Origin of the sequence: Stutzerimonas chloritidismutans, assembly GCF_020783375.1 — a bacterium.
In the GTDB taxonomy this organism is placed as follows: domain Bacteria; phylum Pseudomonadota; class Gammaproteobacteria; order Pseudomonadales; family Pseudomonadaceae; genus Stutzerimonas; species Stutzerimonas kunmingensis.
The window spans coordinates 4064115-4179457 of the sequence record NZ_CP086067.1 but is presented as its reverse complement, the minus strand read 5'-3'; the positions used below and the strand labels follow the sequence as shown (position 1 = coordinate 4179457).

Genomic DNA, 115343 nt, shown 5'->3' with positions numbered 1-115343 from the left:
TTGAGCACCGCTTCCAGCGCGGCAAGGGTCAGCTTGTCGACGCGCAGGGCGCGCTTGAGCGGGTTCTTCTTGATCTTCTGGATCAGCGCCTTGCTGCCGACGATCAGCCCGGCCTGCGGGCCGCCGAGCAGCTTGTCGCCGCTGAAGGTGACGATATCGGCGCCCTCGCGCAGCGCTTCCTGCACCGTCGGCTCCTTGGGCAGGCCCCAGCGCGAGAGGTCGAGCAGGCTGCCGCTGCCGAGATCTTCCAACAACGGCAGATCGTGGGCATGGGCGATGCACGCCAGTTCGGCGGTGGCGACGCTGGCGGTGAAGCCCTGCACGCTGTAGTTGCTGGTGTGCACGCGCATCAGCAGACCCGAGCGCGGGTTGATCGCCGCTTCGTAATCCTTGGCGTGGGTGCGGTTGGTGGTGCCGACTTCATGCAGCTTCACGCCGGCGCGGGCCATGATGTCGGGGATGCGGAAGGCGCCGCCGATCTCGATCAGCTCGCCGCGGGAAATGATGCCTTCCTTGCGTGCGCCGAGACTGTTCAACGCCAGCAGCACGGCGGCGGCGTTGTTATTGACCACGGTGACGGCCTCGGCGCCGGTCAGTTCGCGGATCAGTCCTTCGATGAGGTCGTCGCGGTCGCCGCGCTTGCCAGTGGCGAGATCGAATTCCAGATTGAGCGGGTAACGTGCGGCGAGGGTGATCGCCTCGATGGCTTCATCCGGCAGCAAGGCGCGGCCGAGATTGGTGTGCAGCACCGTGCCGGTGAGGTTGAACACCCGGCGCACGCGGCTGCGGTGGCGGCTGGCCAGGCGTTCGCCGGCGCGCCCGGCGAGTACCGCTTCGGACAATTCCAGTGCAGCCAGCTGGCCGTGGCGGGCCGGTTCTCGCAGTTCATCGAGCAGGTTGCGCAGGGTGCTCAGCAATGCCTGACGGCCGTAGCGCTGCTGCAGCGGCTGACAGGCTGGGTCGCGCAGCAGCTTGTCGACCGAGGGCAGGTGGCTGCTGCTCATGCATCGCCTCCCGGCGCCAGCAGCAGGTTGGGGGCCTGGCGCTGAAAGCCCTGCTCGGACAGCAGCATGTCCAGATCCAGGGTGGCGAGGTCGGCGGAGAGGCTTTCGCCATCCGGCGCCAGGTCAAGGTAGAGCTGTTTGAGATAGCCGTTGCACTCGGGGCAGACCTCGGCCTTGACGCCCTGAGGCGAGCCTTCGAAGTGCAGGTAGTCGAGCTTCTTGGTGCTGCGGCAGAGGCTGCATTTGACGCGCACGTAATGCCACTCGCAGGCGCACAGCGAGCAGACCAGATAACGCAAGCCGTTGAGCTGGCCGCGATGGCGGATGATGCCTGCCATCGGTGGCGCACCGCAGCAGGGGCAGTGGGTCTGGTCTTCGCGCTCGCGCAGGTCGGAGAGGTCGAGCTGCAGCAGCCAGTGGCTCCAGGCCAGCTGCAGGGCGGCGCCGAGGAAGGGCACCAGTGCTGGCGGCAGGCTGTCGTACTGGCCACTGACCAGTGCTACGGCCCATGCCTTGCGCTGGCCGCTTTCGGCCTCACGCAGTTGCTCGATGGCAGTCACTACCGCGGGGCTTTCCGGCGCCACGAAGGCATCCAGCCAGGCATCCAGCATCGTCAGCCAGGCATCGTCGCGCACCAGAGTATCGGCAGCCAGCGGCGGCAGGTTGTGTTTGAGGCTTTCACGGGTGCGGTGTTCGTCCAGCGGCGCGATTGTCGGCGGGTTGTCCGCCACCTGCTGTTGCGCCTGGCACACCGCTGCCAGCAGGCGCAGGTAGTCGGCGAACGGATGGCCTTCGGAGAGCCTGGTCAGGCTCTCGCTGCGCAGGGCGAACAGGTTGCGCGGTGGCAGGTTGAGGAAGGGTGGTTTGCTGGCAGCGGCTTCGATCTGCCCGGGTTCGAGAATGGTGCCTGCCACGCAGGACTCCTTATTCTTGGGGTTGTGCCGAACAGCATAGTCCGTCACCGGCTGTCGCTCGGCTTTCGATGATGCGCGAGGTCGAAGATTCCCGCGCGTGTGCGGGGAGTCTTCGGCTTACAGCGGTGTGCTTATTTGCGCTCGGTGATCTCCCTATACCAGGCCGGATGGTGCTTGCGCGCCCAGGCGCGGCTGACGGTGCCGTAGAGCATGGCGCCCATCGAGCCCTTGAGCCAGATGGCGGCGTAGATGTGCACGATGATGCTGACGATCAGCACAAAGGCGGCGATGGCATGCAGCAGGCTGGCCCAGCGCAGCGAGACGATGCCGAAGAAGCTGCTGAAGTACTCGCGCCAGATGACGATGCCACTGAACAGCAGCACCAGCATGCTGAGGATCAGCACCCAGAACAGCACCTTCTGCCCGGCGTTGTAGCGGCCGACTTCCGGCAGTTTGTCTTCGCGGTTGTGCACCACGTCGTTGATCTGCCTGAGCCACTGGCGGTCGCGTGCTTCGATGCGGTTATGCCCGGCGAAGCGGATCGCCAGCCAGAGGAAGAAGACGAACATCGCGACCCCGATGAAGGGGTGCAGGATGCGCGTCCAGGTGCCGCCGCCGAACAGTCCGGAGAGGCCGAACAGCGCCGGATGGAACAGCGCCAGGCCGGACAGCGCGGCGAGTACGAAGAGGATGGCAACGATCCAGTGATTGGTCCGCTGCGAGGGGTTGTAGCGTTCGATGTCGTTGTTGTTCATCGTTGGCTCCTTGAGCGATCGACTCCGAGGATGGCCCCGCGAACGGGGCCGCCGGATTCAGGGTCGCGGCTCCTTGGGGTCGACCACATGCACCGAAGGATCGACCTGGTGCACCACGGGCTCGCTGAGTTCGGCCTTCTCGTCCTCTTCCTCGACGCGAACAGGACCCACCCGCGTGTAGTGGAAGAACCCGGCCAGCACCGCCGCGCCCATGCCCAGCAGGGCCAGCGGCTTGGTCACGCCCTTCCACAGGCTGACCAGTGGACTGATGGTCGGCTCGTTCGGCAGGTCGTTGTACAGCGAGGGCTGATCGGCATGGTGCAGCACGTACATCACGTGCGTACCGCCGACGCCATCGGGGTCGTACAGGCCGGCCTGGTCGAAACCGCGCTCCTTCAGATCGGCGATACGCCCGGCCGCGTGATCCTTCATGTCCTCTTTGCTGCCGAAGACGATGGCCCCGGTGGGGCAGGTCTTCACGCAGGCCGGCTCGAGCCCGACCGACACGCGGTCGGAACAGAGCGTGCACTTGTAGGCCTTCTTGTCCTTCTCGGAGATGCGCGGGATGTCGAACGGGCAGCCGGTGATGCAGTAACCGCAGCCGATGCAGTGGTCCTGGTTGAAGTCGACGATGCCGTTGGCGTACTTCACGATGGCCCCCGGCGCCGGGCAGGCCTTGAGGCAGCCAGGGTCCGCGCAGTGCATGCAGCCGTCCTTGCGGATCAGCCACTCGAGGCTGCCGCTGCCGGGGTTCTCGTACTCGGCGAACTTCATCACCGTCCAGGATTCGGCGGTGAGGTCGATCGGGTTGTCGTAGGTCCCGTTGCTGGTGCCGACTTCATCACGCAGGTCGTTCCATTCCGAACACGCCACCTGGCAGGCCTTGCAGCCGATGCACTTGGAGACGTCGATCAGTTTCGCCACCTCGCCGATCTCGCGGATCGACGGCCGCTCGGTGGTCGTGGCGGAGCGGGCAATCACGTCTTGAGTAGCCATCATGCCTTCTCCACGTTGACCAGGAACGACTTGAACTCCGGCGTCTGGGTGTTGGCGTCACCGACGAACGGCGTCAGCGTGTTGGTCAGATAGCCGTTGCGTGCCACCCCGGCGAAGCCCCAGTGCAGCGGAATGCCGATGTGATGCACGGTCTGGCCGTCCACCGTCAGCGGCTTGATGCGCTTGGTCACCACCGCCACCGCCTTGATATAGCCGCGATTGGACGACACCTTGACCCGCTCGCCAGCGGCGATGCCGAGTTCCTTGGCCAGCACTTCGCCGATCTCGACGAACTGCTCGGGCTGGGTGATCGCGTTGAGCCGGCAATGCTTGGTCCAGAAGTGGAAGTGCTCCGTCAGCCGGTAGGTGGTGGCCGCATAGGGGAAGTCCTCCGCGGTGCCGAACAGCTCCATGTCGTTCTTGAACACCCGTGCGGCCGGATTGCTGATGGCCTGGACGTTATCCGGGTGCATGGGATTGCGGCCGATGGGCGTCTCGAACGGCTCGTAATGCTCGGGGAATGGCCCCTCGTTCATCTTGTCCACGGCGAACAGCCGCGCCACCCCTTCGGGGTTCATGATGAACGGGTTCATGCCTTCCTCTGGGCGCGAGTCGACCTTGAAGTCCGGCACGTCGGTGCCGCCCCACTTGGTGCCATCCCACCAGACCAGGCGTTTCTTCTGCGGGTCCCACGGGTCGCCGGCCGGGTCGGCCGAAGCGCGGTTGTAGAGGATGCGGCGGTTGGCTGGCCAGGCCCATGCCCAGCCCAGCGTCTGGCCCATGCCGTAGGGGTCGGCATTGTCGCGTCGGGCCATCTGGTTGCCGGCCTGGGTCCAGGAGCCACACCAGATCCAGCAGCCGCTGGAGGTGGTGCCGTCGGCACGCAGCAGACCGAAGCCTGGCAGCAGCTCGCCGGCCTTGGCCACCTGGGCGCCGGTCTGCAGGTCGAACACATCGCTCAGGGCCTTTCCGTTGTACTCCTGGGCGATTTCCTCGGCGGTCGGTTCTTCCGGCTGGCGATAGCCCCAGTCGATGTTGAGCAACGGCTCGGCGTAGGCGCCGCCTTCCTTGCGATACAGCTCGCGCAGGCGATGGAACAGCCCGCCCATGATCACCACGTCGGTCTGCGCCTGGCCCGGCGGCTCGGCGGCCTTCCAGTGCCATTGCAGCCAGCGGCCGCTGTTGACCAGCGAGCCGTCCTCCTCGGCGAAGCAGGTGGTCGGCAGGCGGAACACCGTGGTCTGGATGCTGGCGGTGTCGACGTCGTTGTACTCGCCGGCGTTGCGCCAGAACTCCGAGGTCTCGGTGGCCAGCGGGTCCATGATCACCAGGTACTTGAGCTTGGCCAGCGCGGCGCTGACCTTGGCCTTGTTGGGGAACGAGGCGATGGGGTTGAAGCCCTGGCAGAAATAGCCGTTGACCTGCCCCTGGTACATCATGTCGAAGACCTTGAGCACGTCGTAGCCGGGGATATCCAGCTTCGGCAGCCAGTCGTAGCCCCAGTTGTTCTCCGCGGTGGCGTTCTTGCCGTACCAGGCCTTCATCAGGCTGACGTGGAATTTCTCGTAGTGCTGCCAGTAGGACAGCTGCCCCGGGCGCAGCGGCTTGGCGGTGCGCTTGGCGATGTAGGCCGCGTAGTCCTGCTCGGCTTCCAGCGGCAGGGTCATGTAGCCTGGCAGCAGGTTGGAGAGCAGGCCGAGATCGGTCAGGCCCTGGATGTTGGAGTGCCCGCGCAGCGCGTTCATCCCGCCGCCGGGCATGCCGATGTTGCCGAGCAGCAGCTGCACCATGGCGCCGGTGCGGATCATCTGCGAACCGGTCGAATGCTGCGTCCAGCCCAGGGCGTACATGATGGTCATGACCTTGCCCGGGGCCGAGGTTTCGGCGATGGTCTCCCACACCTGCAGCATCTTGTCCTGCGGTGTGCCGCAGATGTTGCTGACCACTTCCGGCGTGTAACGGCTGTAGTGCTGCTTGAGCAGATTGAACACGCAGCGTGGGTGGGTCAGGCTCTTGTCGACGCGGGCGAAGCCGTCTTCGTCCAGCTCGTAGCTCCAACTAGCCTTGTCCGTATAGGTACGCCGATCGCCGTCGTAGCCGTTGAACAGACCATTCTCGAAGCCGAAGCCTTCCTTCACGATGAACGAGACGTCAGTGTAGTTGACCACGTACTCGTGCTGGATCCTGTCGTTTTCCAGCAGGTAGTTGATCAGCCCGCCGAGGAAGGCGATGTCGGTGCCGGTGCGGATCGGCGCATACATGTCGGCCACCGAGGCCGAACGGGTGAAGCGCGGATCGACGACCACCAGCCGCGCCTTGTTGCGCGCCTTGGCCTCGGTGACCCATTTGAAGCCGCACGGGTGCGCTTCGGCGGCGTTACCGCCCATGATCAGGATCAGGTCAGCGTTCTGGATATCGGACCAGTGATTGGTCATGGCTCCACGGCCAAACGTCGGGGCAAGACTTGCCACCGTCGGGCCATGTCAGACACGTGCCTGGTTATCGAATCCCAGAATGCCGAGTGAACGAACCACCTTGTGGGTGATGTAGCCAGCCTCGTTGGATGACGCCGAGGCGGCGAGGAAACCGGTGCTCAGCCAGCGGTTGACCGTCTGACCCTCTTCGTTGCGTTCGACGAAGTTGGCGTCGCGGTCGTCCTTCATCAGCCGCGCGATGCGGTCGAGGGCGTCGCTCCACTCGATGCGCTTCCACTCGTTGCTGCCGGCTTCGCGGACTTCCGGGTGGGTCAGGCGGTTGGGGCTATGGACGAAGTCGAGCAGGCCGGCGCCTTTCGGGCACAGGGTGCCGCGGTTGACCGGGTGATCGGAGTCGCCTTCGATGTGGATGATGTTCTGCGCAACGTTTTTGCCGCCGCTGCCCTGGCTGTAGATGATCAATCCGCAACCGACGGAGCAGTAGGGGCAGGTGTTGCGGGTTTCGCGCGTGTTGGTCAGTTTGAAATGCCGGATCGACTCGGCATACGCCGTCGGTGGGGCCATACCCAATGCCGCCATGCTCGACGCCCCAAGGCCCACACCGCAGACCTTGAAGAACTGTCGACGGTTCATATCCATCGGAGGTTCTCCTTCTTATCAGGCTGGTACGCCGATGCTTTGCCGGCGTCTGCTAAGCAGCTTAGTCAAGAATGGGCAAAGTAAAGGGCTAATTCCGCGCTCCGCTGCCTCGCGCTGCACCTATGAAAGAGCCTGGGTTGTGCCGCGAATTCACCCGTCAGCGGCCGTGACCAGCCGCTTTTTCCACTCCCGCGGCGAATGCCCGGCGTGCGCCTTGAACGCCCGGGAGAACGCGGCTTCGCTGCCATATCCCACTTCGAACGCGATCATCTTGATCGGCCGTCCGCGACGCAGGGCCTTCTGCGCCAGGCGGACGCGCCAGCCCTGCAGATACTGCCCCGGCGTGGTGCCGACGGTCTCGCGGAAGGCCGTGGCGAACACGCTGCGCGACATCCCGGCAACGCTGGCCAGCTCCTCGAGCGTCCAGTCCTGCGCCGGCGCTTCGTGCATCGCCACCAGAGCATTGCGCAGGCGCGGGTGCGCAAGCCCGGAGAGCAGCCCGCCATTCACCTCGTCGCTTTCCATCAGCTGGCGTAGAACCTGGATCATCACCACTTCGAGCAACCGCTCGACCAGTGCCACGCGACCGCAGCGTTGCTCGAAGGCCTCCTCGAACAGCAGCGAGAGGATCGGCTCGGCGCCCCAGACCTGATCCAGCGGCAGGCAGACGACATCGGCCAGCGCCGAGGCGATCGGGTTGCTGGTGCCGCCTTCGAACAACAGGTTTGCGCAGACCATGTCGGCGTTCTGCCCGGGGGCGATGATGAAACGGTGCGTCAGCGGTCGCGGAAACAGTAACAGGCTGGGGCGCGCGACCTGCAGCGATTCCCTGCCATAGCGCACCTCCAGCGTGCCGCTGCGCACCAGGTGCAGCTGTCCGTGCACGCCATCGCTTTGCAGCGTGTTGATGCCGCACAGGGGGCCGGTATTGAACACCTGTGCGCTCATCGGGAAGTGGGTCATCAGCGCAGCGAGCCGGTCGGCCATCTTCGTACTCCTGATCATGTTTTCCGGATTCTACGTCACCAATAGTTTTTTCTGGTGAGCAGAATAGCTCTCACCGGGCAACAACGCCCTGGCCTACCAGCAGAACAGGAACCGTAGCCATGACCCTCGAAAAGATTCTCTACACCGCCACTGCAACCGCCACCGGCGGACGTGAAGGTCGCGCCAGCTCCTCCGATCACGCGCTCGACGTGCAACTGTCCACTCCGCGTGAACTGGGCGGCGCCGCCGGCCCCGGCACCAACCCCGAGCAGCTGTTCGCTGCCGGCTACTCGGCCTGCTTTCTCGGCGCGCTGAAATTCGTCGCCGGCAAGCAGAAGGTCGTCCTGCCGGCCGACACCCGCATCACCGGCAAGGTCGGCATCGGCCAGATCCCCACCGGTTTCGGCATCGAAGCCGAGCTGACCATCAGCGCGCCCGGCATTGCCCGCGACGTGTTGCAGGAGCTGGTCAACCAGGCCCACGTGGTCTGCCCGTACTCCAATGCCACCCGCGGCAACATCGACGTAACCCTGATCCTCGCCGACTGATCCAGCCCACCGCACCTACTAACAGGAGACACACGCCATGAATGCCATCATCCGCACCTTCACCCTCCCGCTGCTGGCCATCGCGATGCAGCCAGTTTTCGCCGCGCAGCCGGAGCAGACCATGCAACCGACATCCAGTATCGCCAGCGCTCGCACCGCCAGCACCATCACCACGGTCGATGGCGTGCAGCTGTACTACAAGGACTGGGGCCCGAAGGACGGTCCGGTTGTCACCTTCAGCCATGGCTGGCCGCTCAACTCGGATAGCTGGGAATCACAGATGCTGTTCCTCGCATCCGAGGGCTACCGAGTGGTCGCTCACGACCGCCGCGGCCATGGCCGCTCCAGCCAGCCATGGGAAGGCAACGACATGGATCACTACGCCGACGACCTGGCCGCGGTGATCGAGGCGCTGGACCTGAAGGATGTCACCCTGGTGGGCTTCTCCACCGGTGGCGGCGAGGTGGCGCGCTACATCGGCCGCCACGGCACCGAACGGGTGAAGAAGGCCGTGCTGGTCAGCGCCGTGCCGCCGATGATGCTGAAAACCGCGGATAACCCGGGTGGGCTGCCGCTGGAAGTGTTCGACGGCATCCGCAAGGCATCGCTGGAGGATCGCGCGCAGCTGTACCTCGACCTCGCCTCCGGCCCGTTCTATGGCTTCAATCGTCCGGGGGCGAAGGTCTCCCAGGGGCTGATCGACAACTGGCGCGCCCAGGGGCTGCAGGCCGGGCACAAGAACACCTACGACTCCATTGCCGCCTTCTCAGCCACCGATTTTCGCGGCGACCTGAAGAAGTTCGATGTGCCGACGCTGGTGATCCACGGCGACGATGACCAGATCGTGCCGCTGGACAGCTCGGGGCAGGCGTCCGCCGCTCTGGTCAAGGGCGCGAAGCTGATCGTCTATCCCGGCGCGCCGCACGGCCTGACCGACACCCACAAGGAGCGCTTCAACAACGATCTGCTGGCCTTTCTCAAGGAGTGATGTGGAGCGGCTCGCAGCACCGCGCCACTTGCCGCTCAGAAACGACAAACCCCGCCAGATGGCGGGGTTTGTCTGTGGATTGCGCTCAGGCAGACCAGATTTTCTACACGACGCCGATCAGGCGTTCTGGCGGATACCAGCGACCAGCCAAGGCTGGTTCTCGCCCTGGGCACGTTCCATGCGCCAGCTTTCGCTGAACGGCTCGCCCTGGTCGAAGCGCGAAGTCTTCGCGGTGCCGGTGAAGGTCAGGGTCGCGGTGGTCTTCTCGGCATCGTCGTCGACGCCGTCGAGCTGGATTTGCAGATCGTCGATGTAGGTCGACTGATAGGCATCACCGATCTCGGCGCGCTCCTGCTTGAGGAAGCCCAGCAGCTGCGGGGTGACGAACTCGGAGATCTTGTCCATCTCGTTGGCGTCCCAGTGCTGCTGCAGCGAGAGGAAATGCTCGCGGGCTGCGGCGACGAAGCTCTGCTCGTTGAACCAGGCCGGGGCATTGATCACCGGAGCGGCGGCGACCGGAGCGGCGCTGCCACCGAAGATGGAGGTCGACGGCTGCTGCGGCATGTCACGCTGCATCGGCGCATGGCCGGCCATGGCAGGCTGCTGCTGGCGACGGCGGGCGGCGAGGAAGCGGAACAGCAGGAACGCGATCAGGCCGAAGATCAGGATATCCATGAACTGGATGCCCTCGAAGCCGTCGCCCATGAACATCGAGGCGAGCAGGCCACCGGCGGCCAGACCGGCCAGCGGGCCGAGCCAGCGCGAGGCACCGCTGGCGGCAGCGGGCGTCTGACGGCCAGCCTGATTCGGTGCGGCCTGGGTCTGCTGGGGCGCCTGGCGGGTCTGGTGGCTGGGCGCCGAGCCGAAGCTCTTGCCGCCGCCGAAACGCTTGGCGTGGGCGTCGAGCGCGAAGGTCAGGCTGATACACAGCGCCATGAAGATGCTAAGCACACGTTGCATTGAGTGTTCCCGCTAAAAAGAGTGGAGTACGCGCGCCATCCTGCCGAGGCAGGCAGGGGTTGGCCAGGGGCAGTATGTTACCGGCTTTTGCTTGCGACCGTTGGTCGCGCCAGGGCTGGCTCAGATAGGGTGGTGCGGTTGCGAAAACGGAGCCTCGCGGCTCCGTTCGTTCGAGCGCTGGATCAACGCCAGTTGTACAGCTCCTTCTCGGAGATCTCGTGCATCGGCTTGACTTGTTCCTGGAAGGCTTTCATCGACGCCCAGATGCGGCCGTTCAGCTCGCTCTGTTCGGCCAGCTCGCCGAGCACCAGCTCCGACTGCTCCTGCATGGCGCCGAGCACTTCGTCGGGGAAGCGCTTGAGCTCCACGCCTTGCTGCTTGAGCTGGTCCAGCGCCAGGGCGTTGTTGTAGACGTAGTCATCCATCATGTCGCGGCTGGCCGCACGGGTCGCCTCGGTGAGGATCGCCTGCAGGTCCTCGGGCAGGGTGTCCATCGCCTTCTGGTTCACCAGCAGCTCCAGCACCGCCTGCGGCTCCTGCCAGCCTGGGTAGTAGTAATACTTGGCGGCCTTGTGCAGACCGAAGGCCAGGTCGTTGTACGGGCTGACCCAGTCGGTGGCGTCGATCGCGCCGGTCTGCAGTGCGGTGAACACTTCGCCGCCGGGCAGATTCACGGTGGTCGCGCCGAGACGCGCCAGCACTTCGCCGCCGAGGCCCGGCATGCGGATCTTCAGCCCGCGCAGGTCGTCCAGCGCATTGATTTCCTTGTTGTACCAGCCGCCCATCTGCATGCCGGTGTTGCCGACCACCATCGGCTTCACGCCGAAAGGCGCATAGGCCTCTTCCCAGAACTTCTGGCCTTCGCCCTTGCTCAGCCAGGCGTTCATTTCGATGGCGGACAGGCCGAACGGTACCGAGGTGAAGAACTGCGCGGTGGGCACCTTGCCCTTCCAGTAGTAGGCGGCGCCGTGGCCCAGTTCGGCGGTGCCGCGGGAAACGGCATCGAACACTTCCAGCGCTGGGACCAGCTCACCGGCGGCGTAGACCTTGATGGTCAGGCGACCGTCGCTCATCACCTTGACGCGATCGGCCAGGCGCTCGGCGGCGGTGCCCAGGCCGGGATAGTTCTTCGGCCAGGCCGTGACCATCTTCCAGGTGTAGGTCCTGGCGGGTTCGCTGGCGGCTTGTTGGCCTGCGGTTTCGACGTTCTTGTCGTCATTGCAGCCGGCAAGGCCGAGGGTAGCAAGCAAGGCAGCGGCAGCACCGAACAGATGGCGGCGTTTCATGGGTCGGTATCCTTGGAAGATTCTTCTTATAGGAATGGCTTGTTGGTATGACGGGTTGACGTTAGCGTCAACCCTACAGGGCTTCAAGTTTTGCGTAACTGAGCATCAGCCATTTGCTGCCCTCATCCTCGAAATTCACCTGCACTCGGGCCTGGGCGCCGGAGCCTTCGAAGTTGAGGATGGTGCCTTCGCCGAACAGCGAATGGCGTACACGCTGGCCGAGGCTGAACGGCGTTTCCGGCACGCCGGCGCCGTCGAACAGCGACGAGCCACTCATGCTCTTGCCGCTGAACGAGCGCGTCACGGTATTGCTCAGACGTACTTCCTGGATCAGTGCCGGCGGCACTTCGCGGACGAAACGCGAGATCTTGTTATAGGTTTCGCTGCCGTACAGCCGGCGCGTTTCGGCGTAGGTGATCACCAGCTGCTGCATGGCGCGGGTGATGCCGACGTAGGCCAGGCGGCGTTCTTCTTCCAGACGGCCGGATTCCTCCAGGCTCATCTTGTGCGGGAACAGGCCTTCTTCCATGCCGACCAGGAACACCAACGGGAACTCCAGGCCCTTGGCGCTGTGCAGGGTCATCAGCTGCACGCTGTCCTCGTGGTCGCCGGCCTGCTGTTCGCCGGCCTCCAGCGAGGCGTGGTCGAGAAAGGCCGCCAGCGGTGACTGGACGTCGTCGTCCTCTTCGCTGTAGCTGTCGAAGGCGCGCGCGGCGGAGACCAGTTCCTCGAGGTTTTCCACCCGCGCCTGGGCTTTCTCGCCCTTCTCGTCGCGGTGATAGGCAAGCAGCCCGGACTGCTCGATGACCAGCTGCGCCATGTTGTGCAGCTGCATGCCTTCGACCTTCAACGCCAGGGTATCGACCAGCTCGACAAAGGCGTTCAGCGCGCTGGCAGCGCGGCCGGAAACCGCCTTGGTACCGACCGCCTGATGCAGCGCCGCCCACATCGACAGGCCCTGATCACGCGCCAGCTGGCGCAGGGACTCGACGGTCTTCTCGCCAATGCCGCGTGCCGGCACGTTGATCACCCGTTCCAGCGCCGCGTCGTTGTCGCGGGTCTGGATCAGGCGCAGGTAGGCCATGGCGTTCTTGATCTCGGCGCGCTCGAAGAAGCGCTGGCCGCCGTAGATGCGGTAGGGAATCTTCTCGCGCAGCAGCGCCTCTTCCAGCACCCGCGACTGGGCGTTGGAGCGGTAGAGGATGGCGATCTCGCTGCGGCTCATGCCGTCGCGGATGGCCTTCTCAATGCTCTCGACCACGTAACGCGCTTCGTCGTGCTCGTTGAACGCGGCGTACAGGCTGATCGGCTCGCCCTCGCAACCGGAAGTCCAGAGCTCCTTGCCGAGACGGCCCTGATTGTTGGCGATCAGCGCGTTGGCGGCCTTGAGGATGCAGGCGGTGGAGCGGTAGTTCTGCTCCAGGCGGATGGTTTCGGCATTGGGGAAATCCTGGCTGAACTGGTGCAGGTTCTCGATCCGCGCGCCACGCCAGCCGTAGATCGACTGGTCGTCGTCGCCGACCACCATCAGGCTCTCGCCGCCCTTGGCCAGCAGCCGCAACCAGGCGTACTGCACGGCGTTGGTGTCCTGGAACTCGTCGACCAGCACGTGGCGGAAGCGCCGCTGATAGTGATCGAGCAGGCCCGGGTGGTCGCGCCACAGGTCCAGGGCGCGCAGCAGCAGCTCGGAGAAATCGATCACCCCGGCGCGGGCGCAGGCCTCTTCATAGGCTTCGTAGATCTTCAGCTGGGTGGCGAGGAACAGGTCACCGCCGGCCTGGATGTTGCGCGGACGCAGGCCTTCGTCCTTCTGCGCGTTGATCCACCACTGCGCCTGGCGCGCCGGCCAGCGTTGCTCGTCGAGGCCGAGTTCGCGGATCACCCGTTTGACCAGGCGCTGCTGGTCGTCGGAATCGAGGATCTGGAAGTTCTGCGCCAGCTTGGCTTCCTGCCAGTGCGCGCGCAGCAGGCGGTGGGCCAGGCCGTGAAAGGTGCCCACCCACATGCCCTGCGGGTTCACGTGCAGCAGCTGCTCGATGCGCTGGCGCATCTCGGCGGCAGCCTTGTTGGTGAAGGTCACCGACAGGATCGAGTGCAGCGAGGCGCGCTCGACCTGGTGCAGCCAGGCGATACGGTGCACCAGAACGCGGGTCTTGCCCGAGCCGGCACCAGCCAATACCAACTGGCGGCCAAGCGGCGCGGCCACGGCCTGGCGCTGAGCATCGTTGAGGGAATTCAGGAGGAGAGAGAGATCGTCATGCATCGCGGCATTCTATTGGAAATGCCTGCGCTGCGCTCGCCCTGCGGTCCATTCGAAAGCGCAGTCTGCGGCAAACCGGCGCGGGCGCGGTCCTGGTCGATCGCGCCTGGCGGAACCTTCCGCTGGTCGGCTGGAGTACCGATCGCCGTTTTTCCGACGCACCATGGTATGACGCGGCGCCATCAACGTGCCATTATCGACGGTGGTATGGTTCCGAGGGAGCCTGTTTTAGGTGCAGTTATTACTAGAACAATATTCATGACCGATTCCATCCGAGCCGCCTGCCCGGCATCAACACAGCCATTATCCAGCGGGGCGTCGGCGGCCGATTATGCTGCCGAGCGTACCCGGCTGCTGTATCGAGGTTCCCGCGTGCCCGCCTGGCTATTGCTGCTGGCTACGCTGGTCCTCGGTGTGGTGCTCTGGGGCGAGCAGGGTGGTGTCGAACTTGTGCTGTGGCTGGGCTGGATGGCCGCGCTCGCACTGTTGCGCTTGCAACAGATCTTCGCCTTCAACCGGGTCAGCCCCGAGGCGCAAGCCGCACCCTGCTGGCGCTGGCGCTTTGTAGTCGGCAGTGGCGCTTCTGCGCTGAGCCTGTGCTATGCCATGGTCGTGCTGGTGCCGGCTGATGTCTTTGTTACCCAGGCGCTGCTTTATGGGCTGATCGGTTCGGTCGTCGTGGCCGCCAGCGTCGCCTATGGTGTTTGTCTTCCCGCTTTCTTCAGTTTCGCCGTGCCAAGTCTGTTGCCCACCGGCCTATTGCTGATGACCAGCGGCCACCCGCTGCAGCAGGGCTGGGGTTTGCTGGCGATGATCGTGCTGGCGACCCTCAGCCTGATCGGCTGGCAGATCAGCCGGCTGGTCAGCGATGGGCTCGAGCAGCGACTGCATAAGCAGCAATTGATCGAACGGCTGGAAAACGCCGGCCGCGAAGCCGACCAGCTCAATCGCCGCCTGGCCTCGGAAGTGGAGCAGCGACGCCATGCCGAAAAGCAGCTGCGCAGTGCCTACGATGGCCTCGAGCAGCGCGTCGCCGAGCGCACCGCGGAACTCGCGCAGCTCGCCGAAGAGCTAGGGGAAAGCGAGGCGCGGTTGAATCTGGCGCTGGATGCCAGCGGCCTCGGGCTGTGGGACTGGGATCTGCAGAACAACCATGTTCACCATTCCCGCCTGGAAGTGGTCTTCGGTATCGGCCGGCAGCACCGCCACGATGAGGATGGCTCGCCACTGCCGGACATCCATCCCAAGGATCTGGAAGGCGTGCGCGCCATCCTGATCGCGCACCTGAAGGGCGAAACCGAGCAGTTTGCCGTCGAATACCGTGCGTTGCGCGCCGACGGCAGCGAAATCTGGCTCGAGGATCGCGGCCGGGTGATCCAGCGTGACGCCGCTGGCCGTGCCCTGCGCATGATCGGCACCCGTCGCGACATCAGCGAGCTGCGCCGCCAGGCCGAACAGCAGCGCCTGGCAGCGACGGTGTTCGAGGCGGCCAGCGAAGGCATGGTGATCATGAACGATCACTACCGCGTGCTGGCGGTCAACGACGCCTGCTGCGCGCTGTCCGGCTACAGCCGCGAGGAATTGCTCGGGCACAGCGTGGCGCGCATCGCCGGTTCGCCGGAGAGTCAGCGCCAGTACCAGACCATGCGTGAAGCGCTGGAACTGCACGGTCACTGGCAGGGCGAGCTGATCGAGACCCGCAAGAGCGGCGAGGTCTACCCGCAGTGGGTGCAGCTGCGCGAAGTGCGCGATGCCAACGACAGCGTCACCCATGTGGTCGCGTTCATCTCCGACCTCAGTGTGCGGCGCAAGATCGAAGAGCGTCTGCGCTACCTGACCCATTACGACGACCTCACCGGGCTGGCCAACCGCGGCCTGCTCAAGGAGCGTCTGCACGAGGCCTGCCAGCGGGTGCGCCGCAACGGCCGCAACATGGCGGTGCTCTACATCGATCTGGACCGCTTCAAGCTGCTCAACGAGAGCCTCGGGCACGAGGCCGCTGACGCATTGCTGCGCGAGATGTCGCGGCGCATCACCCAGACCCTGGCCGATGCTGACACCATCGCGCGGCTGTCCGGCGATGAGTTCGTCGTGCTGTTCGACGCCTACGGCAGTCTCAGCAGCCTGGCGCATCTGGGCAGCCGGCTGCTGCAGCGAATCCGCAAGCCGCTGATCATCGATGAGCAGGAGCTGGTCATCAGCGCCTCCATCGGCGTCAGCCTGATGCCGGACAACAGCCGTGACGCGGAAGTCCTGCTGCGCCAGGCGAACATGGCCATGCAGCAGGCCAAGCATCTGGGCGGCAACACGCTGCAGTTCTTCACCGACCGGCCGCAGGCGTCGAGCATGCAGTACCTGCAGCTGGAGAATCAGCTGCGCAAGGCGCTGGAAGTCGGCCAGCTGGAAGTCTTCTATCAGCCACGTCTGAGCTTGGCCGACGATGCTCTGGAGGCCGCCGAAGCGCTGGTGCGCTGGCGTCATCCGCAGCGCGGGCTGGTCGCGCCGGCGCACTTCATTCCGCTGGCCGAAGAAACCGGTTTGATCATTCCGCTCGGTGAGTTCGTCCTGCGCGAGGCCTGCCGCCAGGCACGCCAGTGGCAGCAGGACGGGCTGGCTGAGATTCGCGTGTCGGTGAACCTCTCGGTCAAGCAGCTGCGCCAGGGCAACTTCGTCAGCCTGGTGCGCCAGGTGCTCGAGGAAACCGGCCTGCCGGCGACCATGCTGGAGCTGGAGCTGACCGAGAGCCAGTTGCTGGACGATATCGACAATGCCATCAGCATCAGCGAGCAACTTCGCGCGCTAGGGGTCAGGCTGGCGATCGACGATTTCGGCACCGGCTTCTCGTCGCTGAGTTACCTCAAGCGCTTCCCGGTGGACTACGTGAAGATCGACCGCTCGTTCATCAGTGAGCTGGAGCATTCCAGCCAGGATGCGGCGATTACCCGGGCGATCATCGCCATGGTCCACAGCCTGGAGCGCAAGGTGGTGGCCGAAGGGGTGGAAACCCAGGCGCAGATGGACTTCCTCAAGGGCAACCAGTGCGACGAGATTCAGGGCTACCTGCTCAGCCCGCCGGTGCCGGCCGAACAGTTCGCCGAATTACTGCGCTAGCAACGACGCGGTAACGCGCCGCCCGTAGCGGCGTCAGCCGCGGGTGGTGCTGCCTTCGAGTTCGCGCATCAGCAGCGCGTAGCGCAGATCGACGTCTTCCGGCACCGGCAGGTAGACCGTGTGACCGTCGCCAGGAGCCACCTCGATGGCTTCGCCGCGCTTGTTCTCCAGCTGCTCCAGGCGCAGGTTGAGGTTGCCCTGCGGCGTCATCAGTTCCAGCCGGTCGCCAACCGCGAAGCGGTTCTTCACCGTCACCTCGGCCAGGCCGTTGCGGCGTTCGCCGGTCAGCTCGCCAACGAACTGCTGACGCTCGGAGAGCGAGAAGCCGCGCTCGTAGTTCTGGTATTCGTCATGCACATGGCGGCGCAGGAAGCCTTCGGTGTAGCCGCGGTGGGCCAGCGACTCGAGGGTGTCCATCAGGGACTTGTCGAACGGCCGACCGGCGAGGGCGTCGTCAATGGCCTTGCGGTAGACCTGCGCAGTGCGCGCCACGTAGTAGTGGCTCTTGGTGCGGCCTTCGATCTTCAGCGAGTGCACGCCCATCTGCACCAGGCGCTCGACGTGCTGCACGGCGCGCAGGTCCTTGGAGTTCATGATGTAGGTGCCGTGCTCGTCCTCGAAGGCGGACATGAATTCGCCTGGACGGCTGCTGTCTTCGAGCAGGAATACCTCATCGGTCGGCGCGCCGATACCGAGGGTTGGGTCGGGGCTGGGAGTTTGTGCCGGCTGCACGACAATCGGCTCGTACTTGTGCACGATGTCGCCGACTTCGTTCTCCTTCGCCTCATGGGTCTTGTACTCCCAGCGGCAGGCGTTGGTGCAGCTGCCCTGGTTGGGGTCGCGCTTGTTGATGTAGCCGGACAGCAGGCAGCGGCCGGAATAGGCCATGCACAGCGCGCCGTGGACGAACACTTCCAGCTCCATGCCCGGCACCTGTTCGCGGATCTCGCCAATCTCCTCCAGCGACAGCTCGCGGGAGAGGATCACGCGGCTGACGCCCTGGCTCTCCCAGAACTTCACCGTCGCCCAGTTCACCGCATTGGCCTGCACCGAGAGGTGGATGGTCTGCTGCGGGAAGTGCTGGCGCACCAGCATGATCAGCCCGGGGTCGGACATGATCAGCGCATCCGGTCCCATCGCCACCACCGGCTCCAGATCCTTGATGAAGGTCTTCAGCTTGGCGTTGTGCGGGGCGATGTTGACCACCACGTAGAACTGCTTGCCCAGTGCATGTGCTTCGTCGATGCCAAGCTTGAGGTTGGCATGGTCGAACTCGTTGTTGCGCACGCGCAGGCTGTAGCGCGGCTGCCCGGCGTACACCGCATCGGCGCCGTAGGCGAAGGCATAGCGCATGGATTTCAGCGTGCCGGCAGGCGACAGCAGCTCGGTGCGGTAGGGGGTGCTCATGGCGCGGGACTCGCAGGAGGGCATCGAAGAAGCGCGGCATTTTACTGCGCTCGGCGGTCGATTGCGCGTCGTCTGCGATATTCGGGGTGAGGCGCAATGGCGCCCCGCCTGAGCGGGGCGCCGAGGATCAGGCGGCGGGCGCTTCCTTGAGCATGGCGTAGAGCCGGTCCTTGAGCTGCAGCTTCTCCTTCTTCAGGGTCTCGACCTCGCTGTCGGTGCCCGGGACGATGTGCGCTTCGATGTTCTTGACTCGCTGATCCAGCTCGTTGTGCTCGTCGAACAGGCGGGCAAAGGTCTTGTTTTCCGCCTTCAGGCGGGTGATCAGGTCGCGGTACTCGGGGAACATGGCAACTCCTGCGGCATGGATGAGCGGGTTGGGCAGATCGGCTCGGGCCGAGCTGCCTCGTGCTTCCATGGTCGTACCGGTGCTTGCCTGTGGTATTGACCCGCGTCATACGCAGTCGGGAAGCCGGACAGCAAAACGCCGGGACGAGCCCGGCGTTTCGGTCTTGCGTCTGGATCAGGCCGCAGCGATCACATCGCCGTGGTTTTCCGGCTCGATCAACGCGCGGTGCAGCGCGGCGATGGCGGCGTCGTAGTCCTCTTCATTGACCACGCACTGCATCTCTACCTGGCGGATCGACTGGTGGATCGCCTGGATGCTGATGCCGGCTTCGGCCAGTGCCGCCACGGTCTTGGCCAGGATACCCTTGACCTTGAGGTCGGAACCGATCGCCGAGACGATGGCCAGGTTGTGCACCGTGACCTCGGCCGCCGGGTACTTCTCCTCGATCAGCCGCGCCGCGCGGTTGATCAGCTTGCGCGAGCCGGAGGCGTAGTAGGTGATGCTGTTGGCATCGGAGTCCTTGTTCACCACGTAGAGCTTGAGCTGCTTGAGCAGCTTGCTGATCTCCATGTCGTGGCTGATGTCGCCGAGCATGTCCTGATCGAACACCTCGATGCCAAAGACATCCTTGCGTCCGGCGATGATCTCCACGCAGGGCTTCTCGCTCTTGTAGTCCTGGCTGATCAGCGTGCCGCCGTGCTCGGGCTCGAAGGCATTCTTGATGCGCAGCTCGACACCGGCACGGCGCAGGGTCTTGGCCGCGCGCGGGTGGATCGCTTCCATGCCGAGGTTCGACAGCTGGTCGGCGACGTCGTAGTTGGTGCGGCCGATCGTCACCACCTTGTCGGCACCGACCAGGTTCGGGTCGGCAGAAGAGAGGTGGAATTCCTTGTGGATGATCGCTTCATGCGCGCCGGTGGCGGCGGCGATCTGGGCGAAGGTGATCTCGCTGTAGCCACGGTCATAGGTGTTCATCAGGCCTTCGGCGCAATGCGTGTAGCCGGTGGCGACCACCAGTTCGCGGCTCAGGTCGAAGCCGGCAAAATGGCTGGCGATCATCTCTTCGAACGGCAGCGGCGCTTCCTGCTGCCAGCCGGTGAGGTCGGCCAGACGGGCGTTGACGCCGCGCTGCTTGAGCGCCAGCACCGAGTTGAACGCGCTATGCGCTTCACCGAGGGAGGCGAGCATCTCGCGCACCTTCATCAGGTGCTCGGAGAGCTGGAAGTGGCCGTAGGCGCAGAGCTTCTGCAGGCTGTGCATGCACTCGCTGGCGTCGTCGATGCGCGAATTGATGAACTGGTTGGCGGCGTGCAGCTCGTACTCGGAGCTGAACAACTCGGCGTTCTTCGCCAGCATGCGCTGGCGCACGCCTTCCAGCGCCTCGCGCCAGGCGCCTTCGCTCTGGGCATCGGCAAAACGCTGGTAGACGCCTGGCTCGCCGGTCTTCTTGTGTTCCAGCAGCAGATTGGTCATGCCGCTATAGGCCGAGACGACGAAGACGCGCTGGTACAGCGCTGCGCCTTCCCGGCGGCCGATGAAGATGTTGTCGAGGACTTCCTCGAAGCGGCTCATCGACGTGCCGCCGATCTTTTCTACGGTATGCATCTTTTTATTGCGTCCGAATCTGGCAGGCCGTTGACGGGCCCGGCGCGGCTGGCGCACCTGTCGATCAACGAGCTGGAAGTGAGTTCATCCCTGGGCCAATAAGCGATCGGCCAAGCCGGGGGATCGGGCCCGTCATCAGACGCGCCCGATCGCCTCAGAGATACTGTTGCGGCTGAATGTCCAGCGGCTTGAAGTTCTCACGCTCGGCGACGAAGGCCGGGCGGGGTTTCTGCTCGCAGAACGGCGGCTGCACGGCATTATCCACGTGGTTGTAGACGTAGAACAGATTGCTCCGCGCGCTGGGTGTGATGTTGCCGTTGGAGCCGTGCATGGTGTTGCAATCGAAGAACACCACGCTGCCGGCGGGGCCGGTGGCGCAGTCGATGCCGAAGCGGCTGGCCAACTCGCTCAGGCTGTTCTGGTCGGGTACACCGAACTCCTGCTTGCGCAGGGACTTCTCGTAGTGGTTCTCCGGCGTGGCGCCGACGCAGCGCACGTAGTGCTTGTGCGAGCCGGGCATGAGCATCAGCGGGCCGTTGTGCGGCTCGTTGTCGGTCAGCAGGATCGAGCAGGACAGGCAACGCATGCGCGGCATGCCGTCCTCGACGTGCCAGGTCTCGAAGTCCGAGTGCCAGTAGAACTCCTTGCCGGTGAAGCCGGGCTTGAAGTTCATCCGCGACTGATGCACGTACAGATCACCGCCGAGAATGTAACGGGCGATGCCGGCGGTGCGCTCATCGGCGGCCACGCGGGCGAACAGTTCGTTGTCGCTGTGAATGTCGAACACCGAGCGGACTGCGCCGCTGTCGGGTTCCTTGATGGTCTTGCCGGAGCCGGCGACGGCCGGGTCCTGGCGCATGCGCTCGAGTTCGGCGCGGAATACCGCCACTTCGTCGGCGCTGAACAGGTTGGGGATGACCAGGTAGCCGTCGCGCTCGAAACGCTCGATCAGCTCCGCCGCTATCGGCGCATTCTCCAGGTCGCTGCGGTAGACGACCGGATCCAGGCGTTCCTGCCAGCTGGGCTGGTCTTCCTGGCGCGAGGGATACAGGTCGGCTTGCATAGGGTTCACGCTTACCTCCTTTTCTTGTGATGGTGGGGCGGCTCCATGGCCGCCCCGGTAAACCGGTATCAGACGGTTTCGGCCTCCAGCGGATAGACGCCGCTCTCGTCATGTACTTCCTTGCCGTTGAGCGGCGGGTTGAAGACGCAGGCCATCTTCATGTCCTCGCTACCGCCGCGCAGCAGGTGCTCGTCGTGCTTGTCGAGGATGTACAGCGTGCCGGGTTCGATCTTGTAGATCTTCCCGTCGGCGATGGTCTCGATCTCGCCGTTGCCGCTCATGCAGTACACCGACTCCAGGTGGTTCTGGTAGTGGATGTGCGTCTCGGTGCCGGCGTAGATGGTGGTTATGTGGAACGAGAAACCCATGTTGTCGTCTTTGAGCAACAGACGGGTGCTGTCCCAGGTGCCGGTCTTGCTGTGGACCTTGCGGTCGGTCTGCTCGCACTCGGCGAGGGTTCTGACGATCATTGCAAATACCTCAGGAAGCTTGGTTTTCGGTCTGCTCGCTCATCACGGCGGCGAAGGCCTTGTCGAGGATGGCGAGTGCGCGGTCGATCTGCTCTTCGCTGATGATCAGCGGGCAGAGACACTTGACCACTTCGCTGTGGGCGCCGCTGGTTTCGATCACCAGGCCGTTCTCGAAGGCGTCACGGCAGACGGCGGAGGCGATATCGCCATCCGGGCAGCTGATGCCGATCATCATCCCGCGGCCCTTGAGGAACAGCGAATCCGGGCCGTGGCGGCGGACGATGCGCTGCATGCCGTCGGCGATGCGCTTGCCCTTGGCCTTCACGCTGTTGGCGAACTCGTCGTTCTGCCAGAAGTGCTCGACGGCTGCGGCAGCAGTGACGAACGCATGGTTGTTGCCGCGGAAGGTGCCGTTGTGCTCGCCCGGCTTCCACTGGTCCAGCTCAGGGCGCAGCAGCACCATTGCGAATGGCAGGCCATAGCCGGACAGCGACTTGGACAGGGTCACGATGTCCGGATGGATGCCCATTTCCTCGAAGCTGAAGAAGGTCCCGGTGCGGCCGCAACCGGCCTGGATGTCATCGACGATCAGCAGCATCTCGTGCTTGCGGCAGAGCTTCTCGAGCTTGCGCATCCACTCGGTCGACGCGGTGTTCAGTCCGCCTTCGCCCTGCACCACCTCGACGATCACCGCGGCGGGCTTGTCGATGCCGCTGGAGGGGTCGGAGAGCAGCTTGTCCATCATGCCGATGGTGTTGGTCTTGTCGCCGAAGTAGTTGGCGTACGGCATCCTGCTGACATCGGTGAGGCTGATGCCGGAGCCGCCGCGGTGATGCTGGTTGCCGGTCGCGGCCAGCGCGCCGATGCTGCAGCCGTGGAAGCCGTTGGTGAAGCTGATGATGTTGTTGCGCCCGGTGACCTTGCGCGCCAGCTTCATCGCCGCTTCGACCGCGTTGGTGCCGGTTGGGCCGGTGAACTGCATGCGGTAGTCGCCCATGCCGCGCGGTTCGAGGATCAGGCGGTTGAAGGTTTCGAGGAAACGCTCCTTGGCTGCGGTGTACATGTCCAGGCCATGGGTGATGCCGTCGTTCTGGATGTACTCGAGCAGCGCCTGCTTGAGTACCGGGTGGTTGTGCCCGTAGTTGAGCGTGCCGGCACCGGCGAGGAAGTCGATGTAACGCTTGCCGTCCCTGGTGACCAGTTCGGCACCCTGGGCCTGGTTGAAGACCACGGGGAAGGAACGGCAGTAGCTACGAACCTTGGATTCGTTCAGTTCAAAAGTTTTCATGCGTGCTCCTTGAGCTCTTCTTCTAGATGGGAAACGGTGAACGGGCCGGCGCGGTAGAGCACCTCGTCCTCGTGCTGACCGCCAAAGTGCGCGGCGCGGGAAAACAGCGTGCGCGTGGTGCAGTCGGCACCCAGCCGGTCGAATGCCCGCTTGAACAGTGCCTGCGACGCCGCGTTGTCCGGGGAAATGGTGGTTTCCATGAAGCGCACGTCGTGCTCACGGGCCACACGGGCCGTCAGCGCCAGCAGCATGCGCAGGGCCAGGCCCTGACCGCGCATCGAACTATCGACGGCGACCTGCCAGACGAACAGAGTGTCCGGGCGGGCAGGGGGGCGGTAACCCGAGATGAAACCAACCAGTTCGCCCTGGGCGTTCTCTGCGGCGATGGCGGTGTCGGCGAAATCGGAGCACTGCAGCAGGTTGCAGTAGACCGAATTGGTATCGAGGGGCTGGCAGCGCGCCACCAGCTGATGCAGGTTGTAACCGTCGCCGTCGGTTGGGCGACGGAGCACTACGGTAGGGAAACTCAAAACAATGCCTTTGGGGTTGTTGATTGAATTCCTTTTTAGGGTAGGCATATCCGGAGAAGTTTCTCAACCCGAACTTCTGAATATGCGAAGTTAAGAGCGCTGCATATATCGCTCAATCCCGCGTAATTACGGCGATTGCGCCGTGGATGTTTCAGTCTGTTTCATTTCGCCAGGCTGGCGGTGAAGGCTGATAGTTGCGGGGAAGTTTCGGGATTGCCGCGGGAAGTTCGATGGCAGTGATGCACAGAAGTTCGCCTTGAGTGGCCATGACGTAGCTGAAAGCTGCATGAATGCTGGCTTTTCTGTGGTTGAGCGCTCCCCGAATCGTTCGCCATGCACGCGCTGTTGGGCATGGTGTGCTGCGGGTAAGTGTGCGGGGAAGAATCAGGCTGAGAATCGACGCGGAAATAGCACTAAATGGCGGCGTGAACTACCGATGATATTCCGCTGATGTGACGTCTGTATGTCGGCGCGATATGGCCACGGCCGAGCAAGTTGCTCGGCGTAGTTGTGGTGGCCGCGATCGATGATTTCAGAAAGTCTGCCGATCCGCTCTATCTCGCGTTATGCGGGGCCTGTGGCGAAGTTGTCGAAAGTTGTGCCAGACAACTTCATTGCCACCAGCGATGACCCTGGCGTTCGATGAATTGATGGGCCTGTTCCGGGCCGTCCTCGCCGGCCGGATAGGGGCGCGGCTTGCGGTAGTAGCTGTGCCAGCCGCGCAGGATCGGATCGACCCAGTTCCAGGCCGCCTCTACCTCGTCACGGCGCATGAACAGCGTGGAGTCGCCTTCGATCACATCCAGCAGCAGCCGCTCGTAGGCTTCCCAGCGACGGGTGCTGCTGAAGGCGTGCGCCAAGTTCAGATCCAGCTCCACCGGTTCCAGCTGCATGCCCTTGCCGGGTGCCTTGGCCATCAGCTGCAGGCTGATGCTTTCTTCCGGCTGCAGGCTGATCACCAGGCGGTTCACTTCTCCCTTGCTGAACAGCAGGTGCGGCACCTGTTTGAAGGTGATGATGATCTCCGAGCGCTTGCGCGCCATGCGCTTGCCGGTGCGCAGGTAGAAGGGCACGCCAGCCCAGCGCCAGTTGTCGATCTCGGCCTTCACCGCGACGAAGGTTTCGGTGTCGCTGTCGTTGTCGATGTTCGGCTCGAAGTAGTAGGCCTGCACGTCGTGGCCACCGATGCGGCCGGCGCCGTATTGGCCGCGCACGGTCTTGTCCAGCACGTCGTTGCCGGTGATCGGCTTCAGCGCCTCGAGCACCTTCACCTTCTCGCCGCGGATGTGCTTGGCATCGAAACGCACCGGCGCCTCCATTGCCACCAGGCAGAGCAGCTGCAGGAGGTGGTTCTGCAGCATGTCGCGCATCGCGCCGGCGTTGTCGTAGTAGCCGCCGCGGTTCTCCACGCCGAGGGTTTCGGCGACGGTGATCTGCACGTGGTCGATATGCCCGGAGCGCCAGATCGGCTCGAACAGCGCGTTGGCGAAGCGCAGCGCCATGAGGTTCTGCACCGTTTCCTTGCCCAGGTAGTGATCGATCCGGTAGATCCGCGACTCAGGGAACACGGCGCCGATCGATTCGTTGATTTCCAGCGCCGAGTCCAGCGAATGGCCGATCGGCTTTTCCAGCACGATGCGCGCATCGTCACCGGCCAGCCCGGCGCTTTCGAGATTGGCGGCGATGGGTTCAAACAGATCCGGCGCGGTCGCCAGGTAGTACACCCGCACACGGCCGTCGGCCTGACCGAGGTGATGGGCAAGGCGCACGTAGTCGCCGCGCTGGTTGGCGTCCATGGCGAAATAGTCCAGGCGCTGGGCAAAGGCCTGCCAGGTGTCAGGGCTGAAGTCGCTGCGGGCGACCTGCGCGCGGCAATGCCGCTCGGCCAGGGCCAGGTAGCCGTCGCGGTCGAGCTTTTTGCGCGCCAGGGCGAGTATCCGTACGTCGGCGTGCAGGCGCCCGTCACGGTGCAGGTGGTAGAGCGCCGGAAGCAGTTTGTGCAGCGTCAGGTCACCGGTCCCGCCGAACACGAGCATGTCACAGGATATCGACATCGATTCTCTCCCAGGGCCAAAAAATGGGCGTCGTGGCGAGGCTTGTAGTATAACTACCGCCCCACTACAACCCGCTGACGGCTGAGCGGCGCCGATCGCGCCCGAGCAAAGCCATCAGACGAGAGCATAGCGAGTCCGGAACGTGAATCTGCTGCAGCACATCGCCCAATCCAGAAGCCTGCTACGGAAGTCGGAGCTGAAAGTGGCCGACCATGTCCTGCTCGATCCGGCGTCGGTGATGCACAGCTCCATGGCCGACCTGGCCCACGTGGTCGGTGTCAGCGAACCCACCATCGTGCGCTTCTGCCGCGCCATCGGTTGCCTGGGTTTTCAGGATCTCAAGCTCAAACTGGCGCAGAGCCTGGCGGCTGGCGCCAGCTTCGGTCAGTTCGCCATCAGCGAGAACGATTCGGTGGCCGACTTCGCCTTGAAGATCTTCGACACCACGCTGCACACGCTGATGGAAGTGCGCGAGCGGCTCGACCCCGAAGCGCTGCAGCGCGCCATCGCTGCCATGGCCAAGGCCGAGCGCGTGGAGTTCTACGGTTTCGGCGCATCCGGCGCGGTGGCCACCGACGCCCAGCACAAGTTCTTCCGTCTGCTGCTGTCAGCTGCCGCCTATTCCGATCCGCACATGCAGGCCATGTCGGCGGTGACGCTCAAGCCCACCGACGTGGCGATCTGCATCTCGCAGTCCGGTCGCTCGAAGGATCTGCTGATCACCGCCAACGTGGTGCGTGAATCCGGCGCGACGCTCATCACCCTGTGCCCGAGCCAGACGCCGCTGGCCGAGCTGGCCACCATCAACCTGGCAATCGACGTGCAGGAAGACACCGAGATCTACACCCCGCTGACCTCGCGTATCGCTCACCTGGTAGTGATCGACGTGCTGGCGATGGGTGTTGCCATGGCGCGCGGACCGAGTCTGGTCAATCACCTCAAGAGCGTGAAGCGCAGCCTGCGCAGCCTTCGCCTGTCGCCGCAGAAGGTCAAGACGCACGACGACTGAGGCGCCGCTGCACCTTCACGGTCGCGTAATCGCCCTGACTTCAGGTTGTCATCCATGACGTCGATGCTGATCTCTCCTTACCTGTTCTGGGAGATCGCCTCATGCTCCGGCACACCGACGACAGTAGCCAGCTCGACAGCAAGTCCCGTCGCAAACAGCAGGATGAGCGGCGCATGCGTTTTCGCCGCGCCATCGAAAGCTATACCGAGCAGCGTCAGCTGCATGCCGAGCTGAACGACTACGCCGATGCGCTGGTGATCAGCTCGCTGCGCTCGTCGTCGGCGAGCCGGCGAAGCGCTCCGCCAGCGCACTGATCTGCGCGCGCTCTTCACGGAGGAAAGCGAAGAACGCCTGGGCCACCGGACTCAGGCGCTTGCCGCGCGAATGCACCACGCACCAGCTGCGATACAGCGGCAACTCCTCGACCGGCAGCTCGCGTAGCAGCCCGTTGGCCAGCTCCAGATGTACCGCATGGCGCGGCAGCAGCGCCAGGCCGAGCCCGGCCACCACGCATTCGCGCAGCGCATCCAGCGACGCGACCTGGATGGTCTGGGCGAAATGCGCGCGCTTCTGGCGCAGGTAGTCCTCGCCGGCCCGTCGCGTGCCCGAGCCGGGCTCCCGCACCAGCAGGGGATAGTCCGTGAGGTCCTGCAGGGACAGCGTGGCGGCGTTGCACAGCGGATGGTCGGGCGGTGCCACGGCGATGATCGGGTTGTTCAGGAAGGGCATGAACTCCAGGTCCATGTCGGTAGGCACCTGAGACATGATCAGCAGGTCGTCACGGCTCACCGACAGGCGCTTGACCGCCTGGGCATGGTTGACCACCACCAGTTGCAGGCTGACCTCAGGGTGCAGGCGCTTGAAGGCGGCGAACAGGTGCGGCGTGACGTACTTGGCGCTGGACTCCACCGCCAGGTTGAGCTGGCCCTGCAGCGAGCCCTGCAGATCCGAGAGCTGCATGTCGAGGCTGTCCAGGCGACCGAAGATGTCGGTACTGGCGCGCTGTAGCGCTTCAGCCGCATCGGTCAGGTAGAGCTTCTTGCCGAGGTACTCGAAAAGCGGTTGACCGACCAGTTCCTCGAGCTGTCGAATCTGCAAACTGACGGCGGGCTGGGTCAGTGCCATTTCCTCGGCGGCGCGGCTATACGAGTGCGTTTCGCACACTGCGCGAAATACCTGAAGCTGGCGCAATGTCATGCGCATCAACGATTTTCGCATCACGTTCTCCGCAATATTATTGAAGCGCAACCCCGTTGCACCGTTGCCGGCGGCGCTGACCGTTCGGCCAGATTAATGGTGCTCAGGGTGTATCTATAAGTAATTACTTATTCTCAAGCAAACAATTATTCATTTTCAGTAATCCCCCCAGCGGGCGTAGGGTGAAACGGCTCGTTGCAAATGCGAGTGATCATGACCCGCACGCGGGTCCCCTGCTCAACGATCCGAGGGAAGACAGCGTGATCAAGAAGCTGCTGATCGCCAACCGCGGGGAAATCGCGGTGCGCATTGTCCGCGCCTGTGCCGAAATGGGTGTCCGCTCGGTGGCGGTATTCTCCGAAGCCGACCGCCACGCGCTGCACGTCAAGCGTGCCGACGAGGCGCATTTCATCGGCGAAGACCCGCTGGCCGGCTACCTGAACCCGCGCAAGCTGGTGAACCTGGCTGTGGAAACCGGCTGCGATGCGCTGCATCCAGGCTATGGATTTCTTTCCGAGAATGCCGAACTGGCGGAGATCTGCGCCGAACGTGGCATCCGCTTCGTAGGCCCCAGCGCCGAAGTCATCCGCCGCATGGGCGACAAGACCGAAGCGCGGCGCAGCATGATCAAGGCCGGCGTGCCGGTCACGCCGGGCACCGAGGGCAACGTCGCCGATCTTGCCGAGGCGCTGCGCGAAGCCGAGCGTATCGGCTATCCGGTGATGCTCAAGGCCACCTCCGGTGGTGGCGGCCGCGGCATTCGTCGCTGCAACTCGCAGGCAGAGCTGGAATCGGCCTTTCCGCGAGTGATTTCCGAAGCGACCAAGGCCTTCGGCAGCGCTGAAGTATTCCTGGAAAAGTGCATCGTCGAACCCAAGCATATCGAGGCGCAGATCCTCGCCGATTCGTTTGGCAATACCGTGCACCTGTTCGAGCGCGACTGCTCGATCCAGCGCCGCAACCAGAAACTCATCGAGATCGCCCCGAGCCCGCAGCTCACCCCCGAGCAGCGCGCCTATATCGGCGACCTGGCCGTGCGTGCGGCCAAGGCGGTGGGTTACGAGAACGCCGGCACCGTGGAGTTCCTGCTCGCCGATGGCGAGGTGTACTTCATGGAAATGAACACCCGGGTGCAGGTGGAACACACCATCACCGAGGAAATCACCGGCATCGACATCGTCCGCGAGCAGATCCGCATCGCCTCCGGCCAGCCGCTGTCGGTCAAGCAGGAGGACATCCAGTATCGCGGCTTCGCCCTGCAGTTCCGCATCAACGCCGAGGAGCCGCGCAACGACTTCCTGCCCTGCTTCGGCAAGATCACCCGCTATTACGCGCCGGGCGGCCCCGGTGTGCGCACCGACACGGCGATCTATACCGGCTACACCATTCCGCCGTATTACGACTCCATGTGCCTGAAGCTGATCGTCTGGGCGCTGACCTGGGAAGAGGCACTGGCCCGTGGTTCGCGAGCGCTGGACGACATGCGCGTACAGGGCGTGAAGACCACCGCCACCTATTACCAGCAGATTCTCGCCAGTCCGGATTTCCGCAGCGGCCAGTTCAACACCAGCTTCGTCGAGAACCACCCGGAACTGCTGAACTACTCGATCAAACGCAAGCCGGGCGAGCTGGCCCTGGCCATCGCTGCCGCCATCGCCGCCCACGCAGGACTGTGAGGAACGAACCATGACTGCTCAGAAGAAAATCACCGTTACCGACACCATCCTGCGTGACGCCCATCAGTCGCTGCTGGCCACCCGCATGCGCACTGAAGACATGCTGCCGATCTGCGAAAAGCTCGACCGTGTCGGCTACTGGTCGCTGGAAGTCTGGGGCGGCGCCACGTTCGACGCCTGCGTACGCTTCCTCAAGGAAGACCCCTGGGAGCGCCTGCGCCAGCTCAAGGCGGCGCTGCCCAACACCCGACTACAGATGCTGCTGCGCGGGCAGAACCTGCTCGGCTACCGCCATTACAGCGATGATGTGGTCGAAGCGTTCTGCGCCAAGGCGGCGCAGAACGGCATCGACGTGTTCCGCATCTTCGACGCTATGAACGACGTGCGAAACCTGGAAACCGCGATCAAGGCCGTGAAGAAGACCGGCAAGCACGCCCAGGGCACCATCGCCTACACCACCAGCCCGGTGCATACCGTCGAGTTGTTCGTCGAGCAGGGTCGGGCGATGCGCGACATGGGCGTCGATTCCATCGCCATCAAGGACATGGCCGGCCTGCTCACGCCGTTCGCCACCGGCGAGCTGGTGCGCGCGCTGAAGGCCGAGATCGACCTGCCGGTGTTCATTCACTCCCACGACACGGCTGGCGTCGCCAGCATGTGCCAGTTGAAAGCCATCGAGAACGGCGCCGACCACATCGACACCGCCATTTCCTCCATGGCCTGGGGCACCAGTCATCCCGGCACCGAATCCATGGTTGCCGCGTTGCGTGGCACGCCTTACGACACCGGTCTCGATCTGGAGCTGCTGCAGGAGATCGGCCTGTACTTCTACGCGGTGCGCAAGAAGTACCACCAGTTCGAAAGCGAATTCACCGGCGTCGATACCCGTGTGCAGGTCAACCAGGTGCCGGGCGGGATGATTTCCAACCTGGCCAACCAGCTGAAGGAGCAGGGTGCGCTCAACCGCATGGATGAAGTGCTCGCCGAGATTCCGCGCGTGCGCAAGGACCTCGGCTACCCGCCGCTGGTAACCCCGACCTCGCAGATCGTCGGCACCCAGGCGTTCTTCAACGTGCTCGCCGGCGAACGCTACAAGACCATTACCAACGAGGTGAAGCTCTACCTGCAGGGCCGCTACGGCAAGGCGCCGGGCACCATCGACGCCAAGCTGCAGCGCCAGGCCATTGGCGGTGAAGAGATCATCGACGTGCGCCCGGCCGACCTGATCAAGCCGGAGCTGGACAAGCTGCGCCAGGAAGTCGGTGCGCTGGCCAAATCCGAAGAAGACGTGCTGACCTACGCCATGTTCCCCGACATCGGCCGCAAGTTCCTCGAGGAGCGTGAGGCCGGTACGCTGGTACCGGAAACACTGCTGCCGATCCCTGACGGCAGCACCGCGACCGCTGCAGGCGGGCAGGGCGTGCCGACCGAGTTCGTCATCGACGTGCATGGCGAAACCTACCGCGTGGATATCACCGGTGTCGGCGTCAAGGGCGAAGGCAAGCGGCACTTCTTCCTTTCCATCGACGGCATGCCGGAAGAGGTGGTGTTCGAGCCATTGAACAACTTCGTCGGCGGCAGCGGCGGCAGCCAGCGCAAGCAGGCCAGCGGTCCGGGCGACGTCAGCACCAGCATGCCGGGCAACGTGGTCGACGTGCTGGTCAAGGAAGGCGACGTGGTCAAGGCTGGCCAGGCCGTACTGATCAGCGAAGCGATGAAGATGGAAACCGAGATTCAGGCGCCCATGAGCGGTACGGTCAAGGCCGTGCATGTCGCCAAAGGTGACCGGGTGAACCCGGGCGATGTCTTGATAGAGATCGAGGGCTGAGTGAAGGGTGGCGTGGCGGTCTGATCACGCCACGCCAGCGTCGTTTCGACTGTTTTGGCCGCGCTGCGCAAGCATGCGCGGCAGCCAGCGGAACGGACAGCGCGGGCAGTGTGTCCCCTTTGGGAGCCCTTGCGGCTCCTTTTTTTCGAGCCAATGCCTGCCAGGGATCGGTCCATTATCCAAGCTGTGGAGACTGTAGATGGGTATCGACCCAGTAGTGCTGTTCTTCGTGTTCGGCCTGTTTGCGGGCCTGGTGAAGAGCGAGTTGAAGCTGCCGCCGGCGCTCTACGAGACGCTGTCGATCATCCTGCTGCTGGCGATCGGTCTGCACGGTGGTGTGGAGCTGGCCGAACAGGCCAGTGCGGCGCTTCTGGGCCAGTCGCTGCTGGTGCTGGGGCTGGGCGTGTTGCTGCCGATCCTGGCCTTCATCCTGCTGCGCGGGTTGCGCTTCGACCGGGTCAACGCGGCGGCGGTGGCGGCGCACTACGGTTCGGTGAGCGCCGGTACCTTCGCTGTGGTGGTGGCCTATCTGGCGGCGCGGGAAATCTTCTTCGAAAGCTACATGCCGCTGTTCGTGGCGATCCTCGAAATCCCGGCGATCCTGGTCGGCATTCTGCTGGCCAAGGGCGTGTCGCGCGATACCGACTGGAAGGAACTGGGCCGCGAGATCTTTCTTGGCAAGAGCATCATGCTGCTGCTTGGTGGCCTGCTGATCGGTGCGATCGCCGGCAAGGAGGCCATCAAACCGCTCGAACCGCTGTACACCAGCATGTTCAAACCGGTGCTGGCGTTCTTCCTGCTGGAGATGGGCCTGATCGCCTCCGGCCAGCTCGGCTCGCTCAAGCGCTACGGCTTCAAGCTCGCTGCCTTTGCGCTGCTGATGCCGCTGATCGGTGCGCTGATCGGCGCCCTGCTGGCGCGCTTCATGGGCCTGTCGCTGGGCGGTACGGCGATGCTCGCCACGCTGGCGGCGAGTGCCTCGTACATTGCGGTGCCAGCGGCGATGCGCCTGGCGGTACCGGAAGCCAATCCGTCGCTGTCGCTGACCGCGTCGCTGGGCATCACCTTTCCGTTCAACATCCTGATCGGCATTCCGCTCTACCTGGCCCTGGCCGAGCGGCTGATCGCCTGGGGGTTCTGAGATGAACGCGCACAATCGTACGCTGCTGACCGTGATCTGCGAGGCAGCGCTGGAACACAAGCTGGAAGCCGACCTGAAAAACCTGGGCGCTCCGGGCTGGACCCTGTCGGACGCCCGTGGCAGCGGCAGCCGCGGGGTGCGCAGCGCCGGCTGGGATACCGACGGCAATATCCGCCTGGAGGTGATCTGCAGCCGCGAGATCGCCGAGCGTATCGCCGAGCACCTGCAGGCGCGCTACTACGAAAACTTCGCCATGGTCTGCTATCTGGCCGAGGTGGAAGTGCTGCGGCCCGAGAAGTTCTGACCGCGCGCTGTGATGCCCCTCGGCCGGCGGGCGTCCACCCTGGACTCAGGACCGATGGAGCCTTCGATGCACGCCCTGCTGCAGGAAATTCTCGACGATGTACGCCCGCTGCTCGGGCAAGGTCGCGTGGCCAGTTACATCCCGGCGCTGGCCGACGTGCCGCCCAACCAGTTGGGTATTGCCGTGTGCAGTGCCGAGGGCGAGATTTTCGAAGCCGGCGACGCGCAGACGCCGTTCTCGATCCAGAGCATTTCGAAAGTGTTCAGCCTGGTGCAGGCCATCGCCCATCGCGGCGAGTCGTTATGGGAGCGGCTAGGCCACGAGCCTTCGGGGCAGCCGTTCAATTCACTGGTGCAGCTCGAGTTCGAACGCGGCCGCCCGCGCAACCCGTTCATCAACGCCGGGGCGCTGGTAATCTGCGACGTCAACCAGTCGCGCTTCGCCACCCCGGAGCTGTCGATGCGTGATTTCGTCCGGCACCTGTCCGGCAACCGGCAGATCGTCTCCGACACCCGCGTCGCCGAATCCGAATATCAGCACCGCGCGCGCAATGCGGCCATGGCTTACCTGATGCAGGCCTTCGGCAACTTCCACAACGATGTCGAAGCGGTATTACGCAGCTATTTTCATCACTGTGCGCTGCGCATGAACTGCGTCGACCTGGCCCGCGCGTTCGCCTTTCTCGCCCGCGATGGTGCCTGTCCGCAAAGCGGCGAGACGGTGCTGGCGCCGCGCCAGGCCAAGCAGGTCAACGCGATCATGGCCACCAGCGGCCTGTACGACGAGGCGGGCAACTTCGCCTATCGCGTCGGCCTGCCCGGCAAGAGCGGGGTGGGCGGCGGCATCGTCGCGGTGGTGCCGGGCCGCTTCACCGTCTGCGTCTGGTCGCCGGAGCTCAACGTCGCGGGCAATTCGCTGATCGGCATGGCCGCCCTCGAAGCGCTGTCGCAGCGTATCGGCTGGTCCATCTTCTGACGCGCCGTCGCGGCGGCGCCTACCCTTCGAATTCCTCTGGAGAGAACCAAGCATGAATGACGGCAAGAAGAGCGAAACCGCCCAGGAGGCCCTCGAACACATCGTCTCGGGCGTCAAGCGCTTCCGCGAAGAGGTCTATCCCGAGCAGCGCGAGCTGTTCGAGAAGCTCGCCTACGAGCAGACGCCACGGGCGATGTTCATCACCTGCGCCGACTCGCGGATCATCCCCGAGCTGATCACCCAGAGTTCGCCCGGCGACCTGTTCGTCACCCGCAACGTCGGCAACGTGGTGCCGCCCTACGGGCAGATGAACGGTGGCGTGTCGACCGCCATTGAGTTCGCCGTGATGGCGCTCGGCGTGCAGCACATCATCGTCTGCGGCCACTCCGACTGCGGCGCGATGAAGGCGGTGCTCAACCCGGCTCAGCTGGAACGCATGCCGACGGTAAAGGGCTGGCTGCGGCATGCCGAGGTGGCGAAGATCGTCGTCGAGCAGAACTGTGGCTGCGCCGACCACAACACCCTTGGCATCCTTACCGAGGAGAACGTGGTGGCGCAGCTCGACCACCTGCGCACGCATCCCTCGGTGGCAGCGCGGCTGGCCAGCGGTCAACTGTTCATCCACGGCTGGGTGTACAACATAGGGACCAGCGAAATCCGCGCCTACGATGCCGAGAAGGGCGAGTTCCGCCTGGTCGGCGACGGCCCGCTGCCGATGGCCACGCCGCGGGCGCGCTACCAGGTGAGCTGAAGCGCTTCCGGGCGGTTTCGGTCTGCTGACGAGGCGCGGGGTCAGCGACCACCGGCCAGCGTCGTGCCGCGCTCCTGAATCAGGTAGCACAGGTCAGGGGTCTTGCTGCAGCCGGCGTAGCCTTCGGCGATCACTTCCTCGAGCGCCTTCTGCAGACGATTGACCACTTCGTCCGGCGTATCAGGGCTCAGTGCCAGATACAGCGGTTCGCTGCGATAGCTCAGCGCGATGCGCAGCTGGCTCTCGTCGACGCCCTGCAGCCGCGCGTAATGACGCCACACCGGGTCGGCCACCGCCCACAGGTCGATGCGCCCGGTCAGCAGTTTGCGCAGGTTTTCGGCGTCGTTGAGGCTGTTGCTGGTGGCGATGCCCTGGCTTTCCAGGAACAGGCTGACGCTGCCGTTGGCGTGGCCGCCGATCTGGTAGCCCTGCGCCTGCTCCAGGCTGTCGAACTTCAGGCCACTGTCGGCCGGCGCCAGCAGCACGCTGGCGTGATGGGCCAGCGGCCCGACCCACTTGAACTGACCGGCGTTCTGCGGCGTGCGCGCCACCGAGAACAGGCCGTGGGCGGGCTGCTGCCGGGTCTGCTCGTAGAGCCGGCTCCAGGGGCCGCGCAGGGTCATGTTGTAGGCGATGCCGGCGCGGCGAAAGATGTCTCGCACGGTGTCGGCATCGATGCCCTGCACATCGTCGCCGCGGGCGAAGCCCTTGCTGTTGGGGCCCATGTTGAATGGCGGGAAGCTGTCGGTTTGCAGAGTGATCTGATAGTTGGCAGGCAGTTCGGCCTGGGCGGCACATGCAGCGCTGATGAGCAGGGCGAACAGCGCCCCGGCAGTTCGGGATCTGGCCATGGCATCGGCTCCTTGACGCTTTTCTTGTTGTTGGCGTGAGCAAGGGTAGCGGTGCTGCAGGCACATCGCCAGCCGGCTGCGCTGCCCTGCGGGGCAGCGCGCATTTTTGCCGGTGTCGTTTTCAGTCGGCCATTTCGCCGCAGAGGTCGCGGCAGAACCAGTGTTCCACCTCGGCATGGTCGAGCCCGGCGGCGAGCAGGGCGAACAACTTGCCCAGCGCCGCTTCACGGGTCATGCCGCCGCCGGAGACCAGACCGGCATCGCGCAGGCCGCTGCCGGTGGCATAGACGTCGAAATCGACATGGCCGCCCGGGCACTGGCTGATCGCCGCCAGCACCACGCCCTGTCGATGCGCCTGGCGCAGCGCTTCGATGAACGGGACGTCGTCCGCCGGCCCGGTGCCGCTGCCATAGCACTCGAGCAGTAGCGCCTGAGCGCCGCTGGCGACCAGTGCCCGGACCTGCGCGGCGCCGACGCCGGGGTACAACGGCAATATCGCGACCTCTGCCGGGCGCTGTGGCAGCAGTGCCGGTGGGCGATCTTTGCTTGCTTCGGCCTGGCGTTTGCGAGGCGCCTCGGCAAAGGCGTCGAAGGCATCGCTGCGCAGCTTGCTGACCCGCGCGCCGTGCAGCAGCACGCCGTTGAAGAACAGTTGCACGCCTTGCACCTGACCGGCCTGCAGCGCGCGCATGGCGCCGAACAGGTTGGGCCAGGCATCGCTGCCCTCGCTTCCCGCGGGCAGCATGGCGCCGGTGAGCAGCACCGGTATCTCAAGATCGAGCAGCAGGAATGACAGCGCCGCCGCGCTGTAGGCCAGGGTATCGGTGCCATGTAGCAGCAGCACCGCATCGCAATCCCCCTGCGCCACGGCCTCGCGGATGGCAGTCGCCATCTGCAGCCAATGGGCCGGCTGCATGTTGGCGCTGTCCAGCAGCGGTTGCAGTTCGCGGAAGGTCCAGCTCGGCAGCGGCCCGGCTTCCAGCGCCTGCTGCGCGTGCAGGCGAGCTTCGAAGCCGGAGGCTGGCATCAACCCGGCGGCGCTCTGTTGCATGCCGATGGTGCCACCGGTGTAGAGCACCAGCAGGCGTTCGATTGATTGATTCACACGCGCTCCTCGCTCGTTCGGCGCAGGCCATCAGGAATACAGGCGGATGGGGCCAGCCCCGTGCGCGGTTGCGCAGAGGGCTGGCCGGTCGCGTCGGAGCGCTTAGCGGCGCTCGGTGGTGTAGGGTGTGGCGGGCATGTTCGCCTTCCACACGGCCGGGTCGAGATCCAGGTCGGCGAAGTCCTTCGGATCGAGCACGGGTTGCTCGATGCCGGCGCGGATCTGGCGGTCGTAGTCGCGCATCAGGCGCAGGCCGACCTTGAACAGCAGGGCCACGGCGATCAGGTTGGCGATGGCCAGCAGACCCATGGTCACGTCGGCGAAGGCAAACACGGTGCCCAGATCCTGCACCGAACCCCAGAGCACAAGGATGACCACGAGGATGCGATAGATCACCACCGGCATGCGCTTCTCGGTGAAGAAGCCCAGCGCGTTCTCACCCAGGTAGTAGTTGTAGATCAGCGTGGTGAAGACGAACAGCAGCAGCGCGACGCTGACGAACACCCGACCCCACTCGCCGACGACGGCGGCCATGGCGTTCTGCGTCAGCACCACACCGGCCTGGTCCATACCCGGCTCGTAGACGCCCGAGAGCAGGATGATCAGCGCCGTGCAGCTGCACAGGATGATGGTGTCGATGAACACCGAGAGCGACTGCACGATGCCCTGCGCCACCGGGTGCTTGACCTCGGCGACCGCGGCGACGTTTGGCGCACTGCCCAGGCCTGCCTCGTTGGAGAACAGGCCACGCTTGACGCCCATCAGGATCGCCGCGCCGATGCCGCCGGCGAAGGCTTGCTCCAGACCGAAGGCGCTGCGGAAGATCAGGCCGAAGGTTTCCGGTACGGCACCGAAGTTGCTGCCGATGACGAACAGCGCCATGCCCAGGTAGGAGAAGGCCATGACCGGCACCAGTACGTCGGCCCACTTGGCGATACGGCGGATGCCGCCGAAGATGATGCCGGCAATGACCAGCGTCAGCGCGATGCCGCTGGCCACGGTCGGCACGCCAAAGGTGTCATGCAGCGAGCTGGCGACGGTGAACGACTGCACGGCGTTGAAACCGAAGCCGAAGGTCATCAGCAGCAGGATCGAGACGACGATGCCCAGCCAGCGCTGGCCGAGTCCGTGCTGAATGTAGAAGGCCGGGCCGCCGCGGTAGGTGCCGTCCGGCTCGCGACGCTTGTACAGCTGCGCCAGCGAGCACTCGAAGTAGCTGGTCGCCATGCCCACCAGCGCCACCACCCACATCCAGAAGATCGCGCCCGGGCCGCCGAGCATGATTGCCACCGAGACGCCGGCGATGTTGCCGGCGCCGACGCGGCCGGCGACCGAGAGCATCAGGGCCTGGAAGGAAGAGAGCTGTCCCGGCTGACGCTCGAAGGCGTGGCCGAAGATGCTGAACATGTTGCCGAAATAACGGAACTGGACGAAGCCGGAGCGAATCGTGAAGAGCAGACCGAGGCCGATCAGCATGACGATCAGCAGCTTGCTCCAAATGAGGTCATTCAGAAGGTCGAGCATGGCAATGTTCACCTTGTTGTCGTTGTTAGGGTGCCGGCGCGCGCCGCTGCGCCGTGCAAGCGGGGGATGTTTCAACAGTAGCGACGACAGGACAATTTCGCAGGTGGCCGCGATGTGACGCGACCTGATGCTAGAATGGCGACACTCGCGCCAACCGTCAGGGCATCCCATGACCTCCCACCTCGCCGAAAACCTGAAGTTGCTCTGCAGTCACTACCGCTCGATTGCCGAGGTGTGCCGCAAGCTGGCCATCAATCGGGCGCAGTTCAACAAGTACCTGGGCGGGCAGAGCCGTCCCACGCCGTTCAACCTCAAACGCATCGGCGACTTCTTCGGCGTCGAGGGCTACGAGCTGGAAATGCCGCCCGAGCAGTTCGCCCGGCTGGTCGGGGCGCGCCATCCGGAAGCCCAGGCGCTGCCGCGGACCGATCCGCTGCTGGCCCTGCTGCAGCCGTTGCGCGAGCACGCCACCAGCCTGTCGCGCTACTGCGGCTACTATTTCGAGTACGCCAACTGCATGTCGGTGCCGGGCAGCATCCTCATCTCGCTGGTGCATCTGCGCGAGGAAAACGGCCTCTACCTCTTCGAGCGTCAGGAGCGCCAGGAACGCGCCAGCCCTACCCTCGGCCACGCCGAGGACTGGGTACGCTGCCGCTACCTCGGCGCGGCGTTCGGCCTGCAGGACCGGCTGTTCCTGATCGACTACGAATCGCTGACGCTCAACGAGATGAGCCAGACCATCCTCATTCCCAGCTTCAAGAGCCGCATCACCCGTCTTAACGGAATGAAGACCGGCGTCTCTTCGGGCGACCGCCGCACGCCAGCGTGCACCTCGGTGGTGTGGGAATACCTGGGCCGCGAGATCAACCGTGTCAGCGCCTATCGCCAGGTGATGCTCTACAGCCCGGACGACCCGCGCATCGACCTGGACATCCGCGAGCGCCTGGCGACGCCGCATGTGGAGAACGGGCTGTTCGGCATCGAGTGAAGGCTCAGAGGATCTTGCGGTACTGGATGAAGCCCGCGCGTTCGGCGATGCGGTCGTAGAGCATGCGCCCCGTATAGTTGGTCTCCTGGGTCAGCCAGTGGACGCGCGAGGCGCCGGCGGCTGCGGCCTGGGCGTAGACGTGCTCGATCAGCGCCCGACCGATGCCTTTGCCGCGGGTGCCCTCGGCCACGTAGAGATCCTGCAGGTAGCAGTAGTCACCGCGGGTCCAGCAGCTGCGATGGAAGATCCAGTGCACCAGGCCGATGGCGTGGCCGTCATGCCAGGCCAGTGCGGCGTGCATCGGCTCGGCTGGATCGAGGAAGCGCTGCCAGGTGAGATCGCTGGTCTGCTCCGCAATCGCAGCGGCGTAGAAGCGTTGGTAGTTCTGCCAGAGTTCTCTCCAGACAGCGTGGTCGGCAGCGGTGATAGGGCGGATCTCAGGCACAGTGCATTCCTCTTCAATCGGTGATGAGCATGCGCGCGGCCAGGGCCTGGTCGCGTGGATCGAGCGAGGCGGCCAGGCCCTGGCGAACCCCGGCCTGGTCCGCCGGCGAGCGGTTCTGTCCGAGCTTCCACTTGCCCTCCAGCCGGCGAATCGGCAGGGCGAAGCCGACGATGGCGCGCAGCATGGCGTCCAGGTAGTCGTCTGGTGCATCGCTTACGGCCCAGGGCTGTGGGCGGCTGGCTTCATGCTGATCGCTGAGGCGGCTGACGATCTGCAGCAGGCTCTTGCGATCCTTGATCAGCCGCACCGGGCCGCGGGCATGCACGGCAATGTAGTTCCAGGTCGGTACGACCTTGCCGTGCTCCGCTTTGGTCGGATACCAGCTGGGGCTGATGTAGGCATCAGGGCCGCTGAACACGGCTAGCGCTTCGCAGCCGTCCTGCAGCTCGCGCCAGTGCGGATTGGCCTTGGCGAAGTGCCCGTAGAGCGTGCCGAACTCGCCTTCGTCCGGTTCCAGCAGCAGCGGCAGGTGGCTGGCGAGGACACCGTCCGCTCCCGCGCTGGTGAGCAGGGCGAACGGCGTGGCGCGCATCTGACGATGCAGTTCATCACGATCATCCTGGCGAAAGGCGGCGGGCAGGTACATGGCGACAGTCTCTGGCGTGGTGGAGTCATGCTAGGCAGGATATTGGCCCGCTGTAAGATCCATTACTTGTGACTTTGATAGAGCCAATGCGGCCTATGCCGACCACACCCCCATTGCCCGTCGATCTTTCCGGCATTTGTCTGGAGCGCAGCCAGGGGCTGACACGCCAGCTTTATCAGGCCCTGCGCGAGCGCATCCTCGACGGGCGTCTGGCTGGAGGAAGTCGGCTGCCGGCCGGTCGCGATCTGGCGGCATTGCTGGCGGTGTCACGCAACACCGTTACCCGGGCGTTCGATCAGCTCTACGCCGAGGGCTACATCGAAGGCCGGGTAGGCGATGGCACTTACGTGGTGGAACTCGGCAGCGCGCGGCCGCTAATGCAGCCGCCTGCTTCCGGGATAGTGCCAACCGAGGCGCTGTTGCGCCTGCAGCGCAATCACCTTGCGCTCCCCGTGAGCGGTGCGCCGAGGGCCTTTCGCATCGGCGTGCCGGCCTTCGATCTTTTTCCCTTCGAAATCTGGGCGCGGCTCACGGCGCGCTTCTGGCGCAAGCCATCGCCGGCGCGCCTGGGCTATGGCGACCCGGCGGGTGAGCCTGCCTTGCGCGAACTGGTAGCGGCCTACCTGCGCAGCAGTCGTGGGCTGAACTGCGATCCGTCCCAGGTGGTGATCACCTGCGGCGCACAGCAGGGCATCAGCCTCTGTGCCCAGCTGCTGGTGCAGCCCGGCGATCGTGTCGCGCTGGAGAATCCCGGCTATCGCGCCGCCGGCCATGCCTTCGCCGTGGCTGGCGCCGAGCTGTGTGGGGTCGCGGTGGATGGCGAGGGACTGGATACCGCCGCCCTCGCGCAGATCGAAGGCTGTCGGCTGGCCTATGTCACGCCCTCGCATCAGTACCCGACCGGCGTGACCCTGTCGCTGGCGCGGCGCCTGGAACTGCTCGCGTGGGCCGAACGCAACGAGGGTTGGATCGTCGAGGACGACTACGACGGCGAGTACCGTTACAGCGGCACGCCGTTGACGCCTTTGGCGGCGCTGGACCGGCAGGGGCGGGTGCTCTACGTCGGCACTTTCTGCAAGATCACCTTCCCCGCGTTGCGCCTCGGCTACCTGGTGTTGCCTCCCGGCCTGGCCGAGGCCTTCGCCCGTCGCCGCGCATTGGATATGCGTCACTCGGACATTGGCAGCCAGATGGTGATGGCCGAGTTCATCGCTGCCGGCCATTTTCAGCGTCACGTGCGCCGTATGCGCCAGGCCGCCCGGGTGCGCCGCGACACCCTGTTGCAGCACTGGCCAGAGGCGATCCCTGGCTGCGCGGAGTTGCCGGCGGTGGATGCCGGGCTGCATCTGTGCGTGCCGGTGCACAGCCACCGCGAAGCCGAGCTGGTTGCCGCGGCGCGAGCGGCCGAGGTGGAAATGAACGGGCTGGCCGACTACTGGCTGGACGGTCAGGCGCCGAGAGGCGCACCGGGCGGTCTGGTGCTGGGTTTTGCGGCGGTTCCGGAAGTGGAAATCATCGCCGCGCTGCAACGCCTGCGTCACGCCTGGGACCTGCCGAGCTAGCGGCAGGTCTCCAGACGGCGCTCACTCCTTGTTGCTGGCGTCGTACACCGCTCGGTCGAGTTCCTGCTCGCTGCGACCGACCAGCGTGGTGGTCATCAGGTCGCCGGCGACGTTCACCGTGGTGCGTGCCATGTCGAGGATGCGGTCGATCCCGGCGATCAGCGCCACGCCTTCGAGCGGCAGGCCGGCAGCGGTGAGTACCAGCCCGAGCATGATCAGCCCGGCGCCGGGGATGCCGGCGGTGCCGATGGAGGCCAGCGTCGCGGTGAGGATGATCATCGCGTACTGCCCGGCGCTAAGGTCGATGCCGAAGGCCTGGGCGATGAACAGTGCGAGCACGCCCTGATAGATCGCCGTGCCGTCCATGTTGATGGTCGCGCCTACTGGCAGCACGAAGCCCGCCACACCTTCGGATACGCCGAGGTTCTTGCGCGCGCATTCGATGGACACCGGCAGGGTGCCGGAGCTGCTCGAGGTGCTGAAGGCCACCGCCAGCGCCGGGGCGATGCCCTGGAAGAAACGCAGCGGATTGAGCCGCGCCAGCAGGCCGAGCAGGCCGCCGTAGACCAGCAGCACGTGGGCGATGCTGGCCAGGTAGATCACCCCGATCACGCCCGCCAGTGGCAGCAGTACTTCGGCACCATGGCTGCCGACCACGCCTGCGGTGAGGGCGAAGACGCCGATCGGCGCGACGCGCATCACCAGATCGGTGAGCTTGTAGAAACTCTCGGCCAGCGCATCGAACAGGCGCACCGCCGGCGCGCCGCGCTCGCCGATCAGGTTGATGCTGACGCCCAGGGCGATGGCGAAGACGATGATCTGCAGGATGTTGCCCTCGGCGAAGGCAGTGACCGGATTGGAAGGCACCAAGCCGACCAGAATCGACACCAGCGAGGGCGCCTGCTTGGCCTGTTCGCTGCCACTGGCGACCATGTTCATGCCTTCGCCCGGGGTGAACAGCGCGCCGAACAGCAGGCCGATGCTGACCGCGAAGGCGGTGGTCACCAGGTAGATGGCGATGGTCTTCAGACTGATGCGGCCGAGCTTGGCGCTGTCCTGCATCGAGGTTATGCCGGCCACCAGCGAAACGAACACCAGCGGCACGATGAGCATCTTGATCGCATTGAGAAACAGCGTGCCGATCGGTGCCAGCAGCTGCGCGTCTGCGCCAAAGGCCATGCCGGCGGCGACGCCGAGGGCCAGGCCGATGAGGATCTGCTGCCAGAGCGGCAGGCGGACGAGCAGGCGCAGGGGAGCGGAGAGGGTCGTACTCTGAGTCATGGGTTTTCCTGTTGTTTTTATTGTGCGAACGAGCCGGGCTGGTGGCTCGTAAAGCGAACGCCCGGCATGGGTGCCGGGCGCTTGGGACGATCACACCACCAGCGGTGCCAGGCGTGGCGCGATCATGTTTTCCGGGCGCAGGATCTCGGCGAGCATGGCGTCGTCGAGCAAGCGCTCCTCGCGCACCAGCTCCAGCACACTGCGGCCGCCGAGCAGCGCCTCGCGGGCCAGGCGGGTGCTGTTGTCGTAGCCGATGTAGGGGTTCAGCGCGGTGATCAGACCAATGGAGCTTTCCATCAGCTCGCGGCAACGGTCTTCGTTGGCGGTGATGCCTTCGATGCAATGCTCGCGCAGCATGTCCATGGCGCGCTGCAGCAGGCGGATCGAATCGAACAGCTTGTAGGCGATCAACGGTTCCATGACGTTGAGCTGCAGCTGCCCGCCCTCGGCGGCCATGGTCAGCGCGAGGTCGTTGCCGATCACTTCGAAGGCGACCTGGTTGACCGCTTCCGGGATCACCGGATTGACCTTGCCCGGCATGATCGAACTGCCCGGCTGGCGCGGCGGCAGGTTGATCTCGTTGAAGCCGGTGCGCGGGCCGCTGGAGAGCAGGCGCAGGTCGTTGCAGATCTTCGACAGCTTCACCGCCAGGCGCTTGAGCATGCCGGAGAACAGCACGAACGAGCCCATGTCCGAGGTGGCTTCGATCAGGTCCGCGGCCTGGCGCAGCGGCTGGCCGCTGATCTGCGCCAGGCGCTGCACGGCAATGGCCTGGTAGCGCGGATCGGCATTGATGCCCGTGCCGATCGCGGTGCCGCCGAGGTTCACTTCCAGCAGCAGCTCCGGGGCGAAGCCGCGCAGATGGTGCAGATCCTCGCCGAGGGTGGTGGCGAAGGCGTGGAACTCCTGGCCGAGGGTCATCGGCACGGCGTCCTGTAGCTGGGTACGGCCCATCTTCAGCACGTGGGCGAAGGCATGGCCCTTGCCGGTCAGCGACTGGCAGAGGCTCTCCAGGCTGGCGAGCAGGGTGTTGTGACCGAGCAGCAGGCCCAGGCGAATCGCCGTCGGATAGGCGTCGTTGGTGGACTGCGCCATGTTCACGTCGTTGTTCGGGTGCAGGTACTGATACTCGCCCTTGGCGTGGCCCATGGCCTCAAGGCCGAGGTTGGCGATTACTTCGTTGGCGTTCATGTTGGTCGAGGTGCCGGCGCCGCCCTGGATCATGTCCACCACGAACTGCTCATGGAATTCGCCGCGAATCAGTCGTGCACAACCCTGGCTGATCGCCACGTGCTTGGCTTCGGGCAGGTAGCCCAGCTCGCGGTTGGCGTCTGCGGCGGCCTGCTTGACCATCGCCAGGGCGACGATAAGCTTCGGGTAATGCGCCAGCGGCACGCCGGAGAGGCGGAAGTTGTGCAGTGCGCGCAGGGTCTGGATGCCGTAGTAGGCGTCGGAAGGAACGGGGAGGGTGCCAAGCAGGTCTTTTTCGACTCGCGATGATGCAACTTCGGACATGATGGTAATGTGGCTTCGGTAGGCGCAGGCAGTGCTGCAGTGCGCCTAAAATAAGGCTTTCAGGCGTTTCGCGGCCAATGCCGTTGCTGGCTGCCCTATGCCGAAACGGCATAATGTCCGTGTGACTTTGTACCGGTCGCAATCGTATCGAGGGATGTTCAGGTGAATCTGGAAACCAAGTGGCTGGAGGATTTCGTGGCGCTGGCGGCGACCCGCAGCTTCTCCCAGGCCGCGCAACGCCGCTTCGTCACGCAGCCGGCCTTCAGCCGGCGGATACGCTCGCTGGAAGAGGCGCTCGGCCTGCAACTGATCAACCGCTCGCGCACGCCGATCGAGCTGACCGAGGCCGGCCAGCTGTTCCTGGTCAGTGCGCGCAACATGGTCGAACAGCTCGGCGAAGTGGTGCGCCATCTGCACCACGTCGAGGGCCAGCAGGGCGAGGTGTTGCAGATATCCGCCGCGCACTCGCTGGCGCTGGGCTTCTTCCCGGCGTGGATCGCCGGCCTGCGCCACGACGGGCTGAACATCGCCACCCGGCTGATCGCCACCAACGTCGGCGAAGCCGTGCATGTGCTGCGCGAAGGCGGCTGCGACCTGATCCTCGCCTACTACGACCCGGATGCCGCGCTGCAGCTCGACCCGGAGCTGTTCCCCTCGCTGCACCTGGGGCGCACCGAAATGCTGCCGGTCTGCGCGGCGGGCGATGACGGCACGCCGCTGTACGACGTCGACAGCGGCCAGACGGTGCCGCTGCTGGCCTACAGCGCTGGCGCCTTTCTCGGTCGCTCGGTGAACCTGCTGTTGCGTCAGCGCGCGCTGCGTTCGACCACCGTTTACGAGACGGCCATGGCCGACAGCCTGAAGAGCATGGCACTGCAGGGGCTGGGGATCGCGTGGGTGCCGCGCCTGAGCGTCGAGCCCGAGCTGCAGCGTGGCGAGCTGGCGATCTGTGGTAGCGAGCAATGGCGCGTACCACTGGAAATCCGCCTGTATCGTTGCTCGCTGATGCGCAAGGGTGCAGTGCGCTTGCTCTGGCGAAGGCTGGAAAACCGTGCCGCGCAAGCGCAGCGACAGGCGGGCGAAGCGGCAGGTTAAAGCGCCCCACGCGGCCAAATGTGCGTAACAAGCGGTTAACTGCACACATTTTGTTGCTTCGCGCGAGGCAACTTTTTCGGGCGACGCTGTCTTAGCTGAGCAATCCGTGCCATGGCCAGGCCGGACTCTAGCCAAGGACAGACAGCCGTGAATTACGACTCCGACGCCGCCGTGCCCCCTGCGGGCTCGGTCTTTGCTGTGCTCGACCCGGCGACCGCCGGCATCGAGCCCGTCACTTTGCATGCCGCGCTGAGCCGCGTGGCGCATGGTGCGCCTGATCGATCGGCGGTGCTTTCGACCCGCTTCGCGCCGCTGGACCATCGCGGCCTGCAGCAGATGATCGAGCGGACCCATCGCCAGTTGCGCCAGGCCGGTTTCGGCCGTGACGCGCGCATCGGCGTATTGCTGCCGGAAGCCCCGCAGGCGGCGGTCGCGATCATTGCCATCGCCTGTTCGGCGGTTGCCGTACCGCTCGATCCGCGTCTTGGCCCGGCCGAACTGGACCAGTTTCTCCAGCAGCTGCCGCTCGATGCCCTGCTGATCAGCAGTGACGGCGATCAGCAGGGCCGGGCGGCCGCCGAGCGCCACGGGCTGACGCTGATCAGTGCCGAAGCGGCCGCGGACGGCAGCCCGGCGTTGCAGTTCGACATGCCGCTGGCTGCACAGCCGGCCGCCGATGATCTGCCCGAGGCAGACGCCCCGGCGTTCATCCTGCGCAGCTCCGGCACCACGGCGTTGCCCAAGCTGATTCCCTTCACCCATCGCAACATGCTGACCGCCGCCCGCAAGTGGCAGCGCTGGTTCGGCCTGGATGCCGGTGACCGCTGCCTGTGCGTCTCGGCCCCCTATTACTCCCACGGGCTGAAGGTCACCATCCTCACGCCGCTGCTCACCGGCGGCAGCGTCGCCTTTCCGCTCAGCCCGGCCGTGGTGGACCTGCACGAGTGGTTCGAAAGCCTGCGGCCGAGCTGGTATTCCGCCGGCCCAGCGTTGCACCGCGCAATTCTCGAAGCGGCCAGCGCGCACCCCGAAGGGTTGGGCACGCAGCGGCCGCGCTTCGCCTCATCCGGCGGCGCGCCGCTGGGACAGGACATCATCGATGCCTTCGAGCAGACCATGGGCTTCCCGCTGCTGGAGCACTACGGCTCCAGCGAGGCCGCGCAGATCGCCGTCAACACCCCGACCGAACGCAAGGCGGACACGGTCGGTCGGCCCTGGCCGGAAACCCTGAGCATCGTCGACGAGAACGGCAACCCGCTGGCGGCCGGCGAGCGCGGCGAGATCCGCGTGCGTGGCGCGACGGTGATGCCTGGCTATCTCGGCGATGACACGCTTAACCGCGAGGTGCTGCGCGATGGCTGGTTCCACACTGGCGACATCGGCAGCCTCGACGAGGACGGCTTCCTGCGCCTGCATGGACGCCTGCGGGAAGTGATCAACCGCGGCGGCGAGAAGGTCAGCCTGTCGGAAGTCGATGCGGTGCTGTTGCGCCATCCGGCGGTGGCCGATGCAGCGGCGTTCGCCGTGCCGCATCAGCGCCTCGGCCAGGATGTCGCCGCCGCCGTGGTCTTGCACCCCGGCATGCGGGTGGCGGCCGAGGAGCTTCAGCGCTACCTGCGGGGCGAGCTGGTGTACTTCAAGGTGCCGCGGCGCGTGCAGATCATCGACGCCTTGCCGCGCGGCTTGACCGGCAAGGTGTTGCGGCATCGGCTGGCGGATGCCTACCTCGAACAGCGCAGCGCGCGGGCCCGGGCCGCGGCGGTGGCCGAGGCGGCGTCCGAACTGGAGCAGCAGGTGCTGGCGCTCTGGCGGCGACTGCTGAAAACCGAGGCGGTCGGCCCGAACGACAACTTTCTCGATTGCGGTGGTGACTCGCTGCTGGCCACCGAAATGCTTGCCGAGCTGGAGCAGATGCTCGGGCGAGTGATCCCCGAATCGTTGCTGGTCGAGGCCGAGACCGCCCGCGAGCTGGCAGCACGTCTGGAGAATCTTGCCAACCACGTCATTCCGGTCATCGATTTCAACGCCCAGCCAGGGCGCACGCCGTTGTTCTGGTTCCACGGCGATTTCGCCCATGGCGGCTATTACATCCGTCGCCTGGCCCGGCTGCTCGGCCCGCAGCAGCCGCTGACGGCCATCGCTCCGCATGGCATGGACAACGAGCCGATACCAGAGTCGGTGCAGCAGATGGCGCGTGAACGTCTGCCGCTGATCCTCGCGCGCCAGGCGCAGGGACCGTACCGCATCGGCGGCTACTGCAACGGCGCGCTGGTGGCCTTCGAGGCCGCTCGTTTGCTCATCGAGGCGGGCCATGAGGTGGAGATCGTCGCTCTGATCGATCCGCCCACCGCCAATGTTCGCCCGTGGTCGCGGGCCATCCTGCGTACCCTCGACCAGGTGCTGCCGGACATGCAGCTTGCCCGCGCCTACGAGGCCCTCAGCCGTTTCGGTGAAACCAGCAAGTGGCCCTATCCCAAACGCTTCGCCAACCTGGCCTGGAAGCTGTCGCGGCGCAGCGTGCGCATGGTGCAGCAGCGGCTGGCCGGTCACGTGCCGACACCACCCACCGCGCGTGATCGGGAGGTGCGCGTGCGCTTCCTGCAGTACTCGCTGGTAATGGCGCGCTACCTGCCCCGGCGCATCGACGCGCCGGTGGTGTATTTCTCCGCCGACTACACCAGTCGCGCCTGGCGCGGCATGGGGGCGAGCTTCGAGAGTTACGACGTGCTCGGCGGCCATCATCGCTGTGTCAAGGACTACACCGCCTCCATCGCCACGCCGCTGCGCGCGCTGCTTGAGGATCCGACTGCGGCAATGCCTGGTCAGAGCGGCTTGATGTTGCCGCTGGCCGAGCCGGGCGAGCGCGATGGTCTGGTGCCCTGATCATGCTCGCGTCGACCCCAGCGCTGCCGCGCAACTTCCCGAGTCACCCGGTAACAGGAGTAACCGCATGAAACGCTCGATCGCCACCGTGTCGCTGAGCGGCACCCTGCCGGAGAAGCTGGAGGCCGCCGCGGCGGCTGGATTCGATGGCGTCGAGCTGTTCGAGAACGACCTGCTCTATCACTCCGGCAGCCCGCAGGACATTCGCCGCCTTTGCGAGGACCTGGGCATTGCCGTCACGCTGTTCCAGCCGTTCCGCGATTTCGAGGGCTGCCCGCGGGCGCGCGTGCAGCGCAATCTCGATCGCGCCGAGCGCAAGTTCGACCTGATGCACGAGCTGGGCGTCGACCTGATGCTGCTCTGCAGCAACGTTCAGGCCGATGCGCTGGGTGATAACGAGACACTGGTGGGTGACCTCGGCCAGATCGCCGAGCGTGCCGGTGCACGCGGGCTGCGCGTGGGCTACGAGGCGCTGGCCTGGGGCCGCCACGTGAAGACCTGGCGGCAGGTCTGGTCACTGGTACAACAGGTCGACAATCCTGCACTGGGGGTGATTCTCGACAGTTTCCATACGCTGGCGCTGGGCGATGACCCGAGCGGCATCGTCGACATTCCCGGCGAGCGGATCTTCTTCGTACAGCTCGCCGATGCGCCGCTGCTGGCAATGGATGTACTGCAGTGGAGTCGGCATTTCCGTTGTTTTCCCGGTCAGGGCGAATTCGACCTGGCGGGCTTTCTCGCACCTGTGCTGCAGGCCGGCTACAGCGGCCCGTTGTCGCTGGAAGTGTTCAACGATGGCTTCCGCGCTGCGCCGCCGCGAGGCATCGCCGCCGACGGCCTGCGTGCGCTTCAGCACCTGGAAGAGAAAACCGGGCAACGTCTGAGTGCTTCGACCAGCCCGGCGCTGGCGCAAACGCTGTTCGCGCCAGCGCCGGCACCGCGCTACGAAGGCATCGATTTCCTCGAGTTCGCGGTGGACGAGCCGCACGCCGTGCGCCTCGGCAGCTGGCTGCAGCGTCTTGGCTTCGCCCATGTCGGTCAGCACCGCTCGAAGGATGTGCAGCTGTTTCGCCAGGGCGAGATCAATATCGTGCTCAACGCCGAGCCCTATTCGTTTGCCCACAACTACTTCGAGGCGCATGGCCCTTCGGTGTGTGCCATGGCGCTGAAGATCGACGAAGAGGGGCCGGCGCTGGCGCGTGCCTGCGCCTTTGGCGGCCAGCCTTACCGTGGCCTGATCGGGCCGAACGAGCGGCAGATTCCGGCCGTGCGCGCGCCTGACGGCAGCCTGATCTATCTGCTTGAGTCCGGCGCGCCAGGGCAGAGCAACTACGACATCGACTTTCGCCTGCATGCGGTCGGCCCGAAGGATGCGGGCTTGCAGCGTATCGATCACATGGCTACCGCGCTGCCGGCCGAAAGCCTGGCCAGCTGGGTGCTGTTCTATCGCAGCCTGTTCGATTTCGAGGCCGACAACGAGCTGCTGCTGCCCGATCCCTACGGACTGATGAAGTGCCGCGCCATGCGTAGCCCCTGCGGTCGCGTCCGGCTGCCGCTGAACACCTCGCAGGATCGCGACACCGTGATCGCCCAGGCGCTGTCCAGTTATCGTGGCGCCGGGGTGCACCACGTGGCGTTCGCCTGCGACGACATCTTCGCCGAGGTCGCCCGGGCGCAGGCGGCCGGGGTGCCGTTGCTGGAAATCCCGCGCAACTACTACGACGATTTGGCGGCGCGGTTCGATTTCGACGACGCGCTGCTCGCCGAGCTGGCGCGCTACAACGTGCTCTACGACCGTGATGCCGAGGGTGGCGAGCTGTTTCACGTCTACACCGAGCCGTTCGAAGGCCGCTTCTTCTTCGAGATCCTGCAGCGCTGCAATGGCTACACCGGCTACGGCACCGCGAATGTCGCGGTGCGCCTGGCGGCGATGGCCAAGCAATGCCGCCGTTCGGCTCCCAGCGCCACCAGCGTCGCCAGCGCCTGCTGAGATGGCGGCGCCCGCGCCGCAAGGCTCCAGCGCCTTGTTTCGGAGCCATCTATATCCGAACTTGCCTCACCGCGCAGGCCACTAGCTCGACGCCGCGAGCGCGATGGTATGATCACGGCCTCGCCGCGCCTACTGCTGATTATTCGCCTTGCGCGGCCGCTGGAGCCCATCGTGCCCACCTCAAAGCCAATCGGCCTGCGTCAATGGATCTGGCGGGCCTTCGTGCGCAGCGCGCTCATCCCACTGGTGCTGGTGGAGACCGCGTTGATCGCGATCTATCTGCTGACCAACAACGCCATTCGCGACGCTCAGGTCGAGCATCTGCGCGAAACCGCGCTCAACGACCTGCAGGCGGCGGTAAGTCTCGAGTCGCGTCTGATCAGCGAGCAACTCAGCCAGGTCAGCTCCCTGACCCAGTTGTATCGCAATCTCACCGCGCAGGCGCTGCAGGGCGTCGCGCCGGGACAGGTGCCCGAACTGGCCCTGAGCGACGAGGGCGTGCGCTACAGCCCCAGCGATGACGGCGGTGCCGCCGTGTTCTATTCCAACGCCACTGCCCCCGAGCGGCATGACCTGCAGAAGATCGCCAGGCTGCGGCAGCTGGAGCCGCTGATGAAGGAGATCGAAGCGCGCAACCCGCTGGTCGCCAGCCTCTACTTCAACAGTTGGGATAGCTTCAACCATATCTATCCGTGGTTCTTCACGCTCGATCAGTACCCGGCGGACATGGATATCCCCAAGTACAACTTCTATTACCTGGCAGACGCCAAGCACAACCCGTCGCGCGGCGTAGTGTGGACCGATGTCTACCTCGACCCGGCCGGGCACGGCTGGATGATGTCGGCGACTGCGCCGGTGTACCACGGCGATTTTCTCGAAGGCGTGGTCGGCATCGACATCACCGTCAGCGGCATCCTCGAGCAGATCGGCCAGGTGCAGGTGCCCTGGGGTGGCTACGCCATGCTGGTCAGCGATGATCTGTCGATCATGGCGCTGCCCGAACCTGGCGAAGCGGATTTCGGCCTGGCCGAGCTGACCGAGCATTCCTATCTGGATGCCATCCGCCGCGAGGTGTTCAAACCGGAGGATTTCCAGCTCGATCGCCGCCCGGAAACCGCTGAGCTCGCCGCGGCGATCTCCGGGGCCAGCAGCGGCGTACAGCAGGTGATGCTTGGCGGCCGGCCGCAGCTGGTGGCCTGGACCACTGTGGCGCAGACCGGCTGGCACCTGCTGGCGGTGGTCGATGAGGCCGCGGTATTTCGCCAGACCAATGCCCTGGCGAGCCGTTATCAGCAGATCGGCTATCTGCTGATCGCCGGGTTGGTGCTGTTCTATATCGGTTTCTTCGCCCTCATGTGGCTGCGCGCACGCCAGCTCAGCGGCGCGCTGCTGACGCCCATCGCCGGCATCTCGCGGATGCTCGGCGAGATTGGCGTCGGCCGCTGGCAGCCGCAGCCGGCCGAGTCGCAGATCCGCGAGCTGGACGAAATGTGCCGTCACACCCAGGACATCGGTAGCCGCCTGGCCTATAGCGAATCCGAGCGCTGGGAGGCGCAACGGCGACTGGAACTGGTGCTGGAAAGCGCAACCGAGAGCCTCTGGGAATATGACATGCCCAACCACCGGCTGCGTATACGCGGCGGTATGGGGACGCGCTTCGGCCTGCCGTCGGGGCCGCTCAGCGATAGCGAGTTCCGTCGCCGTATCCACCCCGACGACTTGCCGCAGGCGCTGGCGCAGATCGAACGCGTCAGCCGCGGGCTGCAGCAGCGCTACGAGGCCGAATACCGCTTCGCCGATACCCAGGGCCACTACCACTGGCTGCTCAGCCGCGGGCGTGTGCTTGAACATGATCCGGATACCGGCATGGCGAAGATACTCGCCGGTACTCATGTGGATATCGACGCGCTGAAGCGGGTCGAGGAAGAACTACGCGCGGCGACCCTGCAGGCCCAGGCTGCCAGCGAAGCGAAGGGCCGGCTGCTCTCGGGTATCAGCCATGAACTGCGCACGCCGCTCAATGCGATTCTCGGTTTCGCCCAGCTGATGCGCATGGACTGCGACGACGAGAGCCAATCCGAGGCGGCGGAATACCTCGACGAGATCCTGCTTGCCAGCCGCCATCTCAACCAGCTGCTGGGCGAGATTCTCGAGTGGTCCAGCCTGCAGAACGAACCGGCGCAGCTCGAACTGCAGGCGGTGGACGTCTGCAAACTGATGCGCGAGTGCGCCGAACTGGTCTCGCTCGAGGTTCAGCAACGCGGCCTGCATCTGCAATTGCAGTTGCCGGATGAGCCACTGCAGGTGCTTGCCGAGCCGCGTCGGTTGCGCCAGGTGCTGCTCAACCTGCTGTCCAACGCGATGAAGTACAACGTTCCCGATGGCCACATCAGCTTACGTACCGAAACCAGCCCGGGGCATGTGCGGCTGTTGGTCGAGGATACGGGATTGGGCATCGAGCCCGCGCAGCAGGCGCAGGTGTTCGAACCCTTCCAGCGGCTCGGGCGCGAGAACAGCATGATCCAGGGCACCGGCATAGGGCTGTCGCTGTGCCTGGAGTTCGCCCGCCTGATGAACGGGCAGCTGGGACTGCACAGCGAACCTGGCGTCGGCAGCCGTTTTTGGATCGAACTGCCACGCCTGGCGCCTGCTGCGCTGCAGTAGCGCTGGTCGTGCGGGGTACTGGCTGGTCACGCCTTGCGCTATACTGCGCGGCTTTCGCGCGGGCGGCCAAGGTCGGTCCGCGACTGTCCAGGCCACGCTCTTTTGCGTGGTTTGTTGTTCTTGACGCGCCCGCGGGCGCCCAATGAGAGGCACGACGATGAGCGCACTGGTAGGCGTGATCATGGGCTCCAAGTCCGACTGGTCCACCCTGAGCCACACCGCCGACATGCTGGAAAAGCTGGGCATCCCCCATGAAGTGACGGTGGTGTCCGCCCATCGCACCCCGGACCTGCTCTTCCAGTACGCCGAACAGGCCGAAGCCCGCGGGTTGCGCGTGATCATCGCCGGCGCCGGCGGTGCCGCCCATCTGCCGGGCATGTGCGCCGCCAAGACGCACCTGCCGGTGCTCGGCGTGCCGGTGCAATCCTCGATGCTCTCCGGCGTCGATTCGCTGCTGTCCATCGTGCAGATGCCGGCGGGCGTGCCGGTCGCCACCCTGGCCATCGGCAAGGCCGGCGCGATCAACGCCGCGCTGCTGTCGGCGAGCATCCTCGGTCACGAGTTTCCCGAGTATCACCAGGCACTGAAGAAATTCCGCGACGAGCAGACCCAGACCGTTCTGGACAGCCCGGACCCACGCGTCTGAGCCGAGCCTGCCGGCGCGGCGCCGTCCGCTGGCGGGTATAAACTTGCTTTCCTGCGCCGCGCGACGCGCGCGCTCGATCTGCCGCCTACTGAAGGGCCGTTGATATGAAAATTGGTGTGATCGGTGGCGGCCAGCTGGGCCGCATGCTGGCCCTGGCGGGCACTCCGCTGGGCATGAGCTTCGCCTTCCTCGACCCGGCGCCGGACGCCTGCGCCCAGGCTCTCGGCGAGCACATCCGCGCCGACTACGACGACAAGGATCATCTGCGCCGGCTGGCTGACGAAGTGGATCTGGTGACCTTCGAGTTCGAGAGCGTGCCGGCCGAGACGGTGGCCTTCCTCTCGCAGTTCGTGCCGGTCTACCCGAGTGCCGAATCGCTGCGTATCGCCCGAGATCGCTGGTTCGAAAAATCCATGTTCAAGGAACTCGGCATTCCCACCCCGGACTTCGCCGACATCCAGTCCCAGGCCGATCTAGACGCAGCGGTGGCCAGCATCGGCCTGCCGGCGGTACTCAAGACCCGCACCCTGGGTTACGACGGCAAAGGTCAGAAGCTGCTGCGCAAGCCGGCGGATGTGAGCAATGCCTTCGCCGAGCTGGGCAGCGTGCCGTGCATCCTCGAGGGCTTCGTGCCGTTCACCGGCGAAGTCTCGCTGATCGCCGTGCGCGGGCGTGATGGCGAGACCTGTTTCTATCCGCTGGTACACAACAGCCACGAGAGCGGCATCCTGCGGCTGTCGGTGGCCAGCAGCAACCATCCGCTGCAGGCGCTGGCCGAGGACTACGTCGGTCGCGTGCTCAAGCAGCTCGACTATGTCGGCGTGCTGGCCTTCGAGTTCTTCGAGGTCGATGGCGGCCTGAAGGCCAACGAGATCGCCCCGCGCGTGCACAACTCCGGGCACTGGACCATCGAAGGCGCCGAGTGCAGCCAGTTCGAGAACCACCTGCGGGCCGTCGCCGGTCTGCCGCTGGGCTCGACCGCCAAGCTGGGCGAGAGCGCCATGCTCAACTTCATTGGTGAAGTGCCGCCGGTGGAAAAGGTCATCGCCATCGAGGATTGCCATCTGCATCACTACGGCAAGGCCTTCAAGGTCGGACGCAAAGTTGGCCACGCCACCCTGCGCTGCCCCGATCGCGCCACCCTCGACCGGCAGATCACCGCCGTAGAGACGCTGATCCCGCATTCCTGACGCCCGGCCGTCAGGCTTCGGCGAACGGTGACAGAGCCCTCGGGTCCGATTGGTTACCCACCTTTCGGACCTCAGGAGCTTATCCATGGGCATCATCGGCACCATCATCATCGGCCTCATCGTTGGCCTCATCGCGCGTTTCCTCAAGCCCGGCGACGACAGCATGGGCTGGATCATGACCATCCTGCTCGGTATCGGCGGCTCGCTGCTGGCGACCTATGGCGGCCAGGCGCTCGGCCTATACCAGGCGGGCGAAGGCGCAGGCTTTATCGGCGCGGTGGTCGGTGCGATCATCCTGCTGGTGATCTACGGCATGGTCACCAGCCGCAAGCATTGATCCTCCGCGGGGCCGCGCCCTGCGGCCCCGTTCCCTTCTCACGTAGTGGCCTCATGCGTTCATTTCTCGCCTCGCTGTTCTGCTTTTTCGCCCTCGTTGCCACCGTTCATGCCGCGCCATCGGAACTCGACTGGCTGGAACTGATGCCGCCCGAGGATCGTCAGGCGCTGGAGGAGATGCCGGAGATCGACCATGCAACGCCCGAGGACCTGGGCTTCAGCGATCAGGGCGGGCTCAAGCAGGAGGCCGGACTGCCGGCGGTGATGTATTCGGCCAAGACGGTCGCCGAGCTGAACGGCCGCGAGATCCGCCTCGGTGGCTACCCGGTGCCGCTGGAAAGCGACGCCCGCGGACGCAGCACCGAGTTTTTCCTCGTCCCTTATCCCGGTGCCTGCATCCACGTGCCGCCGCCGCCGCCGAACCAGATCGTGCTGGTGCGCTACCCGAAGGGCATCGCCCTGGAGGACATCTACGCGCCGCTGTGGGTGGACGGTCGCCTGCAAATCGAGCCGGTCAGCAACGATCTGGCCGATGCCGCCTATGCGCTGGAAGCCGCCGCAGTCGAGCTGGTCGACGAAAGCGACTTCTGAGCCACAGGCAATGACGCTACCCACCGAGATATGTCAGGCGCTGCGCGAGCTTGCCGCGCACACCGATGGCATTGATCGACCGGTCTACCAGGTATTCGAGCGTGATCCGCTGGAGCCAATCATCGGTCTTGGCGACGCCGATGCGCCGCTCTGCTTTTTCGGTCGTGACCCAGGCCGCGAGGAGGTCCGCCATGGCGAGCCCTTCATCGGCTCCGGCGGGCAGATCGTCCGCCGCGTGCTCTATCGCCACCTGCATGGCGAGCAGATGCCGGATTTCGAGGCGGGGCGGGCGCTGGGTCGGCACTACTTCTGGATCAATACCGTGCCGTACAAGCCGGTCGGCAACAAGGCCTGGTCGATGGCAGTCAAGCGCCGCTTCCATCCGCTGATGCGTCAGTTGCTGGTGGACAACTGGCGCGGGCGGCACATCATCACCCTCGGGCGCGAGGCGTTTCTCTGGTTCGGCATCGACCAGCCGCGTGAGGCGCGCCAGCGTCTGGAAGACTTCTGGCAACGTGAGGATCGTTTCACCGCCAGCCTCGATGTCGAGCTGCAGGACGAACAGGGGCAGGCCCGAACCTTCACCCTGCACCCGCTGCCGCATCCCTCGCCGTTGAACCAGACCTGGTTTAAGCGCTTTCCGGAGCTGCTCGAGGCGCGGCTGCGCCAGCTCGACGAAAAACCAGTCCGTTAGTGGCCTTTGCCAAGTTCAGTTGGTCAATTTCGGCGCCTATGGCCCAATACTGTGTTGCTGCTCCTTACCATAGCCTGGCTATGACTCGTCGCAGCGCCTTGCCTCTCATCCGAACTTACCTCAACCAACCCACAGCACAGGCCGCTAGCCGCTGACCTGATTGCTGATCTGCCCGGCCTGCCAGGCCGCGACATTGCCCAGCGTGGTGCCTGCGATCGCAGCCAGCGCCTCGTCGGTGAGAAATGCCTGGTGCGCGGTGACGATGACGTTGGGAAACGACAGCAGCCGCGCCAGCACATCGTCCTGCAGCGGCAGGCCGGAGTGGTCCTCGAAGAACAGCCCGGCCTCTTCCTCATAGACGTCCAGGCCCAGGTAGCCGAGCTGACCGCTCTTCAGCGCGCCGATCAGTGCCGGCGTGTCGATCAGCGCGCCACGGCCGGTGTTGATCAGCATGGCGCGCGGCTTCATGGTCGCCAGGCTCTGCTGGTTGATCAGGTGACGGGTCTGCTCGGTCAGCGGGCAGTGCAGGCTGACGATATCACTGCTGGCGAGCAGCTCGTCGAGCGCCACATAACGCATGCCGAGGCGCTCCAGGTCCGGGTTGAGGAAGGGGTCGTAGAGCTGCACCTCGCAGCCGAAACCGAGCATGATCCGCGCGAACACAGCGCCGATCTGCCCGCTGCCGACCACGCCGACCCGCTTGCCGACCAGATCGAAGCCGGTCAGCCCCTGCAGCGAGAAATTGCCCTCGCGGGTACGGTTGTAGGCCCGTGGCAGGCGCCGGTTGAGTGCCAGAATCAGCGCCACGGTGTGTTCGGCCACCGCGTGCGGCGAATAGGCCGGCACCCGCACTACCGGCAGGCCGAGACGCTGGGCACAGGGCAGATCGACATGGTTGTAACCGGCCGAACGCAGCGCGATTAGCCGTGTGCCGCCAGCGGCGAGCTTTTCCAGCACCGGCGCCGACAGCACGTCATTGACGAACGGGCAGACCACCTCGGCGCCGGCGGCTAGCGCCACGGTATCGGGATCGAGGCGCGACTCGAGGAATTGCAGCTCGAAGCCATGTGCCTGATTGGCGGCCTGGAAGCTGTCGCGATCGTAGGGTTTGCTGCTGAACAGGGTGATGCGCATGTGAGCCTCGCGATAAGGGGCGACTGCCGACAGGGTGCGACAGTTGCCCGCCGCGGCCAAGTCGCTTCTGTCGCCCGATATGACCGCGAGTCGACGCGGCGGCGCGCATCAGCCCGCGCGCAGCGCCTCCCCCTTGGGCTGGAAGTACAGCGTGCTGCCGCGTCGCACGCCTACCAGGCTGGCGTGGTCATTGCCGACCTCCGCTTCGATCGGCTCGGCTTGCCCAGCGACCTTCAGCGTGACCCGGGTAAGCGCACCAAGCGGACGGATGTCGCGCACCTCGCCGGCTAGGTGCTCGGCCACCGCTTCGCGGCTCAGGGAAACCTCATGCGGGCGGAACAGCACGCTGCGCTGTTCATCCAGCTGCAGGCGATTGGCGTCGCCGAGGAAGTGGTAGACGAACTCGCTGGCGGGGTTGGCATACACCTCCGCCGGTGCGCCGATCTGCTCGATCACACCCTTGTTCATCACCACGATGCGATCGGCGACCTCCATCGCCTCCTCCTGGTCGTGGGTAACGAACACGGAGGTCAGGTGCACGTCCTCGTGCAGCCGCGCCAGCCAGCGGCGCAGTTCCTTGCGCACCTTGGCGTCCAGCGCGCCGAACGGCTCATCGAGCAGCAACACCTTGGGCTCCACCGCCAGCGCGCGGGCCAGGGCGATGCGCTGGCGCTGGCCGCCGGAGAGCTGCTCGGGGTAGCGATCGGCGAGCCAGTCCAGCTGCACCAGGCCGAGCAGTTCATGGACCTTCTCGGCAATCACCGCATCGCTCGGGCGCTGCTTTTTCGGTTTCATGCGCAGACCAAAGACGACGTTTTCGAACACCGTCATGTGGCGGAACAGCGCGTAGTGCTGGAAGACGAAGCCGACGTTGCGGTCGCGCACGTCGCGGCTGGAAACGTCCTCGCCATGGAATACGATGTTGCCGGTGTCCGGCGTTTCCAGCCCGGCGATGATGCGCAGCAGGCTGGTCTTGCCGCAGCCGGACGGGCCGAGCAGGGCGACCAATTCGCCGCTCTGAATGTGCAGGTTGATTGCCTTCAACGCCTGGAACTGGCCGAAGCGCTTGTTGATGTTGCTGATTTCGATCGACATGGTCAGTCCTCGGCGTTGGCGTGCAGGCGGGCGATGCGGGACTCGCTCCACTGCTTGAGCAGCAGGATCACCAGCGCCAGGGCCAGCAGCAGGCTGGCCACGCTGAACGCGGCGACGTGGTTGTATTCGTTGTAGAGAATCTCGACGTGCAGCGGCAGGGTGTTGGTCAGCCCGCGGATATGCCCGGACACCACCGACACCGCGCCGAACTCGCCCATCGCCCGCGCGGTGCAGAGCACCACGCCGTAGATCAGGCCCCATTTGATGTTCGGCAGGGTGATGTGCCAGAACATCTGCCAGCCGCTGGCGCCGAGTAGCCGCGCGGCTTCTTCCTCGGTGCTGCCCTGTTCCTGCATCAGCGGGATCAGCTCGCGGGCGACGAAGGGCACGGTGACGAACAGCGTCGCCAGGACGATGCCCGGCACGGCGAAGACGATCTGGATATCGCGATCACTCAGCCACTCGCCGAAATAGCCCTGGGCGCCGAACAAGAGCACGTAGATCAGGCCGGCGATGACCGGGGAGACCGAGAACGGCAGGTCTATCAGGGTCACCAGCAGGCTCTTGCCGCGGAACGCGTACTTGCTCACGCACCAGGCGGCGGCGACGCCGAACACCAGATTGAGCGGCACCGAGATGCCCACGGCAAGCAGGGTGAGCTTGAGCGCGGCCAGGGCATCGGGCTCGAAGATGGCGGTGAAAAATGTGCCGAAGCCCTGCTTCAGTGCTTCGCTGACGACGATCAGCAGGGGCAGCAGCAGAAACAGCGCGAAGACCAGCCAGGCTGCGACGATCAGCAGCCGGCGGCCGAGGGCGTTGCCGCGGCGCGTGGCATTGGCGGTGGTGTTTGCGGTCACCGATAGGGAAGCGGAAGTCATGTCGGTGGCCTCTTCAGGAATGCGCGATGCGGCGCTGCAGCAGGTTGATGAACAGCAGCAGAACAAACGACGCCACCAGCATCAGCACGCCGATGGCCGTGGCGCCGGCGTAGTCGTACTGGTCCAGCTTGACCATGATCAGCAGCGGCAGGATCTCGGTCTTCATCGGCATGTTGCCGGCAATGAAGATCACCGAGCCGTACTCACCGACGCCGCGGGCAAAGGCCAGGGCGAAGCCGGTCAGCCAGGCGGGCAGCAGCGCTGGCAGGAGCACATGGCGAACAACCTGCAGTGGACGCGCGCCAAGGCAGGCCGCGGCTTCTTCGACTTCCCGAGGGATATCGGCGAGCACCGGCTGGAGGGTGCGCACCACGAAGGGCAGGGTCACGAAGGTCAGTGCCAGGGTGATGCCCAGCGGGCTGAAGGCGATCTTGAAGCCCATCTGCGTGGCGAACTGGCCGATCGGTCCGTTCGGCGCGTACAGCGCAGTGAGGGCAATGCCTGCCACCGCGGTCGGAAGGGCGAAAGGCAGGTCGATCATCGCCTCGATGATCTTGCGGCCGGGGAAGCGATAGCGCACCAGCACCCAGGCCAGCAGCGTGCCGATCACGCCATTGAGCACGGCGGCAGCGAAGGCGGTGCCAAAGCTCAGCTTCAGCGCCGCCAGCACGCGCGGCGCGCTGACGATGGCGATGAACTGCGCCCACGAGAGTTCGGTGGTCTTGAGAAACAGCGCACCCAGGGGAATCAGCACCAACAGGCTGAGGTACACCAGGGTGTAGCCCAGCGTCAGCCCGAAGCCGGGTATGACGGAGGTAGATCGGGACATGGACGTTGCCTTTTATTCGAGCGACTGGCGTGACGAGCGCAGCCTGTAGGGTGCAAGTCGCCTTTAACTTCCACCATCGCCTCCGGGTGGGAGCGATGGTGGATCGGTGAAGCGCGATCCACCCTACGAACTGCCGAGTACTCTCAGGGGCTGAAGCGCAGTCGCTTCATTCGGTCAGATAGATCTGGTCGAAGATGCCGCCATCATTGAAGAACTTCGGCTGCGCGGTCTTCCAGCCGCCGAAATCGCCGTCGATGGTGACCAGCTTCAGCGCCGGGAACTGGTCCTTGAACTCGGCCGCCACGGCCTCGTTGCGCGGCCGGTAGAAGTTCTTCGCCGCAATGCGCTGGCCTTCCTCGCTGTACAGGTAGTTCAGATAGGCCTCGGCTAGCGCCCGCGTGCCCTTGCGCTCGACGTTCTTGTCCACCACGGCCACCGGTGGCTCGGCAAGGATCGAAAGCGAAGGCGCGATGATCTCGAAATCTTCACCGCCCTGTTCCTTCAGGGCCAGGAAGGCTTCGTTCTCCCAGGCCAGCAGCACGTCGCCGATGCCGTTGTTGATGAAGGTGACGGTCGAGCCGCGGGCGCCGGTGTCCAGTACCGGCACGTTCTTGTACAGCGTCCCGACGAATTCCTGTGCTTGTTCCTCAGTGCCGTATTTCTGCTGCGCATAGGCCCAGGCCGCGAGGAAGTTCCAGCGCGCACCACCGGAGGTTTTCGGGTTTGGCGTAATCACCTCGACGCCCGGCTTGACCAGGTCGTCCCAGTCCTTGATGCCCTTCGGATTGCCCTTGCGCACCAGGAACACGATGGTCGAGGTATAGGGCGTGCTGGCGTCCGGCAGGCGGGTCTGCCAATCCTTGGGGATCAGCTTGCCGAGGCGATGCAGCTCATCGATATCGCCAGCCAGGGCCAGCGTCACCACATCGGCACGCAGACCATCGATGACGGCACGGGCCTGCTTGCCGGAGCCGCCATGGGACTGCTGGACCTTGATCGGCTCATGGCCCTGGGCCTGCCAGTGCTTGTTGAAGGCGTCGTTGAATTCCACATAGAGCTCGCGCGTCGGATCGTAGGACACGTTGAGCAGGGTGTCGGCGGCCAGTGCGGGGCCGGCGATCAGCGCGCTCGCCAGGGCGGCGAGGGCGAAGCGACGAATGGACATGGTGCAGCTCCTGAAAAAACTAATTTGGTATGTGTTGGCGCTTCAGGGACGGTCGCTGAAATCACGCTGGAAGACAGGCAGGGCGAGGCAGAAGCAGCCTGGCGGGTTGCAACCTGGTCTAGCTGTGTCAGGCGGTTTTCAGTGACTCGATTAGCTCCGCATTCGCGGACGACAGCTGCAGTACCGGTGCGTGTTCATGGTCTCGGCTCGTTTCATGGTCACGCCCTCCGGTGGTCCAGTCGGGCTGATGGATGGGGTAGTCGGGGGGTCAGGCGTTCTTGCCGGTCGGCTGCAGGCGGAACTTCTCCTTGCGCTCGATCTGCACGACCTGGCCGTCGTGCACGGTGATTTCAACCGAGCCGAGCTTGAGGCCGCTCAGGGCGTTGTGGATCTCGCGCAGGATGCTGGCTTCGTCCTGCCCCTCGAGGTTGCGAATGGTCGCGGTCATTGCTGTTCTCCGTGAAAGCCTTTCGTGACGACCGGAACGGCCGTAGCCAGCAAGGCGTGGAGCGGATCATAGGTGCGGACGAAATATTCTTAAAAATATTGTTTAAGAACATTTGTAGATTTTTATGGAATAAGAAAGCGACCCGTTATTAGGCGGTTTTATAGATTAAAAGAGTATAAATAAAGAATTCTTTATTCTTTTTAAGCGAGTCGATCTGCTGTCTAGACTGGCCGCCATGAATCACAGGAGGCGCCGACATGCGCAGCATCCGATATCTGATTGTGCCGGGCTGGCACGGCTCGCCCGATGAGCATTGGCAGAGCCATTGGCAACGCACCCTGCCGGGAAGCGCCCGAGTAGAGCAGCAGGACTGGCTTCTTCCGCGTCGCGAAGACTGGGTCGCCGAGCTGCAGCGCAGCATTGCTGCCCATGTCGAGCCGGTCATCCTGGTGGCGCACAGCCTGGGCTGCATCACGGTTGCGCACTGGGCGGCTCAGGCGCCTGCGCAGCTGCTGCAACGGGTGCGCGGCGCCCTGCTGGTGGCACCCGCGGATGTCGAACGCAGCGGCTGCCCGGAACCCTTGCGCAACTTCGCCCCGATCCCCCGCCAGCCTTTGCCATTCGCCAGCCTGCTGATCGGCTCGGACAACGACACTGCCGCCAGTGCCGCGCGTGCCGTCGAGATGGGCCACGCCTGGGCCAGCGAGACCACGGTCTTGGCTGGTGCCGGACATATCAACGTGGCCTCCGGACATCGGCGCTGGGAGCAGGGCTTCGCCAGCCTGTACCGCTTGCAGAGCCGGATCGAGCGACAGGCGCAACGGCGCGCCTGAATCGCTATCAACCAACGCAGCACCCACGCAAGAAAGGAGAACGAACATGAGTATCCGCCTCGGCGATATCGCCCCCGATTTCGAACAGGATTCCAGCGAAGGCCGCATCCGCTTCCACGAGTGGCTGGGTGATAGCTGGGGTGTGCTGTTCTCGCACCCGGCCGACTTCACCCCGGTGTGCACCACCGAGCTGGGCTTCACCGCCAAGCTGAAGGACGAGTTCGCCAAGCGCAACGTCAAGGCCATCGCCCTGTCCGTAGACCCGGTGGATTCGCACATCAAGTGGATCGACGATATCAACGAGACGCAGAACACCCGCGTCAACTTCCCGATCCTGGCTGATGCCGACCGCAAGGTCTCCGAGCTGTACGACCTGATTCATCCCAATGCCAACGACACCCTGACGGTGCGCTCGTTGTTCGTCATCGACCCGAACAAGAAGGTGCGGCTGACCATCACCTACCCGGCGAGCACCGGGCGCAACTTCCACGAGATCCTGCGGGTGATCGATTCGTTGCAGCTCACCGACAACCACAAGGTCGCGACCCCGGCCAACTGGCAGGACGGCGACGAGGTGGTGATCGTGCCCTCGCTCAAGGACGAAGAGGAGATCAAGCAGCGCTTTCCCAAGGGCTATCGCGCGGTCAAGCCGTACCTGCGCCTGACGCCGCAACCTAACCGCTGATCCAGAAGGGCCCTGCATGGGCACCGCGAAAGCCCCCTTGGTGTAGCTGCAGCGAGCTGACGTTTGGTACGGCAGGAACGTCTTTAATCCTGCTTCGCGGTAACCAATCGGCTGGGTGGGCTAAAGGCCACCCTACGAATGAGGGGCCTGCCCATTTCGAGGCTTCGGGAACACAGCTGTTGGGTGGGGCTTTAGCCCACCTTCGTGGCAACAGACAATGGGTGGGCTGAAGCTCGATCTACGCAGTGAGGGCTCTGCCTGCTCAGCGCCCCGGCACAACAATCGCTCCCCGTTCTTGAAAGCGGCTGAAGTACCGAACGCGATGTCAGCGACATCTTGAAAGTACGGAGCAAACCACGACGTTCAATTCTATTGAGCAAAGCTTGGCAATCTGGGCCGTGCTGGTCACGCTCCGGGCCGCTCGGCAAGGCGTGCTGGCCTCCGGGTGCTGTCCAAACATTTGCCGGCACCCTGCGCCTTGATCCGTACGCGACTGCACCACGTTACACGGCTAACCATATGCGAAGACCCAATTACACAACGCCATCGGCCCTCAGCATCGAGCGAATCCCGCGCAGCGCCTGGCGGATGCGGCTCTGGTTCTCGATCAGCGCGAAGCGGACGTGATCATCGCCATACTCGCCAAAACCGATCCCGGGAGAAACCGCGACTTTGGCTTCTGTCATCAATTTCTTGGCGAACTCCAGCGAGCCCAGATGCTGGTATTGCTCGGGAATTTTTGCCCAGACGTACATGGTTGCCTTGGGTTGCTCGACCATCCAGCCGATGGCTCGCAATCCTGAAACCAGTACATCTCGGCGGACTTGGTAGGTTTCAGCGATCTCTTTCACGCAGCCCTGGTCACCCTCCAGTGCGGCTATTGCGGCAACCTGAAGCGGGGTGAACATGCCGTAGTCGTGGTAGCTCTTGATTCGCGCAAGCGCGTTGACGAGTTCGGCATTGCCCACCATGAAACCAACGCGCCATCCGGCCATGTTGTAGCTTTTCGACAGCGTGAAGAATTCGACCGCAACATCCTTGGCGCCAGGCACCTGCATGATCGAAGGGGCTTTCCAGCCATCGAACACGATGTCTGCGTAAGCAAGGTCATGCACGACCAAGATGCCGTACTGCTTGGCGAGCGCGATCACCCGTTCGAAGAAATCGAGCTCGACGCATTGCGCGGTTGGGTTCGATGGAAAGCCAAAGATCATCATCTTGGGTGTCGGAATGGACTCACGAATGGCCCGCTCCAGTTCGATGAAAAAGTCCACCCCAGCCACCAGTGGAACAGAGCGAACTTGAGCGCCCGCAATCACCGCGCCGTAGATATGAATGGGATAGCTCGGGTTGGGCACGAGCACCGTGTCCCCGGCATCCAGCGTTGCGAGCATCAAGTGCGCCAGCCCTTCCTTCGAGCCAATCGTCACGATCGCCTCGGTTTCCGGGTCGATCTCGACGTCATACCTTCTCTGGTACCACTGGGTGATCGTTCGGCGCAGCCGGGGAATGCCTTTGGAGCTTGAATACCCGTGGGTGTCGTCCCGCTGTGCGACCTCGCAGAGCTTTGCCACGATATGTGGCGGCGTCGCCCCGTCTGGGTTGCCCATGCTGAGATCGACGATGTCCTCCCCTCTGCGCCTCGCTTCGAGCTTCAGCTCTGCGGTTACGTTGAAAACATATGCAGGTAGACGATCAATTCGGCTGAACGCCATTTTGGATGGTGGGGTGGCGGACTGGTTGTTATTGGACATTTGGATCTCGAGAAAAAAGCGAATATCTGAGCGGGAACTCGTGTGGCCAAATCGATGGCTAGCGGCTGCACTCCGGCCCGCCCAGTCGCTTGGCCCAGGATTCAACAGTGCGGGTCTTGATGCGATTCGCCACAATCTTCTGCCAGGAGGGTGGCAATCGAAGCGACTGCAAGCGCACCAGTGCGTCCAGGTCCATCGTGTTGATGTAGAGGAGTTGCAGCACGCTGCGCAGTGGCCACTCGGGGTGTGGGCGATCGAGCAGGTTCAGCGTCGCGCCGGCTTCGATGACGCCCGGCTCAAGCACTCGGTAGTACCAGCCAACTTTGCCGCTACGCTGCATTTCGAGTGCTGCGCCCTTGGTGCCAAGCCGATCATCGAGCTTCCAGCAGGGCTGGCGAGTCTGCGAAACCTCCAGCACTGTGGTTCCGCACGAGAGGATGTCGCCCATGCAGATGTTTTCTTCGGTTAGCCCTACGGTCGATAGGTTTTCGCCAAAGGCGCCGGGAGCGCTTAGTAGCGGCCGATCGCCGAACGTTTGCCTCCAGTGGTGATAATGCTCGTACGGGTAGTGGTGGATGGCCTTGTCCGGCCCGCCATGCACACGCCTATCACCTTGCTCGTCACCTTCGAGCCCCTCAAACCCGACCCTGACCGACCCTGTGCGCGGTCTTTTATCGATTCCACTGAAGGTCTCGGGCCGAGTGAATGGCACAGCTGTTCCGGTCATGATGGTTTGAATCTTCCCGAGTAGCATCTATGCGGCTCCGTCAGTTCCTATCCAGCCAGGACGCAAACACCGTCTGCGCGGCCGCGAGCAGTTCGTCTGCGCATGCCTGGGCTTGATCTCTGATGACGCGCGGATCGAGCTTGATGCTGTCGAGCTCACCTGCGTGGCCGACCAGCCAGTGCTCGATACGCTGCGGATTGGCCTCAAGGTGGAATTGCAGGGCGAGAACCGAGTTGCCTACGGAAAACGCCTGGTTCGGGCAGGTGTCGGTTGCTGCCAGGCGCGTCGCTCCCGCTGGAATTTCGAACTGATCGCCATGCCAGTGCAGTACCGGCACGCCGCTACTCAAGGGCTCAAGGCAGGACTGCAGACCTTCGTCCGTGAGCGATATCGGCGCAAAGCCAATCTCTTTTCTTCCCATGGGGCAGACGTTGCTGCCCAGTGCTCGTGCTATCAGCTGAGCGCCAAGGCAAACTCCCAGTATTTTCTTGCCGCGCTGGAGGCGTTGTTCGACGAATGAGAGGACGGGCTTCAGGAATGGGTACTTCGCTTCGTCGAAAGCCCCGATCGGGCCGCCGAGAACGATGACCAGATCGTGGGCTGACGGATCGAGGCCGGCAAACGAGTCGAGGTTCGCGTCTAGTGTTTCGATCTGGTATCGGCGTCCATCAAGAATCCGCTGCAGCGAGCCGAGATCTTCGAAAGCAAGAAAGCGAATGACAAGGGCGGTTTGCATTTATGTACCAATACAATACAATGAATGTATGAATACAATAGCTAGCGGATCGACCGCTGTCGAGATCGCTGAGTCGATCGAACAGCAAATTCGTGCGGGTTTTTACCGGGATGGCGCCCTGCTGCCTGCCGTCAGAGCTCTCGCACAGCAGCTTCAAGTCAGCCCAAACACTGTGGCGGCGGCCTACAAGCTGCTGCGTGATGCCGCCCTGATAGTTACCGACGGACGGCGCGGAACGCGTGTGGCAGGCGAGATGCCCACGGCCGAAACGCAAACCACCATTCCTGAGGGTTTGCGAGACATGGCCTCGGGAAATATCGATGGGGCTACGCTGCCCGCCATCGAGGCGGGCTGGCTCACCGAGAGCCAGTCCGGCTATGACGTGCAAAGCAATGATCCACAGCTGCTTGATGTTGCAGGCCAGTGGTTGGCTGAGCAGGGCGTTCCGTGTCAGCAGCTGGGCATTTACTCGGGAGCGCTCGATGCCGTAGAGCGCGCGCTGCGCCTTCGGTGCCGACCAGGCAACAAAGTGATTGTGGAAGATCCTTGCTGGCCGCCAGCGCTGGCATTACTGGCGAGCCTGCGGCTCAAGGCGGTTCCCGTCCCCGTAGACGAAGAGGGCGCGATGGTCCCCTCTACTGAAATCCTTCGCTCGGCGGCGGCGGTCATCTTGACGCCGCGTGCGCATAACCCCACCGGGTTTTGCATAAGCGAGCGTCGATGGAAAGAGTGGCTCGACAACCTTGCAGATGCGCCCGATACGCTGCTCATTCTTGACGATCATTGGGGGCCGCTCAGCGCTGCCGAACCCTTGAACTTCAGTCGTGAGCCTCTTAGTTGGGTCTACGTTGTATCGGTCAGCAAATTCCTGGGGCCTGACCTGCGCGTTTCGGTGGTCACAGGCACGCCCAGCGTGCTCAAGAGCATGCACCACCAGCAGACCCTCGGCCCCCGGTGGGTCAGCCTGTTGCTACAAAGGCTTGCAGGGCGCCTCTGGCAAAAGATGCTCGATAGCAGTCGCCTATCGGCAGTGGGGACTGAGTATTTGCAACGGCGGTCGGCCCTGGTCCGGGGGCTGAACGACTTAGGCATAGCCGTGCCCACTCAGGGGGAGGGCTTGCATGTGTGGCTGCCCGTCTCGGATGAGACCTCTGTGGTCCAGACGCTGGCATCGTTGGGCTGGGCCATCCAGGCGGGCTCGCCGTTCAGGTTGGAAAGCCCGGCGGCTGTACGCATCAGTATCGGCAACCTGAACCCTATCAGCGTGCCTGCTTTGGCGCGCGATGTTGCTCATGCATTGAAGCAGCGTCGCCGAACGGTTAACTGAACGAGTGCAGCAAATCGCCTGGGGCGCTGGGTCATTGCATGCAGAGGCTCAAGTCTTCGGCGAAACGGGCCGCCTGGTCCGCGTCCATCGTCGAGGTGGTGATACGAATGCCGCGCACCTGCTCTTGCACGGTGAAGCCCGTGCCGCTGCGAACGACCCAGCCCCGCTGGGCCAGATGGAGAATGATCGGTTCGGCATCTTCATCAAGCGGCACCCAGACGTTGAGCCCATCACACGGATGTCCGGTCCGTACGCCATGGGCACTCAGTGCGGCGATCAGAATATCTCGGCGATGCTTGTAGTCCGCTCGAGCGCGTTCGATTTGCGCTCCGACCAGTGGCGAGGTCAGGCAGGTATGAGCGATATCTTGCAGGAGGTGACTCACCCAGGTTGTGCCTGAAGCCAGCCGCAATCGAAGCCGCTGTGATGTTTCTCGATCGCTGCCGATAGCAGCGAGTCGCAGATCCGGGCCAAGCGCTTTGGATACGGACCTGATCAGCGCCCAGCGTCTGCTGGATGCGGGGATGACCTGCTGGAATTGCGCTTCGGATAACAGTGCGAAGTGATCATCTACGAGCACTAGAACCTGAGGGTGTCGTTCAAGCACGGCGCGTATTTGTGCAGCCCGCTCAGCGCTCAAACTCGAGCCGGTAGGGTTGTGAGCGCGAGGGGTGATCAGCACCGCCTGCACGCCCTTCGCCAAGGCAGCATCAAGCCCGCCGGCTTGCATCCCTTGCTCGTCGACAGGCACGCCGACCGCCTGCAGGCCAGCAATGCGCAGCGTGTTGATACTGCTGATGAAACAAGGGCTCTCGACCGCAACCTTGTCGCCGGATACAAGATAGGCGGCCAGCAGGCGCTCAACTGCGTCGACAGCGCCATGGGCCAGGTCGATTTCAGGAGGCGAGGGGCAATCGTCAGCCAGCCATCGATAGGCCACGTCCTGAAAGGTCGGATCAACCGGCGCGTCGCCATAAAGCCGCAGGCGTGACTGCCGTTGTGCCAGTGCGAGAGCCGGGTCAGGTAGCCATAGCGGATTCGGGTTGCCGCTCGACAAGTCGGTCAATCGAGAGTGCCCGATGCCTCCTTCCTGCTCACCGGGCCCGGCCGTTTCACAAACCACCGTGCCCAGCCGCCCCCGGGTTTCAGCAACGCCTGCCGCGACCAGGCGCTTATATGCAGCGGCGACGGTATTGCGATTGACGCCGAGTTCCGCTGCCAGTTGGCGAACGGGCGGCAATGTCTGGCCGGGACTCAGCTGTTGCGCCTGCACCTGGCTTCGTATCGTTTCGAAGATGTCGATTGCGGTCTTGTTTTTAGTTTTCATACTGTCCTATGACAATGTTTACTTGGGCACAGGACAATCTTACACTTTGCGAAAGCGGTTGCTACCTCAGGCAGCAATCGATCCACGCAGCTTGAGCAGACCGCTTCAGCCGTGGCTCACCAGCAGGCTGCAATGGAGTATGTGTTTGATGGCTGTCAGCATCGATTTCGCCGGCGTGTCGGGTCCAGAGCCGCTTCCACTGGACGTGATTTCGATCCAATCGCAGGTTGTCTATGGATGTGTTGGCAACAGCATCGCCGTGCCCGTACTGAATGCCGGCGGTCTCTCCGTGGGGGCCATACCCACCGTCTTGCTCAGCAATACTCCTCACTACTCCACCTGCCATGGCGGTGCGCTTCCGACTAGCTGGTTCGCTGGCTACCTCAAAGATCTGGAAGCCCGCGACGCGCTGCGCTCGGTAAGAACCGTGCTGGTGGGCTATCTGGGCAGCACAACACAGGCGGCGGTGCTTGCCCGTTGGCTGGGCACGGTACTGGAGAGGTACCCCGACATACGGGTTCAGTTGGACCCCGTTCTTGGTGATGATGACTGCGGCATGTATGTAGAGCCGGCCATGGTCAGTGCCTTTCAGACTCATTTGCTTCGGTTCGCCCATGGCCTGACACCCAATGCATTCGAGCTGGCTCGGCTATCCGGCCGCCGTGTCGAGACCGTTGAACAGGTTATCGATGCCGCACGCAGCCTGCTGATCGGGCGTACCCAGTGGGTCGTCGTCACCAGTGCCGCTCAACATGAGTGGCCAAGCGAACGTATGTACGTGGTGGTGGTGACGAAAGAGTCTGCAGAGGTGATCGAGCACGAGCGAGTCAGCGTATCGCCCAAGGGCACCGGCGATTTCTTCAGTGCAGCTCTGGCCGCCGCATTGCTGCGGGGGTTGGAGCTTACCCACGCCGTCAAGTTTGCCTGCCGCCAAGTCATTGATTCCCTTGCCCTTACACGCCAAAGCAATTCGGCTGAGCTGCGCTTGCCAGCATTTGGCACCTCTCTCTTCGCCAAGGAATGACTCCATGCCCGTCTATCGTCTGAACATTCGCCGTGATCAAAAGCATCTAGGTCATTTTGAGTCCGATGCGCCATGGGCCTTGGAGGCCGTACAAGACATCGCTCAACGTCTGCCTGCGGCCGAGGGCTATTGCATCGAGATGCAGGTATCCGATGGCGAACGACGCTACCTGGAGGTCGGGCCCAGCGGAATCCGAGTACTGGGTACGGAGCGCAGCTTCAGGCCAGTAACACAGCGTTCTGCGCTTCTAGCACCGGTGGAGTAAGGGTTCATGGACGATCAGAATTCACACCTGATGCATGCCTATGCCAGGCAGACGGTTTACTTCACTCACGGGAAGGGCGCCCGCCTTTGGGACACACACGGGCGCGAATACCTCGATGCGATTGCGGGAGTTGCCGTAACCAATCTCGGTCACTCTCATCCTGAAATAACCGCCGCCATTGCCGATCAGGCGGGTCGTTTGATGCATACCTCGAATCTGTTCGGCATCGAGTGGCAGGACTCGCTCGGTTCAAGGCTTTGTGCGATCTCTGGAATGCGTCGGGCGTTTTTCTGCAATTCAGGCGCGGAAGCCAACGAGACCGCATTGAAGCTGGCTCGCTTGCACGCAACCCGCCGAGGCGAAGCCCAGCCGGTCGTGCTGGTCATGGAGAGCAGTTTTCACGGTCGTACACTTGCGACGTTGGCTGCAACCGGTAACCCAAGCGTACATCGGGGCTTCGAGCCGCTTATGCCAGGGTTCATGCGGGTGCCCTACGCAGACATCGACGCAGTCCGGGCACTCGCATCGCAGTTGCCCAATATCGTCGCGGTCCTGGTTGAGGCCGTTCAAGGCGAGAGTGGCGTACGCATCGCGCCAACGCACTATATGCGGGCTCTGCGAGACCTTTGCACGACGAACGATTGGCTGTTTATGGTCGATGAGGTGCAGACGGGGTTCGGGCGGACGGGGGCATGGTTTGGCTACCAGCATGCGGGAGTGCTGCCGGACGTGATCACCTTGGCCAAGGGCCTTGGCAACGGCTATCCGATTGGTGCGTGTTTAGCCAGAGGTGTCGCGGCGGAACTCTTTTCGCCTGGTCACCACGGTTCGACCTTTGGCGGAAACCCAATGGCTTGTCGAATCGGCTGCACCGTGGTCGATGTGATGGAGCGAGATCGCATACCGCAACGTGCGAGAGTCATGGGGCAGCGCCTGGAAGGCGCTCTTCGCCAGGGGCTCGCGGGGTGTGAAGGCGTTGTAGCGATTCGCGCACTCGGCTTGATGGTAGGCATCGAACTGGATCGCCCATGTACCGAGCTTTTGACCTGCGCATTGAAAGATGAAGCCCTGCTGATCAGCGTCTCGCGGGAGCGGACGATCCGCCTGCTACCGCCGTTGATCTGCTCCGAAGCGGAGATCGATGAAATAGCCGCTCGCCTGTCTCGCCTGGTTTGGCAGTGGTCGCGGCGCTGCGTCAGCCAGTGCGTAAGGGATGCGGTGTGAGCAAGCTTACCCCGCATCGCCGGATTCTCGCCGGCGTCTTGTGCCAGGGTGCTATGAGGCAACGCAGCCTGGCCCGCCGCCGAAGCTCGATACAAGGAGCTGCGCTTGCCTACGGCGCTGAAAGCGCATGTTAGATGTCGCCGGTCCGGGGTCTCCGGCCGAGCTGCCGATGAGTGCGGTCGGCTGGCTGAGCCTGCTTACCGTTGGCCAACAGCGTTTTCCGGCGGACAAATGCCGCGTATCTGTTTCCGCTACACCCCTCAGCCCCTCGTCTGATGCGGATCGGCGCTGCGCGGGTAGGTACGCTGGATGGTGCCGTCCTTCTTGTGAATCTTCACCGAGGCCGTTTTGCCTTCGAGGAAGGTTGCGGTCACCTGCAACATCTCATCCTTGGTCGCAGCGGTCTTCGAGGCGCGGGTCGCCCCCTGCTTGCGTAGTTCCCAACCGTTATCGGTGGCGTTGATGTGGTAGTTGTCCATGCGTGCCTCCTCTGACGTGACGCAGGTTTAGAGGGGCGTCGGCCGGGGCGGTTCGCCGAGTCGCGCACTGGCGGCGTGCAGGCTGATAGCCTGTGCGGCCAGCCCTCGTGGAGCACCTCATGCACACGCACGCCCGATTGCGCGCCATCATCACGGCCGACCCGCTGCGCATGCGGGTGCTCGATCTTGTGAAGGCGCTCGCCCTGCCGGATTGCTGGGTGGCTGCAGGTTTCGTGCGCAGTGCGGTGTGGGATCACCTGCATGGACGTGACAGCAGCCCGCTGCCTGCGGATATCGATGTCATCTGGTTCGACCCCGACCGGCCCGACAAGGCGCTGGATACCGGGCTCGAGGCGGCACTGCGGCGCTCGGACGGCTCGCTCAACTGGTCGGTGAAGAACCAGGCCCGCATGCACCTGCACAACGCGGATCAGCCCTACCGGTCGGCAGTGGACGCGATGACCCACTGGCCGGAAACGGCCACTGCAGTCGGGGTGAGGCTGGGAGCGCTGGAAGAGATCGAGGTGGCGGCCCCGCTGGGGCTGGACGATCTGTTCGATCTGATCGTCCGACCCACGGCGGCCTTTCGTGCCGGCAAGCGACAGGTCTATCTGGAGCGCCTGGCCGCGAAGGGCTGGTCTGAAACCTGGCCAGGCCTGCGCATTCGGCAGGACTGACCGGCAGCGCCGTTCTGCGGGCTAGATGAACGCCTGCCGCGCTACGCCACGGGGCAGGCGATTGCGCCCCGGCAACTGCTCCAGGCGCTTCTGCCATTCGGCGCGTGCGGACAGGATGGAAGCCGGCTTCGCTGTCGTTGCTGGCGCAGTCGGGGCGGTCTTTACCGGCGCTGCGGGCGCACTCGCTGCAGTTTTCGCTGCCGCTGCGGGGGCCGTCGTTGCCGTCTTCGCCACGGCTGCGGTTGCACCCGCCGTGGTCTTCGCCGCTTTCGCGGCAGCCCTCAGTTCGGCGAGGCTCGGTGTCTTTCGTACAGGCTCGCTCACAGCCTTTTCCACGCTGCGCAGGCACAGCTTGCAGGAAACCTGAGCGGCATCGCCGGAACTGTTGAGGCTTGAGCCGGTGCGCCCGCATGCGACATTCCCATTGGGCGCGGAATAGTGAATCACCACCGTACTGTCTCCTGAATTTCGGGGCGCGGGATTCTACACGCTCGATCCAACCAGGCAATGCCGGTGGTAGAAACTCAGGGGGCAGCCGTCCGTGCGCCAACGCCAGCCGGTTGCAGCGCGTCGAAGCTCGGTGAGGTCATGCCGACGAGGTTGGGCATGTCCGTACGGATGATTTCGGCGAACAGGCGCAGCTTGGCGGGATAGCTGCGCGCGTGCGGGTAGATGAGGTAGACGGGCAGGGGAGCTGCTCGCCACTGCGGCACGAGCTGAATCAGCCGGCCTTCTTCGATGTCCTGCGCAACCACCCAGGCGGAGCTAACGCACGCGCCAAGCCCTGCCAGTGCCGCACTGCGCAGGGCGTAGAGGCTGTCCGTGCTCATGCGTGGCTGGATCGCGAAGCGATGCGAGCGCCCGTCCGCCTGGCAGGTCAGTACGACCTCGTCGGTGTAGTAGGTCCGCAGGGCCAACCAGGGCAGACGCTCGAGTTGCTCGGTGGTACTCGGCAGAGGGCCGTCGCCAGCCAGCGACGGATGGGTCACTACAATGCGCGGGACTTCGCCGAGGCGGATGGCAACGACGGACGGGTCCTCGATGACGCCCACCTGGATGGCGCAATCGATTCCCTCGGCCGTGAAGTTGGGCGAGCGATCATGCAATACCCATTCGACGCTGACGTTCGGGTAGCGCGACAGGTACTTGCCGAGCGGAGCGATCAACTGGTCCTGGCCGAAGGCGTGCGGGACCTGCACCCGAAGCGTGCCGCGCGGGTCGTCACGCGCGCCGAGTAGCTCGGCTTCCATCTCGCTCCAGCTTTCGAGGACCTGTCGGGCGAAACCGTAGCAACGCTCACCATCACCGGTGAGCTGCATGCGGTGGGTCGAGCGATTGAGCAGCTGCAGGCCTAGCGACCGCTCCAGCGCCTGCAGCCGGCGGCTGACCGTGGGTTGGGTGGTGCCCAGTTGCGCCGCCGCCGCCGAGAGACTGCCGGCATCGACGATTCTGATGAACGTTCGCAAGAGATCGATGCGATCGATGCCAGCCGTCGAGTAGTCGTTCATACGTTTCTCGCATAACGGATCTGCAGATGAGCCTACGACAGCAGTCGATCATGCACATGGAGAATGACCAGACACTGTTCGGACCAGGACCCTTCTCATGACTTCCTCATATTCATCCCCGGCGCTCGCCAACAGCTCGGTTCTGCTCTCGCCTGGGCTTGTTCTGCTCCTGGCGTCAGGCGCCGGGTTCAGCGTCGCGACGCTCTATTACAGCCAGCCGATCCTCGGTGTGCTCGGTGCGGAGATCCAGGCCAGCGAAGGCGCTGTCGGCATGGTTCCGATGCTGACGCAGCTTGGCTATGCGTTCGGCATTCTGCTTCTGGCGCCGCTGGGTGACCGCTATGACCGGCGCGGGATCATTCTGGCGAAGGCGGTGCTGCTCATGCTGGCTCTGCTGCTCGGCAGCATCGCGCCGGGCGTCGGTACATTGCTCGCTGCGAGCCTGGTGATCGGCCTTGCCGCGACCCTGGCACAGGACATCGTTCCAGCGGCCGCTACCCTGGCGCCCGAATCGCAACGCGGCAGGGTCGTGGGCACGGTCATGACCGGCCTGCTGCTGGGCATTCTGCTCTCGCGGGTCATGAGCGGCCTGTCGCCGAGCAACTCGGCTGGCGTGCCGTTTATGCGCTCGCGGCTGGCTCGATTGGCTTGATCGGGCTCGCCGCCTGGCGCGGGTTGCCACGGTTCTCCCCGACCACGTCGCTGGGCTACGGCGCCTTGCTCGGCTCCATGCTCAAACTCTGGTCGCTACATCCGTCCCTGCGACGCGCGGCCGTTTCCCAGGGCCTGTTGTCCGTTGCCTTCAGTGCATTCTGGTCGACGCTTGCCGTTATGCTGCATGCCGATTTCGGACTCGGTAGCGCCGCGGCCGGCGCGTTTGGCCTGGCAGGTGCCGCTGGCGCACTCGCCGCACCCTTGGCCGGTCGCCTGGCCGATCGCCGCGGACCGGAGCGCGTGACACGCCTGGGCGCGGCCCTGACTGCCGCATCCTTCGCTGCCCTCGGCTTGGTCGGAGTGGTGCCGCCGGAGATCCAGCTGGGCGTGATCGTGGTGGCCGCCATCGGCTTTGATTTCGGCATCCAGGCGACCTTGGTCGCTCATCAGACCATCGTCTACGGCATCGACCCGCCGGCGCGCAGTCGCTTGAATGCCGTGCTGTTCACAGGTGTTTTCGTAGGGATGGCGACCGGCGCGGGACTGGGCAGCCTGGCGCTTGGGCAATGGGGCTGGAATGGCGTGGTCGTGCTGGCGACCCTGGCATCCATAGGCGCACTGGCGGCGCGTCTTGTACGACGGGTTGCACCTTGACCGCCACCGAGCTCGGCCGATGCCACGAGATGCGCGCCGCTACGTGCATCTGCGGCATCGCAAGCTGCTCGGCTGAATTGGTCGTCGGAGTATTGCGATCTCAGTCTAAAACGAAAAAGGCCCGCATTTCTGCGAGCCTTCAAATCGTGGTGCCGGCACCAGGAGTCGAACCCGGGACCTACTGATTACAAGTCAGTTGCTCTACCAGCTGAGCTATACCGGCATTTGAGGGTCGCCATTATATCCATTGCGCGCGGCGAGTAAACCGTTTGGTTACGGTGACTTGCAGTGGCTTATTCAGGCCGCTTCACATTCTGCGCGGGCGCGTCGAGTTCGGCGAGCAAGAGCAGGTTGCGCGGCGTCAGTTGGCTGGGGCAGAAGGTGCCCAGGCGAACGCGGTAGCCCTGTTCTTCCAGCAGTAATGCTCGGTCGAGCAACAGCCAGAGTTCGAGCGGGCGGCGGAACAGGCCGCGCACCAGTTCCAGGTTGCGAACTTCGGCTAGGCGCTGCCAGCCTGTGCGCTCCAGTGCCGGCCAGTCCTCGTCACCGGGCGCGGGTAGTTGCTTGAGCGTGGCGAGGTCGCGGCAGTAGTCGGCGAAGTCTTTCTTCAGCCAGGCGCCGGGCAGCGACGGGGTCGGCAGATATTCGTCCTGCTGGCGCAGGCGGCGCTGCAGGGTATCGAAGCCCAGGCGCCAGGCCATGGACTGGTCGCGGTTGCGCCGTTCGCGTGCGCCCGCGGTGACGGTTTCGCTCAAGGGCAAACCGAGGTCATCGCGCGTGAGCTGCAAGGACGAAGCCCCGGCTGCCTGTGACAGTGGGATGTACTGCTCATCGGTGATGCGGTTGTAGCAGCAGGGTGCCACCGCAAGCTGACGGCATTGCTTGGCGACGGCCAGTTGCAGCAGGCGAACATGGAGGTCGCCGCAGGCATGCAGGGCGACTGGCGTATGCGTGGCGTGCAGCTGGTCCCCAGCATCGGAAGCCAGCACATCCTGGCAGCGGTGCGTCGCCTCGACGCCGAGTCGTTCGCTCAGCTGGTCGCCGGCGTCGACCAGCGCTTCGTCCCACTCAAGGCAGGTCAGTGCGGCGCCGTTTCTGGCCAGATGCCGGCCGAGATGACCTTTACCGGAGCACCAGTCGAGCCAGTGCCGCGGCGTTTCGCGAAAGTGCAGGCGCGCGCCGAATGCCTGGATCTGCAGCGATTTGCGTCCCGGTATGTCGAGGTTCTGGCGATGAGCCACAGCCGGCGGCTCGCTTGCGGGCAGTTCGTCGATCTGGCTCAGCTCGCAGGCGATCACAGCCAGCTGCGGGAAAGGTGCCGGTGCGGCGAGTTCGCCTGGCTGGTTGTGCGCGGCTTCGGCGTCGGCCAGTGAGCGTGCTCGCAGCCAGGCGGCTAGTTCCGGGTAGTCCTTTTCCCACGGCAGGCTTCGGCAAACGAATGGGCGTGGGCGCCAGAGAGCCTGGTGCTCGCTCAGGAAACGGTCGAGTGCCTGGAAGCGTTCGAGCAGAGAAGGGGAGGCTGTCATCGGCGGGCAGGCGTTCGGGCGGGAGCCGATTGTAGCGGGATGCTGCGGTAGGAAGCACAACGCCCGTCGAGGGACGGGCGTTGCAGCTGCAGTTACTGGCCGTAGACCTGTTCCGGTAGCCAGGTAACGAGCCCGGGCCACATGTAGGCCACCACCAGCATGCCGATCTGGATCAGGATGAACGGCAGCACGCCCTTGTACATCACACTGGTCGGTACGCTGCGGGGTGTGACGCCGCGCAGGTAGAACAGCGAGAAGCCGAAGGGAGGGGTGAGGAACGAGGTCTGCAGGTTGATGGCGAACATCACGCCGAGCCAGACCGGGTCCAGGCCCATGGCCAGCAGGATCGGGCCGACGATGGGCACCACCACGAAGATGATCTCGATGAAATCGAGAATGAAGCCCAGCAGGAAGATGACCAGCATCACCACCAGGAAGGCGCCGAGCACACCGCCAGGCAGCGAATGCAGGGCATCTTCGATCAGCACTTCACCGCCAAAACCGCGGAACACCAGGGAGAACAGCGACGCTCCGATGAGGATGAGGAACACCATCGAGGTGATTTCGGTGGTGCCGAAGGCTACCTGCTTGAGCTGGGCGAAATTCAGCTGGCCCTTGGCGATCGACAGCAAGGTCGCGCCCAGGGCACCGATCGCAGCAGCCTCGGTCGGTGTGGCGTAACCGGCGAGAATCGAGCCGAGCACTGCGGTGATCAGCGCCAGCGGTGGCAGCAGCGCACCGATCAGCTTGCCCCATTCGATCGGCCCCAGTTCTTCCTGCGGCAAGGCGGGCAGCTTCTTCGGCTGGAAGATCGCCACGCCGATCAGGTAGAGGATGTACATGCCGACCAGCACCAGACCCGGGATCAGCGCACCGACGAACAGGTCGCCGACCGACACGGTCTTCGGCGAGAAGATGCCCATCTTCAGCTGTGCCTGCTGGAAGGCGCTGGACATCACATCGCCGAGCAGGACCAAGATGATCGAGGGTGGAATGATCTGACCGAGGGTGCCGGTGGCGGCGAGGGTGCCGGTAGCGATCGCCGGGTCGTAGCCGCGACGCAGCATCGTCGGCAGAGCCAGCAGGCCCATGGTGACCACGGTGGCGCCGACGATACCGGTGCTGGCCGCAAGCAGCGCGCCGACCACGCAGACCGAAATCGCCAGGCCGCCACGCATGGTGCCGAACAGCCGCGACATCGATTCCAGCAGGTCTTCGGCGACGCGCGATTTCTCCAGCATCACGCCCATGAAGACGAACAGCGGTACCGCCAGCATCGTCTGGTTGTTCATGATGCCGAAGATGCGGTTCGGCAACGCGTGCAGATAACCCACGTCGAACGAGCCGGTGACCACGCCGATGCCGGCGAACAGGAGTGCCATGCCGCCAAGGGTGAAGGCGACCGGATAACCGGACATCAGGGCGAAGCAGATGCTGATGAACAGCAGGATGGCCATGATCTCACCCATGCTTCACCTCCTGCTCTGCTTCAGGCAAACGACCGGCCAGGCGGTAGCCGGCCTTGATCAGGTCGGAAAGGCCCTGCAGGGCTAGGCTGCCGACCAGCAGCAGGATGATGCTCTTCTGCAGGTAGACGAACTTCAGCCCGCCCGACTCGTTGGAGCCTTCGTGCGTCGCCCAGGAGCTGCTGACGTAGTCCCAGCTGTTCCAGCCAAGGAACAGGCAGACCGGCAGCAGGAAAAGCAGGTGGCCGAGGCCGTCGACGGCGGTCTGCCTGCGACTGCTGAACTTCTGATAGAAGATGTCGACGCGAACGTGGCCGTTGCGTTGCAGGGTCCAGGCGGCGGCGCCCATGAACACCAGCGCGTGGCCGTACATTACCGCTTCCTGCAGGGCGATGGCGCCGATGCCGAAACCGTAGCGCAGGACCACCACGACGGCGGTACCGATGACGAGAAACAGGGTGATCCAGGCACAGAGCTGGCCGAGGCGCATGTTGAACGCATCGATGAGGCCAGCCACGCGCAGCAGGGGCGGGGGGCTCTGGGACATTTGTAGTCCTTCTTAGGAGACGCAAGGTTGGCGGGAGAGGGCGATTCTTGCAGTACTGGCGCTTTGCAGCAATCGGCCTACGACTTTTAGCTTATGCGCTAGGCTTGAGGCGCCGGAGGCTCTAATGTTAGTCGAGCCCGGAGTGGCGGATGCATTTCCGGCGCAGGTTTCGCCGTACGAGCCAGCGGTCAGCCTGACTCAGGGACTCGAAACGGAACGAAAGGCGCAAGGCGGTCCGGCAAAAAGCGTAGCCTTGCCGTTGCGCAATAAGAACAAATAACAAGGAGTAACCTCATGAAACGTCGTGACATTCTCACCGCCGCGGGCGTAGGCCTGGCGGCCACCGCTCTGGCTGGCTGCAATGACAAGAGCGAAAAACCGGCGGCGGGCGAAAGCACGCAGGCCAGCGAGCAGCAGACATTCAACTGGAAGATGGTCACCTCCTGGCCGAAGAACTTCCCTGGCGTAGGCGTCGGTGCCGAGCGCTTCGCCAATCTGGTCAACGAAATGAGCGGTGGCCGGCTGAAGGTCAAGGTCTATGCCGCCGGCGAACTGGTCCCGGCGCTGGAAGTGTTCGACGCGGTATCGCGCGGCACCGCCGAAATGGGTCATGGCGCACCTTACTACTGGAAAGGCAAGGTCCCGGCCGCGCAGTTCTTCTGCGCCCTGCCGTTCGGCCCGAACGCGCAGGAAATGAATGCCTGGCTGCATCGTGGCGGCGGCATGCAGCTGTGGGAAGAGGTCTACAAGCCCTACGGCGTACTGCCGATGGCCTGTGGCGCCACCGGCGTGCAGACCGCCGGTTGGTTCAACAAGGAAATCAACTCGGTCGAAGACTTCAAGGGCCTGAAGATGCGTACCCCGGGCCTGGGCGGCGAAGTGCTGACCAAGATGGGTGGTACCGTGGTGAACATGCCGGCTGGCGAGATCTTCACCGCCCTGCAGACCGGCGCGATCGACGCCACCGAGTGGATCGGCCCATACAACGACCTCGCCCTGGGCCTGCACAAGGCTTCCAAGTACTACTACACCCCGGGCTGGCAGGAGCCGAACGTCACGTTCGAGCTGGATGTGAATCTCAAGGCCTGGGAAACCCTGCCGGATGATTTGAAGGCCATCGTTCGTGCCGCGGCGCGTGACGTCAACGGCGACATGCTCGATGACTACAACGCCAAGAACATGGAAGCGCTTGAGCAGCTGCGCGAGCAGGGCGTCGAAGTGCGCCGTCTGCCGGACGAAGTGCTGGCCCGCCTGAAGGAAGTGGCGGCCGAAGTGGTCGACGCCTCCGCCAACGCCGATCCAGTGGCGGCCAAGGTGTGGGAACAGCAGAGTGCCTATCTCAAGCGGCTGTATGAATACGCCGAGCTGAACGAGAAGGACATCTACAACATCCGCGGCTGATAGCTGCCCCGGATGCGAAAACGCCACTCCGGCAACGGTGTGGCGTTTTTTTTCGCCCGAGCTTCGCGCAATGGAGCAGCGGTCAGCCTTCCAGCGTCGCGTTCAGGCTGATGCGAGCGTTGAGTACCTTGGACACCGGGCAGCCTTCCTTCGCCTGATTGGCGATCTGCTGGAACTGCGCGTCATCCGCACCCGGAATCCGCGCCTTGAGGGTGAGATCAATCGCCGTGATGCTGAAGCCTTCGCCATCCTTGTCGAGTGTGACCTCGGCACGGGTGTCGATGCGTTCGGCGGTCAGCCCGGCCTGGCCCAGCATCATTGACAGGGCCATCGAGAAGCAGCCGGCATGGGCCGCGCCGATCAGCTCTTCCGGATTAGTCCCCGGCGTGTCTTCGAAGCGAGTGTTGAAGCCGTAGGGGTTGTCCTTCAGTGCACCGCTCTGAGTGCTGATGGTGCCCTTGCCGTCTTTCAGGCCGCCTTGCCAGACGGCGGAAGCGCTCTTCTTCATGAACTGACCTCGAATGAATGCGTGAATGGGTTCAGCGTGCCGCTATTGAAGCTGTTCGGCCGCGAGGATCGCGCTGGCCAGCTCCATGTCGGTGGCTTCCAGCTGCGGCTGCTCGCTGCGCAGTTTCTGCAGCATGGCTTCCAGATACGGGCCGCGGATCTCGCCGTTGCTGGCCACGAAGCTGCCTGCATCCTCGCGCGCAGGTATCACCAGCTTGTCGTCCTTGAAGGTCATGTAGGTGGATGCTGTGGTCGCACCCGAGGAGAGAATGTCGCGGACCAGGCCATCGGCCACGGCGCTGCCAACCGGCACCAACGCCAGGGTGAACGCTGCGAAAAGTGTCTTGCGCATGAGCGGAAACCTCCTTGCTATCGTTCTTCTGAGAGTGCGATGGGCGAAGGAGAGTTCCGGTTGCCGCTAGTCGCGCCCGTCGATCAGGCGCCGGATGCGGGCGGCGAGGATGTCGATGCTGAACGGTTTGGCGAGGATATCCATGCCGGGTGCGAGGAAGTCGTTACGCATCTCGTCGTCCGGTACGTAGCCGGTGATGAACAGCACCTTCAGTTCGGGGCGGTGCTGTCGCGCGCTTTCCACCAGCTGCCGTCCGTTCAGGCCGGGCAGGCCGAAATCTGTGACCAGCAGATCGAGGCGCTGATCGCCGTGCAGGTAGGGCAGCGCGCCATTCGCATCGACCGCTTCCAGCACCTGGTAGCCCAGCTCCTGCAGCACCTCCACGACGAGCATGCGCACGGCGGCCTCGTCCTCCACCACCAGCACGATCTCCCCGTTCGTCGCGCTGGGCACCTCCGTCGATTGCGACGCTGCAGGCGGTAGCTCGTCCTGGGCCTCGTTGCGCGGCAGGTAGAGGATGACCTGCGTGCCTTCGCCCAGCGTGCTGTCGATGCGCACGTGACCACCGGTCTGCTTGGCGAAGCCGTAGACCATCGACAGGCCTAGGCCGGTGCCCTGGCCGATCGGTTTGGTGGTGAAGAATGGATCGAATGCCTTGGCGATGGTCTGAGCCGACATGCCGGAGCCGTTGTCGGTGACGCTCAGCACCACGTAGTCGCCCGGTTCGGGGGCGTCCGGCTGGCGCTGTTGGATCCGTACATTGCGCGTGTTCACCCCGAGGCGTCCGCCATCGGGCATGGCATCCCGGGCATTGATCACCAGGTTGAGCAGGGCGTTTTCAAGTTGGTGGCCGTCGGTGTAAGCGAGCCAGGCATCTGCCTGCAGCTCGACTTCCAGACGGATGTGCTCGCCCATGGTGCGACGCAGCATGTCCTCCATCGACACCACCAACAGGTTCACGTCGACCGGTTTGGGGTCCAGCGACTGGCGACGGGCAAAGGCCAGTAGGCGATGGGTCAGCGCCGCGGCACGGTTGGCCGAGGTGGTCGCGGCGTCGATGTAGCGGTCGAGATCGCCGGTATTGCCGCCGGCGACACGCCGCTGGATCAGGTCGAGCGCGCCGAGCACGCCGGTCAGCATGTTGTTGAAGTCGTGCGCCAGGCCGCCGGTGAGTTGTCCGATGGCTTCCATCTTCTGCGCGTGGCGCAGCGCTTCTTCGGCGCGCTCGCGTTCGGCCATCTCGATGTGCAGCCGGCTGTTGATCGCCGCCAGCTCGCGGGTACGTTCGGCAACCCGGCGCTCGAGGCTGTCGTTGAGTTCGCGCAGCGCCTCTTCGGCGGCAACCTGGGCAGTGACGTCAGTATTGGTGCCGAACCAGTGGGTAACCTGGCCGAAGTCGTCGCGAATCGGCAGCGCGCGGGAGAGGAACCAGCGGTACTTGCCGTCCTTGCCGCGCAACGGAAAGGTTTCTTCCCAGATCGAGCCGATGGCGAAGGCGCGCTTCATCGAGGCGCTGACCCGCTCATGGTGGTCCGGGTGGTTCACCGTGCGCCAGCCAAGGGCGCGCATGGCTTCGTCAGTGGTGCCGGTGTAGTCGTACCAGCGCTTGTTGTACCAGTAGATGTGGCCGCTGGGGTCGGCCATCCAGGCGAACTGGCTCATGTTGTCGGCGAGGGTGCGGAACTGCTCTTCGCTCTCCCGCAATGCGCGTTCGGCGCGCATGCGCTCATCGGCGGTCCAGGCGCGGTCGGCGACTTCGCGGATGAACGAGATGTCGTCGTCGAGCCAGCCGCGCGGCTGTTCTTCGAGCAGCATCATCACCGCGGAAATGCGGCCCTGCTCGAACAGCGGCACGCAGACGATGCTGCGGATCTGGCTTTCGGCGAAGTTCTCCGCATGGCTGGCAGTGCGGGCATCGTGCAGCACGTCTTCGATCACGACCAGTTCGTTCTCCTGCAGATCGTAGAAGAAGTCCCCGTAATCGGCGAAATGCACCACTTCGCTGCTGCTGTCCGAACTGCCGTCGCTCCAGTAGCGCTCGATGGTGGCGCTCTGGCTCGGTGCATCGACACTGGCGAACAGCACGCGGGAAACACCGATGGTGCGGCCGATCACGCTCACCGCGGCATGCGCAATGGTCTGGCTGTCGTGCTGCTCGCGCAGCAGGTCGCCCAGTTCGATCAGCGCGGTCTGACGCTGTTCGGCCTGCTGGCGATCCTTGATCTGCTCTTCGAGCATCTCGTTCATGCGCAGCATGCGTTCGGCAGCGTTGCGTTCGGCGGTGATGTTGCGCGCGGTACCGAGGATGCGCACCTTGCCGCTGGAATCGACGAGCCGGCGGCCACGATTGGCGAGCCAGACGAACTCGCCGATGCGGGTATCGAAGATGCGGTAGTCGAGCTGGAACTCGCCGTCGCCACGTCCCGCCAGGGTCTCGCCCAGCGCCTTGAGCAGCACGCTGCGGTCGTCCGGATGGATCCGCGCAAGAATCTCGTGCACACCCAGCCCCGGCTCATCCGGCGCCAGCCCGGCCATGGCCTTGAGTTGTGCGTCCCAGTGCAGCGAATGATGGCTGTCGCGGTATTCCCAGACGCCGATCGAGGCGATCTCGTTGGCGAGGCTGATGCGCTGCTCGGCTTCGCGCAGGGCCTTGCTGGCCCGCATGCGCTCGGCCGCGGCACGGATGCGCTCCAGCACCTCGCGCGCCAGGCCGATGTCATCCGGGCTCCAGGGCAGCGGCTGGCTGCGGACGAACATGAGCAGCGCGGGCTGGGTGCCGGACTCGACACCTGGCAACTCGGTGAACAGGACCGAGCGGGCGGCCAGATGTTGCAGCAGCGAGTCACTGCCTGACGTGTCTTCCTCGAGCACGACCAGGTTTTCGTCTGGCAGGCGGTCGATGAAACCGGCGGCGTCCGCTTCCAGGCTATGACGCCCTACCCGGCTCGGAGCATCCGCAGCCAGCCATTCCTGTTTCACGGCCAGCGTGCCGTCCTTCACGGTCCCCCAGGCGATGCAGTCACAGTGCGTAAGCCGGGCCAGGCGCTCGTCAAGTACGCAGCAGACATCGACCCGCTCGCTGCAAGCCTGTAGGCAATCGCTCAGTTCGAGAAGAAAGGCCTGCAATGCCTGGTGCTGGGTGCGCTCACTGATGTCGCTGAAGGTGCAGATGGCGCCCTGCAGCTCGCCGTCGCGGTAGATCGGCGCCACCCGGTATTCCACCGGAAGGCTGCTGCCGTCGACGCGGAAGAACAGTTCGTGCTCGACGTGGCGTGGTTCGCCGGTCGTGGCGGTGTGCTGGATCGGGCAGTCCTGCACCGGGTAGGGGCTGCCGTCCGGATGGCTGTGATGGATCACATGGTGCAGCTGGCGGCCTAGCACTTCCTCGCGGCTGGCGAAGCCCAGCAGGTTGAGGAAGGCATCGTTGCACAGGGTGACCATGCCGCCGCGGTCGATGGAGTAGAAACCTTCGTTGGCCGAATCCAGCAACAGGCGGGTGAAGGCTTCGCTCTCCAGCCGCTGCATCTCCGAGCGCCGGCGGCTGTCGACGTCCTGGGCCACGCAGACCCAGTGCAGCAATTGTCCGTCGGCATCGTAGATCGGTGCAGCGCTGACCTGGAACCAGCGCGGCTGGCCATCGATGTCGCGCAGGGGCAGTTCGAGCTTGAACGGTAGTTGGCGTTGCAGCGCGGCCTGCCATTGTTCGGCCGTACGCTGGCGATCGTTCGCGGAGACCGCGACAAGCCAGCCGTCGCCACGTGATTGCTGCTCGTCCAGGCCGGTGAATTCGCACCAGTAACTGTTGCAATAGCTCAGGCTGCCATCGGCATCGCATTGCCAGACCACCTGTGGACTGAGGTCGACCAGCGTGCGGTAGCGCTCCTCCATTTCCCGGGCGAAGCTCTGCTGCAGCCGCGCTTCGGTCAAATCGCGGAGGATTTTGACGAAGCCCTGCGGCTTGCCGTCGTGCAAAAGCGGGGTAAGCACTCCACTGGCCCAGAAGCGGGAACCGTCCTTGCGCTGGTGCCAGCGTTCATCGATGGCGCTGCCTTTCTCACGTGCCGTGCGCATTTCCTGCTCAGGCGCGTGTTGTGCGCAATCCTCTTCGGTGAAGATGCGGGCGAGCGGCTGGCCAATCATCTCTTTGGCAGTCCAGCCGAGCATGCGCTGCGCACCGCTGTTCCAGCTGGTGATGCACCCGCGCGGGTCGCTGGCGAGAATGGCGTAGTCCTGGGCGCTGTCGATGATCTGGCGGCTGCGCGCGTCTTCGCCGCGCAAGCGCCGCAGTTCCAGCAGCGCCATGACCTGGCGTGCCACTGTCTGCAGTTGCGCACCCTGATGTGGCGAGAGCTCGCGTGGCTGGCGGTCGCAGACGCACAGCGTACCCAGCGGCAGGCCGTCGTCGTCGCGCAGGATCGCCGCGGCATAGAAGCGAGCGGGCTCGCCTGCGGCGAGACGTGGCATTTCCACGGGCGCGCTGAGCTCGCCGCTTTGCCTGGTGATCAGCGGCTCGGATTGCAGGATCGCGCGGGCACAGAGCGAGCGCGTGAGCGGAACGGGCTCGCGCTGGAGCGCGAAGGCGCCCTTGCAGTACTGGTACTGGTCATTGATGAAATGGATCGCCGCCGCCGGACAGGCACAGAGGTCCGCAGCCATGGCGGCAAGCTCATCCAGCTCCGCGTCGCACGAGACGTCGAGCGCGGCATAACGAGCCAATGCGATCAGCCGTTCAGCTTCATTCCAGGTCGCTGTGAGGGCGCTGTGTTCGGCGTTCAAGGTGTCCTGCTCGGCTATCCATGGCACTGAGTAATTCAGACGGGTCTGTCAGTCGACCACCCTTCAGCGGCGGGTGTGTCGAGCGGTCAGCAAAAGACTACGCCGAGCCTGCTTGGTTCAGGCAGCAGGCGACGAAACTCCCGACGAACGGAACGCCGCGCGGGTGCCCGCACCGGGTCGTCAGCGTTACGCTAACGCGCCGCGTCCAGCGCCCTGAGGAGCGCGGCATCGCGCTGGTAAATGTCCGGGCGATAGCGCAGCTGGCCGGTGTCGTCGACGGCCGCGGTCCAGTAGGCCATCAGGATCGGCGTGCGGCGCGCCAGGCGATACTCGTGGGTCTTGCCGGTCTGCAGCAGTCTGGCGACGGTCTCGCGCTCGTCTTCGTCGAGTAGCAGATCGACCAGCTGCAGCGCCCCTTCGACGCGCACGCAGCCAGAGCTGAGGGCACGCTCGCTGAGATCGAACAGCGGCTTGCTCGGCGTATCGTGCAGGTACACCGAGAACGGGTTGGCGAAGCGGATCGCCACCTGTCCGAGCGGATTGGCCGGACCTGCCTCCTGGCGCAGCATGATGTTGCGCGGTGCATGCCAGTCGATGCTGGCCGGGTCCAGGTCGTTGCCCTGGGCATCGAGCACGCGCATCCCGTGACGCGCGAGGTAGCCGGCGTCCTCGCGGATCAACGGCAGCTTGTCCTGCTGCAGGATGGTCGGAGGTACGGTCCAGGTGGGGTTGAGCGTGAGTCGGGTGATCTGTGATTTCAGCGGCGGCGTCTGCCGCGCCTGGCGGCCGACCTGGGTGCGCGTCTGCCAGAACGGGCAGCTGTCGCGGTAGTAGATCAGCCGTGCGCCGGCGATATCCACCAGCAGCGATTGCGGCTCGAGGTCACGACTGATCCAGCGCAGGCGCTCCAGATTGATACGCACCTGATCGAGACGGCTGGCCGGGCTGACGTTCAATGCAGCCAGAGTGCCGGCGCCGATCACGCCGTCGGCTTCCAAGCCATGTCGCGTCTGAAAGCGGCGCACCGCCTCGACCAGCTCGTCGTCGTAGCGCGGCTCCAGCGCCGCCGTACTGGCGGCGCCGGCGAGCAGCATTTCGCGCAGCAGCGGCACACGTTCATCGCTCATGCCGGGTCGCAGCGTCGTGCCGTCCGGCAATGGCCGCCAGGCGGGCAGCGGCGCCAGGCGCAACCGCGCATAGGCGGCGCGCAAGTCGCGGTACAGCGCAAGGGCCGGGCGGGCGCGCTCGAAGGCCTGCGGCAGATCGGTAAGCCCCTGCACGGCGATCTGCAGCAATTGCTGGCTATCGTCGCGCTCCGCGGCGTCGGGGCTGCGCCAGATCGGCTCGACATCGGCCTGGCGCAGGCGGCCACGGGCCAGATGGTGCAGCGCTTCCAGATAGGCGTGGCTGGTGAGGATGTCAGCGCATTCGCGATGCAGCGGCGCGGTCGAAGACTGATAGAGCTGCTCGCGTATGCGCGCCGGCTGATACTGCGCCGGGTCCAGACCGTCATCGGCCAGTTGCGCGAGCTGCTGCAGCAAGCCGTCGAGCGTCGCATAGGAATTCCACACCGGTTGGTGATGCACGGCTGCATAGAATGCCGACAGTCGCTGCAGCGCCTCTGGCTCCGGCCTGTCCGGCATCGCCGTGCAGAGCTCTGGCAGGTTTGTCAGCGCGGTTTCGAGCGGCGTCGGCGGCGCGACGAGCGGCTCTGCCGAGGCCGCGATCGGGGCGAGGCAGAGCCAGACGGCAAGACGAAATGCACATTTTTTGAACAATTTATCGCTCCAGGCCATTCCCGTGACTGCTAGACTGCGCGCCTGTAGGGCCGCCGTTCCGGTGTCTGCCGGCATTCTTTCGGGCCCATAAAAACATATCCTGCCGGGCATTGGGCGCACGTTCGTCCCGCCCGGCTTTGTTGCGCTGCTGCTGTGTTCGGCAGCGAGTATGCGGCGCCGGTCAGACAGGAAGTCGTCAGGCCGGGCCCGACGAGGTTGCTTGCTCGATGATGTCCATGCTTCGACGTGCCTGCCTGGCGGCGGGACTTTTCGTTCTCGCTTCGCCTGTCTGGGCGGCTGGTGGAACCTATCAGCCGATGGTCGACAGCCTGGCCCGATTGGCGCCCAAGCTCGACCGCCAGGTTCTGACCCACGCCGTCGCGGCCATGCGGTGCGCCGTCAACAACGGTGCAAGTGCTGCCCAGCGTCTGGCGGTGATCGATTTCTCGCTGCCCTCCAGCGAGCGACGGCTGTGGATCTTCGATCTGGAAAAGGAAGAGTTGCTGCTCGAGGACCTGGTCGCCCATGGCCAGAAGTCCGGCGACAATCACGCCACGCAGTTCTCCAATACGGTAGGCAGTCACCAGTCCAGCATCGGTCTGTTCCGCACCGCCGAAAGCTACAGCGGCAAGCATGGCTACTCGCTGCGCATGGACGGATTGGAGCCGGGAATCAATGACCGCGCCCGCGAACGCGCCATCGTCATCCACCCGGCGGCTTACGTGAATCCTTCCTGGATTGCCACCCAGGGCCGCATCGGCCGCAGTCAGGGCTGCCCGGCGGTACGGCCTGAGGTGGCGCGGATGGTGGTCGATAGCCTCAAGGGCGGCCAGTTCATGTTCTCCTGGTACCCCGACCAGCAATGGCTGCAATCCTCGGCGTATCTCAACTGCAAGCCCAACCAGGTCGCGACCATTCTCGCTGCACGTTCGGGCGGCTGATGCAGCATTCGGATCGTCGCTAGGGTCGGCCTCATCGGCGCAAGTGCGGGCACTGACGCAGGTGCGGTCCGAGGTGGCGTAGGGTGGATCACGCTTCACCGATCCACCGGACGGAGTTGTGGTGGATGTAAAAAGCGACACCCACCCTACAAACGCCTCGAGCCTCCGGCTATTTCTGCTCGCTCTGCGGCGTCACCCGCAGCACTTCTTCCACGGTGGTGAGGCCGGCGGCGATCTTCTGGGCGCCTGAGAGGCGCAGGCTGCGCATGCCATCCTTGAAGGCCTGGCGGCGCAGGGCGACGATGTCGGTGTCGGCGGTGATCAGCGGCTTGATCGCGTCGTTCAGCAGCATGATCTCGTAGACCCCGGCGCGACCGCGGAAACCAGTGTCGCGGCATTCCAGGCAGCCTACCGCCCGTTGCGCGGTGGTCGGCAGCGGGGCGTTCCAGGGTTTGGTCAATGCGCTCCAGTCGTCTGCATCCAGCTGCATCGGCGCCTTGCAGTGCGGGCACAGCGTGCGCACCAGACGCTGGGCCATGACGCCGAGCAGTGTGGCCTTGAGCAGGTAGTGCGGCACGCCCAGTTCCAGCAAGCGGGTGATCGCGCTGGGCGCGTCGTTGGTGTGCAGGGTGGAGAGCACCAGGTGGCCGGTCAGTGCGGCCTGGATGGCCATCTCGGCGGTTTCCAGGTCGCGGATCTCGCCGACCATGATGATGTCTGGGTCCTGACGCATCAGCGCGCGCACGCCGCTGGCGAAGGTCAGATCGATGTTGTGCTGCACCTGCATCTGGTTGAAGGCGCCCTCAATCATCTCGATCGGGTCCTCGATGGTGCAGACGTTCACCTCGGGCGTCGCCAGCTGCTTGAGCGTGGTGTAGAGCGTGGTGGTCTTGCCCGAGCCGGTCGGCCCGGTGACGAGGATGATGCCGTTGGGCTGGCCGGTCATGCTCTGCCAGCGGCGCAGGTCGTCAGCGGAAAAGCCCAGCTGGTCGAAGCCCTTGAGCAGCACTTCGGGGTCGAAGATACGCATCACCATCTTCTCGCCGAATGCCGTTGGCAGCGTCGACAGGCGCAGCTCGACTTCGCCGCCTTCCGGCGTCTTGGTCTTGACCCGGCCATCCTGCGGTTTGCGCTTCTCGGCGACGTTCATCCGGCCGAGAGACTTTAGTCGGCTGACCACCGCCATCGTCACCTGCGGCGGAAACTGATAGACGTTGTGCAGCACGCCGTCGATGCGAAAGCGTACCGAGCCCTGCTCGCGACGCGGCTCGATGTGGATATCGCTGGCGCGTTGCTGGAAGGCGTACTGGAACAGCCAGTCGACGATGTTGACGATGTGCGAGTCGTTGGCGTCCGGTTCCTGATCGCTGGCGCCGAGGTTGAGCAGCTGCTCGAAATTGCCGACGCCGCTGATTTTCTGATCGGTACCACTGGCGCCGCTGACCGACTTGGCCAGGCGGTAGAACTCGACGGTGAAGCGCTGAATGTCGCTCGGGTTGGCCACCACGCGCTTGATCGGGCGCTTGAGCACGTGGGTCAGGTTGGCTTCCCAGCCGTGCACGAAGGGCTGGCTGCTGGCGATGGTGACGGCGCTGCTGTCCACCGCCACTGCGAGAATGCTGTGGCGCTGGGCGAAGGCATAGGACATCAGTGGGGTGACGGCGGCGACGTCGATCTTCAGCGGGTCGATGCGCAGATACGGCTGACCGGCGCGTTCCGCCAGCCAGACGGTCAGTGTTTCCAGATCGAGCTTCTTGCCCGGCCGCTGCAGATCATCAAGCTGCTGCGCGGCGAGGAATTCCAGCGGATGCTGCTGGTTGGCCACCGCGCTGCGGCGGACCGTCAGGCATTGTTCGGCGCTGTCCTGCGCGACCCGCCCCTGGGCGACCAACTCGCGCAACAGATCGGCGAGATCGAGAGGGCGGTCCTGGGAGGGCGAGTTCAGCACGGACATGGGATTCCTTCGACGCAGCGGCGGGAAAAGCCAAGCTTGCCGCTAAAGCCCCGGCGTTGTCTGCCGCCGGGGTTCAACTTTGAGCAGCTTGCGCCGTCTGGGACGCTATTTCTCCAGCTGCTTCCAGGCCTTGAGCGTCCAGACCAGGTGCGCCTGCTCGACGCGCATTTCCAGCGCTTGCTCGTCGATGGGCTGGCGGGCCAGTTCATGCAGCTTGGCCAGCTCGCCGTACAGTCGATCGACTTCCGGCAACTCCAGCACGCTGCGGGCCAGATGCAGCCAGACTAGCAGGCGCTCCATGCGCGGGCTCTGTTCGGCGAGGTCTTCGGGTTGCTGCTGGTAGCGCGGCAGTTGCAGGGCCTTGGCTTCTTCCGCCAGCAGATGCAGCAGCCACTTGCCCAGCTCGGCAGCGCCCTGGCGATCGCCGCGCGCATTGCGGCCTTCGGTCCAGCTGCGCTGCAGCAGCCAGAGCGAGGCTTTCAGCGACAGCAGGCCCCAGCGGGTCTGGCCCAGTTCCTCGGCGAACTGCACTGGTGCGGCCTTGCGCACGCCTTCATCGTCCTGGCCGGCTTCGACCCGTGGGCGCCAGTCCTGGATCAGCGCGTCGAGCAGTTCACGCAGCTCACGACTGCTGGCGCGCGGGGCGGCCTGGCCGAGGCTGCCGAGCAGGGCGCGCAGCTCGATCAGCTGCTGCAGCCAGTCACTCAGCAGTTTCCAGCGGCCATTGAAGCGGTACTGCTCAGCCAGACGCTGGCTGTTGCCCAGCAGCTGCCAGCCGAGGGCTACCACCGCGTCGTCCAGCGGCATCGTAGCGTCGAGTGCCGGCGCCGGCAGCTGCAGGTTGTAGCCATCGGCGTCATGCAGGCGATAGCCGCGCTCGGCCTTGCTGATGTCGCAGGGCATCAGCGGCAGGTCGGCGGCCAGCTCGGCCGCCAATTCCAGCAGCGCTTCCGGATCGCCCTGGCGCAGCTCGAGCTCCAGTTCGCAGATTTCCTCGGACTGCTTGCCGGCCTTGACCTGGCCCAGATCCAGCGCCGCCTCGATCACCACCTTGGTCTTGCCGCGGCCCCAGGCAATTTCGGCTTTCTCGCGCACGAAGTCGGTGGTGAAGATCGGCTTGAGACTTTTCTTGTCCAGCTCGGCGAGGCTGGCCGGCCAGCAGTCGTCGTCAAGCTTCTTGGTGTCGAGCTTGGCCTTGTCCAGATACCAGTCCCACTCGTTGCGCTCGGAAAGCCCGGCGACGCTCTGGCCGCGGCTTTTCAGGGTCTGGATAAACTGTTCGCCGTCGCGGCGCAGGCGCAGCGCGACGCGGGCCTGGGCGAGGTCGCGCTCGGCGGTGTCGTAATACTGGTTGAACAGCTCATGGCGCGACCAGCCACTCTTGTTGCGCTTCTTCAGCAGCGGATGATCGCGCAGGGCGAGCAGGGTTTCGCGGCTGGCGCGTAGCTTGATTTCGGTTTCTTTCTGCATGGTGCCGACTGGGTGCCTATGATGTGTGGATGTTGCAGCCTGATGACGCACGGTAGCAGGCGTGATGGCCTGTCCGTATACTTGCCGCCTCTTTCAAGCCGGGGCCATACCCTATGCCAGTCAATCCTTTCGTCAGCTTGTTCGGACGTTCGCCAATCGGCCCGATGCAACAGCATATGGCCAAGTCGCATGAATGTGCAGCGAACCTGGTGCCGCTATTCCAGGCGGTCATGGCCGAAGACTGGGAGAAGGTCGAGCAGATTCAGCAGCAGATGTCGCAGCTGGAAAACGAAGCCGACAAGCTCAAGAAGAGCGTTCGCCAGCACCTGCCCAAGAGCCTGTTCCTGCCGGTGCCGCGCTCCGATCTGCTGGACCTGTTGAGTGTACAGGACAAGATCGCCAACCGCGCCAAGGACATCGCCGGCCTGATGCTGGGTCGCTGCATGACCATCCCGCAGGCACTGCAGCCGCAGATGCTCGCCTACGTGCAACGCACCGTGGATGCCAGCGCCCAGGCGCTGAAAGCGCTGAAGGAACTGGATTCGCTGCTGGAAACCGGCTTCAGCGGCCGCGAAGCCACCCTCGTCGAGAAGATGGTCGAAGAGCTTGAGGAAATCGAGCGGGAAACCGACCGCATGCAGATCACGGTTCGCCGTGCGCTGTTCCATCTGGAAAAGGATTTGCCAGCAGTCGACGTGATCTTTCTCTACAAGATCATCGAATGGATCGGTGATGTAGCCGACCGCGCAGAGCGCGTCGGCAACCGTCTGGAACAACTGCTGGCGCGCTGAGGCGCCAGCATCCTTTCTGGGTTCAACAGGTAACTCCTTATGTCTCTTATTGCGGATTACGGCTTCGTACTCCTGATCCTTGCCTGCGCATTCGGTTTCTTCATGGCCTGGGGCGTGGGCGCCAACGACGTGGCCAATGCCATGGGCACTTCGGTCGGTTCTCGGGCGCTGACCATCAAGCAGGCCATCATCGTGGCCATGATCTTCGAGTTCTGCGGCGCCTATCTGGCCGGCGGCGAAGTCACCGAGACGATCAAGAACGGCATCGTCGACGCGGAGGTGATTTCCCCTGACCTGATGGTGCTGGGGATGATGTCGGCGCTGCTCGCCGCCGGTACCTGGCTGCTGATCGCAACGATGAAGGGCTGGCCGGTCTCCACCACGCATTCGATCATCGGTGCGGTCATCGGCTTCGCGGCCGTCGGCGTGTCCACCGATGCGGTTCACTGGGACGCCATCGGCCCCATCGTCGCCAGCTGGGTGGTGACGCCGATGCTGTCCGGTATCGTCGCCTTCGGCCTGTTCATGAGCGTGCAGAAGCTGATCATCAATACCGATCATCCGTTCGAGAACGCCAAGCGCTTCGTGCCGCTGTACATGTTCCTGACCGGCTTCATGGTCGCGCTGATGACGGTCACCAAGGGCCTCAAGCATGTCGGTCTGACCCTCAGCAGCGGTCAGGGCATCCTGCTGGCCTTCGGCATCGGCCTGCTGGTGATGCTCGCGGGTATCGCGCTGCTCTCGCGGATCAAGGTCGACGTCGAGGCCGACAAGACCTTTCACTTCGCCAGCGTGGAAAAGGTGTTCGCCGTCCTGATGATCTTCACCGCCTGCTCGATGGCCTTCGCCCATGGCGCCAACGATGTCGCCAACGCGGTTGGTCCGCTGGCCGCCATCGTCGGTGTGATCGAGTCCGGCGGCGCCGCCGACATCGCGGCCAAGTCTGCCGTGCCGGGCTGGGTGTTGCTGCTTGGTGCGATAGGTATCGTCATCGGTCTGGCCACCTACGGCTACAAGGTGATCGCCACCATCGGCAAGGAAATCACCGAGCTGACGCCAAGCCGCGGTTTTGCCGCCGAACTGGCTACCGCGACAACCGTGGTCGGCGCATCGGCCATCGGCCTGCCGGTCTCCACGACTCACACGCTGGTCGGAGCGGTTCTCGGGATCGGTATCGCGCGCGGTATCGGTGCGCTGAACCTGGGTGTCGTGGGCTCGATCTTCATGTCCTGGCTGATCACCCTGCCGGCCGGTGCGTTCCTGGCGATCGTCTTCTTCACCGTGCTCAAGTTCATCTTCCTCTAAGGCAGTGAACGATGTTTGCGCCCCGCCTCGGCGGGGCGTTTTCGTTTGCGGGTCCCGTCGTGGCGCGTTTCATGCTTCACTGCAGGCTCGTTCCGATTGCATCACGGAGGTAGCCGGTGCCCATTCCCTCATTCAAGGAGCAGTTCGCTGCGCTCCTCGCGGCACCCTCGGTCAGCTGTACGCAGCCGGGCTGGGATCAGAGCAATCGTCCTGTGATCGAGTTGCTCGCGGCCTGGCTCGGTGAGCTGGGCTTCACCTGCGAAACGCCGGAAGTCGCGCCGGGGAAATTCAACCTGCTCGCCAGCTATGGCAGTGGTCCCGGCGGGCTGGTGCTGGCCGGGCACAGCGATACCGTGCCGTTCGATGCCGCGCTGTGGCAGTCCGATCCACTGAAGCTGCGCGAGGCCGATGACCGCTGGTACGGCCTCGGCAGCTGCGACATGAAAGGCTTCTTCGCGCTGATCATCGAGGCGGTTCGGCCGCTGCTGGAGCAGCCGTTCCGCCGCCCATTGCTGATTCTCGCCACCTGCGATGAAGAGAGTTCGATGTCTGGCGCCCGTGCCCTGGCCGAAGCCGGCCGGCCGCTCGGGCGCGCCGCGGTGATCGGCGAGCCCACCGGCCTGCGCCCGGTACGCCTGCACAAGGGCATCATGATGGAGCGCATCGACATCCTCGGACAGAGCGGGCATTCGTCGAACCCGGCCTATGGTCACAGCGCGCTGGAAGCCATGCACGGCGTGATCGGCGAGATGATGACGCTGCGCCGCCAGTGGCAGGGCGAATACGACAACCCGCTGTTCGACGTGCCCAAGCCGACGCTCAACTTCGGCTGCATCCATGGCGGCGACAACCCCAACCGCATCTGCGGGCAATGTTCGCTGGAGTTCGATCTGCGCCCGCTACCGGGCATGGACCCGCAGCAGCTGCGGACGATCATCCGCCAGCGCCTGCAGCCGCTGGCCGAGCAGCACCAGGTGAAAATCGACCTGGCGCCGCTGTTCCCCGCGGTGCCAGCCTTCGAGCAGGGGGCGGAAAGCGAGCTGGTACGGCTGGCCGAGCGCCTCACCGGGCACCAGGCCGAGGCGGTGGCGTTTGCCACCGAAGCGCCTTATCTTCAGCAGCTCGGCTGCGAAACGCTTGTGCTGGGGCCCGGCGACATCGCCTGCGCGCACCAGCCCGACGAATACCTGCAGCTCGAGCGCATCGAACCGACCGTGCAGCTGCTGCGGCGGATGATCGAGCACTACTGCCTGCAGCCGCAGACCGCCGCGAACTGACTCCAATACAGACGAATAGAACCCGCCACGAAGGCTTTTACATGCACGACTACGTCACCTGGCTTCGCGACTCCTCGCCCTATATCAACTCGCACCGTGACCGCACCTTCGTCGTCATGCTGCCGGGCGACGGCCTGGAGCACGCCAACTTCGCCAACATCGTCCACGACCTGGTGCTGCTGCACAGCCTTGGTGTACGCCTGGTGCTGGTATTCGGCTCGCGTCCGCAGATCGAGGCGCGCCTGGCCGCCCGTGGCATCGAACCGCGCTTCCATCGCGATCTGCGCGTCACCGACGCGCCGACCATGGAGTGCGTGATCGACGCGGTTGGCCAGTTGCGCATCGCCCTCGAGGCACGGCTGTCGATGGATATGGCGGCGTCGCCGATGCAGGGCGCGCGACTGCGGGTGGCCGGTGGCAACTTCGTCACCGCGCGGCCGATCGGCGTGCTCGATGGCGTCGATCTGCATCACACCGGCGAAGTACGCCGTATCGACCGCAAGGGCATCGGCCGGCTGCTGGACGAGCGCACCATCGTGTTGCTGTCGCCGCTGGGATATTCGCCGACTGGCGAGATATTCAACCTGGCCTGCGAGGATGTCGCCACGCGTGCGGCCATCGATCTCCAGGCCGACAAGCTGGTGCTCTACGGCGCCGAGCCAGGCTTGCTCGACGAAAGCGGCAAGCTGGTGCGCGAGCTGCGTCCGCAGCAGATTCCGGCCTATGTCGAACGCCTCGGTAGCCAGTACCAGGCCGAGCTGCTCGACGCCGCCGCGCAGGCCTGTCGCGGCGGCGTGCGGCGCAGTCATGTGGTCAGCTACGCCGACGACGGTGCGTTGCTCAACGAGCTGTTCACCCGCGATGGCGGCGGCACGCTGGTAACCCAGGAGCAGTTCGAGCAGCTGCGCGAGGCAACCATCGAGGATGTGGGCGGGTTGATCGATCTGATCACGCCGCTGGAGGAGCAGGGCATTCTGGTGCGGCGCTCGCGCGAGGTGCTGGAGCGCGAGGTCGAGCAGTTCAGCATCGTCGAGCGTGACGGCCTGATCATCGCCTGTGCGGCGCTTTATCCGATTTCCGACTCGGATGCCGGCGAGCTTGCCTGCCTGGCGGTCAATCCGGAATACCGCCACGGCGGTCGCGGCGATGAGCTGCTCGAACGCATCGAGGAGCGTGCCCGGGCGCTGGGGTTGAAGAAGCTGATCGTGCTCACCACACGCACCGCGCACTGGTTCCAGGAGCGCGGCTTCGAGCCGATCAGCGTCGACCGTCTGCCGGCCGCGCGGGCTTCGTTGTACAACTTCCAGCGTAATTCGAAGATCTTCGAGAAACCGCTCTGAAGTGTGCCGGCGGGCGTTGCGCCCGCCATTTGCTCAGAGACTAAGACCGCGCTGGTACTCGACGACGAAGCTGTCGAAATCCAGCTCGTCCGTCGCTTCCATCTCCGCCTGGCGCTCCAGCGACTGATGCGCGGCGGATTCGAACTGATCCAGCTCGCTTGCACTCGGTGCCTGGCTGCGGAAGTAGTCGGCGTGGGCCAGGGTCTGGCGCATGGCGAACTGGCTGAAGCTCTCACCGCTGCGGCTCAGCTCGTCAAGTACGCGGGCGGACGGCGTCAGGCTGCTGTCGGCGACCTTGGCGCGCTGCTCGGCGAGCGCCTCGGCGTGCCGGGAGTCAGCATGGCTGCGGTCGAGGAGGGCGGCAACCTGGCCGATCTCGTCGAGCAACTGGTTGGCCCAGTCACTGAGCATGACGTTCTCGCCACAACGCTGCAGCTCGAGTCCCGGACGCCGGCCTTCCTTGACCACACTGAGGAAGTTGTCGGTGGCCGCGCTGCATTCGCCGTCGGCCAGGCAGGGGCTGTCGTCCAGCGCACAGAACAGCAGGAAGGCGTCGAGGAAGCGCGCTTCGTTGAAGTCGATCCCCAGCGGCAGGAAGGGGTTGATGTCCAGGCAGCGCACTTCGATGTACTGGATGCCGCGCGCGCGCAGCGCTTGCAACGGTCGTTCGCCGGTGGCGGTGACGCGTTTCGGGCGAATGTTCGAGTAGTACTCGTTCTCGATCTGCAGCACGTTGGTGTTGAGCTGCTGCCAGTTGCCGGCGGCATCCTTGATGCCCATCGCCTCATAGGGGGCATACGGCGTGGAGACGGCGCGGAACAGGCTCTCGGTGTAGCTCGCCAGGTCGTCGTAGCAGGGCGTCAACCCGGCCTGGGCATTGTTCTGGTAGCCCAGATCGCTCATGCGCAGGCTGGTGGCGTACGGCAGGTACAGGGTGTCAGCGTCGAGCGTCTCGAGCTGATGCTGACGTCCGCGCAGGAAGCCGGCGTCCAGCGCCGGTGAGGCACCGAACAGGTACATCAGCAGCCAACTGTAGCGACGGAAGTTGCGGATCACGCCGATGTAGCGCGTCGAGCGGTAGTCCTGGGCCGAGCGGATATCGCCATCATCGGCCTGCAGTACCGGCCACAGCGCCTCGGGCAGCGAGAAGTTGTAGTGGATGCCGGCGATGCACTGCATGGTCTTGCCGTAGCGCAGGGCCAGGCCCTGGCGATAGACGTGCTTGAGCCGGCCGATGTTGGAACTGCCGTACTCGGCGATCGGGATGTCCGCCTCGCTCGGCAGCGGGCAGGGCATCGACGGGCTCCAGAGGAATTCTTCGCCGAGCTTGGCATAGGTGAAGCGGTGGATCGCTTCGAGCTCGGCCAGGGTGTTCTGCGGGTCCTGGTCGGTGCCGGTGATGAATTCCAGTAGCGCCTCGGAATAATCCGTGGTGATCTGCGGGTGGGTCAGCGCCGAGCCCAGTGCGGCGGGGTGCGGGGTCATCGCCAGCTGACCGCGAGCGTCGACGCGCAGGCATTCGCGTTCGATCCCGTGCAGGCATTGACTGAGCAGCGGCAGGTGGGACGGCTCGGCCAGCAATGCCAGGCGGTGGGTGAGAAGAGCGCTCAACTTGTGGATTCCTTCACGCGACAGTCGGCCCAATATGGGGATGGAAACGCCGCTTCACAAGAGGCAGCGTTGCTTCGATCGCTGTCGACGCATGCCGACTCCGCGGACGGCTGGTGGCCTGTGCGGTGAGTTGGTTGAGGCAAGTTCGGATGAACATGGCTCCGAGACAAGGCGTTGCGACGAGTCATAGAGGGGTTATGGCAAGGAGCAGCAACGCAGTATCGGGGCCATGGGCGCCGAAATTGACCAACCGAACTTACCAAACAGGCCACTAGAGGCAGGCGAAGGTCGCTTGGGCCTTGGCGATCAGCTTGTCGCCCTGATGCACCTCGGCTTCCAGCACCTGGGTCCGCCTGCCGCCGTGCACCACCCAGGCGCGGCAACGCAGCTCGCCCTCGCTCACCGGGCGGATGTAGTTGACCTTGCATTCGAGCGTGACGCTGTTCGGCGAGCCATCGCCGAGGCTGTGGCTGGCCTGGCCCATGGCGGTGTCGATCAGCGAGAACAGCGCGCCGCCGTGCAGCTTGCCGTGCAGGTTGCGCAGGCCATCGTGCATGCTCAGGCCGAGCACCGCCTCGCCGTTGCCGACCTGGTGAATCTCCAGGCCGAGCAGGCGGCCGAAGGCGCTGGAGCTGCCCACCGCCTCGACTTGAATGCTCATGCCTACTTCCTCAGCTGCTTGGCGTTGGCGAACAGTGCGGCCATGGCGGCATTGGCCGGTGCCGGCTTTTCTTCCTTGGCATGGCGCTCGCTGCGCGGCGCGTTGCCGCGTGGCTTGCCGGCGCCGCCACGCGGGCCGTCGTTCTTGGCGCCGGGCGTATCGCTCATGCGCATGGACAGGCCGACGCGCTGGCGCGGGATGTCCACTTCCATGACCTTGACCTTGACGATGTCACCGGCCTTGACCACTTCGTAAGGGTCCTTGACGAACTTCTCCGACAGCGCGCTGATGTGCACCAGGCCGTCCTGATGCACGCCGATGTCGACGAAGGCGCCGAAGTTGGTCACGTTGGTCACCACGCCTTCGAGCACCATGCCCGGCTCCAGGTCGCTGAGCTTCTCGACGCCTTCCTGGAACTCGGCGGTCTTGAACTCCGGGCGCGGATCGCGGCCGGGCTTGTCCAGTTCGCTGAGGATGTCGGTGACAGTCGGCAAGCCGAAGGTCTCGTCGGTGAACTGCTTGGGGTCCAGGCGCTTGAGAAACGCCGAGTCGCCGATCAGCGAGCGGATGTCGCGGTTGGTATCGGCGGCGATGCGTTTGACCAGCGGATAGGTTTCCGGGTGCACGGCGGAGGCGTCCAGCGGGTTGTCGCCGTTCATCACGCGGAGGAAGCCGGCGGCCTGTTCGAAGGTCTTGTCGCCCAGGCGCGGCACCTTCTTCAGCTCGCTGCGGGACTTGAACGCACCATTGGCATCGCGGAACTGAACGATGTTCTGTGCCAGCGTCGAGTTGAGGCCGGAGATGCGCGCCAGCAGGGCGGCGGAGGCGGTATTCACGTCGACGCCGACGGCATTCACGCAGTCCTCGACCACCGCATCCAGCGAGCGCGCCAGCTTGAGCTGGGACACGTCGTGCTGGTACTGACCGACGCCGATGGACTTCGGGTCGATCTTCACCAGCTCGGCCAGCGGGTCCTGCAGGCGGCGGGCGATGGACACGGCGCCGCGCAGGGAGACGTCCAGGTCCGGGAATTCCTTGGCCGCCAGTTCCGAGGCCGAATACACCGAGGCGCCGGCTTCGCTGACCATGATCTTGGTGAGCTTGAGGCCGGGTACTTTCTTGATCAGCTCGCCGGCCAGCTTGTCCGATTCGCGGCTGGCGGTGCCGTTGCCGATGGCGATCAGGTCGACGGCGTGCTTGGCACAGAGCTTGGCGAGAATCGCCAGGGTGCCGTCCCAGTCGTTGCGCGGTGCGTGCGGGTAGACGGTGGCGGTTTCCAGCAGCTTGCCGGTGGCGTCGACCACCGCGACCTTGCAGCCGGTGCGCAGGCCCGGGTCCAGCGCCAAGGTCGCGCGCGGGCCAGCCGGGGCGGAGAGCAGCAGGTCGTGCAGGTTGCGCGCGAACACCGAGATGGCTTCGTCCTCGGCCTTGTCGCGCAGCTCACCGAGCAAGTCGGTTTCCAGGTGGGTGTAGAGCTTGACCTTCCAGGTCCAGCGCACCACTTCGCCGAGCCACTTGTCGGCGGCGCGGCCGCGGTTGGCGATGCCGAAGCGCTCGCCGATCATGCCTTCGCCGGGGTGCATGCTGCCGGGCACTTCATCGCCGACCTTGAGGCTGACGCTGAGGATGCCTTCGTTGCGCCCGCGAAAGATCGCCAGCGCGCGGTGCGAAGGGGTGTTCTTCAACACTTCGTCATGCTCGAAGTAGTCGCTGAACTTGGCGCCTTCGCTTTCCTTGCCCGGCACTACACGGGCGCTGAGGGTCGCGTTGTGCTTGAGGAGGTCACGCAGCTTGGCCAGCAGGTCGGCGTCTTCGGCGAAGCGCTCCATGAGGATGTACTTGGCGCCTTCAAGGACGGCTTTCACATCGGCAAAACCCTTCTCGGCGTCGATGAATCGCTCGGCTTCCTGCTCCGGAGAGAGCTCCGGGTTGCCGAACAGCGCATCGGCCAGCTCGCCAAGGCCGGCTTCGAGGGCGATCTGACCCTTGGTGCGGCGCTTCTGCTTGTAGGGCAGGTAGAGGTCTTCGAGGCGGGTCTTGGTGTCGGCGAGGTCGATCTCGCGCTTGAGCTCGGGGGTCAGCTTGCCCTGTTCCTCGATGCTGGCGAGGATCGAGACGCGGCGGTCGTCCAGCTCGCGCAGGTAACGCAGGCGCTCTTCCAGGTTGCGCAGCTGGGTATCGTCGAGGCTGCCGGTGACTTCCTTGCGGTAGCGGGCGATGAAGGGAACGGTGGAGCCTTCGTCGAGCAGCGCCACGGCGGCGGCGACCTGTTGCGGGCGCACGCCCAGCTCGTTGGCGATACGGGAATTGATGCTGTCCATGAACCTACCTGGGTCAGTCAAACCATGCAGGCCGGGCCTGCGCGAAAGCCGGCGATTATAGGGGAACTGCGGCGGCCGGCCTCAACCGATTGCCGGTGAGCGGTCGCCGGTCTGGGTCGAATGCTGCGGGAATCGGCCGTTCGACGAAAAATCTGCTAACAATGGCTGTCAGTAGGGCCGATCCACACTGCGCAATAATGCGCCGTCGACCATCTGGGAGTTTCCATGAGCAGCACTGCGCCAGCCAGCGAAGGCGAAAAAATCCTCATCGTCGATGACGATGCCCGTCTGCGACGTCTGCTCGAGCGTTTTCTCGACGAGCAGGGCTACCGCGTCCGTACCGTGGAAAACACCGAGCAGATGGATCGTTTGCTCAGCCGCGAGCTGTTCCAGCTGGTGGTGCTCGACCTGATGATGCCGGGTGAGGATGGTCTGTCTGCGTGCCGCCGGCTGCGCGAGGGCAACAATCAGATTCCGATCATCATGCTCACCGCCAAGGGCGACGAGGCCAGTCGCATTCAGGGCCTGGAGCAGGGCGCCGATGATTACCTGGCCAAGCCCTTCAACCCCCGTGAGCTGCTCGCGCGCATTCGTGCGGTGCTGCGTCGGCAGGCGCCGCAGGTTCCGGGCGCGCCGGCCAGTGAGGACGAGACCGTCACCTTCGGCGAGTACGAGCTGTCGCTGGCGACCCGTGAGTTGAAGAAGGGCAACGAGGTGCACATGCTCACCACCGGTGAGTTCGCCGTGCTCAAGGCGCTGGTCCAGCACGCACGCGAGCCGCTGACCCGCGACAAGCTGATGAACCTTGCCCGCGGGCGCGAGTGGGATGCACTGGAGCGCTCCATCGACGTGCAGATATCCCGCCTGCGTCGGCTGATCGAGCCGGACCCGTCCAAGCCGCGCTATATCCAGACCGTCTGGGGTGTGGGTTACGTATTCGTGCCGGACGGCAACAAGTGAGTTGGCTGCGGCCTGCTGCAGACTGCGAGCGCGTTAAGCTCGCGGCCTGCCGTCCTGTGCCTGCCGCCGGGACTTCATGAAAACTCCGCTCTGGTTCCCGCAAAGCTTCTTCGCCCGCACCCTGTGGATGGTGCTGATCGTGGTGCTGTTCTCCAAGGTCCTGACGCTGGTCTATCTGATGACCAACGAGGACGTGCTGGTTGACCGCCAGTACAGCCACGGCGCGGCGCTGACGCTGCGTGCCTACTGGGCCGCCGATCTCGAAGACCGCGACCGTATCGGTCGCGCCGCCGGCCTGCAGCTGGTGGCCGAGCAGAACGTGCCGCGCAGCGAATACCACTGGCCCTACACCGAGATATTCCAGCGGCAGATGCGCGACGAGCTGGGCGACGATACCGAGGTGCGCGTGCGTATCCAGCCGTCCACGGCGATCTGGGTGCGCGCGCCTGCGTTGGGGCCGGACTGGGTGCAGGTGCCGCTGTACGCCTATCCGCTGCGTGGCCAGCGCATCTGGAGCGTGCTCGGCTGGTTTCTCGGTATCGGCCTGCTGTCTACCGGGGCGGCGTGGATCTTCGTCAGCCAGCTCAATCTGCCGCTCAAGCGGCTGGTCTTCGCCGCGCGGCAGATCGGCAAGGGCCGGCGCGTGCGCCTGCCGATCAGCGATACGCCGAGCGAGATGACCGAGGTGTATCGCGCCTTCAACCAGATGGCCGAGGACGTCGAGCAGGCTGGCCGGGAGCGCGAACTGATGCTGGCCGGGGTTTCCCACGATCTGCGCACGCCATTGACGCGCCTGCGCCTGTCGCTGGAGCTGATGAGCAGCGATGACGAGCTGACCGACGACATGATTCGTGATGTCGAGGACATGAATGCGATCCTCGATCAGTTCCTCGCCTTCGTCCGCGACGGCAGCGATGAACCGGTCGAAACCACCGATCTCGGTGAGCTGATCCGTGAAGTGGTGGCGCCCTACAACCAGCAACAGGAGATCGTGCGGCTGTGTGTCGAGCCGATGCCACCGTTCGCCCTGCGTCGGGTTTCGGTCAAGCGGCTGCTGGTCAATCTCATCGAGAACGCCTTGCGCTACGGCGGCGGCGGGGTGGAGGTGGCGGCTTATGTGTCGGGCGACCAGCACGCGCCCTACGTGGTGCTGAGCGTGCTCGACCGCGGCCCGGGGATCGACCTCGCCGAGCTGGAATGCATCTTCAATCCGTTCATCCGCGGTGATCGCGCTCGTGGCGGGCAGGGCGCCGGGCTGGGTCTGGCGATCGTCAAACGCATCGCTTCACAGCACGGCGGCATCGTCGAGTTGCGCAACCGTGAGGGCGGTGGTTTGGAGGCGCGCGTCAGCCTGCCGCTGGGATTGCTGCTGCCGCGCGATGCGGTGCAGGGCAAACCGGCCGAGTAGCCGGTTCGCCACGAGGCGGAATCAGCCCTTGCCTTTGGTGCGGGTCAGGTGCGGCCCGCCGTTCTTCTCCAGGTACTGGATGATCAGCCCGGCGACGTCCTTGCCGGTGGTCTCTTCGATGCCGGCCAGGCCCGGCGAGGAGTTGACCTCCATCACCAGCGGGCCATGGTTTGAACGCAGGATGTCGACGCCGGCGACGTTCAGGCCCATCACCTTGGCCGCACGGATGGCGGTCATGCGTTCTTCCGGGGTGATCTTGATCAGGCTGGCGGAGCCGCCACGGTGCAGGTTGGAGCGGAACTCGCCGGGCTTGGCCTGGCGCTTCATCGCCGCGATGACCTTGTCTCCGACCACGAAGCAGCGGATGTCGGCGCCGCCGGCTTCCTTGATGTACTCCTGCACCATGATGTCCTGCTTGAGACCCATGAAGGCCTCGATCACCGATTCGGCCGCCTTCTCGGTTTCGCAGAGCACCACGCCGATGCCCTGGGTGCCTTCCAGTACCTTGATCACCAGCGGTGCGCCGTTGACCATCTGGATCAGATCGGGAATGTCGTCCGGCGAGTGGGCGAAGCCGGTCACGGGCAGGCCGACGCCGCGGCGCGACAGCAGTTGCAGCGCACGCAGCTTGTCCCGCGAGCGGGCGATGGCGACCGATTCGTTGAGCGGGAACACGCCCTGCATCTCGAACTGGCGCAGCACCGCACAGCCATAGAAGGTCACCGAGGCGCCGATGCGCGGGATCACCGCATCGAAGCCGTCCAGCGGTTTGCCGCGGTAATGGATCTGCGGCTTGTGGCTGGCAATGTTCATGTACGCGCGTAGCGTATCGATCACCACCACCTCATGGCCCCGCTGCTGGCCGGCTTCGACCAGGCGTCGGGTGGAATACAGGCGCGGATTGCGCGACAGCACGGCGATTTTCATGGAGCACCGGAGGAAGTGAGGATCTGGGGTTTGTCCTGGATATAGGTTCGCGACGGATCGATCAGCCATTGCCCTTCGACCAGTGCCTTTGAACCGAGCAGCAGGCGATAACGCATGGTCTTGCGGCAGGTCAGGGTGAACTCCACCGGCCAGACATGACTGCCGAGTGCAAGCAAGGTTCGCACCACGTAGCGCGTCTGCACCTGCCCGTTGGAGCTCTTGATCAGCTTGCGCGTGACCAGCGGTGCCTCGCAGCGGTGGCGGCGCTGTACCAGCGTGCCCAGGTGGGCGGTGAATCGGACCCAGCGCTGACCGTCGCGTTCGAACTCGCTGATCTCGGTAGCATGCAGCGCCGATGTGCTGGCCCCGGTATCGACCTTCGCGCGCAGGCCCACCACGCCGAGATCCGGCAGGGCGATCCACTCACGCAGACCGATCACGGTATGGGGGTCGAGTCTCTTCAATGGGAGCGTCCGAAGAATTTGCCGGCATTCTAGTCGGGGTGCATGACAACTGCATCCGTCTGTAACACCCTAGAACGACGTGTAGAGGATAGAGCTGGACGATGGCCGAAAAAGACGACGACAAGGTGCGCCTGGACAAGTGGCTGTGGGCTGCGCGCTTCTTCAAGACCCGCGCGCTGGCCAAGGCGGCCATCGAGGGTGGCAAGGTGCACTGTCGTGGCGAGCGTTGCAAGCCGAGCAAGGAACCGAAGGTGGGCGACGAGCTGCTGATCCGCATCGGTTTCGACGAGCGCACGGTGGTCGTCCGCGCTTTGTCGGCGGTGCGCCGCGGAGCGCCCGAGGCGCAAACACTCTACGAGGAGACGCCGCAAAGCCTGGCCGCGCGCGAGGAAGCGGCGGCGCAGCGCAAGGCCGGCGCGCTGGGGCTGCAGACCGATGGGCGGCCGAGCAAGAAGCAGCGCCGGCAGATCCAGTACCTGCGCGACTACAAACCGGACTGATCTTCGCAACGCTGGCGAGCTGCATCACTCACGAGGCCGTCCGGCAGCCGCCCTTGGTCCGGGCCGGCTTTGCGCCTAAAATCGCCGGCTTCCTCCGCCGTTCCAGCGAGCCCCGGCATGTCCGACCAAACTCAGCGCTTTATCTTCGACGATTCCGACGTTCGCGGCGAAATCGCCACGCTGGACGAAAGCTTCCAGCACGTGCTGGCCAAGCACACCTACCCCGAGCCCGTCGCCCAGCTGCTTGGCGAGCTGCTCGCGGCTGCCGCGCTGCTGGTCGGCACGCTCAAGTTCGACGGGCTGCTGATTCTCCAGGCGCGTTCCAGCGGAGCTGTCCCGCTGCTGATGGTCGAGTGCTCCAGTGCCCGGGAGGTGCGCGGCATCGCGCGCTACCACGCCGAGCAGATCGAGACGGGCGCAACGCTGGCCGAGCTGATGCCCGAGGGCATGCTGGCGATCACCGTCGACCCGGCCAACGGCCAGCGCTACCAGGGCATCGTCGGCCTGGACGGGGTCAACCTGGCGGAATGCCTGACCAACTATTTCGCTGCGTCCGAGCAGCTGCCGACGCGCTTCTGGCTCAATGCCGATAGCCGCCGGGCCTGCGGCCTGCTGTTGCAGCAGCTGCCGGCCGATCGAATCAAGGATGCCGACGAGCGTGACGCCAGCTGGGAGCACCTGCGCACCCTGGCCGATACCCTGACGGCCGAGGAACTGCTCGGGCTGGATGCCGAGACGCTGTTGCATCGCCTCTACCATCAGGAGCAGCTGCGCCTGTTCGACGCGCTGCCGATCCGCTTTCGCTGCAGCTGCTCGCGGGAGCGCTCGGCCCGTGCGCTGATCAGCCTGGGCGAGGAAGACGCCCAGCAACTGGTGGTCGAGCAGGGCGGTGCGGTGAGCATCGATTGCCAGTTCTGCAACGAGAAGTACACCTATGATGCCGCGGACGTGGCCCAGCTTTTCGCCGGTGGCGGCAGCGACGCGCCCTCGGGCACCCGTCATTAAGCGGCGCCTGGCGCTCGGCAGCCATCCGCGGAGCGCCAGTACGCTAAGGAATGAGACAGGGATGGACCTGCAGCCAGCCAGTGAACTATTTGGCCATCACGGCCTCATACCCAGCGCGGCGCATTATCTGGCATAATCGCGCGCACTTTTTTCGATGTAGTTCGTCGCTCGGCGGGCTACAACAGCATGGAGGAATCGGCCCAAGGCCGACGGGAACACTCATGACGCAAGCCACCAACGCCGTGTACACCGACATCAGCACCGCTCAACTGATTGAAGAAGCCGTCAAGCGCGGAGAGGGCGAACTGTCCGCCAATGGCTCTCTGGTGGTGAAGACCGGGCACCGCACGGGTCGTTCTCCGGCTGACCGCTTCATCGTCGAAGAGCCGAGCACCCAGCACAAGATCGCCTGGGGCCCGATCAACCGTCCGTTCCCGGCCGGCAACTTCGAAGCACTGTGGAACCGCGTCGAAGCCTACATCGCCGAGCGCGACAGCTTCGTCTCCTACGTCCATGTCGGTGCCGATCCCGAGCACTACCTGCCGGTCAAGATGACCACCGAGACCGCCTGGCACAACCTGTTCGGCCGTTGCCTGTTCATCACCCCGGAACAGTTCAACCAGGCCAGCCTGAGCGAGTGGCGCATCCTCAACGCACCGTTCTTCCAGTGCGTACCCGAGCGTGACGGCACCAATTCCGATGGCTGCGTAATCATCAACTTCGCCGAGAAGAAGGTGCTGATCGCCGGCATGCAGTACGCCGGTGAAATGAAGAAAGCCATGTTCTCCGTGCAGAACTTCCTGCTGCCGGACGTCGACGTGCTGCCGATGCACTGTGCCGCCAACATCGGCGAAGACGGCGACACCACCCTGTTCTTCGGTCTGTCCGGTACCGGCAAGACCACCCTGTCGGCCGACGAGAGCCGCTACCTGATCGGCGACGACGAGCACGGCTGGGGCGTTGGCCGCGTGTTCAACATCGAGGGTGGCTGCTACGCCAAGTGCATCGACCTGTCCGAGAAGAACGAGCCGGTGATCTGGAAGGCTATCAAGTTCGGCGCCGTGCTGGAGAACGTGGTGCTCGACGAGCGCACCCGTCTGCCCGACTACGCCGACGCCAGCCTGACCCAGAACAGCCGCGCCGCGTACCCGCTGCAACATGTCGAGAAGCGCTCCGAGAAGAACCTCGGCGGTGAGCCGAACGCGGTGATCTTCCTGACCTGCGACCTGACCGGCGTACTGCCGCCCGTGTCGATCCTGAACAACGAGCAGGCTGCCTACCACTTCTTGTCCGGCTACACCGCGCTGGTCGGTTCCACCGAAATGGGTTCGGGCAGCGGCATCAAGTCGACCTTCTCCACCTGCTTCGGCGCGCCGTTCTTCCCGCGTCCGGCTGGCGAGTACGCCGAGTTGCTGATCAAGCGTATCAACGGCTTTGGCTCCAAGGTCTACCTGGTCAACACCGGCTGGACCGGTGGTGGCTACGGCGTCGGCAAGCGCTTCAACATCCCGACCACCCGTGCGGTGATCGCGGCGATTCAGAGCGGCGCGCTGATCGGTGCCGAGACCGAGCACCTGCCGATCATCAATCTGGACGTGCCGAAGGCCGTCGCCGGCGTCGATACTCAGCTGCTGAACCCGCGCAACACCTGGGCCGACAAGAGCGCCTACGACCAGGCCGCAAAGGAACTGGCAGCCAAGTTCGTCGAGAACTTCAAGAAGTTCGATGTCTCCGACGCCATCCGCAACGCCGGCCCGCAGCTCTAAGCTGCCCGCCGCGTGATCGAAAAGCCGCCTCCGGGCGGCTTTTTCGTTTGTGCCGGGTGGTGATTCGGATCAAAGGCGTCGATGATTCTTATCGGTCAAGGCGCATGGATTCGATTGGTCGGCGCCCTTAGCATGGCGCCACTGTTGATCACGAGGAAGCGTCATGAATACCGTAGAAGCCATCCGCACCCGTCGCGCCGTCAAAGTCTACGACCCGAGCTTCCAGCTCAGCCGGGAGGAGAAGGACGAGCTGCTGCAACTGGCACTGCTGGCACCCTCCGCCTTCAACCTGCAGCACGTGCGCTTCGTCGAGGTGAGCGACCCGGCGCTGCGGGCGCAGATCCGCGAGGTGGGCTGGAACCAGGCGCAGATGACCGATGCCTCGATGCTGGTGGTGATCTGCGCGCAGGTCGACAGCTGGGAAAAGAATGTCCGCCGGGTCTGGGATGGTGCGCCAGGCGAGGTGCAGAACTTTATGGCCGGCGCCATCGATGCCTACTACCGCGACAAGCCGCAGGTCCAGCGTGACGAAGCCATGCGCAGTTGCGGCCTGATGGCGCAGACGCTGATGCTCGCGGCACGGGCCAGGGGCCTGGATTCCTGCCCGATGGATGGCTTCGATTTCGACGCGGTCGGCAAGCTGATCAACCTGCCGGACAACCATGTCATCGCGCTGATGGTCGCGGTGGGCAAGCGTGCTGCTGAGCCGAAGCCGCGGATCGGCAAGTTGCCGTTCGATGAGGTGGTGATTCGCGACCGCTTCTGAGTCTTTTGGCGAAGGGCGCGCAATGCGTCCTTCCGCCTGGGCCAGCTGGCCGCCAACTTTGACCACCTCAAAGTCCCATCCGGCCCGCCCAGGGCCAGCGCTGGGCTGATGGCCACGCGCTCCGACGACCGGCCGCACATATCAGCCGCTTTGCAGTACCGTCTCCCTCCTTTTGCTACCCTCCGGCCTCCAGTCAAAGGAGTGACTCAGCATGATCGAACAGACCCTCAAGCAGACTTTCGGCTACGACGGCTTTCGTCCCGGCCAGGATCAGGCCATTCGCGCCGTGGTGGCCGGGCGCTCGGCGGCCGCTATCTTTCCCACTGGGTCTGGCAAGTCCTTGTGTTATCAGGTGCCGGCGCTGCTATTGCCGCATCTCACCTTGGTCGTTTCGCCGCTGTTGGCGCTGATGCAGGACCAGCTAGCTTTCCTGCACCGGCACGGCATCGCCGCAGCCAGCATCGACTCGGCGCAGAGCCGCGAGCAGGCCAGCGAAACCATGGCCCGCGCCAAGTCCGGTGAACTGAAGATTCTGATGATTTCGGTGGAGCGGCTGAAGAACGAACGCTTCCGTAACTTCATCAGCCAAGTGCCGATCTCGTTGCTGGTCGTCGATGAGGCGCATTGCATTTCCGAGTGGGGGCACAACTTCCGCCCGGATTATCTCAAGCTTCCCGACTACCAGCGCCAATTCAATATCCCGCAGGTGCTGCTGCTGACCGCCACGGCGACACCGCCGGTGATTGCCGACATGCAGGCCAAATTCTCGATTGCGCCGGACGACGTCGTGACTACCGGCTTCTACCGGCCCAATCTCAATCTGCTGGTGGAGCCGGTCAGCGGCTTTAACAAGCAGCGCCGGCTGGTGGAATGGTTGGCCGACAAGAGTGGTCAGCCGACCATCGTCTACGTCACCCAGCAGAAGACGGCCGAGCAGGTTGCCGAGCATCTGGCGCAGCGCGGCTTCCCGGCCAGCGCCTACCACGCCGGCATGGCCCACGAGTTGCGTGAGTCGATCCAGCGCCGCTTCATGGCAGGCGAGCTGAACTGCATCGTCGCCACCATTGCCTTCGGCATGGGCATCGACAAGTCGGATATCCGCAACGTGGTGCACTACGACCTGCCCAAGTCGGTGGAGAACTACAGCCAGGAGATCGGCCGCGCGGGCCGCGATGGCAAGCCATCGGACTGCCTGGTGCTGGCCAACCGGGACAGCCTCAGCGTGCTGCAGAATTTTGTCTATGGCGACACACCGGAGCGCGAGGGCATCCGCTGCGTGCTCGACGAGCTGCTGCAGGCGGCTGCTCCTGATCAAAAGGGCAGCGGACAGTGGGAGCTGATGCTCAACCAGCTATCGGACCAGAGCAACATCCGCCAGTTGCCGCTGAAAACCCTGCTGGTGCAGCTGGAGCTGCGCGGCATCATCTCGCCGCGCTTCGCCTATTTCGCCGAGTACCGCTTCAAGTACCTGCTCGAACCCGAGGTGCTGGTGGCGAAATTCGAAGGCGAGCGGCGGCAGTTCGTCGAGGCCATCGTGCACAGCTCGGCGCGGGCAAGGACCTGGTGCACGCTGGATTTCGATGCGCTCTACCAGCAGCACGGTGCGGACCGTGGCCGGGTGGTAAAGGCCCTGGAGTACTTCCAGGAAAAAGGCTGGATCGAGCTGGAGAGCAAGCAGATGACCGACGTCTATGCGCTGCTCAATCCAGACTTCGACGCAGAGGGCTTGAGCATCGAACTGCATGAATACTTCAAGCAGCACGAAGCGAGCGAGATCACCCGCATCGACAACATGCTGGCGCTGTTCGAATCCAGTGAATGCCTGAGCCAGCGGTTGGCGGCCTATTTTGGGGACCAGCAGGCGCCGCAAAGGTGTGGCCATTGCTCGGTCTGTCGCGGGCAGGTTGCGCAACTTCCTGAACCACCGGCGCTGGCACCGCTCAACGACGTCGCTCTCGACGCCCGCTGCGCCGAATTCAGTCAGCGCTACACGCAGCTCAAGGGTGATGCGCCCAGCGCCGAATGCCTGACGCGCTTTCTCTGCGGTATCAGCGTGCCGGTGTTCACCAAGCTCAAGGCGCGCCAGATCCCAGGTTTCGCCTCGCTGGAGGCCTATCCCTACGCTGAGGTTCGCGCGCGCCTAGCTGGTTAGCGCGCGGTCAGGCCGATCAGTCGGTCAGCGACGCCCTTGGTCTGGCGTGAAGTGCCAGCGGTGAGGTTGCTCGAGTTCTCCAGTGCATCGAGCAGCCCGGTCAGCGAGCCGACACCGGCCGATTGCGTCTCGATGTGTTGCGCCACCGCGCGAATCTCGCTGGCCAGGCGGTCTATGTCGGTGCCGATTTCCTCGGCGTTCTTGCCAGTGATCTCGGCCAGCTTGCGCACCTCATCCGCCACCACCGCAAAGCCGCGGCCCATGTCGCCAGCGCGCGCCGCCTCGATCGCCGCATTGAGCGCCAGCAGGTTGGTCTGCCCGGCGATCTGCTGGATGGTCTGCACCACCGACTGGATGCGCTGACTGGACTGCGCCAGGTCGCGGGCGCTGCTGACCACCTCGTCGGCCTGGTGGACCATCTGCTTGACCGAGCTGCCGGCCTGTTCGATGACGGTGCCCTGCTGGTTGATGTTCAGCGTCAGGTCGTCCATCGAGCCGTGCAGCTCGTTGGCGCACTGGCTCAGCTGCTCGGACATGGACTGCCGCTCATGGTCGGCCTGAGACAGGACCTGGCCAAGGTCGGCCAGGCCGCGGAACACCGGGCGGATGTGTTCGTCGAGGCCATTGATGTCCACCGCGCTGCTGTAGTCCTGGCGCTTGAACTGCTCGATCTGCTTGACCACCACCTGGCTCAGGCCGGTCAGCTTCTTGATCTGCCGGCGCAGGAAGAATGCCTTGAACTCGCCGTGGTAGGCGATGAAGTTGTCGGTGTACTCGTCGTGGAACTCTTCCTTGCCGTTGGTGCGGAAGAAGAACACCGCCGTCAGGGTCTGGTTGAGGTTGAGGCCGAGGATCTCGCCGAAGGTCGAGTAACCGGCCACCGGTACGTCATCGAACACCGGGTCCATGCCGCCCAGTGCCTGCTCGTTGTTCAGCCGGCGCAGGATGCAGTCGTTGAGGATGCCCACCAGCGGCTTGCCGGGCTTGTTGCGCATGAACTGTTGATAGTCGCGGCGGGTGGTCTCGGCCAGCGGGGTGCGCTTGACCATGATCAGCTCTTCGCCGGGGGCGACGTCGCAGAACAGGTGCACGCGCTCGTTGGCGAAGTCGATCTGCGAGATCGAGCGGACGAACACTTCCTCGCCGACGCGAATGGCGAAGGAGTAGTCCGAGAGCCGCTGCTCCAGCTCCTGCGGCGCGCATTTGAGCGCCTCGCACAGCGCCTGGACCATCGTGCGGATGTTGCCGCGTGAGTCGACCACCTGGCTGATGTAACGGTCCTCCAGGGAGGCGCTGAGTACGTTCAGGCTGAGTGGCGTCGGCTCGAAGTTCTGGCTCTTGAACACGCCGAAGCGTACGTCCCGCGCGCACTTGAGGAAGACGATCAGCGCGTGGTTCTGGTAGCTGCGTTTGCCGTCATGCAGCTGGGTCTTCTGAAAATCCAGCTTGCCACCGGCCGAGCCGCCGACGAACAGGCAGGGGAAACGACCGGACTCGTACAGCGCCTCCATGAAGAAGGATTCCGAAGCGGAGAGGCCGTCGAAGAAGATGTTCGCCAGCGTGTCGCGGTAATCGATCTTCATCGACACCTGCACCCGCTTGATCGACGCCGTGAGGCGCGCGATGCGCTCGCCCATCGACAGCCGCTGACCCTGGCCGCGGATGTCCTCGCACTCCAGCGGCACACGGACGATCTCGGCGGCGGCGATGACGCTGGCGTCGAACAGCTGCAACACCACCCGATCCCACTGCGCGCCGGTGGCACAGTAAAGCCGCTGGCCCTCGCTGGACAGCTCGCCCGCGGTGGTACACAGGCTGATCGTCGCCTGCGGAAAGCGCTGCGCTACCTGCCTGGCGACCTCATCCAGATCCACGTGCGGCGAGACGAAACCGGCAATGTAGGTCGGGTTGAAGCGCAGGGTGGCGAGCTGCTGGGCAAGCTGGTGAGCCGAGCAGAGCAGGCTCGCCGTGCCGCTGGATTGCGTGTGGCCTGGCTTGAATCGGGAGAGCGAAATCATGGGCGTTACTCGCTTGAGGAAGGGAAGCGGGAAACTCGGCCGCTCCCGCACTGATCAGCCGTCGATCAGAGGCTACATTTTTTGTTATCGGCACCCCGGCCGCGAGCTGCATGCCCGTTCGGCGCCGTCACCGTCAGCCACGTTATCGGCCGCCGGATCGAAGATCGCCATGCAACCATGGTCTTCATCCGGAAGTACTGGGTGAGGCGGCGATTCCTCTTGATGTGGCGCAACGGAAATCGCGCGCGGCTGTGCAATTGTCGACCGGTGACCTGTTGCCGCAGTTGTTGTAGCCGATAGCAAGGAAAGCCTCTCGAGGAGCGACGCCATGCCCCGCCTGTTCACCGATCTCGGATTCCGCTGGAAGATCACCTTGCCCATTGCGGCGCTGGCCCTATTGCTGGTGCTGATGGGCGTTTTCGGGATGCGTGGCATCGAACGCGTCACCGACTCCAGCGAGGTCTTGGCCACGCGCCATCTGCCGGCCATCGGCTTGCTGCTCAATGCCGATCGCGACCTGTATCAGGCCTTCGTCGCCGAGCGCAGCCTGCTCGACAGCGATGCTGGCGAGCATGTGCAGGCACTCAAGGCCAGCCATGCGGAAAACCTCAAGCAGGCCTACGATCGTGTGCAGAAGTACGCAGCCATGCAACCGGGCGCCGAGGCACTGGCGCTGGTCGAGCAGTTCAATGGCGGCTTTCAGCAATGGTCCGCGGTATCGCAGCGGGTCATCGAGCAGGTCGATCTCGATCCTCAGGCCGCCAGCGCGTTGAGCTTTGGTGACAGCGAGGTGCGCTTCGATGCCATGCGCGATGCCATCGACAAACTCGGCGAACTCGAAGGCGCAGCCGCCGAGGCCGAGGGCGCGGCGGCGATCGCCGAGGGCGCCGCCACATCCAGCCAGCAGACCGCGGTGCTGATCATCGGCCTGCTGGGCTGCGCATTGCTCATCCTCGGCCTGCCGCTGGTGGTGCTGCGCCCGATGCGCCGTTTGCTCGATCGGCTGAAGCAGATCGCCGATGGCGATGGCGACCTGCGCGCCCGTCTGGAGGTGCATTCGGCTGACGAGCTGGGCCAGCTCGGCAATGCCTTCAACCGCTTTCTCGACAAACTGCAGCCGCTGATCGCCGAGGTTGGACGGGTTACCGCTGAGGTCGAGACCGCCGCGCGTGGCATGGCGGCGATGGCTGAAACCAACGATCAGCTGATCAGCAGCGAACACGCCGCGGTCGATCAGGTGACCACCGCGGCGACCGAGATGAGCGCAGCGGTGCATGAAGTCGCGCTCAATGCGCAGAACGCGTCGGACGCCGCGCGTGCGGCGGAAACCCAGTCACGCCAGGGCGCGTCGGTGGTCAGCAGTACCATCCAGTCGATCCGCCAGCTGGCCGGGGAGG

General features: G+C 64.5%; 96 protein-coding genes, 1 tRNA gene and 1 pseudogene (2 of these 98 cut by a window edge). 44 read left to right on the top strand and 54 right to left on the bottom strand.

The window, feature by feature from the left end:
- From selA to LLJ08_RS19595, 6 genes are all read right to left on the bottom strand, one after another.
- A protein-coding gene (selA, locus tag LLJ08_RS19620) for an L-seryl-tRNA(Sec) selenium transferase (protein WP_228207751.1) crosses the window boundary here: on the bottom strand, nt 1–1004 show its 5' portion. The gene continues 406 nt to the left of window position 1, outside the view; 1004 of the gene's 1410 nt are visible here — the first part of the coding sequence; it begins with the start codon at nt 1002–1004; the stop codon falls past the left edge of the window.
- Entirely contained in the window at nt 1001–1918 is a 918-nt protein-coding gene (gene fdhE / locus LLJ08_RS19615) for a formate dehydrogenase accessory protein FdhE (RefSeq protein ID WP_228207750.1), read from the bottom strand. Before fdhE ends, selA begins: the two co-directional genes overlap by 4 nt.
- 131 nt (nt 1919–2049) lie before the next feature.
- On the bottom strand, nt 2050–2673 hold the full coding sequence (locus tag LLJ08_RS19610; protein WP_045666661.1) for a formate dehydrogenase subunit gamma: 624 nt from the start codon (nt 2671–2673) through the stop codon (nt 2050–2052).
- 57 nt (nt 2674–2730) lie between these two features.
- Nucleotides 2731–3669, bottom strand: coding sequence for a formate dehydrogenase subunit beta (fdxH, locus tag LLJ08_RS19605; protein ID WP_228208963.1), 939 nt, complete (start codon nt 3667–3669; stop codon nt 2731–2733).
- Nucleotides 3669–6743, bottom strand: a complete 3075-nt coding sequence (gene fdnG / locus LLJ08_RS19600; protein ID WP_228207749.1) for a formate dehydrogenase-N subunit alpha — start codon at nt 6741–6743, stop codon at nt 3669–3671. Before fdnG ends, fdxH begins: the two co-directional genes overlap by 1 nt.
- 150 nt (nt 6744–6893) lie before the next feature.
- Entirely contained in the window at nt 6894–7730 is an 837-nt protein-coding gene (locus LLJ08_RS19595; RefSeq protein WP_228207748.1) for an AraC family transcriptional regulator, read from the bottom strand.
- 119 nt (nt 7731–7849) lie between these two features.
- Between LLJ08_RS19595 and LLJ08_RS19590 the strand changes: the two genes are divergently transcribed.
- Nucleotides 7850–8278 carry an organic hydroperoxide resistance protein gene (locus LLJ08_RS19590; protein WP_228207747.1) on the top strand — a complete coding sequence of 143 codons (429 nt, stop codon included), beginning with the start codon at nt 7850–7852 and terminating at the stop codon, nt 8276–8278.
- Nucleotides 8279–8315: 37 nt separating this feature from the next.
- Nucleotides 8316–9266, top strand: a complete 951-nt coding sequence (locus tag LLJ08_RS19585; RefSeq protein WP_228207746.1) for an alpha/beta fold hydrolase — start codon at nt 8316–8318, stop codon at nt 9264–9266.
- 117 nt (nt 9267–9383) lie between these two features.
- On the opposite strand, the gene LLJ08_RS19580 is transcribed toward LLJ08_RS19585, so the two are convergent.
- The 3 genes from LLJ08_RS19580 to uvrD all read right to left on the bottom strand — a co-directional run bounded on the left by LLJ08_RS19580 (nt 9384) and on the right by uvrD (nt 13775).
- A complete protein-coding gene (locus LLJ08_RS19580) occupies nt 9384–10226 on the bottom strand; it encodes a Tim44 domain-containing protein (RefSeq protein WP_042922961.1) in 843 nt (280 codons plus the stop codon).
- 182 nt (nt 10227–10408) lie between these two features.
- Nucleotides 10409–11512, bottom strand: a complete 1104-nt coding sequence (locus LLJ08_RS19575) for a TRAP transporter substrate-binding protein (protein WP_228207745.1) — start codon at nt 11510–11512, stop codon at nt 10409–10411.
- Nucleotides 11513–11585: 73 nt separating this feature from the next.
- The gene (uvrD, locus tag LLJ08_RS19570) at nt 11586–13775 is read right to left on the bottom strand and encodes a DNA helicase II (RefSeq protein WP_228207744.1); all 2190 of its coding nucleotides are present in this window, start codon (nt 13773–13775) and stop codon (nt 11586–11588) included.
- Between the two features lie 255 nt (nt 13776–14030).
- Between uvrD and LLJ08_RS19565 the strand changes: the two genes are divergently transcribed.
- On the top strand, nt 14031–16883 hold the full coding sequence (locus LLJ08_RS19565) for a putative bifunctional diguanylate cyclase/phosphodiesterase (protein ID WP_228207743.1): 2853 nt from the start codon (nt 14031–14033) through the stop codon (nt 16881–16883).
- Between the two features lie 33 nt (nt 16884–16916).
- Here LLJ08_RS19565 and trhP read toward each other — a convergent pair whose 3' ends face one another.
- From trhP to zwf, 8 genes are all read right to left on the bottom strand, one after another.
- Nucleotides 16917–18290 (bottom strand): prephenate-dependent tRNA uridine(34) hydroxylase TrhP, encoded by a 1374-nt coding sequence (trhP, locus tag LLJ08_RS19560; RefSeq protein WP_041015393.1) that lies wholly within the window; start codon nt 18288–18290, stop codon nt 16917–16919.
- Between the two features lie 127 nt (nt 18291–18417).
- Nucleotides 18418–18636, bottom strand: a complete 219-nt coding sequence (locus tag LLJ08_RS19555; protein WP_041015392.1) for an HP1242/YdcH family protein — start codon at nt 18634–18636, stop codon at nt 18418–18420.
- Nucleotides 18637–18810: 174 nt separating this feature from the next.
- On the bottom strand, nt 18811–20241 hold the full coding sequence (locus tag LLJ08_RS19550; RefSeq protein WP_045666733.1) for an aspartate kinase: 1431 nt from the start codon (nt 20239–20241) through the stop codon (nt 18811–18813).
- A gap of 154 nt (nt 20242–20395) precedes the next feature.
- Nucleotides 20396–21304, bottom strand: coding sequence for an ectoine hydroxylase (gene thpD, locus LLJ08_RS19545; RefSeq protein ID WP_045666734.1), 909 nt, complete (start codon nt 21302–21304; stop codon nt 20396–20398).
- A 68-nt stretch (nt 21305–21372) separates the two neighbouring features.
- A complete protein-coding gene (locus LLJ08_RS19540) occupies nt 21373–21774 on the bottom strand; it encodes an ectoine synthase (RefSeq protein ID WP_003297794.1) in 402 nt (133 codons plus the stop codon).
- A gap of 10 nt (nt 21775–21784) precedes the next feature.
- Entirely contained in the window at nt 21785–23062 is a 1278-nt protein-coding gene (gene ectB / locus LLJ08_RS19535; RefSeq protein WP_228207742.1) for a diaminobutyrate--2-oxoglutarate transaminase, read from the bottom strand.
- Nucleotides 23059–23574, bottom strand: coding sequence for a diaminobutyrate acetyltransferase (gene ectA / locus LLJ08_RS19530; RefSeq protein ID WP_003297792.1), 516 nt, complete (start codon nt 23572–23574; stop codon nt 23059–23061). The genes ectB and ectA overlap by 4 nt, the downstream gene beginning before the upstream one ends.
- A 629-nt stretch (nt 23575–24203) precedes the next feature.
- Nucleotides 24204–25646 (bottom strand): glucose-6-phosphate dehydrogenase, encoded by a 1443-nt coding sequence (gene zwf / locus LLJ08_RS19525; RefSeq protein ID WP_031297446.1) that lies wholly within the window; start codon nt 25644–25646, stop codon nt 24204–24206.
- 142 nt (nt 25647–25788) lie between these two features.
- On the opposite strand from zwf, the gene hexR reads away from it, so the two are divergent.
- Nucleotides 25789–26655 (top strand): transcriptional regulator HexR, encoded by an 867-nt coding sequence (gene hexR / locus LLJ08_RS19520; protein WP_014822039.1) that lies wholly within the window; start codon nt 25789–25791, stop codon nt 26653–26655.
- 101 nt (nt 26656–26756) lie between these two features.
- The gene (locus LLJ08_RS19515) at nt 26757–26969 is read left to right on the top strand and encodes a PA3496 family putative envelope integrity protein (protein WP_041754611.1); all 213 of its coding nucleotides are present in this window, start codon (nt 26757–26759) and stop codon (nt 26967–26969) included.
- Here LLJ08_RS19515 and LLJ08_RS19510 read toward each other — a convergent pair.
- Nucleotides 26914–27873: a LysR family transcriptional regulator gene (locus LLJ08_RS19510; RefSeq protein WP_046618086.1), complete on the bottom strand. Its 960-nt coding sequence runs from the start codon at nt 27871–27873 to the stop codon at nt 26914–26916. The two genes, LLJ08_RS19515 and LLJ08_RS19510, sit on opposite strands and share 56 nt — an antisense overlap.
- A 239-nt stretch (nt 27874–28112) precedes the next feature.
- Here LLJ08_RS19510 and LLJ08_RS19505 point away from each other — a divergent pair, with 239 nt between their 5' ends.
- From LLJ08_RS19505 to LLJ08_RS19480, 6 genes are all read left to right on the top strand, one after another.
- On the top strand, nt 28113–29528 hold the full coding sequence (locus tag LLJ08_RS19505) for an acetyl-CoA carboxylase biotin carboxylase subunit (RefSeq protein WP_014822037.1): 1416 nt from the start codon (nt 28113–28115) through the stop codon (nt 29526–29528).
- Nucleotides 29529–29538: 10 nt separating this feature from the next.
- A complete protein-coding gene (oadA, locus tag LLJ08_RS19500) occupies nt 29539–31356 on the top strand; it encodes a sodium-extruding oxaloacetate decarboxylase subunit alpha (RefSeq protein WP_041015386.1) in 1818 nt (605 codons plus the stop codon).
- Between the two features lie 199 nt (nt 31357–31555).
- Nucleotides 31556–32497, top strand: coding sequence for a sodium-dependent bicarbonate transport family permease (locus LLJ08_RS19495; RefSeq protein WP_042922987.1), 942 nt, complete (start codon nt 31556–31558; stop codon nt 32495–32497).
- A 1-nt stretch (nt 32498) separates the two neighbouring features.
- Nucleotides 32499–32801 (top strand): P-II family nitrogen regulator, encoded by a 303-nt coding sequence (locus tag LLJ08_RS19490; RefSeq protein WP_014822034.1) that lies wholly within the window; start codon nt 32499–32501, stop codon nt 32799–32801.
- A 66-nt stretch (nt 32802–32867) separates the two neighbouring features.
- A complete protein-coding gene (gene glsB, locus LLJ08_RS19485) occupies nt 32868–33776 on the top strand; it encodes a glutaminase B (protein ID WP_228207741.1) in 909 nt (302 codons plus the stop codon).
- A 52-nt stretch (nt 33777–33828) separates the two neighbouring features.
- Nucleotides 33829–34527 (top strand): carbonic anhydrase, encoded by a 699-nt coding sequence (locus LLJ08_RS19480; RefSeq protein ID WP_014822032.1) that lies wholly within the window; start codon nt 33829–33831, stop codon nt 34525–34527.
- A 41-nt stretch (nt 34528–34568) separates the two neighbouring features.
- Here LLJ08_RS19480 and LLJ08_RS19475 read toward each other — a convergent pair whose 3' ends face one another.
- From LLJ08_RS19475 to LLJ08_RS19465, 3 genes are all read right to left on the bottom strand, one after another.
- The gene (locus tag LLJ08_RS19475; RefSeq protein WP_044313961.1) at nt 34569–35378 is read right to left on the bottom strand and encodes a substrate-binding periplasmic protein; all 810 of its coding nucleotides are present in this window, start codon (nt 35376–35378) and stop codon (nt 34569–34571) included.
- Between the two features lie 121 nt (nt 35379–35499).
- Entirely contained in the window at nt 35500–36483 is a 984-nt protein-coding gene (locus LLJ08_RS19470) for an asparaginase (RefSeq protein WP_228207740.1), read from the bottom strand.
- A 102-nt stretch (nt 36484–36585) separates the two neighbouring features.
- Nucleotides 36586–38007 carry an alanine/glycine:cation symporter family protein gene (locus LLJ08_RS19465; RefSeq protein ID WP_228207739.1) on the bottom strand — a complete coding sequence of 474 codons (1422 nt, stop codon included), beginning with the start codon at nt 38005–38007 and terminating at the stop codon, nt 36586–36588.
- Between the two features lie 169 nt (nt 38008–38176).
- Between LLJ08_RS19465 and LLJ08_RS19460 the strand changes: the two genes are divergently transcribed.
- Nucleotides 38177–38995, top strand: a complete 819-nt coding sequence (locus LLJ08_RS19460) for a helix-turn-helix domain-containing protein (RefSeq protein WP_228207738.1) — start codon at nt 38177–38179, stop codon at nt 38993–38995.
- A 4-nt stretch (nt 38996–38999) separates the two neighbouring features.
- Here the strand turns inward: LLJ08_RS19460 and LLJ08_RS19455 are convergent, their stop codons facing one another.
- On the bottom strand, nt 39000–39440 hold the full coding sequence (locus LLJ08_RS19455; protein WP_228207737.1) for a GNAT family N-acetyltransferase: 441 nt from the start codon (nt 39438–39440) through the stop codon (nt 39000–39002).
- A gap of 13 nt (nt 39441–39453) precedes the next feature.
- Nucleotides 39454–40086: an FMN-binding negative transcriptional regulator gene (locus LLJ08_RS19450; RefSeq protein ID WP_228207736.1), complete on the bottom strand. Its 633-nt coding sequence runs from the start codon at nt 40084–40086 to the stop codon at nt 39454–39456.
- 95 nt (nt 40087–40181) lie between these two features.
- On the opposite strand from LLJ08_RS19450, the gene pdxR reads away from it, so the two are divergent.
- Entirely contained in the window at nt 40182–41648 is a 1467-nt protein-coding gene (pdxR, locus tag LLJ08_RS19445) for a MocR-like pyridoxine biosynthesis transcription factor PdxR (protein ID WP_228207735.1), read from the top strand.
- 21 nt (nt 41649–41669) lie between these two features.
- On the opposite strand, the gene LLJ08_RS19440 is transcribed toward pdxR, so the two are convergent.
- The gene (locus tag LLJ08_RS19440; protein ID WP_228207734.1) at nt 41670–42929 is read right to left on the bottom strand and encodes a dicarboxylate/amino acid:cation symporter; all 1260 of its coding nucleotides are present in this window, start codon (nt 42927–42929) and stop codon (nt 41670–41672) included.
- A 90-nt stretch (nt 42930–43019) separates the two neighbouring features.
- Nucleotides 43020–44444 (bottom strand): aspartate ammonia-lyase, encoded by a 1425-nt coding sequence (locus LLJ08_RS19435; RefSeq protein ID WP_228207733.1) that lies wholly within the window; start codon nt 44442–44444, stop codon nt 43020–43022.
- Nucleotides 44445–44606: 162 nt separating this feature from the next.
- Between LLJ08_RS19435 and LLJ08_RS19430 the strand changes: the two genes are divergently transcribed.
- From LLJ08_RS19430 to LLJ08_RS19390, 9 genes are all read left to right on the top strand, one after another.
- Nucleotides 44607–45539 (top strand): LysR substrate-binding domain-containing protein, encoded by a 933-nt coding sequence (locus LLJ08_RS19430; RefSeq protein ID WP_046618075.1) that lies wholly within the window; start codon nt 44607–44609, stop codon nt 45537–45539.
- 147 nt (nt 45540–45686) lie between these two features.
- The gene (locus LLJ08_RS19425) at nt 45687–48422 is read left to right on the top strand and encodes an AMP-binding protein (RefSeq protein ID WP_228207732.1); all 2736 of its coding nucleotides are present in this window, start codon (nt 45687–45689) and stop codon (nt 48420–48422) included.
- A 67-nt stretch (nt 48423–48489) separates the two neighbouring features.
- On the top strand, nt 48490–50412 hold the full coding sequence (locus LLJ08_RS19420; protein ID WP_104098404.1) for a bifunctional sugar phosphate isomerase/epimerase/4-hydroxyphenylpyruvate dioxygenase family protein: 1923 nt from the start codon (nt 48490–48492) through the stop codon (nt 50410–50412).
- 171 nt (nt 50413–50583) lie between these two features.
- Nucleotides 50584–53076, top strand: a complete 2493-nt coding sequence (locus LLJ08_RS19415; protein WP_228207731.1) for a sensor histidine kinase — start codon at nt 50584–50586, stop codon at nt 53074–53076.
- A gap of 157 nt (nt 53077–53233) precedes the next feature.
- Nucleotides 53234–53722 carry a 5-(carboxyamino)imidazole ribonucleotide mutase gene (purE, locus tag LLJ08_RS19410; RefSeq protein WP_014822018.1) on the top strand — a complete coding sequence of 163 codons (489 nt, stop codon included), beginning with the start codon at nt 53234–53236 and terminating at the stop codon, nt 53720–53722.
- Between the two features lie 104 nt (nt 53723–53826).
- On the top strand, nt 53827–54912 hold the full coding sequence (locus tag LLJ08_RS19405; protein ID WP_228207730.1) for a 5-(carboxyamino)imidazole ribonucleotide synthase: 1086 nt from the start codon (nt 53827–53829) through the stop codon (nt 54910–54912).
- Between the two features lie 85 nt (nt 54913–54997).
- Nucleotides 54998–55249 (top strand): GlsB/YeaQ/YmgE family stress response membrane protein, encoded by a 252-nt coding sequence (locus LLJ08_RS19400; protein WP_003297756.1) that lies wholly within the window; start codon nt 54998–55000, stop codon nt 55247–55249.
- 53 nt (nt 55250–55302) lie between these two features.
- Nucleotides 55303–55839 carry a DUF3299 domain-containing protein gene (locus LLJ08_RS19395; protein ID WP_228207729.1) on the top strand — a complete coding sequence of 179 codons (537 nt, stop codon included), beginning with the start codon at nt 55303–55305 and terminating at the stop codon, nt 55837–55839.
- A gap of 10 nt (nt 55840–55849) precedes the next feature.
- Nucleotides 55850–56533, top strand: coding sequence for a uracil-DNA glycosylase family protein (locus LLJ08_RS19390; RefSeq protein ID WP_046618071.1), 684 nt, complete (start codon nt 55850–55852; stop codon nt 56531–56533).
- Nucleotides 56534–56677: 144 nt separating this feature from the next.
- On the opposite strand, the gene LLJ08_RS19385 is transcribed toward LLJ08_RS19390, so the two are convergent.
- The 6 genes from LLJ08_RS19385 to oscA all read right to left on the bottom strand — a co-directional run bounded on the left by LLJ08_RS19385 (nt 56678) and on the right by oscA (nt 62082).
- Entirely contained in the window at nt 56678–57667 is a 990-nt protein-coding gene (locus LLJ08_RS19385; protein ID WP_228207728.1) for a 2-hydroxyacid dehydrogenase, read from the bottom strand.
- Nucleotides 57668–57775: 108 nt separating this feature from the next.
- Nucleotides 57776–58762 (bottom strand): sulfate/molybdate ABC transporter ATP-binding protein, encoded by a 987-nt coding sequence (locus tag LLJ08_RS19380; protein WP_228207727.1) that lies wholly within the window; start codon nt 58760–58762, stop codon nt 57776–57778.
- Nucleotides 58763–58764: 2 nt separating this feature from the next.
- Nucleotides 58765–59640 carry a sulfate ABC transporter permease subunit CysW gene (gene cysW / locus LLJ08_RS19375; protein WP_228207726.1) on the bottom strand — a complete coding sequence of 292 codons (876 nt, stop codon included), beginning with the start codon at nt 59638–59640 and terminating at the stop codon, nt 58765–58767.
- 13 nt (nt 59641–59653) lie between these two features.
- Nucleotides 59654–60469: a sulfate ABC transporter permease subunit CysT gene (gene cysT / locus LLJ08_RS19370; RefSeq protein WP_228207725.1), complete on the bottom strand. Its 816-nt coding sequence runs from the start codon at nt 60467–60469 to the stop codon at nt 59654–59656.
- A gap of 166 nt (nt 60470–60635) precedes the next feature.
- Nucleotides 60636–61634: a sulfate ABC transporter substrate-binding protein gene (locus LLJ08_RS19365; protein WP_228207724.1), complete on the bottom strand. Its 999-nt coding sequence runs from the start codon at nt 61632–61634 to the stop codon at nt 60636–60638.
- A 268-nt stretch (nt 61635–61902) separates the two neighbouring features.
- A complete protein-coding gene (oscA, locus tag LLJ08_RS19360) occupies nt 61903–62082 on the bottom strand; it encodes a sulfur starvation response protein OscA (RefSeq protein WP_228207723.1) in 180 nt (59 codons plus the stop codon).
- Nucleotides 62083–62339: 257 nt separating this feature from the next.
- Between oscA and LLJ08_RS19355 the strand changes: the two genes are divergently transcribed.
- Both LLJ08_RS19355 and LLJ08_RS19350 read left to right on the top strand, forming a co-directional pair.
- Complete coding sequence (locus LLJ08_RS19355) at nt 62340–62915, top strand: RBBP9/YdeN family alpha/beta hydrolase (RefSeq protein WP_228207722.1); 576 nt, start codon at nt 62340–62342, stop codon at nt 62913–62915.
- Between the two features lie 46 nt (nt 62916–62961).
- Nucleotides 62962–63600, top strand: coding sequence for a peroxiredoxin (locus LLJ08_RS19350; RefSeq protein WP_003284022.1), 639 nt, complete (start codon nt 62962–62964; stop codon nt 63598–63600).
- A gap of 533 nt (nt 63601–64133) precedes the next feature.
- Here LLJ08_RS19350 and alaC read toward each other — a convergent pair.
- The 3 genes from alaC to LLJ08_RS19335 are packed head-to-tail and all read right to left on the bottom strand — an operon-like array spanning nt 64134 to nt 66817.
- Nucleotides 64134–65354, bottom strand: coding sequence for an alanine transaminase (gene alaC, locus LLJ08_RS19345; RefSeq protein WP_228207721.1), 1221 nt, complete (start codon nt 65352–65354; stop codon nt 64134–64136).
- Between the two features lie 58 nt (nt 65355–65412).
- Nucleotides 65413–66108 carry an MOSC domain-containing protein gene (locus LLJ08_RS19340; RefSeq protein ID WP_228207720.1) on the bottom strand — a complete coding sequence of 232 codons (696 nt, stop codon included), beginning with the start codon at nt 66106–66108 and terminating at the stop codon, nt 65413–65415.
- Nucleotides 66109–66121: 13 nt separating this feature from the next.
- Complete coding sequence (locus tag LLJ08_RS19335) at nt 66122–66817, bottom strand: glutamine amidotransferase (protein ID WP_228207719.1); 696 nt, start codon at nt 66815–66817, stop codon at nt 66122–66124.
- A gap of 28 nt (nt 66818–66845) precedes the next feature.
- Here LLJ08_RS19335 and LLJ08_RS19330 point away from each other — a divergent pair, with 28 nt between their 5' ends.
- Nucleotides 66846–68144 carry an aminotransferase class I/II-fold pyridoxal phosphate-dependent enzyme gene (locus LLJ08_RS19330; protein WP_228207718.1) on the top strand — a complete coding sequence of 433 codons (1299 nt, stop codon included), beginning with the start codon at nt 66846–66848 and terminating at the stop codon, nt 68142–68144.
- A gap of 31 nt (nt 68145–68175) precedes the next feature.
- Here the strand turns inward: LLJ08_RS19330 and ptsJ are convergent, their stop codons facing one another.
- A complete protein-coding gene (gene ptsJ / locus LLJ08_RS19325) occupies nt 68176–69471 on the bottom strand; it encodes a MocR-like B6 salvage transcription factor PtsJ (protein ID WP_228207717.1) in 1296 nt (431 codons plus the stop codon).
- Nucleotides 69472–69619: 148 nt separating this feature from the next.
- Here ptsJ and pdxK point away from each other — a divergent pair, with 148 nt between their 5' ends.
- The 3 genes from pdxK to LLJ08_RS19310 are packed head-to-tail and all read left to right on the top strand — an operon-like array spanning nt 69620 to nt 71984.
- Nucleotides 69620–70495, top strand: coding sequence for a pyridoxine/pyridoxal/pyridoxamine kinase (pdxK, locus tag LLJ08_RS19320; RefSeq protein WP_228207716.1), 876 nt, complete (start codon nt 69620–69622; stop codon nt 70493–70495).
- Between the two features lie 4 nt (nt 70496–70499).
- Nucleotides 70500–70760, top strand: a complete 261-nt coding sequence (locus LLJ08_RS19315) for a cytoplasmic protein (RefSeq protein ID WP_228207715.1) — start codon at nt 70500–70502, stop codon at nt 70758–70760.
- Nucleotides 70761–70766: 6 nt separating this feature from the next.
- Nucleotides 70767–71984: an aspartate aminotransferase family protein gene (locus LLJ08_RS19310; protein WP_228207714.1), complete on the top strand. Its 1218-nt coding sequence runs from the start codon at nt 70767–70769 to the stop codon at nt 71982–71984.
- A gap of 260 nt (nt 71985–72244) precedes the next feature.
- Here the strand turns inward: LLJ08_RS19310 and LLJ08_RS19305 are convergent, their stop codons facing one another.
- Nucleotides 72245–72463: a DUF2188 domain-containing protein gene (locus LLJ08_RS19305; RefSeq protein WP_228207713.1), complete on the bottom strand. Its 219-nt coding sequence runs from the start codon at nt 72461–72463 to the stop codon at nt 72245–72247.
- Between the two features lie 119 nt (nt 72464–72582).
- Here LLJ08_RS19305 and LLJ08_RS19300 point away from each other — a divergent pair, with 119 nt between their 5' ends.
- Nucleotides 72583–73140, top strand: a complete 558-nt coding sequence (locus tag LLJ08_RS19300; RefSeq protein ID WP_102833431.1) for a nucleotidyltransferase family protein — start codon at nt 72583–72585, stop codon at nt 73138–73140.
- Nucleotides 73141–73161: 21 nt separating this feature from the next.
- On the opposite strand, the gene LLJ08_RS19295 is transcribed toward LLJ08_RS19300, so the two are convergent.
- Both LLJ08_RS19295 and LLJ08_RS19290 read right to left on the bottom strand, forming a co-directional pair.
- Nucleotides 73162–73590 carry a hypothetical protein gene (locus LLJ08_RS19295; protein ID WP_102833432.1) on the bottom strand — a complete coding sequence of 143 codons (429 nt, stop codon included), beginning with the start codon at nt 73588–73590 and terminating at the stop codon, nt 73162–73164.
- A gap of 74 nt (nt 73591–73664) precedes the next feature.
- Nucleotides 73665–74648, bottom strand: a complete 984-nt coding sequence (locus LLJ08_RS19290) for a LysR family transcriptional regulator (protein ID WP_228207712.1) — start codon at nt 74646–74648, stop codon at nt 73665–73667.
- 97 nt (nt 74649–74745) lie between these two features.
- On the opposite strand from LLJ08_RS19290, the pseudogene LLJ08_RS21050 reads away from it, so the two are divergent.
- A pseudogene (locus LLJ08_RS21050) lies at nt 74746–75956 on the top strand (MFS transporter).
- A 147-nt stretch (nt 75957–76103) separates the two neighbouring features.
- On the opposite strand, the gene LLJ08_RS19280 reads toward LLJ08_RS21050, so the two are convergent.
- The 4 genes from LLJ08_RS19280 to LLJ08_RS19265 all read right to left on the bottom strand — a co-directional run bounded on the left by LLJ08_RS19280 (nt 76104) and on the right by LLJ08_RS19265 (nt 79495).
- Nucleotides 76104–76179, bottom strand: a tRNA-Thr gene (locus LLJ08_RS19280).
- Nucleotides 76180–76249: 70 nt separating this feature from the next.
- Nucleotides 76250–77482: a methyltransferase gene (locus tag LLJ08_RS19275; RefSeq protein ID WP_228207711.1), complete on the bottom strand. Its 1233-nt coding sequence runs from the start codon at nt 77480–77482 to the stop codon at nt 76250–76252.
- A gap of 92 nt (nt 77483–77574) precedes the next feature.
- Nucleotides 77575–78951 (bottom strand): TRAP transporter large permease, encoded by a 1377-nt coding sequence (locus tag LLJ08_RS19270; protein WP_228207710.1) that lies wholly within the window; start codon nt 78949–78951, stop codon nt 77575–77577.
- Nucleotides 78944–79495 (bottom strand): TRAP transporter small permease subunit, encoded by a 552-nt coding sequence (locus LLJ08_RS19265; protein ID WP_228207709.1) that lies wholly within the window; start codon nt 79493–79495, stop codon nt 78944–78946. Before LLJ08_RS19265 ends, LLJ08_RS19270 begins: the two co-directional genes overlap by 8 nt.
- Before the next feature lie 294 nt (nt 79496–79789).
- Between LLJ08_RS19265 and LLJ08_RS19260 the strand changes: the two genes are divergently transcribed.
- Nucleotides 79790–80896: a TRAP transporter substrate-binding protein gene (locus LLJ08_RS19260; RefSeq protein ID WP_046620790.1), complete on the top strand. Its 1107-nt coding sequence runs from the start codon at nt 79790–79792 to the stop codon at nt 80894–80896.
- A gap of 82 nt (nt 80897–80978) precedes the next feature.
- On the opposite strand, the gene LLJ08_RS19255 is transcribed toward LLJ08_RS19260, so the two are convergent.
- From LLJ08_RS19255 to LLJ08_RS19240, 4 genes are all read right to left on the bottom strand, one after another.
- Nucleotides 80979–81404, bottom strand: a complete 426-nt coding sequence (locus LLJ08_RS19255; RefSeq protein ID WP_014821989.1) for an OsmC family protein — start codon at nt 81402–81404, stop codon at nt 80979–80981.
- Nucleotides 81405–81446: 42 nt separating this feature from the next.
- The gene (locus LLJ08_RS19250) at nt 81447–81755 is read right to left on the bottom strand and encodes a DUF2388 domain-containing protein (protein ID WP_228207708.1); all 309 of its coding nucleotides are present in this window, start codon (nt 81753–81755) and stop codon (nt 81447–81449) included.
- Nucleotides 81756–81821: 66 nt separating this feature from the next.
- Nucleotides 81822–86531: a PAS domain S-box protein gene (locus LLJ08_RS19245; RefSeq protein WP_228207707.1), complete on the bottom strand. Its 4710-nt coding sequence runs from the start codon at nt 86529–86531 to the stop codon at nt 81822–81824.
- Between the two features lie 191 nt (nt 86532–86722).
- On the bottom strand, nt 86723–88309 hold the full coding sequence (locus tag LLJ08_RS19240) for a L,D-transpeptidase family protein (RefSeq protein ID WP_473774568.1): 1587 nt from the start codon (nt 88307–88309) through the stop codon (nt 86723–86725).
- 227 nt (nt 88310–88536) lie between these two features.
- Here LLJ08_RS19240 and LLJ08_RS19235 point away from each other — a divergent pair, with 227 nt between their 5' ends.
- Nucleotides 88537–89250, top strand: a complete 714-nt coding sequence (locus tag LLJ08_RS19235; RefSeq protein ID WP_228207705.1) for a murein L,D-transpeptidase catalytic domain family protein — start codon at nt 88537–88539, stop codon at nt 89248–89250.
- A gap of 169 nt (nt 89251–89419) precedes the next feature.
- Here LLJ08_RS19235 and tfpB read toward each other — a convergent pair whose 3' ends face one another.
- Together tfpB and LLJ08_RS19225 are read right to left on the bottom strand one after the other, a co-directional pair.
- Entirely contained in the window at nt 89420–91204 is a 1785-nt protein-coding gene (tfpB, locus tag LLJ08_RS19230) for a type IV pilus assembly ATPase TfpB (RefSeq protein WP_042923064.1), read from the bottom strand.
- Nucleotides 91205–91309: 105 nt separating this feature from the next.
- The gene (locus tag LLJ08_RS19225) at nt 91310–92674 is read right to left on the bottom strand and encodes a CYTH domain-containing protein (RefSeq protein WP_228207704.1); all 1365 of its coding nucleotides are present in this window, start codon (nt 92672–92674) and stop codon (nt 91310–91312) included.
- Between the two features lie 113 nt (nt 92675–92787).
- On the opposite strand from LLJ08_RS19225, the gene LLJ08_RS19220 reads away from it, so the two are divergent.
- From LLJ08_RS19220 to argA, 4 genes are all read left to right on the top strand, one after another.
- Nucleotides 92788–93465: a TIGR00153 family protein gene (locus LLJ08_RS19220; protein WP_031298440.1), complete on the top strand. Its 678-nt coding sequence runs from the start codon at nt 92788–92790 to the stop codon at nt 93463–93465.
- A 39-nt stretch (nt 93466–93504) separates the two neighbouring features.
- Nucleotides 93505–94770: an inorganic phosphate transporter gene (locus LLJ08_RS19215; protein ID WP_228207703.1), complete on the top strand. Its 1266-nt coding sequence runs from the start codon at nt 93505–93507 to the stop codon at nt 94768–94770.
- Nucleotides 94771–94886: 116 nt separating this feature from the next.
- Nucleotides 94887–96047, top strand: coding sequence for an acetylornithine deacetylase (gene argE, locus LLJ08_RS19210; RefSeq protein WP_228207702.1), 1161 nt, complete (start codon nt 94887–94889; stop codon nt 96045–96047).
- Nucleotides 96048–96088: 41 nt separating this feature from the next.
- Nucleotides 96089–97387 carry an amino-acid N-acetyltransferase gene (gene argA / locus LLJ08_RS19205; protein ID WP_014821979.1) on the top strand — a complete coding sequence of 433 codons (1299 nt, stop codon included), beginning with the start codon at nt 96089–96091 and terminating at the stop codon, nt 97385–97387.
- Between the two features lie 33 nt (nt 97388–97420).
- Here the strand turns inward: argA and gshA are convergent, their stop codons facing one another.
- The 3 genes from gshA to LLJ08_RS19190 form a co-directional block, all read right to left on the bottom strand.
- Nucleotides 97421–98998: a glutamate--cysteine ligase gene (gshA, locus tag LLJ08_RS19200; RefSeq protein WP_228207701.1), complete on the bottom strand. Its 1578-nt coding sequence runs from the start codon at nt 98996–98998 to the stop codon at nt 97421–97423.
- Between the two features lie 271 nt (nt 98999–99269).
- Nucleotides 99270–99659, bottom strand: a complete 390-nt coding sequence (locus tag LLJ08_RS19195; RefSeq protein ID WP_104098223.1) for a PaaI family thioesterase — start codon at nt 99657–99659, stop codon at nt 99270–99272.
- A gap of 2 nt (nt 99660–99661) precedes the next feature.
- Nucleotides 99662–101980, bottom strand: a complete 2319-nt coding sequence (locus LLJ08_RS19190; RefSeq protein WP_228207700.1) for a Tex family protein — start codon at nt 101978–101980, stop codon at nt 99662–99664.
- 225 nt (nt 101981–102205) lie between these two features.
- Between LLJ08_RS19190 and ompR the strand changes: the two genes are divergently transcribed.
- Nucleotides 102206–102940, top strand: a complete 735-nt coding sequence (gene ompR / locus LLJ08_RS19185; RefSeq protein WP_014821967.1) for an osmolarity response regulator transcription factor OmpR — start codon at nt 102206–102208, stop codon at nt 102938–102940.
- 76 nt (nt 102941–103016) lie between these two features.
- Nucleotides 103017–104348, top strand: coding sequence for an ATP-binding protein (locus LLJ08_RS19180; protein WP_228207699.1), 1332 nt, complete (start codon nt 103017–103019; stop codon nt 104346–104348).
- Nucleotides 104349–104369: 21 nt separating this feature from the next.
- Here LLJ08_RS19180 and rimK read toward each other — a convergent pair whose 3' ends face one another.
- Both rimK and rimB read right to left on the bottom strand, forming a co-directional pair.
- Nucleotides 104370–105275 (bottom strand): 30S ribosomal protein S6--L-glutamate ligase, encoded by a 906-nt coding sequence (rimK, locus tag LLJ08_RS19175; RefSeq protein WP_023447046.1) that lies wholly within the window; start codon nt 105273–105275, stop codon nt 104370–104372.
- Nucleotides 105272–105739 carry a retropepsin-like aspartic endopeptidase RimB gene (gene rimB, locus LLJ08_RS19170; RefSeq protein ID WP_031298444.1) on the bottom strand — a complete coding sequence of 156 codons (468 nt, stop codon included), beginning with the start codon at nt 105737–105739 and terminating at the stop codon, nt 105272–105274. The genes rimK and rimB overlap by 4 nt, the downstream gene beginning before the upstream one ends.
- A 101-nt stretch (nt 105740–105840) precedes the next feature.
- Here rimB and LLJ08_RS19165 point away from each other — a divergent pair, with 101 nt between their 5' ends.
- From LLJ08_RS19165 to LLJ08_RS19145, 5 genes are all read left to right on the top strand, one after another.
- Nucleotides 105841–106239, top strand: coding sequence for an RNA-binding S4 domain-containing protein (locus tag LLJ08_RS19165; protein WP_014821963.1), 399 nt, complete (start codon nt 105841–105843; stop codon nt 106237–106239).
- Nucleotides 106240–106356: 117 nt separating this feature from the next.
- Nucleotides 106357–107244, top strand: coding sequence for an Hsp33 family molecular chaperone HslO (hslO, locus tag LLJ08_RS19160; protein ID WP_041015313.1), 888 nt, complete (start codon nt 106357–106359; stop codon nt 107242–107244).
- Between the two features lie 221 nt (nt 107245–107465).
- The gene (locus tag LLJ08_RS19155; RefSeq protein ID WP_044315157.1) at nt 107466–109010 is read left to right on the top strand and encodes a phosphoenolpyruvate carboxykinase; all 1545 of its coding nucleotides are present in this window, start codon (nt 107466–107468) and stop codon (nt 109008–109010) included.
- A gap of 163 nt (nt 109011–109173) precedes the next feature.
- The gene (locus tag LLJ08_RS19150; protein WP_102833478.1) at nt 109174–109776 is read left to right on the top strand and encodes a nitroreductase family protein; all 603 of its coding nucleotides are present in this window, start codon (nt 109174–109176) and stop codon (nt 109774–109776) included.
- Between the two features lie 211 nt (nt 109777–109987).
- On the top strand, nt 109988–111928 hold the full coding sequence (locus LLJ08_RS19145) for a RecQ family ATP-dependent DNA helicase (protein WP_228207698.1): 1941 nt from the start codon (nt 109988–109990) through the stop codon (nt 111926–111928).
- Here LLJ08_RS19145 and LLJ08_RS19140 read toward each other — a convergent pair.
- A complete protein-coding gene (locus LLJ08_RS19140; protein WP_179485084.1) occupies nt 111925–113946 on the bottom strand; it encodes an FIST N-terminal domain-containing protein in 2022 nt (673 codons plus the stop codon). The genes LLJ08_RS19145 and LLJ08_RS19140 overlap by 4 nt on opposite strands.
- Nucleotides 113947–114274: 328 nt before the next feature.
- On the opposite strand from LLJ08_RS19140, the gene LLJ08_RS19135 reads away from it, so the two are divergent.
- Nucleotides 114275–115343: the 5' portion of a methyl-accepting chemotaxis protein gene (locus LLJ08_RS19135; RefSeq protein WP_228207697.1), read on the top strand. Its footprint extends 566 nt past the window's final position; the window shows 1069 of its 1635 coding nt (coding positions 1–1069); the start codon lies at nt 114275–114277; its stop codon lies off the right edge, out of view.

What these genes read in the sequence shown, in the direction of transcription:
- LLJ08_RS19610 (WP_045666661.1), bottom strand. Translation starts at nt 2,673, where the DNA reads ATGAACAACAACGACATCGAACGCTACAACCCCTCGCAGCGGACCAAT.
- fdxH (WP_228208963.1), bottom strand. Translation starts at nt 3,669, where the DNA reads ATGGCTACTCAAGACGTGATTGCCCGCTCCGCCACGACCACCGAGCGG.
- LLJ08_RS19595 (WP_228207748.1), bottom strand. Translation starts at nt 7,730, where the DNA reads ATGGCCGACCGGCTCGCTGCGCTGATGACCCACTTCCCGATGAGCGCA.
- LLJ08_RS19590 (WP_228207747.1), top strand. Translation starts at nt 7,850, where the DNA reads ATGACCCTCGAAAAGATTCTCTACACCGCCACTGCAACCGCCACCGGC.
- LLJ08_RS19585 (WP_228207746.1), top strand. Translation starts at nt 8,316, where the DNA reads ATGAATGCCATCATCCGCACCTTCACCCTCCCGCTGCTGGCCATCGCG.
- LLJ08_RS19580 (WP_042922961.1), bottom strand. Translation starts at nt 10,226, where the DNA reads ATGCAACGTGTGCTTAGCATCTTCATGGCGCTGTGTATCAGCCTGACC.
- LLJ08_RS19575 (WP_228207745.1), bottom strand. Translation starts at nt 11,512, where the DNA reads ATGAAACGCCGCCATCTGTTCGGTGCTGCCGCTGCCTTGCTTGCTACC.
- uvrD (WP_228207744.1), bottom strand. Translation starts at nt 13,775, where the DNA reads ATGCATGACGATCTCTCTCTCCTCCTGAATTCCCTCAACGATGCTCAG.
- LLJ08_RS19565 (WP_228207743.1), top strand. Translation starts at nt 14,031, where the DNA reads ATGACCGATTCCATCCGAGCCGCCTGCCCGGCATCAACACAGCCATTA.
- trhP (WP_041015393.1), bottom strand. Translation starts at nt 18,290, where the DNA reads ATGAGCACCCCCTACCGCACCGAGCTGCTGTCGCCTGCCGGCACGCTG.
- LLJ08_RS19555 (WP_041015392.1), bottom strand. Translation starts at nt 18,636, where the DNA reads ATGTTCCCCGAGTACCGCGACCTGATCACCCGCCTGAAGGCGGAAAAC.
- LLJ08_RS19550 (WP_045666733.1), bottom strand. Translation starts at nt 20,241, where the DNA reads ATGCATACCGTAGAAAAGATCGGCGGCACGTCGATGAGCCGCTTCGAG.
- thpD (WP_045666734.1), bottom strand. Translation starts at nt 21,304, where the DNA reads ATGCAAGCCGACCTGTATCCCTCGCGCCAGGAAGACCAGCCCAGCTGG.
- LLJ08_RS19540 (WP_003297794.1), bottom strand. Translation starts at nt 21,774, where the DNA reads ATGATCGTCAGAACCCTCGCCGAGTGCGAGCAGACCGACCGCAAGGTC.
- ectB (WP_228207742.1), bottom strand. Translation starts at nt 23,062, where the DNA reads ATGAAAACTTTTGAACTGAACGAATCCAAGGTTCGTAGCTACTGCCGT.
- zwf (WP_031297446.1), bottom strand. Translation starts at nt 25,646, where the DNA reads ATGTCGATATCCTGTGACATGCTCGTGTTCGGCGGGACCGGTGACCTG.
- LLJ08_RS19515 (WP_041754611.1), top strand. Translation starts at nt 26,757, where the DNA reads ATGCTCCGGCACACCGACGACAGTAGCCAGCTCGACAGCAAGTCCCGT.
- LLJ08_RS19510 (WP_046618086.1), bottom strand. Translation starts at nt 27,873, where the DNA reads ATGCGAAAATCGTTGATGCGCATGACATTGCGCCAGCTTCAGGTATTT.
- oadA (WP_041015386.1), top strand. Translation starts at nt 29,539, where the DNA reads ATGACTGCTCAGAAGAAAATCACCGTTACCGACACCATCCTGCGTGAC.
- LLJ08_RS19495 (WP_042922987.1), top strand. Translation starts at nt 31,556, where the DNA reads ATGGGTATCGACCCAGTAGTGCTGTTCTTCGTGTTCGGCCTGTTTGCG.
- LLJ08_RS19490 (WP_014822034.1), top strand. Translation starts at nt 32,499, where the DNA reads ATGAACGCGCACAATCGTACGCTGCTGACCGTGATCTGCGAGGCAGCG.
- glsB (WP_228207741.1), top strand. Translation starts at nt 32,868, where the DNA reads ATGCACGCCCTGCTGCAGGAAATTCTCGACGATGTACGCCCGCTGCTC.
- LLJ08_RS19480 (WP_014822032.1), top strand. Translation starts at nt 33,829, where the DNA reads ATGAATGACGGCAAGAAGAGCGAAACCGCCCAGGAGGCCCTCGAACAC.
- LLJ08_RS19475 (WP_044313961.1), bottom strand. Translation starts at nt 35,378, where the DNA reads ATGGCCAGATCCCGAACTGCCGGGGCGCTGTTCGCCCTGCTCATCAGC.
- LLJ08_RS19465 (WP_228207739.1), bottom strand. Translation starts at nt 38,007, where the DNA reads ATGCTCGACCTTCTGAATGACCTCATTTGGAGCAAGCTGCTGATCGTC.
- LLJ08_RS19460 (WP_228207738.1), top strand. Translation starts at nt 38,177, where the DNA reads ATGACCTCCCACCTCGCCGAAAACCTGAAGTTGCTCTGCAGTCACTAC.
- LLJ08_RS19450 (WP_228207736.1), bottom strand. Translation starts at nt 40,086, where the DNA reads ATGTACCTGCCCGCCGCCTTTCGCCAGGATGATCGTGATGAACTGCAT.
- pdxR (WP_228207735.1), top strand. Translation starts at nt 40,182, where the DNA reads ATGCCGACCACACCCCCATTGCCCGTCGATCTTTCCGGCATTTGTCTG.
- LLJ08_RS19440 (WP_228207734.1), bottom strand. Translation starts at nt 42,929, where the DNA reads ATGACTCAGAGTACGACCCTCTCCGCTCCCCTGCGCCTGCTCGTCCGC.
- LLJ08_RS19435 (WP_228207733.1), bottom strand. Translation starts at nt 44,444, where the DNA reads ATGTCCGAAGTTGCATCATCGCGAGTCGAAAAAGACCTGCTTGGCACC.
- LLJ08_RS19420 (WP_104098404.1), top strand. Translation starts at nt 48,490, where the DNA reads ATGAAACGCTCGATCGCCACCGTGTCGCTGAGCGGCACCCTGCCGGAG.
- purE (WP_014822018.1), top strand. Translation starts at nt 53,234, where the DNA reads ATGAGCGCACTGGTAGGCGTGATCATGGGCTCCAAGTCCGACTGGTCC.
- LLJ08_RS19405 (WP_228207730.1), top strand. Translation starts at nt 53,827, where the DNA reads ATGAAAATTGGTGTGATCGGTGGCGGCCAGCTGGGCCGCATGCTGGCC.
- LLJ08_RS19400 (WP_003297756.1), top strand. Translation starts at nt 54,998, where the DNA reads ATGGGCATCATCGGCACCATCATCATCGGCCTCATCGTTGGCCTCATC.
- LLJ08_RS19395 (WP_228207729.1), top strand. Translation starts at nt 55,303, where the DNA reads ATGCGTTCATTTCTCGCCTCGCTGTTCTGCTTTTTCGCCCTCGTTGCC.
- LLJ08_RS19390 (WP_046618071.1), top strand. Translation starts at nt 55,850, where the DNA reads ATGACGCTACCCACCGAGATATGTCAGGCGCTGCGCGAGCTTGCCGCG.
- LLJ08_RS19385 (WP_228207728.1), bottom strand. Translation starts at nt 57,667, where the DNA reads ATGCGCATCACCCTGTTCAGCAGCAAACCCTACGATCGCGACAGCTTC.
- LLJ08_RS19380 (WP_228207727.1), bottom strand. Translation starts at nt 58,762, where the DNA reads ATGTCGATCGAAATCAGCAACATCAACAAGCGCTTCGGCCAGTTCCAG.
- cysW (WP_228207726.1), bottom strand. Translation starts at nt 59,640, where the DNA reads ATGACTTCCGCTTCCCTATCGGTGACCGCAAACACCACCGCCAATGCC.
- cysT (WP_228207725.1), bottom strand. Translation starts at nt 60,469, where the DNA reads ATGTCCCGATCTACCTCCGTCATACCCGGCTTCGGGCTGACGCTGGGC.
- LLJ08_RS19365 (WP_228207724.1), bottom strand. Translation starts at nt 61,634, where the DNA reads ATGTCCATTCGTCGCTTCGCCCTCGCCGCCCTGGCGAGCGCGCTGATC.
- oscA (WP_228207723.1), bottom strand. Translation starts at nt 62,082, where the DNA reads ATGACCGCGACCATTCGCAACCTCGAGGGGCAGGACGAAGCCAGCATC.
- LLJ08_RS19355 (WP_228207722.1), top strand. Translation starts at nt 62,340, where the DNA reads ATGCGCAGCATCCGATATCTGATTGTGCCGGGCTGGCACGGCTCGCCC.
- LLJ08_RS19350 (WP_003284022.1), top strand. Translation starts at nt 62,962, where the DNA reads ATGAGTATCCGCCTCGGCGATATCGCCCCCGATTTCGAACAGGATTCC.
- alaC (WP_228207721.1), bottom strand. Translation starts at nt 65,354, where the DNA reads ATGTCCAATAACAACCAGTCCGCCACCCCACCATCCAAAATGGCGTTC.
- LLJ08_RS19340 (WP_228207720.1), bottom strand. Translation starts at nt 66,108, where the DNA reads ATGCTACTCGGGAAGATTCAAACCATCATGACCGGAACAGCTGTGCCA.
- LLJ08_RS19335 (WP_228207719.1), bottom strand. Translation starts at nt 66,817, where the DNA reads ATGCAAACCGCCCTTGTCATTCGCTTTCTTGCTTTCGAAGATCTCGGC.
- LLJ08_RS19330 (WP_228207718.1), top strand. Translation starts at nt 66,846, where the DNA reads ATGAATACAATAGCTAGCGGATCGACCGCTGTCGAGATCGCTGAGTCG.
- ptsJ (WP_228207717.1), bottom strand. Translation starts at nt 69,471, where the DNA reads ATGAAAACTAAAAACAAGACCGCAATCGACATCTTCGAAACGATACGA.
- pdxK (WP_228207716.1), top strand. Translation starts at nt 69,620, where the DNA reads ATGGCTGTCAGCATCGATTTCGCCGGCGTGTCGGGTCCAGAGCCGCTT.
- LLJ08_RS19315 (WP_228207715.1), top strand. Translation starts at nt 70,500, where the DNA reads ATGCCCGTCTATCGTCTGAACATTCGCCGTGATCAAAAGCATCTAGGT.
- LLJ08_RS19310 (WP_228207714.1), top strand. Translation starts at nt 70,767, where the DNA reads ATGGACGATCAGAATTCACACCTGATGCATGCCTATGCCAGGCAGACG.
- LLJ08_RS19305 (WP_228207713.1), bottom strand. Translation starts at nt 72,463, where the DNA reads ATGGACAACTACCACATCAACGCCACCGATAACGGTTGGGAACTACGC.
- LLJ08_RS19300 (WP_102833431.1), top strand. Translation starts at nt 72,583, where the DNA reads ATGCACACGCACGCCCGATTGCGCGCCATCATCACGGCCGACCCGCTG.
- LLJ08_RS19290 (WP_228207712.1), bottom strand. Translation starts at nt 74,648, where the DNA reads ATGAACGACTACTCGACGGCTGGCATCGATCGCATCGATCTCTTGCGA.
- LLJ08_RS19275 (WP_228207711.1), bottom strand. Translation starts at nt 77,482, where the DNA reads ATGACAGCCTCCCCTTCTCTGCTCGAACGCTTCCAGGCACTCGACCGT.
- LLJ08_RS19270 (WP_228207710.1), bottom strand. Translation starts at nt 78,951, where the DNA reads ATGGGTGAGATCATGGCCATCCTGCTGTTCATCAGCATCTGCTTCGCC.
- LLJ08_RS19265 (WP_228207709.1), bottom strand. Translation starts at nt 79,495, where the DNA reads ATGTCCCAGAGCCCCCCGCCCCTGCTGCGCGTGGCTGGCCTCATCGAT.
- LLJ08_RS19260 (WP_046620790.1), top strand. Translation starts at nt 79,790, where the DNA reads ATGAAACGTCGTGACATTCTCACCGCCGCGGGCGTAGGCCTGGCGGCC.
- LLJ08_RS19255 (WP_014821989.1), bottom strand. Translation starts at nt 81,404, where the DNA reads ATGAAGAAGAGCGCTTCCGCCGTCTGGCAAGGCGGCCTGAAAGACGGC.
- LLJ08_RS19250 (WP_228207708.1), bottom strand. Translation starts at nt 81,755, where the DNA reads ATGCGCAAGACACTTTTCGCAGCGTTCACCCTGGCGTTGGTGCCGGTT.
- LLJ08_RS19235 (WP_228207705.1), top strand. Translation starts at nt 88,537, where the DNA reads ATGATGTCCATGCTTCGACGTGCCTGCCTGGCGGCGGGACTTTTCGTT.
- tfpB (WP_042923064.1), bottom strand. Translation starts at nt 91,204, where the DNA reads ATGTCCGTGCTGAACTCGCCCTCCCAGGACCGCCCTCTCGATCTCGCC.
- LLJ08_RS19225 (WP_228207704.1), bottom strand. Translation starts at nt 92,674, where the DNA reads ATGCAGAAAGAAACCGAAATCAAGCTACGCGCCAGCCGCGAAACCCTG.
- LLJ08_RS19220 (WP_031298440.1), top strand. Translation starts at nt 92,788, where the DNA reads ATGCCAGTCAATCCTTTCGTCAGCTTGTTCGGACGTTCGCCAATCGGC.
- LLJ08_RS19215 (WP_228207703.1), top strand. Translation starts at nt 93,505, where the DNA reads ATGTCTCTTATTGCGGATTACGGCTTCGTACTCCTGATCCTTGCCTGC.
- argA (WP_014821979.1), top strand. Translation starts at nt 96,089, where the DNA reads ATGCACGACTACGTCACCTGGCTTCGCGACTCCTCGCCCTATATCAAC.
- LLJ08_RS19195 (WP_104098223.1), bottom strand. Translation starts at nt 99,659, where the DNA reads ATGAGCATTCAAGTCGAGGCGGTGGGCAGCTCCAGCGCCTTCGGCCGC.
- LLJ08_RS19190 (WP_228207700.1), bottom strand. Translation starts at nt 101,980, where the DNA reads ATGGACAGCATCAATTCCCGTATCGCCAACGAGCTGGGCGTGCGCCCG.
- ompR (WP_014821967.1), top strand. Translation starts at nt 102,206, where the DNA reads ATGAGCAGCACTGCGCCAGCCAGCGAAGGCGAAAAAATCCTCATCGTC.
- LLJ08_RS19180 (WP_228207699.1), top strand. Translation starts at nt 103,017, where the DNA reads ATGAAAACTCCGCTCTGGTTCCCGCAAAGCTTCTTCGCCCGCACCCTG.
- rimK (WP_023447046.1), bottom strand. Translation starts at nt 105,275, where the DNA reads ATGAAAATCGCCGTGCTGTCGCGCAATCCGCGCCTGTATTCCACCCGA.
- LLJ08_RS19165 (WP_014821963.1), top strand. Translation starts at nt 105,841, where the DNA reads ATGGCCGAAAAAGACGACGACAAGGTGCGCCTGGACAAGTGGCTGTGG.
- hslO (WP_041015313.1), top strand. Translation starts at nt 106,357, where the DNA reads ATGTCCGACCAAACTCAGCGCTTTATCTTCGACGATTCCGACGTTCGC.
- LLJ08_RS19155 (WP_044315157.1), top strand. Translation starts at nt 107,466, where the DNA reads ATGACGCAAGCCACCAACGCCGTGTACACCGACATCAGCACCGCTCAA.
- LLJ08_RS19150 (WP_102833478.1), top strand. Translation starts at nt 109,174, where the DNA reads ATGAATACCGTAGAAGCCATCCGCACCCGTCGCGCCGTCAAAGTCTAC.
- LLJ08_RS19145 (WP_228207698.1), top strand. Translation starts at nt 109,988, where the DNA reads ATGATCGAACAGACCCTCAAGCAGACTTTCGGCTACGACGGCTTTCGT.
- LLJ08_RS19140 (WP_179485084.1), bottom strand. Translation starts at nt 113,946, where the DNA reads ATGATTTCGCTCTCCCGATTCAAGCCAGGCCACACGCAATCCAGCGGC.